This window comes from Ekhidna sp., from assembly GCF_965227465.1.
GTDB lineage: Bacteria > Bacteroidota > Bacteroidia > Cytophagales > Cyclobacteriaceae > Ekhidna.
In genome coordinates this window covers 230499-345841 of sequence record NZ_OZ245746.1, presented here as the reverse complement: position 1 = coordinate 345841, position 115343 = coordinate 230499, and the positions used below count along the sequence as shown (strand labels likewise).

Annotated in this window: 111 protein-coding genes and 3 tRNA genes (2 of these 114 cut by a window edge); 61 read left to right on the top strand and 53 right to left on the bottom strand. The window is 39.9% G+C overall.

The window, feature by feature from the left end; all coding sequences use genetic code 11:
* Together ACO05G_RS01570 and ACO05G_RS01565 are read right to left on the bottom strand one after the other, a co-directional pair.
* A protein-coding gene (locus ACO05G_RS01570; RefSeq protein WP_421764384.1) for a C25 family cysteine peptidase crosses the window boundary here: on the bottom strand, positions 1-3092 show its 5' portion. 1870 nt of this gene lie to the left of the window's left edge; 3092 of the gene's 4962 nt are visible here — the first part of the coding sequence; the start codon lies at positions 3090-3092; its stop codon lies beyond the left edge, outside the window.
* Complete coding sequence (locus tag ACO05G_RS01565; protein WP_421764383.1) at positions 3079-4173, bottom strand: hypothetical protein; 1095 nt, start codon at positions 4171-4173, stop codon at positions 3079-3081. The genes ACO05G_RS01570 and ACO05G_RS01565 overlap by 14 nt, the downstream gene beginning before the upstream one ends.
* Positions 4174-4434: 261 nt before the next feature.
* Here ACO05G_RS01565 and ACO05G_RS01560 point away from each other — a divergent pair, with 261 nt between their 5' ends.
* The 3 genes from ACO05G_RS01560 to ACO05G_RS01550 all read left to right on the top strand — a co-directional run bounded on the left by ACO05G_RS01560 (position 4435) and on the right by ACO05G_RS01550 (position 7858).
* Entirely contained in the window at positions 4435-4779 is a 345-nt protein-coding gene (locus ACO05G_RS01560; RefSeq protein WP_348282629.1) for a PadR family transcriptional regulator, read from the top strand.
* Positions 4776-7223, top strand: a complete 2448-nt coding sequence (locus ACO05G_RS01555) for a PspC domain-containing protein (RefSeq protein ID WP_421764382.1) — start codon at positions 4776-4778, stop codon at positions 7221-7223. The genes ACO05G_RS01560 and ACO05G_RS01555 overlap by 4 nt, the downstream gene beginning before the upstream one ends.
* A 92-nt stretch (positions 7224-7315) precedes the next feature.
* The gene (locus ACO05G_RS01550) at positions 7316-7858 is read left to right on the top strand and encodes a hypothetical protein (RefSeq protein WP_421764381.1); all 543 of its coding nucleotides are present in this window, start codon (positions 7316-7318) and stop codon (positions 7856-7858) included.
* On the opposite strand, the gene ACO05G_RS01545 is transcribed toward ACO05G_RS01550, so the two are convergent.
* Both ACO05G_RS01545 and ACO05G_RS01540 read right to left on the bottom strand, forming a co-directional pair.
* Positions 7818-8144 (bottom strand): putative quinol monooxygenase, encoded by a 327-nt coding sequence (locus tag ACO05G_RS01545; RefSeq protein WP_421764380.1) that lies wholly within the window; start codon positions 8142-8144, stop codon positions 7818-7820. The genes ACO05G_RS01550 and ACO05G_RS01545 overlap by 41 nt on opposite strands.
* A gap of 2 nt (positions 8145-8146) precedes the next feature.
* Positions 8147-8923: an SAM hydrolase/SAM-dependent halogenase family protein gene (locus ACO05G_RS01540; RefSeq protein ID WP_421764379.1), complete on the bottom strand. Its 777-nt coding sequence runs from the start codon at positions 8921-8923 to the stop codon at positions 8147-8149.
* 164 nt (positions 8924-9087) lie between these two features.
* Here ACO05G_RS01540 and ACO05G_RS01535 point away from each other — a divergent pair, with 164 nt between their 5' ends.
* The 5 genes from ACO05G_RS01535 (at position 9088) to ACO05G_RS01515 (ending at position 13044) form a co-directional block, all read left to right on the top strand.
* Positions 9088-10047, top strand: a complete 960-nt coding sequence (locus ACO05G_RS01535) for a PhoH family protein (protein WP_348282621.1) — start codon at positions 9088-9090, stop codon at positions 10045-10047.
* Positions 10016-10453 (top strand): GNAT family N-acetyltransferase, encoded by a 438-nt coding sequence (locus ACO05G_RS01530; protein ID WP_421764378.1) that lies wholly within the window; start codon positions 10016-10018, stop codon positions 10451-10453. The genes ACO05G_RS01535 and ACO05G_RS01530 overlap by 32 nt, the downstream gene beginning before the upstream one ends.
* Positions 10454-10547: 94 nt before the next feature.
* Positions 10548-11684, top strand: coding sequence for a sensor histidine kinase (locus ACO05G_RS01525; protein ID WP_421764377.1), 1137 nt, complete (start codon positions 10548-10550; stop codon positions 11682-11684).
* Positions 11659-12441 carry a LytR/AlgR family response regulator transcription factor gene (locus ACO05G_RS01520; RefSeq protein ID WP_421764376.1) on the top strand — a complete coding sequence of 261 codons (783 nt, stop codon included), beginning with the start codon at positions 11659-11661 and terminating at the stop codon, positions 12439-12441. The genes ACO05G_RS01525 and ACO05G_RS01520 overlap by 26 nt, the downstream gene beginning before the upstream one ends.
* A 105-nt stretch (positions 12442-12546) precedes the next feature.
* Complete coding sequence (locus ACO05G_RS01515; protein WP_421764375.1) at positions 12547-13044, top strand: retroviral-like aspartic protease family protein; 498 nt, start codon at positions 12547-12549, stop codon at positions 13042-13044.
* Positions 13045-13156: 112 nt separating this feature from the next.
* Here the strand turns inward: ACO05G_RS01515 and ACO05G_RS01510 are convergent, their stop codons facing one another.
* The 3 genes from ACO05G_RS01510 to ACO05G_RS01500 all read right to left on the bottom strand — a co-directional run bounded on the left by ACO05G_RS01510 (position 13157) and on the right by ACO05G_RS01500 (position 15746).
* Positions 13157-13930: a TIGR03915 family putative DNA repair protein gene (locus tag ACO05G_RS01510; protein ID WP_421764374.1), complete on the bottom strand. Its 774-nt coding sequence runs from the start codon at positions 13928-13930 to the stop codon at positions 13157-13159.
* Positions 13930-15162, bottom strand: coding sequence for a putative DNA modification/repair radical SAM protein (locus tag ACO05G_RS01505; protein WP_421764373.1), 1233 nt, complete (start codon positions 15160-15162; stop codon positions 13930-13932). The genes ACO05G_RS01510 and ACO05G_RS01505 overlap by 1 nt, the downstream gene beginning before the upstream one ends.
* A 257-nt stretch (positions 15163-15419) precedes the next feature.
* The gene (locus tag ACO05G_RS01500) at positions 15420-15746 is read right to left on the bottom strand and encodes a GIY-YIG nuclease family protein (RefSeq protein ID WP_421764372.1); all 327 of its coding nucleotides are present in this window, start codon (positions 15744-15746) and stop codon (positions 15420-15422) included.
* 285 nt (positions 15747-16031) lie between these two features.
* Between ACO05G_RS01500 and ACO05G_RS01495 the strand changes: the two genes are divergently transcribed.
* On the top strand, positions 16032-16673 hold the full coding sequence (locus ACO05G_RS01495; RefSeq protein ID WP_421764371.1) for an SDR family oxidoreductase: 642 nt from the start codon (positions 16032-16034) through the stop codon (positions 16671-16673).
* Between the two features lie 211 nt (positions 16674-16884).
* Here ACO05G_RS01495 and hrpB read toward each other — a convergent pair whose 3' ends face one another.
* Positions 16885-19377, bottom strand: coding sequence for an ATP-dependent helicase HrpB (gene hrpB, locus ACO05G_RS01490; RefSeq protein ID WP_421764370.1), 2493 nt, complete (start codon positions 19375-19377; stop codon positions 16885-16887).
* Between the two features lie 281 nt (positions 19378-19658).
* Between hrpB and ACO05G_RS01485 the strand changes: the two genes are divergently transcribed.
* Positions 19659-19958, top strand: a complete 300-nt coding sequence (locus tag ACO05G_RS01485; RefSeq protein ID WP_421764369.1) for a GIY-YIG nuclease family protein — start codon at positions 19659-19661, stop codon at positions 19956-19958.
* Positions 19959-20606: 648 nt separating this feature from the next.
* On the opposite strand, the gene ACO05G_RS01480 is transcribed toward ACO05G_RS01485, so the two are convergent.
* A complete protein-coding gene (locus ACO05G_RS01480; RefSeq protein WP_421764368.1) occupies positions 20607-20951 on the bottom strand; it encodes a DUF6249 domain-containing protein in 345 nt (114 codons plus the stop codon).
* A gap of 124 nt (positions 20952-21075) precedes the next feature.
* Between ACO05G_RS01480 and ACO05G_RS01475 the strand changes: the two genes are divergently transcribed.
* The 7 genes from ACO05G_RS01475 to ACO05G_RS01445 all read left to right on the top strand — a co-directional run bounded on the left by ACO05G_RS01475 (position 21076) and on the right by ACO05G_RS01445 (position 25907).
* On the top strand, positions 21076-21636 hold the full coding sequence (locus tag ACO05G_RS01475; protein WP_421764367.1) for an RNA polymerase sigma factor: 561 nt from the start codon (positions 21076-21078) through the stop codon (positions 21634-21636).
* Positions 21633-22046, top strand: coding sequence for a hypothetical protein (locus ACO05G_RS01470; protein ID WP_421764366.1), 414 nt, complete (start codon positions 21633-21635; stop codon positions 22044-22046). Before ACO05G_RS01475 ends, ACO05G_RS01470 begins: the two co-directional genes overlap by 4 nt.
* A 177-nt stretch (positions 22047-22223) precedes the next feature.
* On the top strand, positions 22224-22901 hold the full coding sequence (locus tag ACO05G_RS01465; protein WP_421764365.1) for a hypothetical protein: 678 nt from the start codon (positions 22224-22226) through the stop codon (positions 22899-22901).
* A gap of 230 nt (positions 22902-23131) precedes the next feature.
* Positions 23132-24532, top strand: a complete 1401-nt coding sequence (rlmD, locus tag ACO05G_RS01460) for a 23S rRNA (uracil(1939)-C(5))-methyltransferase RlmD (protein WP_421764364.1) — start codon at positions 23132-23134, stop codon at positions 24530-24532.
* A gap of 19 nt (positions 24533-24551) precedes the next feature.
* Complete coding sequence (locus ACO05G_RS01455) at positions 24552-25133, top strand: RNA polymerase sigma factor (protein WP_421764363.1); 582 nt, start codon at positions 24552-24554, stop codon at positions 25131-25133.
* Between the two features lie 17 nt (positions 25134-25150).
* On the top strand, positions 25151-25447 hold the full coding sequence (locus tag ACO05G_RS01450) for a hypothetical protein (RefSeq protein ID WP_421764362.1): 297 nt from the start codon (positions 25151-25153) through the stop codon (positions 25445-25447).
* Positions 25440-25907, top strand: coding sequence for a hypothetical protein (locus tag ACO05G_RS01445; RefSeq protein ID WP_348282604.1), 468 nt, complete (start codon positions 25440-25442; stop codon positions 25905-25907). Before ACO05G_RS01450 ends, ACO05G_RS01445 begins: the two co-directional genes overlap by 8 nt.
* A gap of 12 nt (positions 25908-25919) precedes the next feature.
* Here ACO05G_RS01445 and ACO05G_RS01440 read toward each other — a convergent pair whose 3' ends face one another.
* Both ACO05G_RS01440 and ACO05G_RS01435 read right to left on the bottom strand, forming a co-directional pair.
* Positions 25920-28649, bottom strand: coding sequence for an outer membrane beta-barrel protein (locus ACO05G_RS01440; RefSeq protein ID WP_421764361.1), 2730 nt, complete (start codon positions 28647-28649; stop codon positions 25920-25922).
* 6 nt (positions 28650-28655) lie between these two features.
* Entirely contained in the window at positions 28656-29066 is a 411-nt protein-coding gene (locus tag ACO05G_RS01435; protein ID WP_421764360.1) for a hypothetical protein, read from the bottom strand.
* Between the two features lie 159 nt (positions 29067-29225).
* Here ACO05G_RS01435 and ACO05G_RS01430 point away from each other — a divergent pair, with 159 nt between their 5' ends.
* From ACO05G_RS01430 to ACO05G_RS01400, 7 genes are all read left to right on the top strand, one after another.
* On the top strand, positions 29226-29588 hold the full coding sequence (locus ACO05G_RS01430; protein WP_421764359.1) for a hypothetical protein: 363 nt from the start codon (positions 29226-29228) through the stop codon (positions 29586-29588).
* 2 nt (positions 29589-29590) lie between these two features.
* The gene (locus ACO05G_RS01425) at positions 29591-30070 is read left to right on the top strand and encodes a hypothetical protein (RefSeq protein WP_421764358.1); all 480 of its coding nucleotides are present in this window, start codon (positions 29591-29593) and stop codon (positions 30068-30070) included.
* Between the two features lie 115 nt (positions 30071-30185).
* Entirely contained in the window at positions 30186-32222 is a 2037-nt protein-coding gene (locus ACO05G_RS01420; RefSeq protein WP_421764357.1) for a tetratricopeptide repeat-containing sensor histidine kinase, read from the top strand.
* Positions 32223-32852: a response regulator gene (locus ACO05G_RS01415; protein WP_421764356.1), complete on the top strand. Its 630-nt coding sequence runs from the start codon at positions 32223-32225 to the stop codon at positions 32850-32852. It abuts the gene before it with no gap.
* Between the two features lie 115 nt (positions 32853-32967).
* On the top strand, positions 32968-33168 hold the full coding sequence (locus tag ACO05G_RS01410; protein WP_420316510.1) for a LuxR C-terminal-related transcriptional regulator: 201 nt from the start codon (positions 32968-32970) through the stop codon (positions 33166-33168).
* 26 nt (positions 33169-33194) lie between these two features.
* Positions 33195-34892, top strand: a complete 1698-nt coding sequence (locus ACO05G_RS01405) for a hypothetical protein (protein WP_421764355.1) — start codon at positions 33195-33197, stop codon at positions 34890-34892.
* 142 nt (positions 34893-35034) lie between these two features.
* On the top strand, positions 35035-35448 hold the full coding sequence (locus ACO05G_RS01400; RefSeq protein WP_421764354.1) for a hypothetical protein: 414 nt from the start codon (positions 35035-35037) through the stop codon (positions 35446-35448).
* A gap of 8 nt (positions 35449-35456) precedes the next feature.
* On the opposite strand, the gene hisIE is transcribed toward ACO05G_RS01400, so the two are convergent.
* From hisIE to ACO05G_RS01340, 12 genes are all read right to left on the bottom strand, one after another.
* Positions 35457-36056: a bifunctional phosphoribosyl-AMP cyclohydrolase/phosphoribosyl-ATP diphosphatase HisIE gene (hisIE, locus tag ACO05G_RS01395; protein ID WP_421764353.1), complete on the bottom strand. Its 600-nt coding sequence runs from the start codon at positions 36054-36056 to the stop codon at positions 35457-35459.
* Positions 36053-36595 carry a hypothetical protein gene (locus ACO05G_RS01390; protein ID WP_421764352.1) on the bottom strand — a complete coding sequence of 181 codons (543 nt, stop codon included), beginning with the start codon at positions 36593-36595 and terminating at the stop codon, positions 36053-36055. The genes hisIE and ACO05G_RS01390 overlap by 4 nt, the downstream gene beginning before the upstream one ends.
* Before the next feature lie 11 nt (positions 36596-36606).
* On the bottom strand, positions 36607-37362 hold the full coding sequence (gene hisF, locus ACO05G_RS01385) for an imidazole glycerol phosphate synthase subunit HisF (RefSeq protein ID WP_421764351.1): 756 nt from the start codon (positions 37360-37362) through the stop codon (positions 36607-36609).
* Positions 37355-38074 carry a 1-(5-phosphoribosyl)-5-[(5-phosphoribosylamino)methylideneamino]imidazole-4-carboxamide isomerase gene (gene hisA / locus ACO05G_RS01380; protein ID WP_421764350.1) on the bottom strand — a complete coding sequence of 240 codons (720 nt, stop codon included), beginning with the start codon at positions 38072-38074 and terminating at the stop codon, positions 37355-37357. Before hisA ends, hisF begins: the two co-directional genes overlap by 8 nt.
* A gap of 109 nt (positions 38075-38183) precedes the next feature.
* Positions 38184-38762: an imidazole glycerol phosphate synthase subunit HisH gene (hisH, locus tag ACO05G_RS01375; RefSeq protein ID WP_421764349.1), complete on the bottom strand. Its 579-nt coding sequence runs from the start codon at positions 38760-38762 to the stop codon at positions 38184-38186.
* A gap of 16 nt (positions 38763-38778) precedes the next feature.
* On the bottom strand, positions 38779-39144 hold the full coding sequence (locus ACO05G_RS01370) for a four helix bundle protein (protein ID WP_421764348.1): 366 nt from the start codon (positions 39142-39144) through the stop codon (positions 38779-38781).
* 44 nt (positions 39145-39188) lie between these two features.
* Positions 39189-40796 carry a histidinol-phosphate transaminase gene (gene hisC / locus ACO05G_RS01365; protein ID WP_421764347.1) on the bottom strand — a complete coding sequence of 536 codons (1608 nt, stop codon included), beginning with the start codon at positions 40794-40796 and terminating at the stop codon, positions 39189-39191.
* A gap of 10 nt (positions 40797-40806) precedes the next feature.
* Positions 40807-42651 carry a histidinol dehydrogenase gene (hisD, locus tag ACO05G_RS01360; protein WP_421764346.1) on the bottom strand — a complete coding sequence of 615 codons (1845 nt, stop codon included), beginning with the start codon at positions 42649-42651 and terminating at the stop codon, positions 40807-40809.
* 24 nt (positions 42652-42675) lie between these two features.
* A complete protein-coding gene (hisG, locus tag ACO05G_RS01355; protein ID WP_421764345.1) occupies positions 42676-43533 on the bottom strand; it encodes an ATP phosphoribosyltransferase in 858 nt (285 codons plus the stop codon).
* 323 nt (positions 43534-43856) lie between these two features.
* Positions 43857-44456 (bottom strand): superoxide dismutase, encoded by a 600-nt coding sequence (locus ACO05G_RS01350; RefSeq protein WP_421764344.1) that lies wholly within the window; start codon positions 44454-44456, stop codon positions 43857-43859.
* Positions 44457-44515: 59 nt separating this feature from the next.
* Entirely contained in the window at positions 44516-44968 is a 453-nt protein-coding gene (locus tag ACO05G_RS01345; RefSeq protein ID WP_348282589.1) for a nucleoside deaminase, read from the bottom strand.
* Positions 44968-45519, bottom strand: a complete 552-nt coding sequence (locus ACO05G_RS01340) for a hypothetical protein (RefSeq protein ID WP_421764343.1) — start codon at positions 45517-45519, stop codon at positions 44968-44970. The genes ACO05G_RS01345 and ACO05G_RS01340 overlap by 1 nt, the downstream gene beginning before the upstream one ends.
* 172 nt (positions 45520-45691) lie before the next feature.
* On the opposite strand from ACO05G_RS01340, the gene aspS reads away from it, so the two are divergent.
* On the top strand, positions 45692-47449 hold the full coding sequence (gene aspS / locus ACO05G_RS01335; RefSeq protein WP_421764342.1) for an aspartate--tRNA ligase: 1758 nt from the start codon (positions 45692-45694) through the stop codon (positions 47447-47449).
* A gap of 50 nt (positions 47450-47499) precedes the next feature.
* Positions 47500-48429 (top strand): glycerophosphodiester phosphodiesterase, encoded by a 930-nt coding sequence (locus ACO05G_RS01330; RefSeq protein ID WP_348282586.1) that lies wholly within the window; start codon positions 47500-47502, stop codon positions 48427-48429.
* Here ACO05G_RS01330 and ACO05G_RS01325 read toward each other — a convergent pair.
* From ACO05G_RS01325 to ACO05G_RS01315, 3 genes are read right to left on the bottom strand one after another with little or no spacing between them, the layout of a single operon-like run.
* Positions 48404-49384 (bottom strand): tetratricopeptide repeat protein, encoded by a 981-nt coding sequence (locus tag ACO05G_RS01325; protein WP_421764341.1) that lies wholly within the window; start codon positions 49382-49384, stop codon positions 48404-48406. The two genes, ACO05G_RS01330 and ACO05G_RS01325, sit on opposite strands and share 26 nt — an antisense overlap.
* A 4-nt stretch (positions 49385-49388) precedes the next feature.
* Positions 49389-49886, bottom strand: a complete 498-nt coding sequence (locus ACO05G_RS01320) for a hypothetical protein (RefSeq protein ID WP_421764340.1) — start codon at positions 49884-49886, stop codon at positions 49389-49391.
* Positions 49879-51525, bottom strand: coding sequence for an amidohydrolase family protein (locus ACO05G_RS01315; RefSeq protein ID WP_421764339.1), 1647 nt, complete (start codon positions 51523-51525; stop codon positions 49879-49881). Before ACO05G_RS01315 ends, ACO05G_RS01320 begins: the two co-directional genes overlap by 8 nt.
* A gap of 54 nt (positions 51526-51579) precedes the next feature.
* Here ACO05G_RS01315 and ACO05G_RS01310 point away from each other — a divergent pair, with 54 nt between their 5' ends.
* The gene (locus tag ACO05G_RS01310; protein WP_421764338.1) at positions 51580-52137 is read left to right on the top strand and encodes a thioredoxin family protein; all 558 of its coding nucleotides are present in this window, start codon (positions 51580-51582) and stop codon (positions 52135-52137) included.
* Here ACO05G_RS01310 and ACO05G_RS01305 read toward each other — a convergent pair.
* The gene (locus ACO05G_RS01305) at positions 52134-53099 is read right to left on the bottom strand and encodes an NAD(P)H-dependent flavin oxidoreductase (RefSeq protein ID WP_421764337.1); all 966 of its coding nucleotides are present in this window, start codon (positions 53097-53099) and stop codon (positions 52134-52136) included. The two genes, ACO05G_RS01310 and ACO05G_RS01305, sit on opposite strands and share 4 nt — an antisense overlap.
* A 95-nt stretch (positions 53100-53194) precedes the next feature.
* Positions 53195-53647: a hypothetical protein gene (locus ACO05G_RS01300; RefSeq protein ID WP_421764336.1), complete on the bottom strand. Its 453-nt coding sequence runs from the start codon at positions 53645-53647 to the stop codon at positions 53195-53197.
* Positions 53648-53761: 114 nt separating this feature from the next.
* Here ACO05G_RS01300 and panB point away from each other — a divergent pair, with 114 nt between their 5' ends.
* Positions 53762-54577 carry a 3-methyl-2-oxobutanoate hydroxymethyltransferase gene (gene panB / locus ACO05G_RS01295; protein ID WP_348282581.1) on the top strand — a complete coding sequence of 272 codons (816 nt, stop codon included), beginning with the start codon at positions 53762-53764 and terminating at the stop codon, positions 54575-54577.
* A gap of 23 nt (positions 54578-54600) precedes the next feature.
* The gene (locus ACO05G_RS01290) at positions 54601-56817 is read left to right on the top strand and encodes an NADP-dependent isocitrate dehydrogenase (protein WP_421764335.1); all 2217 of its coding nucleotides are present in this window, start codon (positions 54601-54603) and stop codon (positions 56815-56817) included.
* Between the two features lie 56 nt (positions 56818-56873).
* Here ACO05G_RS01290 and ACO05G_RS01285 read toward each other — a convergent pair whose 3' ends face one another.
* The 3 genes from ACO05G_RS01285 to ACO05G_RS01275 form a co-directional block, all read right to left on the bottom strand.
* Positions 56874-57554: a hypothetical protein gene (locus ACO05G_RS01285; RefSeq protein ID WP_421764334.1), complete on the bottom strand. Its 681-nt coding sequence runs from the start codon at positions 57552-57554 to the stop codon at positions 56874-56876.
* Between the two features lie 186 nt (positions 57555-57740).
* Positions 57741-58778 (bottom strand): DJ-1/PfpI family protein, encoded by a 1038-nt coding sequence (locus ACO05G_RS01280; protein WP_421764333.1) that lies wholly within the window; start codon positions 58776-58778, stop codon positions 57741-57743.
* 66 nt (positions 58779-58844) lie between these two features.
* On the bottom strand, positions 58845-59804 hold the full coding sequence (locus ACO05G_RS01275) for a GlxA family transcriptional regulator (RefSeq protein ID WP_421764332.1): 960 nt from the start codon (positions 59802-59804) through the stop codon (positions 58845-58847).
* A 116-nt stretch (positions 59805-59920) separates the two neighbouring features.
* Here ACO05G_RS01275 and ACO05G_RS01270 point away from each other — a divergent pair, with 116 nt between their 5' ends.
* Complete coding sequence (locus ACO05G_RS01270; RefSeq protein WP_421764331.1) at positions 59921-60310, top strand: hypothetical protein; 390 nt, start codon at positions 59921-59923, stop codon at positions 60308-60310.
* Positions 60311-60327: 17 nt separating this feature from the next.
* On the opposite strand, the gene ACO05G_RS01265 is transcribed toward ACO05G_RS01270, so the two are convergent.
* Positions 60328-61110, bottom strand: a complete 783-nt coding sequence (locus ACO05G_RS01265; protein WP_421764330.1) for an SDR family NAD(P)-dependent oxidoreductase — start codon at positions 61108-61110, stop codon at positions 60328-60330.
* Between the two features lie 51 nt (positions 61111-61161).
* A complete protein-coding gene (locus tag ACO05G_RS01260) occupies positions 61162-61689 on the bottom strand; it encodes a TetR/AcrR family transcriptional regulator (protein WP_421764329.1) in 528 nt (175 codons plus the stop codon).
* Positions 61690-61829: 140 nt separating this feature from the next.
* Between ACO05G_RS01260 and ACO05G_RS01255 the strand changes: the two genes are divergently transcribed.
* From ACO05G_RS01255 to ACO05G_RS01240, 4 genes are all read left to right on the top strand, one after another.
* The gene (locus tag ACO05G_RS01255; protein WP_348282574.1) at positions 61830-63518 is read left to right on the top strand and encodes a DEAD/DEAH box helicase; all 1689 of its coding nucleotides are present in this window, start codon (positions 61830-61832) and stop codon (positions 63516-63518) included.
* Between the two features lie 100 nt (positions 63519-63618).
* Positions 63619-63837, top strand: a complete 219-nt coding sequence (locus ACO05G_RS01250) for a cold-shock protein (RefSeq protein WP_348282573.1) — start codon at positions 63619-63621, stop codon at positions 63835-63837.
* Between the two features lie 58 nt (positions 63838-63895).
* Positions 63896-65026: an MBL fold metallo-hydrolase gene (locus tag ACO05G_RS01245; protein ID WP_421764328.1), complete on the top strand. Its 1131-nt coding sequence runs from the start codon at positions 63896-63898 to the stop codon at positions 65024-65026.
* Positions 65027-65065: 39 nt separating this feature from the next.
* Positions 65066-66691 (top strand): hypothetical protein, encoded by a 1626-nt coding sequence (locus ACO05G_RS01240; RefSeq protein ID WP_421764327.1) that lies wholly within the window; start codon positions 65066-65068, stop codon positions 66689-66691.
* Here the strand turns inward: ACO05G_RS01240 and ACO05G_RS01235 are convergent.
* From ACO05G_RS01235 to ACO05G_RS01225, 3 genes are all read right to left on the bottom strand, one after another.
* Positions 66688-67107, bottom strand: coding sequence for a hypothetical protein (locus ACO05G_RS01235; RefSeq protein WP_421764326.1), 420 nt, complete (start codon positions 67105-67107; stop codon positions 66688-66690). The two genes, ACO05G_RS01240 and ACO05G_RS01235, sit on opposite strands and share 4 nt — an antisense overlap.
* Positions 67108-67269: 162 nt before the next feature.
* Complete coding sequence (locus ACO05G_RS01230) at positions 67270-69534, bottom strand: Tex family protein (RefSeq protein WP_421764325.1); 2265 nt, start codon at positions 69532-69534, stop codon at positions 67270-67272.
* A gap of 134 nt (positions 69535-69668) precedes the next feature.
* A complete protein-coding gene (locus ACO05G_RS01225; protein WP_421764324.1) occupies positions 69669-72161 on the bottom strand; it encodes a DUF5686 and carboxypeptidase regulatory-like domain-containing protein in 2493 nt (830 codons plus the stop codon).
* A gap of 126 nt (positions 72162-72287) precedes the next feature.
* Here ACO05G_RS01225 and ACO05G_RS01220 point away from each other — a divergent pair, with 126 nt between their 5' ends.
* On the top strand, positions 72288-73085 hold the full coding sequence (locus ACO05G_RS01220; RefSeq protein ID WP_421764323.1) for an SDR family oxidoreductase: 798 nt from the start codon (positions 72288-72290) through the stop codon (positions 73083-73085).
* On the opposite strand, the gene ACO05G_RS01215 is transcribed toward ACO05G_RS01220, so the two are convergent.
* Positions 73078-73794 carry an SH3 domain-containing protein gene (locus ACO05G_RS01215; RefSeq protein WP_421764322.1) on the bottom strand — a complete coding sequence of 239 codons (717 nt, stop codon included), beginning with the start codon at positions 73792-73794 and terminating at the stop codon, positions 73078-73080. The genes ACO05G_RS01220 and ACO05G_RS01215 overlap by 8 nt on opposite strands.
* A gap of 95 nt (positions 73795-73889) precedes the next feature.
* On the opposite strand from ACO05G_RS01215, the gene ACO05G_RS01210 reads away from it, so the two are divergent.
* Positions 73890-73962 (top strand) — tRNA-Lys (locus tag ACO05G_RS01210).
* Between the two features lie 36 nt (positions 73963-73998).
* On the opposite strand, the gene ACO05G_RS01205 is transcribed toward ACO05G_RS01210, so the two are convergent.
* From ACO05G_RS01205 to ACO05G_RS01195, 3 genes are all read right to left on the bottom strand, one after another.
* Positions 73999-75639, bottom strand: coding sequence for a PAS domain-containing sensor histidine kinase (locus tag ACO05G_RS01205; RefSeq protein ID WP_421764321.1), 1641 nt, complete (start codon positions 75637-75639; stop codon positions 73999-74001).
* A gap of 97 nt (positions 75640-75736) precedes the next feature.
* Positions 75737-77380 carry an ATP-binding protein gene (locus ACO05G_RS01200; protein ID WP_421764320.1) on the bottom strand — a complete coding sequence of 548 codons (1644 nt, stop codon included), beginning with the start codon at positions 77378-77380 and terminating at the stop codon, positions 75737-75739.
* A 28-nt stretch (positions 77381-77408) separates the two neighbouring features.
* Complete coding sequence (locus ACO05G_RS01195; RefSeq protein WP_421764319.1) at positions 77409-77783, bottom strand: LytR/AlgR family response regulator transcription factor; 375 nt, start codon at positions 77781-77783, stop codon at positions 77409-77411.
* A 138-nt stretch (positions 77784-77921) separates the two neighbouring features.
* Between ACO05G_RS01195 and ACO05G_RS01190 the strand changes: the two genes are divergently transcribed.
* The gene (locus ACO05G_RS01190; protein WP_421764318.1) at positions 77922-78389 is read left to right on the top strand and encodes a hypothetical protein; all 468 of its coding nucleotides are present in this window, start codon (positions 77922-77924) and stop codon (positions 78387-78389) included.
* Positions 78390-78391: 2 nt separating this feature from the next.
* On the opposite strand, the gene ACO05G_RS01185 is transcribed toward ACO05G_RS01190, so the two are convergent.
* The 3 genes from ACO05G_RS01185 to ACO05G_RS01175 all read right to left on the bottom strand — a co-directional run bounded on the left by ACO05G_RS01185 (position 78392) and on the right by ACO05G_RS01175 (position 80805).
* The gene (locus tag ACO05G_RS01185) at positions 78392-79495 is read right to left on the bottom strand and encodes an AI-2E family transporter (RefSeq protein ID WP_421764317.1); all 1104 of its coding nucleotides are present in this window, start codon (positions 79493-79495) and stop codon (positions 78392-78394) included.
* 89 nt (positions 79496-79584) lie between these two features.
* Positions 79585-79666: transfer RNA gene (locus tag ACO05G_RS01180), tRNA-Leu, on the bottom strand.
* Positions 79667-79797: 131 nt separating this feature from the next.
* On the bottom strand, positions 79798-80805 hold the full coding sequence (locus ACO05G_RS01175) for an SRPBCC family protein (protein ID WP_421764316.1): 1008 nt from the start codon (positions 80803-80805) through the stop codon (positions 79798-79800).
* A 38-nt stretch (positions 80806-80843) separates the two neighbouring features.
* Here ACO05G_RS01175 and ACO05G_RS01170 point away from each other — a divergent pair, with 38 nt between their 5' ends.
* From ACO05G_RS01170 to ACO05G_RS01160, 3 genes are all read left to right on the top strand, one after another.
* Positions 80844-81239, top strand: coding sequence for an RDD family protein (locus tag ACO05G_RS01170; protein ID WP_421764315.1), 396 nt, complete (start codon positions 80844-80846; stop codon positions 81237-81239).
* Positions 81240-81318: 79 nt separating this feature from the next.
* Complete coding sequence (locus ACO05G_RS01165) at positions 81319-81912, top strand: TIGR00645 family protein (protein WP_348280230.1); 594 nt, start codon at positions 81319-81321, stop codon at positions 81910-81912.
* Positions 81913-82011: 99 nt separating this feature from the next.
* A tRNA-Leu gene (locus tag ACO05G_RS01160) sits at positions 82012-82095 on the top strand.
* A gap of 35 nt (positions 82096-82130) precedes the next feature.
* Here ACO05G_RS01160 and egtD read toward each other — a convergent pair.
* Both egtD and egtB read right to left on the bottom strand, forming a co-directional pair.
* Complete coding sequence (egtD, locus tag ACO05G_RS01155; RefSeq protein WP_421764314.1) at positions 82131-83084, bottom strand: L-histidine N(alpha)-methyltransferase; 954 nt, start codon at positions 83082-83084, stop codon at positions 82131-82133.
* Positions 83084-84343: an ergothioneine biosynthesis protein EgtB gene (gene egtB, locus ACO05G_RS01150; protein WP_421764313.1), complete on the bottom strand. Its 1260-nt coding sequence runs from the start codon at positions 84341-84343 to the stop codon at positions 83084-83086. Before egtB ends, egtD begins: the two co-directional genes overlap by 1 nt.
* A 209-nt stretch (positions 84344-84552) precedes the next feature.
* Between egtB and ACO05G_RS01145 the strand changes: the two genes are divergently transcribed.
* From ACO05G_RS01145 to ACO05G_RS01130, 4 genes are all read left to right on the top strand, one after another.
* Positions 84553-85230: a ceramidase domain-containing protein gene (locus ACO05G_RS01145; RefSeq protein WP_421764312.1), complete on the top strand. Its 678-nt coding sequence runs from the start codon at positions 84553-84555 to the stop codon at positions 85228-85230.
* On the top strand, positions 85227-85727 hold the full coding sequence (locus tag ACO05G_RS01140; RefSeq protein ID WP_421764311.1) for a CAP domain-containing protein: 501 nt from the start codon (positions 85227-85229) through the stop codon (positions 85725-85727). Before ACO05G_RS01145 ends, ACO05G_RS01140 begins: the two co-directional genes overlap by 4 nt.
* Positions 85728-85788: 61 nt before the next feature.
* The gene (locus ACO05G_RS01135; RefSeq protein ID WP_421764310.1) at positions 85789-86832 is read left to right on the top strand and encodes a DUF6340 family protein; all 1044 of its coding nucleotides are present in this window, start codon (positions 85789-85791) and stop codon (positions 86830-86832) included.
* Positions 86833-86892: 60 nt separating this feature from the next.
* Entirely contained in the window at positions 86893-87582 is a 690-nt protein-coding gene (locus tag ACO05G_RS01130) for a head GIN domain-containing protein (protein ID WP_421764309.1), read from the top strand.
* Between the two features lie 56 nt (positions 87583-87638).
* Here the strand turns inward: ACO05G_RS01130 and ACO05G_RS01125 are convergent, their stop codons facing one another.
* Positions 87639-88916: an amidohydrolase family protein gene (locus ACO05G_RS01125; protein ID WP_421764308.1), complete on the bottom strand. Its 1278-nt coding sequence runs from the start codon at positions 88914-88916 to the stop codon at positions 87639-87641.
* 3 nt (positions 88917-88919) lie between these two features.
* Complete coding sequence (gene ettA, locus ACO05G_RS01120) at positions 88920-90599, bottom strand: energy-dependent translational throttle protein EttA (RefSeq protein ID WP_421764307.1); 1680 nt, start codon at positions 90597-90599, stop codon at positions 88920-88922.
* A gap of 55 nt (positions 90600-90654) precedes the next feature.
* On the opposite strand from ettA, the gene ACO05G_RS01115 reads away from it, so the two are divergent.
* The 4 genes from ACO05G_RS01115 (at position 90655) to ACO05G_RS01100 (ending at position 96646) form a co-directional block, all read left to right on the top strand.
* On the top strand, positions 90655-91854 hold the full coding sequence (locus ACO05G_RS01115; RefSeq protein ID WP_421764306.1) for a DUF349 domain-containing protein: 1200 nt from the start codon (positions 90655-90657) through the stop codon (positions 91852-91854).
* 141 nt (positions 91855-91995) lie between these two features.
* On the top strand, positions 91996-92217 hold the full coding sequence (locus tag ACO05G_RS01110; RefSeq protein WP_089356648.1) for a DUF2795 domain-containing protein: 222 nt from the start codon (positions 91996-91998) through the stop codon (positions 92215-92217).
* A gap of 158 nt (positions 92218-92375) precedes the next feature.
* Positions 92376-95480: a tail fiber domain-containing protein gene (locus ACO05G_RS01105; protein ID WP_421764305.1), complete on the top strand. Its 3105-nt coding sequence runs from the start codon at positions 92376-92378 to the stop codon at positions 95478-95480.
* Complete coding sequence (locus tag ACO05G_RS01100; RefSeq protein WP_421764304.1) at positions 95477-96646, top strand: T9SS type A sorting domain-containing protein; 1170 nt, start codon at positions 95477-95479, stop codon at positions 96644-96646. The genes ACO05G_RS01105 and ACO05G_RS01100 overlap by 4 nt, the downstream gene beginning before the upstream one ends.
* Before the next feature lie 47 nt (positions 96647-96693).
* Here the strand turns inward: ACO05G_RS01100 and ACO05G_RS01095 are convergent, their stop codons facing one another.
* Both ACO05G_RS01095 and queA read right to left on the bottom strand, forming a co-directional pair.
* Positions 96694-97335, bottom strand: coding sequence for a 2-C-methyl-D-erythritol 4-phosphate cytidylyltransferase (locus ACO05G_RS01095; protein ID WP_421764303.1), 642 nt, complete (start codon positions 97333-97335; stop codon positions 96694-96696).
* A 9-nt stretch (positions 97336-97344) separates the two neighbouring features.
* A complete protein-coding gene (gene queA / locus ACO05G_RS01090; protein WP_348280217.1) occupies positions 97345-98391 on the bottom strand; it encodes a tRNA preQ1(34) S-adenosylmethionine ribosyltransferase-isomerase QueA in 1047 nt (348 codons plus the stop codon).
* Between the two features lie 195 nt (positions 98392-98586).
* Between queA and ACO05G_RS01085 the strand changes: the two genes are divergently transcribed.
* Together ACO05G_RS01085 and ACO05G_RS01080 are read left to right on the top strand one after the other, a co-directional pair.
* Positions 98587-99840: an ABC transporter permease gene (locus ACO05G_RS01085; RefSeq protein ID WP_348280216.1), complete on the top strand. Its 1254-nt coding sequence runs from the start codon at positions 98587-98589 to the stop codon at positions 99838-99840.
* 13 nt (positions 99841-99853) lie between these two features.
* Entirely contained in the window at positions 99854-101110 is a 1257-nt protein-coding gene (locus tag ACO05G_RS01080) for an ABC transporter permease (protein WP_348488580.1), read from the top strand.
* A gap of 79 nt (positions 101111-101189) precedes the next feature.
* Here the strand turns inward: ACO05G_RS01080 and recA are convergent, their stop codons facing one another.
* Positions 101190-102185: a recombinase RecA gene (gene recA / locus ACO05G_RS01075; RefSeq protein WP_421764301.1), complete on the bottom strand. Its 996-nt coding sequence runs from the start codon at positions 102183-102185 to the stop codon at positions 101190-101192.
* Between the two features lie 185 nt (positions 102186-102370).
* Here recA and ACO05G_RS01070 point away from each other — a divergent pair, with 185 nt between their 5' ends.
* Positions 102371-102979 (top strand): SiaB family protein kinase, encoded by a 609-nt coding sequence (locus ACO05G_RS01070; RefSeq protein WP_348280213.1) that lies wholly within the window; start codon positions 102371-102373, stop codon positions 102977-102979.
* A gap of 11 nt (positions 102980-102990) precedes the next feature.
* Here the strand turns inward: ACO05G_RS01070 and ACO05G_RS01065 are convergent, their stop codons facing one another.
* Complete coding sequence (locus ACO05G_RS01065) at positions 102991-103395, bottom strand: hypothetical protein (protein WP_421764300.1); 405 nt, start codon at positions 103393-103395, stop codon at positions 102991-102993.
* A gap of 69 nt (positions 103396-103464) precedes the next feature.
* Here ACO05G_RS01065 and ACO05G_RS01060 point away from each other — a divergent pair, with 69 nt between their 5' ends.
* Positions 103465-104481, top strand: coding sequence for an aminopeptidase (locus ACO05G_RS01060; RefSeq protein ID WP_421764299.1), 1017 nt, complete (start codon positions 103465-103467; stop codon positions 104479-104481).
* Positions 104482-104535: 54 nt separating this feature from the next.
* Here the strand turns inward: ACO05G_RS01060 and ACO05G_RS01055 are convergent, their stop codons facing one another.
* Positions 104536-106059 (bottom strand): S8 family peptidase, encoded by a 1524-nt coding sequence (locus ACO05G_RS01055; protein WP_421764298.1) that lies wholly within the window; start codon positions 106057-106059, stop codon positions 104536-104538.
* A 324-nt stretch (positions 106060-106383) separates the two neighbouring features.
* On the opposite strand from ACO05G_RS01055, the gene ACO05G_RS01050 reads away from it, so the two are divergent.
* The 7 genes from ACO05G_RS01050 (at position 106384) to tsf (ending at position 111506) form a co-directional block, all read left to right on the top strand.
* Positions 106384-107070: a response regulator transcription factor gene (locus ACO05G_RS01050; protein ID WP_348280209.1), complete on the top strand. Its 687-nt coding sequence runs from the start codon at positions 106384-106386 to the stop codon at positions 107068-107070.
* Between the two features lie 15 nt (positions 107071-107085).
* Positions 107086-108165, top strand: coding sequence for a sensor histidine kinase (locus tag ACO05G_RS01045; RefSeq protein ID WP_421764297.1), 1080 nt, complete (start codon positions 107086-107088; stop codon positions 108163-108165).
* Positions 108158-108880 carry an RluA family pseudouridine synthase gene (locus ACO05G_RS01040; protein ID WP_421764296.1) on the top strand — a complete coding sequence of 241 codons (723 nt, stop codon included), beginning with the start codon at positions 108158-108160 and terminating at the stop codon, positions 108878-108880. The genes ACO05G_RS01045 and ACO05G_RS01040 overlap by 8 nt, the downstream gene beginning before the upstream one ends.
* Before the next feature lie 90 nt (positions 108881-108970).
* Positions 108971-109414 carry a 50S ribosomal protein L13 gene (gene rplM, locus ACO05G_RS01035; protein WP_348280206.1) on the top strand — a complete coding sequence of 148 codons (444 nt, stop codon included), beginning with the start codon at positions 108971-108973 and terminating at the stop codon, positions 109412-109414.
* Between the two features lie 6 nt (positions 109415-109420).
* A complete protein-coding gene (gene rpsI / locus ACO05G_RS01030) occupies positions 109421-109807 on the top strand; it encodes a 30S ribosomal protein S9 (protein ID WP_348280205.1) in 387 nt (128 codons plus the stop codon).
* A gap of 6 nt (positions 109808-109813) precedes the next feature.
* Complete coding sequence (rpsB, locus tag ACO05G_RS01025; RefSeq protein WP_348280204.1) at positions 109814-110581, top strand: 30S ribosomal protein S2; 768 nt, start codon at positions 109814-109816, stop codon at positions 110579-110581.
* A 94-nt stretch (positions 110582-110675) separates the two neighbouring features.
* The gene (gene tsf / locus ACO05G_RS01020) at positions 110676-111506 is read left to right on the top strand and encodes a translation elongation factor Ts (RefSeq protein ID WP_421764295.1); all 831 of its coding nucleotides are present in this window, start codon (positions 110676-110678) and stop codon (positions 111504-111506) included.
* A 351-nt stretch (positions 111507-111857) separates the two neighbouring features.
* On the opposite strand, the gene ACO05G_RS01015 is transcribed toward tsf, so the two are convergent.
* The gene (locus tag ACO05G_RS01015; RefSeq protein ID WP_421764294.1) at positions 111858-113396 is read right to left on the bottom strand and encodes a hypothetical protein; all 1539 of its coding nucleotides are present in this window, start codon (positions 113394-113396) and stop codon (positions 111858-111860) included.
* Positions 113397-113547: 151 nt separating this feature from the next.
* Between ACO05G_RS01015 and ACO05G_RS01010 the strand changes: the two genes are divergently transcribed.
* On the top strand, positions 113548-114702 hold the full coding sequence (locus ACO05G_RS01010; RefSeq protein ID WP_421764293.1) for a 2-isopropylmalate synthase: 1155 nt from the start codon (positions 113548-113550) through the stop codon (positions 114700-114702).
* Positions 114702-115343 carry the 5' end (the start) of a 3-isopropylmalate dehydratase large subunit gene (leuC, locus tag ACO05G_RS01005; protein WP_421764292.1) on the top strand. Its footprint extends 729 nt past the window's final position, so only the first 642 of its 1371 coding nucleotides appear in the window; its start codon is at positions 114702-114704; its stop codon lies off the right edge, out of view. The genes ACO05G_RS01010 and leuC overlap by 1 nt, the downstream gene beginning before the upstream one ends.

Below are 115343 nucleotides of genomic sequence, written 5' to 3'. Positions count from 1 at the left end.
AACGCTGTATTATCTGTCCCAAAAGTGAATATTTCCATGGGCGTGATTGTTTCAATAAACTCCCATCTGTTGGCTACTTCATTATATTTTATCCCTGTTATCCGCTCCTTTACTATCTGCTCTGCATCATATTGGCCCCATCCGGATGTTACACCGTTGACAATCGTAAAAGAAGACTCCACCCATTCATTTGTCTCGTCTGGTCCCGGGTTTGCGTATCTGGTGCGCCAATAGATTGTGGAAGAATCGGGTAATGCAAAGGTTGAAAAATCAAAAGATTGAGTTAAGAGAACTTCTCCGTCAACATTAAATTTTCGATTGTTAGGACCATTAAAGTCAGCCTGGCTATCAATTTCGAGTTCATACGTTCGCGAATCTTCGAGCAGGTTACTAGATTGCCACAGAAAATCAATTGAATTCATGGAGGTGATGCCATTGTCAATCGGATAAAGGTTTACCGTATTGCCTCGAAAAACAGTCACTTCAATCGTGGCTGTATTATTTACCTCGTTTAATTCTTCTACTAAATTCTCTGGATCCAGGATTACCGTGAACAGATTCTGGCCATCATTATTTTGCGTTGGATCATTCGTGATAAAAAAAGAAAGGGTGTCTTGTCTAAGCGGCCGATTAAACTCTTTTACATACACTTCCTGTTGCCCGTTACTTAAGGTTCTGTTTACTTGTACGATCAAGGAGTCTCTTACTGTTCTGCCGAAGTTCTTAACGACAATATCAATTTTGAATGAATCCTGAGTGGCCAGGATTTCTTCTGCCTCAATGGCTGATGCTGAAATCGAGTTGTTGTTTATTTCATAGTCTGGGCTATCAGCACCGAAAACCCGATAGGCCGGATCTCCTTGTAAAGTCATTTGATGTACCTGTGTCAGGTTTAAATCACTTATCCCATACAGATTTAAGTATTGTCTGGATACTTCAATGATAACATTACCGACCGTCTCACCTATAAAAACCTCGTCTCCAAATCCTAAATTGTAAAACAGATCACTCCATCGTTTAAGGGTAGAGGAAAGTGCCACATTTGAATGCGCCATGAATCCAACTGCGCCTAAATCAGGTGTATTTAGCCAATCCTCTCCGAAGGTGAAATTGTTGGCAAAGATCTCACCAGCTTGGCATCCATTAACTAGAAAGATTGGGTATTTCCCTTGATTGGCAAACCCAAATGCCGGATCACTGACTCTTCCTATTTCTATATCCGTGACTGTACCGCTTGAATGACCGAAGAAGGTGATATAGCCAACCCCTTGATTCACCCGGTCAGTTACATCCACAAATTCAACAGCATCACTTGTCTCTTTCCCCGTATTAAACGCCCTGCCTCCTACAAAGTCTTCTTCTAATATGGTGGTGAATCCTTGAACAATGTTGGCAAAGTTTGCTATCTCAGATTGAGTGATCCCTCCGCTTAACTGCAAGAAATCTTTTCTGAATAATTCATCAAATGGTTTCGACTCCATCTCGATGACTTTATTGAGGTAGGCGGTTACGTCTGATGGCGTAAAAGCGTTTAATCTTCCAACGGGAATACCCGGAAGGTTGGGGTCTGCATTGATGCCTAGCGTAAATAATAAATCACTGCCAGGAAGTCCGTAAGTCGGAATATTAATGGCCGTTTGATTAGTACGGAAGTAGTTGACGTTGGGAGTGAACCCCTTTCCAATAATGAAGACATGGGCAATTGGATTTTGATTATTCGCATCAATGATGAAGTTTCTTATGGCTAATGGAGATGGGTCCCCAAAACTGTACAGATTATAGAGATCATCTATTTCGCCTATCTGTACGTTGTGCTGGCCTCCGGCTATCGATTCCCGATAATTGAGGTAATCAGAAACCGGGTCTCCCGATTCTCTAAGGTCTGAATGTGTAATGATCAGGTATCTTTTATCGCTTAAATCATAATCTGGTATGGTAACCGGATCAATATCACCCACTGATAATGTGTTGGTCACTGCCAGAATTTTTTGACCTGAGGCGGCATTAGGGGCTACCACCTCTACTCGATCTGAAAAATTGGTGGTTGCCAGCCTGACTCCATTGTAAGGATCCGTAATGTCAAAAATTCTAGTACCTGCTGCATTGGTGGTACTTATTTGTAACCAGGCTTTCGCAGCGGAGGGGTTATCTAAAGTAAAAACTTTGTTTTCATCAGAGGCTAGTTGGATCGTCTGTGGGTATTTCAATCTCACGTATGCGATTGAAAATCGCTCTGCTGCTTCCGGGAATCCTTCGGCGGTAATTCGGACCACAAACTCACCTCCAGCACCTACACTTGCACTGGAAAAAGTACCCGAAAATAGCTGCTTGCCCCATCCAGAAAACTGCACATTTCCCAAATTTCCTAAAGAAGCAGTATTTGGTCCAATTTGAATGGCTGCATTGTGATTCAGGCTATTTCCTCCAACCAGAATAGCATCAATGACAGGGTTAGCCCCGCTTGTCACATAGTTTTGGAGATTGAATTCAAAATCTCTAACCGCATTCTTAGAAATGAAGTTTCCAGTCCAACCTTCACCATCGTCATACTTACTCAGGCTAAAAGCTGCACCAGATCCAAATCTTACTCCGGAAGCATAGCTGGATGTAAATAACTGTATGGTATCTTCAATGTGGTAGGCTTCAGGAGAAAGACCGGTTGTGTTCTGGTCTGAGGAAAAACTCATCCTTTTCCCATTTTGACTTCCAAGTTTATAGGTAAGAAAATAGCTCGAAGAATCTGTAAACAAATTATAAAAGGTATGAGGTTGATCACCGGAATCATAGAGCGGTGAATCGGTGGTTCCGTCTTTGCCGTATCCATAAAACTCCAACCATTCAAGACTGGTCCCTGTATTAACGTTTAGAGCAACTTCCTCACCCTCTCGAAACAATTGAATTCGATCCTTTGGTACCGTTTCTAAAGGAAAGCCTGCTGCTAGCAACTGCTCACGCGTAATGCGATATAATCCCTTATCAGCTATTTTAAATTTGAAATAGGATTGCGAAAAATCAATCCATTCCTTATTTACCTGTGCTGTTGAAAACAGACTGCATAGAACCAAAAATGATATGATGCTAGTTCTCAACATTGAAATCAACTTTTACTGAAAAAACGTGAGAAAAAAGTCCGGGAGCCAGATTGCCAATATCGGTCAAGGCATAATCGATTGTCAGTTCCTTCAAGTTGATACCTACCCCCATATTTGGTTGAAAAGTCCAGGAGGTAGATCCATCAAAATCTTTGATTTCCTGAAATTGGTTTACTCCGAAGCGCAAAAAAGCCATTTTCTTATAATCCATTTCGATCCCTGCCTTAGGATCAATGGACAGTAAATCTGTGCTAACCAAGGTGTTTCGCTTACCATCAAAGGTTAAATCCATATCCAAAGATGCTAATACACCAAATTTTTCCATGATTGTAAAAGATCTGGAGCCCCCAATAATTAAACGTGGAAGCGTAATCTCAACTGAATTGATAGGGACATCATTACCAGTGAGCGCATATATTTCTTCCACCTCGGCTGAATTGTGAGACCAGGCATTGAAAGTCCCGAAGACGTCCCTTACCACAGCTCCTGCTCTCCATTTATTCATCTCCTTCTGCACCCCTGCATCCAATCCAAACCCCCACGCCTTCGAGAATTTTCCAACCGTCCGATGGATGATTTTTAGGTTACCTCCAAAGTCTAAACCTCCTAATACGGGAATTTTACGAGCATATGAACCGATGAAACCATAGTCGGCCGAAGAGAAAAACTGAATATTGTCATAATTGATTGAGCCATTCACATCGATGAGAAATCGTGTATCCGGAATATCGTCTACCGCAAAACGAATGACTGAGAGTGCAATTTTGCTCTTATCGTCTACCGATGTTGCAAAAGCCGCATAATCGTAATTAGCTAATCCTCCAAAATAAGAAGAGTGCATCAGTGACAACTGATGATCCGAGGTTAGGTTGTTTAAGCCAGCTGGATTCCAATATCCTGCTGTTACATCGTCTACGAATGAAACGGCAGTAAAGCCCATTCCGAACGAACGAGCACTTACCCCAATGTTCATGAATTCATTGCTGTACTTGGGCGTATTGTCTTTACCTTTAGGATCATTCTGTGCCACCACATCATGAACTATCCACAAACCCAAAATACCAATTAACAGGTGCCTCATATAAAATAGAATCATTGGCAATTTAGCGATAGCCAACGGATTGATATAACGAAGATTCGTTGAATAATCACATATTCACGACAAAGTGATTAATCCTTCAACTTTATAATTAATTATATTTTTTATATAACTATTTAAAGAATATTCACGTGATTTCATAATTTCTTACAAAGTACTTGGCCATGCATAGTACCTTTCCGTATACAAGACCGAAACCTATCCATGTATTAAACAAAGTTTGACCCGAAATGAGAGACGCACATGAATATTGAAAATACACAAGTTCAGATGAGAAAGGGGATACTGGAATTTTGCATTTTGCATATAATTTCCAGAGGCGAGGTGTATGCTTCCGATATGCTGGAAGAACTTACGTCAGCCAAAATCATGGTAGTTGAAGGAACACTTTATCCACTACTAACCCGACTAAGAAAAGCCGGACTGGTAGACTACAAATGGGTAGAATCTAAATCCGGGCCTCCACGGAAGTACTATACGCTAACAAAAGAAGGACAAACATTCCTGGATGGGCTAGACCAAACCTGGACTGAGTTAGTGTCTTCCACCAAGAAAATCATCGCGAATAAAAACACCAAGAAGAAATGAAAAAGAATATAAGTATCAACATTGGCGGTATCATATTCCACATAGAAGAAGATGGATATGACAAACTGAAAAACTACCTTGATTCAGTCAATAAATACTTTTCCTCTTTTGAAGACAGTAAGGAAATCATTGATGACATTGAGGGGCGTATCGCGGAGATCTTCTTATCTAAACTGGATGAAGGGAAACAAATCATCAATCAAGAGGATGTAAATGACCTGATCGCAACAATGGGTACCACAAAAGATTTTGAGGCATCTATTGAAAGCGAGCCTGAAGCGAAAAGTGAAGAACCTACAGTAGACGCACAAGACGAGACAAAGGAAGAAGCTAAAAAAGAAGCTCCTAAAAGCGATGCAGAAAAAGCCAAACGCCTTTACAGGGACAATAAGCGCAAAGTCATAGGTGGAGTAGCTTCTGGTATTGCAAACTACTTTGGGATAGATCCTATCTGGGTGCGACTATTAATGTTAGCATTCCTCTTCAACATTTTCTTCTGGGGACTGAGTGGATTTATTTTCCTTGCCTACATCATATTATGGATTGCAGTACCTGCAAGTGATAAACTGGATGATGACAAGGCTGTTAAAAAACTTTTCCGAAGTTCCGATGATCGGGTATTGGGAGGTGTATCCGGGGGTATTGCATCCTATTTTGGTGCGGACCCGGTCGTGATAAGAGTGCTGTTTGTAATCTCCATATTTCTGGGTGGAGCCGGCTTGCTCGTCTATTTGATCCTTTGGATCATTACACCTGAGGCTAAATCTATAACTGAGAAAATGCAAATGCAGGGTGAGCCTGTAACCATCTCCAACATTGAGGAAAATGTGAAAAAGAGCCTCAATGTAAAAGAAGGGGAAGAAGGTGTTTTTGTGAAGATCCTGTTATTCCCATTCCGATTGATCGCTATGATCTTTAAGGCGCTGGGTGAGATTTTAGGACCATTATTGAAGTTTGGTGTAGAGGCATTGAGAATTGGTGTTGGGGTATTCCTTGTATTCTTAGGATTCGTCTTAATGATTGCTTTTACCATTTCTTTAGCTGTATTGCTAGGTGTCGGTGGCGCAATGGAATCATGGGTACACTTTGGAGATTTCCCGGCCCGTGAAATATTCAGCTCCATGAGTACGGTCGCTATGGTGTCTGCTTACTTAACCTCAATGATCCCATCTCTGGCTGTGCTACTGTTAGGGTTGGTGATTATCCTGAAAAAGAAAGTGACGAAGGCTTTTGTGGTATGGAGTCTGTTTGGACTGTGGTTACTTGGAATGATCGGACTGGCTATCTCGGTACCTGCGATTGTAAGAGATTACAGTGTAGAGGGCACATACAAAGAAGAGCAAACCTTTGCTGTGAATGATGGCATCACTGAGTTGAAATTAAATGAGCTTGACTGGGATACCTACAATAGCGTTGACCTGAAAATAAGAGGTCATGAAGACTCAACTGCCTATTTACTTGAGCTAGAGTTTGACTCCAGAGGCTATTCACGAAGCAACGCAAAAGACAATGGTGAAGCGGTAGATTATATTGTATCGCAGGAAGGCAACACCATCTATTTTGATTCTGAAATCACTTTTGGAGATGCTCCCTTCCGATTCCAGGATGTTGCGGCAACTTTCTACGTCCCTTATGGTAAGGTATTCCGTATGGATTATGACCTCAGAAAGATACTAAGAAACACCTTGTGGGTACATGATTATGATGCAAGAGATTTGGGTGACAATGAGTGGGTATTTGATGAGTCAGGCTTAAGATGCCTGACGTGTGACGACTCTGATAGAAGTACGTATCGAAAACGATCATCAGGGGACGACACGCAGGTATACCAGTTCAAAGATTTTGATGAGGTAAAGCTCATCTCCCTTTTTGATTTTGATATCACCAGAGGTAATAATTTCTCTGTGAGACTGGAAGGTGATGAAGATGATTTAGATGATGTGTATCTGAGTCAGACTGGAGATGAATTAGAAATCCGTTATGGTAAAAACACCGATTGGTGGAAGAGTCGAAAGCGAAAAGATAAAATCAAAGTCTACATCGAAATGCCAGAGCTTGAATACCTGAAAATAACCGGAGCGTGTGACGGAGAAATCCGAGATTTTACGGAAGCCGATATGTCACTTGATCTGGAAGGAGCCTCTAAACTATGGGCAGACATCACCGTGGAATACCTGGATGTTGATTTGATTGGTGCTTCGGAACTTACACTGGTCGGAAGCGGAGATGACTTAAAAGCCATTTTAGTCGGTGCATCTGAACTAAATGCCTTCAACTATACTGTGGATGATGCTGAGGTAAAAGTGTCCGGTGCATCTACAGCAAAAGTCTATGCCAAAAATGACCTGGAAGCCGATGCTTCCGGGGCTAGTAAGATCCGTTACCGTGGAGATGCACGTGTGACGTCTGACAGTAAAGGGTTAAGCTCCGTACGAAAAGATTAAAAATATCTAACTGGTAAAGAGTCAATTTGACTCAGTCATTTAGGTTTTGGTTCCCCTGCTTTTGGTCGGGCGGGGGATTTTTTTACCCTCACATGAAAACACGAATCAACCTTAAATATCTATTCATTGCTGCTTTTGCGGTGGCTGGATCATGGTTCATTCACGAATTCGCTCATTGGTCAGTAGGTGAAATCCTGGGTTACGACATGAAAATGACACTAAACACCGCCGGAATCATTGATGGCAGCTATGGTTACACCTGGGAAAGGTTGCTTGTTAGCGCTGCAGGACCTTTCGTTACCATTGTTCAAGCTGTAGCTTTCTGGATCCTGATCATGAAGCGGCCCAACCAGTATTTATTCCCATTTATCTTCACTCCGCTCTACTTCAGAGCGCTTGCTTCCTTCATGAACATTATCAATCTAAATGATGAAGGCAGAATTAGTCATGCGATGGGAATCGGGACCTACACTCTCCCGATCATTGTTACCTTATTTCTATTTGTACTGGTCTATAGTGTCGCTAAAAAGCTATACCTCAGAAAAAGTTTTATTGCCTGGAATACCCTACTGGTAATGATTTTCAGTTCGGTAATCATTCTTTCAGATCAAATGTTCCAGATACGATTGATTTGATGGTTTGAGCTATCAAAGAATAAGCCAAAGGCTTTCCTCCAAACAATATTTTTGTTTTGGCCCATGTTCCTTCAAAGAGTTCAGAGTGACGGTAGTTTTCCAGGTCTTCTTCTCCCTCCCATTTGCTAAACGTATAGTACACATGATCCAGCTTGGCATCTTTGCACAACTCCAGGTGTTTGCATCCAGGGAAAGTTGATATTTTATCTTTGACCGTTTCAAAGAGCTCCAGGAAGTCATTGACTTTTTCCGGCTTAAATTCCATTCTAACGATACGTATTAGCATAATTATCCGTTTGCAAATTCTATTAACACCGGCGAGTCAACTGACAGCCCCAGCAACTCTGATGCATTGCCTTTATTGATCCCAATCTGGAGCTGGTTTGAAGAGTTAAATAATACAAAGCAATCTCCGGACTCTACATCACTGAAAAAAGTATGCAGCTCCTGAAATTGTTCTCTCCCAAAACGGATGGCATATCGCACGCCGGATCCATTTATTTCCAGTATTTTCTCAAACTCCTCTTTATTTATATTGGTGATCAGGTTTCCGTAGTGATCTACACTCACCACGTTTCCGGCAATTTCCCGCTTCGTCACTTTCAGCTGACGCGCATAGAGCTCCGTTATTTCTTCCGCTATCTGTCCCACATCACTTAATGACTTTCCATTTGCGAGCATGAGTGCCGTCTTCGCTAAAACATCCTTGGCCGGAAAGGTAGATTTTCCATTTTCCAGGAAGGCAATTTTGTTCGGTTTTTTAGATGAGATCAGACTGAAAATTCCTGAATCAAATCCGACAAATAAATGATCATCCAATTCTATCGCAATCGCATTAGACTTTTCCCGCATGGAGTCTACTGCGACTACATGAACCGTTTTTGCCGGAAAATCCTTGTATACATTGCGAAGCACATTGGCTGCATGAGAAATATCAAATGGGCGAATGTTATGCGTAATATCTGTGATCGGCTGAGTGGGTGACTCAGAAACAATGGCCGCCTTTACAGCCGCCACGTAGTGGTCAACCGTCCCAAAATCAGACATGAAGGTAATTAGGGCCATTTGTGGGATTTCAGCTTACATTTGTTATCACAAAGCTATATATTTTACTCACACAGTGAGCGCTAAAAAGCTTGAGGTTTATCACAAAAAAGCGCTAAATAGTTGGCACTTAATTTTTGTGTTTCGTAAGTCAAATACATTTGAAGGATTAATAGAAATATCGATTGCTGGAAAAAATAATTACACTAGAGAACGTCTCACTTGTTGATTTTCTTGGAATAGAAAATCAAAACATCAAAACCATTGCGACAGCCTTCCCGGATAGCAAGATTGTCAGTCGTGGCAATGAAATCAGAATCAAAGGATCTGCCCCACAAATTCTTAAAATCAACGAAATCCTTAATTCGCTGCTCGCCCACTATCATGAGTATGGAAAGGTGACGGCCGAAAACGTAAAAGATTTTGTGGACAATGAAGAAAACACCATTGAGGCGGGCGATTCGGCTGTGCTTGTGCATGGCACCAGAGGGTTTCGAATAGTTCCAAAAACTGTCAATCAGAAAAAACTGGTGGCTGCTGTTGAAAAAAATGATCTGGTTTTTGCGATAGGTCCTGCAGGTACCGGCAAAACTTACATTTCTGTAGCGCTGGCCGTACGTGCGCTAAAAAATAAAGAGGTCAAAAAAATCATCATTACCCGGCCGGCGGTTGAGGCCGGAGAAAACCTTGGTTTTCTACCCGGAGATTTGAAGGAAAAAATAGATCCTTACCTACGGCCGATTTATGACGCACTGCGAGATATGATCCCCGGAGAAAAACTTCGTTACTACCAGGAAAATGGCGTGGTGGAGATTGCCCCGCTTGCATACATGAGAGGGCGAACGCTGAATGATGCCTATGTCCTTCTGGATGAAGCTCAGAATACCACTCCGATGCAAATCAAGATGTTTTTGACACGGATGGGTCCTCAGTCCAAGGTAATCATCACAGGTGATCAATCTCAAATTGATTTACCGAAGAAACAATCCTCCGGATTGATTGAGACGATGAAAGTACTCAAGGATATAAATGGGATTGGGTTTGTTAATCTGGACGAGCGTGATGTTGTCCGTCACAAACTCGTGAAAGCAATCATTAAAGCATATAATAAGTATGACTCACAGGGTGATTCCGGCAACAAGTGAAGAACTGAGAAAGAAAGCATTCGCAATACGTGAGGAAGTATTTGTCGTTGAACAGCAGGTAGCTTTCGAGGAGGAGTTTGACGAATTTGAGGATGAATCTTATCACTTTGTGGCTTTGGACGAAAATGACGATCCTGTTGGATCTGCCCGATGGAGATATACGGATAAAGGCATTAAGCTCGAGCGATTTACCGCCAAAAAATCCATGCGAGGAAAAGGGCTGGGAACAGCTTTAGTGAAGGCAGTCCTAGAAAATATCGAAGAAAAAGCTGAAAAAGGCACCTACTTATATATGCACGCCCAGCTGCCGGCTGTTCCTCTTTACCTAAAGTTTGGCTTCCAAACTAAGGGTGATCAATTTGATGAGTGTGGCATCATGCATTACCTGATGTGGCGGGAGCTTTGATTTGTTTATGCTTGAACATCCCATTCATCCATTTTCTTCCCGTTTAGCCTTAAAATGAACCCCTTATTCAGATTCTCCGTGATATAGAGGAGCTATGAATAAAGTAAAGGCTTACTTCACTCGTTTACCTTTTAGTCTTAAAAGTGCAGTGATTGTAACAACGGTAATAACCGTTCTAGTCATGCTCCAATCCTACATATGGGTTGGAAAAATCAAGAATAAGCCTGATTTCTGGGAAAGTGACCATGCGATTTTTCCTATAATCAATCACGTGATCTGGTTGGGGTTTGCACCGCTCATCTATTCAATGATTTTCAATATAAGGGCAAAAGAAATTCAAGCTACGCGACCCTTTAATAGGATCGGATTTTTGATCGCACTCTCTATTATTTTCACAATCGCACATGAAGTTGTAGGTGTCCTGATCTATAATTCTTATGTTGCTTTGACTCATATGAATGATGGAAATTTCGTTTTCAATATCAATTCAGGAGTCTTTGGATTATCCAAGTCCTTTTTTGAATTCTGGATCATCTACTTCGTCCTACTCAGTTTCCACAATCAAAAGAATATTCAGCAAATCAAGGTTAAAAACTCCCTACTGGAAGCTGATCTATTGAAAGCGCAAATGAGTGCGCTAAAAAACCAACTCCACCCCCATTTTCTATTCAACTCCTTTAATACGATCTCTGCCCTTATGGAAGAAAATGTAGAGTTGGCTCAACGCATGATTTCTAAATTAGGCGCCTTGCTGCGAAAGATTTTAAAAGAAGCGGATACCCAATTTATCACGGTAAAAGAGGAAATAGATTTAGCTAAACTTTATCTGGAAGTAGAGCAAATCCGATTTGATGGAAGACTAATCACACACTTCTCAGTTGACCCCAACGCAGTGAAAATTCAAATTCCATCTCTCATCTTGCAACCGGCTATTGAAAATGCGATTAAGCATGGATTTTATAAAAAAACAGATAAGTGCAACATCTACTTAAGTGTCCGTGAAGAAACGGATGTTCTAGTACTGGAAGTCATTGATAATGGTGCCGGGGTGAAGAATGAGACAGATTTTTCTTTTGGAATGGGACTAAAAAACATTCAGGAGAGACTAAAGCGTTGCTACGGCAATCAGTTTACATTTTATGCAAAGCCTATGGAAGAGGGTGGCTTTATGATTCTTATAAAAATTCAAAAAGAAGCCTTAACCAATGAACATTTCAGTAGCGCTAATTGATGATGAGCCATTTGCTCTAATCAGAATAAAAAAACTGCTTCAGATTGATGATGACATTCAGATTGTGGGCGAAGCATCGGGAGTTGAAGATGCCATTAAGTTGCTTAAGTTTAAGAAACCAGAAATCATCTTCATGGATATTAAAATGCCGGATGGAACGGGTTTTGATATTTTGTCTAGGCTGGACTCGTCCTACAAGCCCTACGTCATTTTCGTCACCGCATTTGATAATTATGCCTTGAAAGCGTTCGAGTACAACGCCATCGATTACATCTTAAAGCCTTTTGAAAACTCCCGATTTTTCAAAGTGGTAGAAAAAGCGAAGGAATTTATAACCCTGAAGAGGTCATCGAAAATAACCAAACAAATCTCTGCCCTAATCAATCAGGATGACAAGCCCTATCAGGATGAAAAATGTCAGATAAAAATCGTTGAGAAAGGTTGGGACATATTCATCGATCACCAGGATATCATGTTGGTTGAATCGAACGGCAACTACTGCAAACTGCACATCTCAAACAAATTCTACCTCTATAAAAAGACAATGAAAGAGCTCGAGAGTGAGCTGAATAGCTCGGAGTTTTTAAGGATTCATCGTTCTTATATCGTAAATATCAATTTGATAAAAGAAGTAAAGTATTTGGGTAAAAATGAATATGCATTTGAGCTTTCTACCGGAATAAAAATTACCTCCGGTCGGAGCTTTTCTGATAAAATCAAGAGCTGTTTATCTCTAAAAGTCGGATCGATAAGCTAGCTAAGGCGCCAAAAGAAGCATTTGATCTCCGTTGATCAATTAAAATCCTGATCATCAATAATTTTCATTTAGCCACAATCCAAACCCGTTTTCACAGATGGGTTTATGAACCGATTGGCATACATATCGACATTTATTTTCGCGTTAGCCGGATGTAGTTCGCAAAGAGCAATATCTGACCATAAACCCCATTCACCATCTATTACTTTTGAAGTCCATCACAACATCCTCATCGTAGAGGGATACATCAATGATAAGTGGGCCAAATTCATCATAGATACAGGGGCTAGTGCTTCCATTCTGGACTACAATCAGTTTAAGAAATATCACTTCACCTATAATAGGGATACCGACAGCAATTTAACTGGGTTTGGAGGTAGGTCAGGTATGATGAAAACTTCTTCAGTCAATTTTAATTTGAAAGGAGTAGACGCTCCAGCCATATACCGTTTTTCTGCCTCAGATCTTAGCGGAATAAACAGGGTTCTTGCCAATAGCAATCAGAAAATACTCGGGATTTTGGGATCAGATTTCTTACAAAACCATGGAGCAATCATCGATTACAGTAAAAACAAAATTGTTTTGAATTACCTCGACCATTAACCATGGACTAATACATTTCGACTAAGGGACAGATATTTTTTAAATTTTTAGTAGAGTTTTTAACGTTCTGTCCCTGTCGAAATGGTCATGATCTTCCGTTACTTTACTGCAACTAATTGATTTTTGTTTTCTCAGGCAAGTACTTCCAATATCGATGTGGGACATGCTGCAGGTGTAACCGCATATTTTTCCGTTCTTGTATACAGGTAGCATGGAAATATCCCGTCCAGGCTTTCTGAAACATTTGCTCATCTTCGGCCAATATCGAATCACTTATCTGATGCGATGAAACCCAGTTGGCATTGTTCAATGTTACCGTTTGCATGCTTTCGCCATCGTAAAAAAGTCCATAGTCTCTTTTTGTATCGTAAATCAGCCATTGCTGATCTGCATATCGTTTTTCAAAATGATCTCCGATGAAAGGAATTACGTCAAAATCAGGAGAGATGGTAGCTGCATAGATGTCATCAATTGTCTTTTGAAAGCGCACAAATGCATGCATTCGATGAATCTCTCGTCCCATCATTTTATTGATTTGCTTCATTCGCAGGATTGCATCGTTTCGATAATCCATTCGCAACCCTCTGGGTTCTTTAAATGCCTTTCTGATCACCTCTATAACGACTTTCTCCGCATCATCCAGCTCGGAGTGAAGTACTTTGATCAGCATAGACAAAATACCTTTCGGAGACTTTCGCTTGAAGCCCTCCATCACTCGCTTTGCTTTTAGCTCGTCTGTGATGACAAAACGAGGCTCATCAAAAAGTCCTTTCGAATAGTTTGCCGCTTTTAGAATAGTGGCCTCCGCGACTTTTCGCTCATAGATCTCAAAAATTGCGGTAAAGAACCCTGCTCGAGTTCCATCATAAACTAGTGTCTGTTCCATCAAAACAAACTCATCTGTCCCTTCTTCTCCCCGTAAACAATCTGTCTTCGAATCACTGTAGGATCGCTACCAACCATCGGCAAGGCTTTACCATGAATATGTATGAAATACTTGGCTCTGTTGACGGCTGCTCCCATCTTCTTGACATCTTCCAACCGCACTTTTCCATACCTTCTTGATTTCACGATCATCTGAGCCGTTTTCACACCTATCCCCGGAATACGAAGGATCAATTCATATGGCGCCTTGTTGATGTCCACCGGAAACAATTCCGGATTTCTAAGCGCATATGCCAGTTTCGGATCTACTTCCAAATCCAGGTGTGGATGTTTTTCGGTCACAATCTCTGACATGTCAAATCCGTAAAAACGAAATAGCCAATCAGCCTGATACAACCGATTTTCCCGTTTTAGCGGTGCAGTACGTATAGCAGGCAATCGTGTATCCTCACTTACTGGAATGTAACCTGAGTAATAAACCCTTCTGAGTTTTTGTTCAGCATACAAATCTGAGGAGAGTTGAAGTATCTCCAAATCCCTTTCAGGGGAAGCTCCAATAATCATTTGTGTGCTTTGTCCGCCAGGCGCAAACGACTTCACCTTTCGGTATTTCTTCCGATCTTCTTTAAACTCATCTATCCGGGTGGTCAGCCAATTCATGGGCTTGTAGACCGTCACATGATCCTTTTCAGGCGCAATTTTTTTCAGACTTTTTTCTGTCGGGATTTCCAAATTCACACTGAGACGATCTGCATATAAGCCGGCCTCCTCCATTACCTCTTCGCTAGCTCCTGGTATAATCTTTAGATGAATGTATCCATTAAATCGATGCTCCGTTCTTAGCTTTTTAGCAATTCGAATGAGGCGTTCGTTAGTGTAGTCTGCATTCTTAAAAATACCCGAACTTAAAAAGAGGCCTTCGATATAATTTCTTCGATAAAAGTTGATGGTCAGATCCACCACCTCATCCACCGTAAAAGCTGCACGTAGCACATCGTTGCTTTTTCTGCTCACACAGTAGGCACAATCATAAATACAATGATTAGTCAACAAAATTTTCAATAAGGAAATACATCTACCATCCTCTGAATAGCTATGGCAAATCCCCATTCCTGTGGCATTCCCAAGCCCTTTTCCAACATTTTTTCGGTTACTCCCACTCGATGCGCACGACACATCGTACTTCGCCGCATCTGCCAGAATTTCCAGCTTCTTCTCAACACTCAATTTCATGTGTAAATAGTATAATTTTCAATCGATCAAATGGAATTCGCTCACTCGTAATCATCCAAAAAAAGTAGATTCTCACAATCGCTTATTTCATAATACTAAATTAATTAGTATTACTAAAAATAGCATCATTTAACGAATTAAAAGGAGGATGACCCTGAAATAAATTCAGGTGACGTACTGGCTAAGAGTGGTCATTCATTTTCCGTGGGTCATTCTGAACTTGTTTCAGAATCTATCGAGACCAAACTTAATCAATGCTAAAAGTTTCCTGTTTTTACTGACTCTACATCTTTTTCATCAAACCAGTCATGTGCTAGATCATTAAGATTCGGATTACTTTCCTTAATCAAATTCCACTTCCATTCCTTGCGCCAATTCTTAAGTTGTTTCTCCCTTGCAATAGCTTCCTGAATCGAAGGGCACGTTTCAAAATACATGAGATATTTGAGTTTATACTTAGCTGTATGTACGGATCCTATTCCAGCTTTGTGTCTTAAAACTCTATCCTCAATATCATTGGTCATACCGACATAAAGAGCTGTCCTGTTATAGTTTGATAATATGTAGACATAGCCCTTTTTCATTATGTTATAAGATAAATAGACCCTGAAGTAAATTCAGGATGACTCTCGGAGTAAATAGCGGTGCTTTGTTTTCTGTGTATCATGTCTGCCTGCGGTAGGCAGGCTGAGGGACGAAGCATCTCTATCACTAGCATATATCTTCTTCTGCCTTGGTTTTGCGTCCTCACGAACCAGAATTACAAACACGCTTAATTGGTTGATGAAGACACCTGCCAAAACTTTTATTACATTTATTCAAACGATTTCCGTTCCCAGCGATTGATATATATAAAGAATAAGGTAATTATGAATGTATTGATCATTGGAGCAAACGGAAAAATAGGAACGATCCTAGCTAACAAACTAAATGGAACACCACATCAGCCGGTCGCAATGGTGCGAAAAGAAGAGCAACAAAAGTCCTTCGAGAATAAAGGCATACAAACCGTACTAGCAGATTTAGAGAAAGATTTTAGTCATGCCTTTAAAGGCGTAAACGCAGTAGTCTTTACAGCAGGAAGCGGAACAAAAACTGGTAAAGACAAAACTCATCTAATAGATCGAGTGGGAGCTAAGAAAGCGGTTGATTTAGCTGTGAAACACCGAGTAGACCGATTTATCATGGTTAGCGCATTTGGCGCAGATGCCAACGCTGACGAATGGCCTGAATCCATGGTTCACTATTATGAAGCTAAAGCAGATGCTGATAAGCATTTAATGCAAAGCGACTTGAATTACACCATTCTGATGCCAGGAAGTCTTACAGATGAGAATGGTACCAACACCATCGAGATAGGTAATAAAATTAGTCAGCGAGGTGGAAGCATTTCGCGTACAGATGTAGCCACTGTCATTCAGAAAACACTAGACAACCATAACCTGATCGGTAGAAATTTAGAACTTCTGAGTGGTGATACACCTATTGATGATGCCTTAAGTAAGATTTAAATTGTCAAGGTTCCTTTCCTCACAAACTATAATTTTGAATAACACTAAATAGGTTGGTAGTCACCATAGACCCTGAATCAAGTTCAGGGTGACGTTCTGGTTTAGAGTGCTCTTCTATTTCCGAGTCATCGCGCACTTGATGCGCGATCCTCCATATTAGAGGAAGGTGCCGTCAATTCCATTGCGGGTCAAGCACTGTATGACAAAACAATTATTTACTACCTCCACGCGGCTTCACTCCTCTTATTGCCTCAGCAGTCCACGGGTCATCAGGCCAGTGGTGCTTGGGGTAGCGGCCTTTGAGATCCTTTCGCACTTCGAAGTAGGTCTCGTTCCAGAAGTTTTTCAAATCGGAAGTGACCTGAACGGGTTTAAATCCCGGAGAAAGTAGGTGTATCAATAACGCCTGTTTTCCATTGTTTACCGAGGGTGTTTCCTCCATCCCAAACAGTTCCTGAATACGGGCTGCTAAAACCGGAGATTCACCATTGTCTCGATACATAATTTTGATGCTGGAGCCACTTGGCACTTCCATTTTTGCTGGCACAAGTTTGTTTAGCTCTTGTTGTTTTTCATAATCAAGCGAATGCAACAAAACATCATATAAATTGATCTTCTTAAGATCCCGAGGGTTTTTGACCTCTGTGAGGTATGGAGATAACCACTCATCATTAGTCATCAGCAAAGTATCCGTGCTGAAATCCGGCCAATCATGTGACGACTCCCATCTTCTCAAACTCTTGATCCTATTTTGCAACTGCTCAACTTCCTCATTCCAGTCAAGCAGGGTTCTCCCTTCTTTCTTTATCGCCTGCACAATGGCATCTTTCAGATGTGAGGGTTCGGAATCGGGTAGAGGAACAGATTTCAGGACAATGTTGCCTATTCGCAAGTCTTTGCTGGCATTCAACCCACCATCTTCTGTATCCCATTCCACTACCTCCACTTCCTTTACCCGGGAAGCTAAATCCTTTGGGTTCAGGGGTGAAGCCATGAAAATCTTACCCATCCCATCTCTTGCGTCAAGGTTTGCAATAGCCAGCCAGGATTCATGTGCCAAGTCATCTTTATGTCCGGCCATCGCTATACGCCCGTTGGCAAGTTTAAACTGCGCATTGTTTCCTGGTCGTGCAAAAGCAATCCGCTCTGGAAAGGCATGTGTTAGTAATAATCCCGTTTCATAAGGATCAAAAGGATCATTGTCCACTTCCTCTTTAAACAGCTGACGGTAAGAAGCTGCAATCTTTTCGATCCGATCAAACCTCCCCCCTTTTCGATTCTCCCTTCGATGGGTTCTGAGGACCTCAATACGATTATTAATATCAATACCTGCCTCCTTTCCGAGTGGATCTCTTTCTTCCAAAAGCGCTGCAACATCAGCGGCCAGACTTACAAGTCCTTCCTCCTCTGCCATCAGCATCATGTGGGCAAGTCTGGGATGGCAAGGCAGTCGGTGAATTTCCTTTCCATGCGGGGTGATTCTACCATTTTCAAGTGCCTCCAACTCATGCAGGGTTTGGACGGCTGCCTGCCATGCCCCTCTTGGAGGTGGTGACAGCCATGTCAGACTCAGTGGGTCACTAATACCCCAGCTGGCCAGGTCCAGCGCAAGAGATGCCAGGTCTGACTCCAGTATTTCCGGAGTGCGATGTTCCTGCAATCGACTATCCGTGGTTTTTGACCACATCCGATAACAGACCCCCGGACTCAATCTTCCTGCTCGACCAGCACGCTGATCTGCCGAATCTTTTGATATCTGAACGGTCTCCAGTCTTGAGAGACCGGATTTTGGATCCCATTTCATGGTACGCCCAAAACCTGTATCTACTACAACTTTAATCCCTTCGATAGTCAAACTGGTTTCGGCAATGTTGGTAGCCAGCACCACTTTTCTCCTGCCTTCTTTGTCTGGAAGAATGGCTGCTTTTTGCTTATTGTAGGGAAGCTGTCCGTAGAGTGGATGAATCTGAAACCCTTTGAGTTTTGACTTTAAAATACCTGCGCACTTGGTAATCTCGCCCTGACCGGGCATGAAAACCAGGATATCTCCCTCATGCATTTTGGATGCCTTAACCACCGTATTTGCCGTCATTTCAGGAATCATGAATTGATCCTGATCACCTACGTATTCGATATCTACAGGGTATTGACGACCCTTGCTCTCGACTACCGATGCTTTTAGCGATTGTGTCAATTGCGGCATATTTAATGTCGCAGACATCACCATTATTTTAAGATCGGGTCGTAAGATCTGCTGCGATTCTCTGCATAGCGCCAGCGCTACATCGGCGTGGATACTTCGCTCATGAAATTCATCAAATATGACAAGACCTACACCTTCGAGGGTATTGTCTCCATGAAGCATCCGTGTAAGTATTCCTTCCGTCACCACTTCTATTCTGGTTGCATCACTTACACGTGTTTCAAAGCGAATGCGATAGCCTATTGTTTCTCCAACTTGTTCTCCCAAAAGTTCTGAAAGCCGCATGGCAATTGAGCGTGCAGCAAGCCTTCTCGGCTCCAGCATTATGATTTTTTGTCCTTTTAGCCAAGCTTCTTCGAAGAGTGCGATTGGAAGTAATGTACTTTTTCCTGCTCCGGGAGGTGCGTGCACAATAAGCGTATTATCCTGCTGAAGATGACTTTTAACTTCATCGAGGATTTCAACAATCGGAAGGTCTACGGACTTGGGATCGAAAGGCATGCGGCGAAGTTAGTATGCGCATATCAGACCTCACTTGATAAGCACATAGCAATGAGGAATTTCAAAACTTTATTTGAGTGAAGATGTCGTGTCAAAGCACTGCATGACATAGAGGGAAGTTCTTATTCTTGTTTGTCATAGTAAATCCTTTTGACAACCTGTGCTTCTCAGAAGACAACACCAGATGACTTATGTTAGCATTTTGTCATACCGCACTTGATGCGTTATATTCCTTTGAGGAAATTAATAATTCTCTTAGTACTGCATTAAGGATAAGTGATATGTCCTATAAAGAATACTTTGTTTACATACTCACTAACTATTCAAAAACTGTTCTCTACACCGGAATGACTAATGACTTAGAGCGAAGAGTGTTTGAACACAAGCAAAAGCTAGATCCAAATTCATTTACCCGAAAATATCAGGTTGATCAACTGGTCTGGTATGAGTCACACAATGATGTAAATGAGGCAATAAGCAGGGAAAAGCTTATCAAAAAATGGAAGAGAGAATGGAAAGTTGAGCTTATTAAGAAAGATAACCCCGATTGGAAAGATTTATCTATCGGATGGTATGATTAGTCCACTTAGGCTAATTTATTAGAAGATGCCGTGTCAAAGCACGGCATGACATAGAGTGGAATTTTTGTATTATAAGCCAAAGCGCGGCATGATACGATTATGTTAGCAGTCTACTTTGTCATACCGCACTTGATGCGGTATCCTCCTTATTAAAAATTTAAGAACCTTGGAAGATGCCGTGTCAAGCACGGCATGACATAGAGGAAAGTTCTTGTTTCTTTTTTTCATAACGGACCTGTTTGTCGACAAGCATCGTCTCGAAGTAGATTATTCATGACTTAAGTTAGCAGGCAGTCAAAAAACCACATTATATGAACTATAGTCTATCTGGAAACAGATAATAAGGAAGCTTATCAAGATGCCGTGTCAAAGCACGGCATGACATAGAGGAAGGTTCAAGTTCTCGATTTTCATAACGGACCTATTTGTCGACAAGCATTGTATCGGAGGAAAAACTAAATGACTTATGCTCGCATGTTCTCATACTGTTCTTGATACGGTATCATCCTTACTAAAAATTAAGATCCTTGGAAGATGCCGTGTCAAGCACGGCATGACAAAAGAAGTATCGAGAACCCTATATTTTCTAAAAAAGGGCACAAGTCATGCTTCTTGTACCCTCCTAATAATGCGATTGTGTTTTACGTTTTAGTCCCCTTTTGACTCCATGTTTCTGGTGATGAAAAAACCAGCTACCAGGCCAAGTCCACCAAAGATGAATAGCATGGATGGAATAGCTACCTCTTCTTCCATATCAATACTGGCGGCCAACAAATCTCCGATAAAAATACCTGCGCCTATTCCCATAAAAAGGAGTGCGATATTGAGGATGAATTTAGCAATGGAGAATTTGGACCCTTTGGTATTGAAAAGAGAAGCTTCTACTCCTTTTTCTATCAATGCAAGTCGTTCTTTATTTCTGGTGGTCAAAAACACATAAGCGATACCGAATATGGTGCCGAAGAGTGCGAGGAAAACTATTAATGGTTCCATATGTATAATTTAAAATTGTTACTGAATTTGCCCTCTTTGACTACCGGTTATAAAAAGAGGTTACAAAAACCTAAAAAATTTCGTAACCTATTATAGGCTTTGGTAGTCAAAGCTGAAAATGAACATGAAAACCGAGGCTGAGCTTATCGATCGCATTTTAAAAGGCGAGTGGCGCAATTACGCTATTCTGGTCGATAAATATGAAGCTAAAGTTTTCAATTATGTGAATTACCTGATGAATAATCGGGAAGATGCCGAAGAAATGGTGCAAGATACATTTGTAAAAGCTTATCGTTCACTTAGTCAATTTCGAGGGGATGCTGCGTTTTCAACCTGGCTCATCCGTATTGCACATCGAAATTGCCTGACACATTTTAGAAAGAAGACACCTATAAACGTTTCTCTTGATAATGTGACAAATTCAAGCGCAGGCAATGTGGTGAATTCCCCTACAAAAAATTTACACCTGGATGATCGACAGCAGGTTTTGAGTCGCGCACTGGCACAGTTGAAACCAGATGAACGATCTGCGGTAACTTTATTTTACTATCAAGAGCTATCGCTTCTGGAAATTTGTGAGGTGACAGATCTAACACACTCGAATGTGAAGATCCTTTTGCACAGGAGTCGGAAGAAGTTGCTGGAAATTTTAAAGGATATGGGCGTTAAACAATCAACATTATGATGGATATAAATCAGGAAGACGAATTACTTAAAAGATTGTTTGAGGAGAGCGAGATAAAGCCGAGCGCTAATATCACTGAGAAGGTCATGCACCGAATAGATGTAAACCCAAAGGCTTTTGAATATGAACCTATAATCAGTAAAAAAGCATGGATGATAATAGGAAGCATATTCGCTATTACACTGTTTTACCTATTGATAAACTCCAGCGGATTTGCAATTGAAGCTCCAGAAGCATTTCAATTGATTAAAAATCAATTTTTAAATATCGGTGATGGTTTTTCTTTGGAATTACCTCGCTTTAGTCTACCTGAAATCCCCAAAACGATGCTGGTAGCCATTGCTGCAATAAATGTCATTGGTATTTACCTGATAATCAGTTTTCGTTGGAGAAAGTCAATGTTTAAATAGAAAACTAACTATCCAGGTCGGTACTTAAATAGTACATGTAGTACTTGCTATAGCTCGAGTCCTTGGTTACTCAACTATTCAGATCGTATTGTTAACTAAAAGGTAACGACCCTCCACTAAAAGACAATAGCATCCATTAGCCAGTATTCATAGGTTTAAATAAACTATTTAAACATTATGAATACATTAAAATCAATTACCCTATTGACAAGTATATTGATGCTATATGCTTGTCAGGAAGACAGTAATCAGCTAATAGCTAGTGATCAGCTAGAACAAGTAGCGTCGGGCGCTTTTCATGACAGTTCACCAGTAAACCAAGAGGTTTATATTAAAGTCAGTGAGTTTCTGGAAACTAATCCGGTTGAGGGTTTACTGGAACCTGAATTGAATTATCATGAATGGATCCAGGATCAGGAATCTATTGAGGAATCTACCAAACAGGAGCTCCTAAGTTCATCCAACACCATTAAATGCCTTGCTTTTTATACCTACAACCAAGAAATCGATGGTTGGGATGTCTTTCTGCTAAGTGCCAGAGATGGCGATCTCACTGAGGTTGTAAAAGGGGACGCCTTAGAACTGGATGCAGTTGAATATGAAACGCTTGCTTCCGGAGAAAAATCTCCTAAAAAAGCTAAGAAGAAGAAAAAGAAGAAAAAACCGATTAACGTTGACGAAAAGGGATGTACAAAACGAGTATGTGACGGTGGATACTGTCATGAATTCACCTTCGTCCCTTGCAAAGGGTCTAGGGGCATGCAAACCTGTACGGTTTTAGGAGCTCCATGTGATACAGGGAGTAGCGATGACAGCTTGATTGGATCAATTCTGAAATTTGAATTTGAGTTCTAAAGAAAACTAGAAGTAATGCATTTGCATGCTAATGAGCATGATCATTTATAAAATTGAGGCTGTCTAAAATAGACAGCCTCTTCTTGTTGTATCCAAACCTGACTCAAACCTCCATCTACTTCAAGTTCTGCACCGTTTATGCATAGTTGATTATTGCTTTAAAAGCGTAAAAGCACTTCAATAACAAAAGCGAATCGTAATTTTGCGAGCAATTAAGGCTGATAACTCGCATGAAAAAAGGAATAACAATAGATTCACTGGAAATAACCGGAATATCATCAGAAGGAAAAGGTGTGGGACGTGTGGATGGCAAAGTGGTATTTGTAAAAGAGACCGTCCCTGGAGATGTGGTGAATGCCAGAATTGTTGGAAAGAAAAAGAAATTTCTCGAAGCATATGCAGAAGAGCTAGTCAAAAAATCTGATGAGCGAATTGAGCCTTTTTGCGAACACTTTGGTCTGTGTGGTGGATGTAAGTGGCAGCATATGAGCTACGAAGCACAGCTGAAATACAAGCAAGGACATGTGGAAGAAAACCTTAGAAAACTAAGTGGATTAGACCTTCCTAATGTGATGCCCATTTTAGGTTCAGAAAAGACATCCTTCTACCGAAATAAGCTGGAGTTTACATTCTCAAACTTTCGGTGGCTGACAAAAGAAGAAATCCAGTCGGATGAGGAGCATGTTCGGACTGGTCTAGGATTCCATATTCCTAAACAATACAATAAAATCGTCAACATCAGTAAGTGTCATCTGCAGGCCGATCCATCAAATGAGATTCGATTGAAGGTAAAAGAATTTGCAGATCAGCATGGCATTTCTTTTTATGATGTAAAGAATCAGGAGGGCTTTTTAAGAAACCTGGTGATTAGAACTGCCTCTACTGGAGATGTGATGGTGATCCTTCAGGTCCACTACCGAGATCAGGAAATGCTGGACTTGGTGATGAACTTCATTCAAAGAGCGTTTCCTGAGATTACCTCCCTCATGTATGTGATCAACGAAAAGGGAAATGATTCTTACAGTGACCTGGAGATTGAGTTATATGCTGGTAAGGATCACATTATGGAACAGATGGGAGATCTTAAATTTAAGATAGGACCAAAGTCGTTTTATCAAACCAACTCTGCTCAGGCACACAAACTCTACAAAATAGCTGCTGATTTCGCTGACCTCAAAGGAGACGAATTGGTTTATGATCTTTATACCGGAACCGGCACAATCGCCAATTTTGTTGCCAGATCAGCGAAAAAAGTTGTGGGGATCGAATATGTGGAAGATGCGATCAAAGATGCTTTTGTCAACTCTGAGTTAAATGGCATTACAAATACGGATTTCTACGCTGGTGACATGAAGGACTTATTAGCCAATGAGTTCATTAATCAGCATGGTAAACCTGATGTCATTATCACTGACCCTCCTCGTGCAGGCATGCACCCTCGGGTCACGCAACTGCTTGCAGATCTCAAGGTGGACCGCATTGTTTATGTTAGCTGCAATCCTGCCACCCAGGCGCGAGATTTAGAGGTCTTAGGAGAGGTGTATAACGTTGAAAAAATTCAGCCGGTAGACATGTTTCCACAGACCCAACATGTGGAAAATGTTGTTCTTTTGAAATTGAGAAATAAATAGCCTCTTTTAACATAAATGAATGATTGACGATAAAAGTTGCTTGCATTCAATATCTCAGGGAAATGAAGAAGCACTTGAGCAACTTTACAATAACTATTGCGATCGCGTATTTAATACGCTTATCAGTTATACTAAAAATGAGGAAGATGCGGAAGAGTTGTTGCAGGATGTATTTGTCTCCATCTATAATACAGCTACCAGCTTTAAATTCAATTCGTCCGTTAGTACCTGGATCTATCGTATTGCCGTAAACAAGTCACTGGATTTTCTGAGAAAGAAGAACAGTCAAAAGCGCTCCGGCATATTCACTTCTCTTTATGTGAAACATTCATCAGAGGTTAAGCACGAAACTCCGGATTTTGATCACCCAGGTGTGAAGTTGGAAAACAAGGAAGATGCTCAGCAGTTGTTCAAAGCCATTGATTCGCTTTCAGAAAATCAGAAAACTGCCTTTATTCTCACTCAGGTCGAAGGACTTCCTCAAAAGGAAGTTGCTGAAATCATGAAGCAAAGTCGAAAATCTGTGGAATCTTTGGTGCAGCGAGCAAAGACCAGTTTAAGAAAAGAATTGGAAAAATTGTATCCCGAGCGAGGGAAATAATGTTAAAAAACGTCAAAATGGATATGGAACAAGAAAAGCGTATTACCAAAGCAATGAATAGCCTTGACAGCATTCAAAAGGCGAAGGCTCCCACTGATGGTTTTGCGAAAATCCAGCAAAAACTGGCAGACCAGAGAATGAAACAGCAGCAACCTGCAGGTAGCTGGATGAAAGTAGCTGCAGTGGTGGCCTTGGTAGTTTGCTCAAACGTTTGGGCCGTTTCTAATTACCTATCTTCCGAGAATGTAACGACAGAAGATTCCAGCAGTTACCCTCAACTAATGACTGATTTTAACCTTTACGACTATGAATAGTAAGCTGTATAAAATTGGATTTTTTATATTGTTAGTCATCAATGTAGGATTGGTGGTATTATTTGTCTTCAGACCTAAGCATCCTAGTAGACAAATGGGGGCGAGAGCCCAAATAAGTCAGAAGCTCGCATTCACAGAAGTACAAGAGAAGCAGTTTGGTGAAATGGTGCAAACCCATCGACAAGCTGTTAGAGAGCTGATGATAGAAGAAAGAACGCTGGTTCGATCTTATTTTGAACAACTTTCAACGGAGGCCAGCTCAGAAGACAAGGAGATACTTCTTCAGCAAATTATGAAGTTGAAAAAAGATAAAATAATTCTCACCTACAATCATTTTGAAGAGCTAAAAGAACTTTGCAATGAGGAGCAACTGGCGAAGTTTGAAGAAGTAATCGCAAATATCATTCCTATGCTTGCCAATTCGCCAAGCAGACGACCAGAAAGAGGTAAGCCCAACTAAACAAGTTTAACCTTATTTAAAATTCCTAAGTTGATACGTAAACGTCAGCATAAAATAACGCTGCAACACCTGCGTCTGACTCTCTTGCACATATTGAGCGGTGACCGTCTGATCAAAGCTTTGATTTTCCCCGAGTAGGTCGAAAACAGACAGCTCCAGTTCTCCACGACTATCCTTCAAGAACTTCCTGGCCACACCCATATTCCACAAGGTATATTGAGTATCAAATGAATCGTTCACACCATTATACTTCTGATGCAGTGTTTCATTGCGGAAAACAAATCCTTTTGGAAAAATTAAATTAATAGTAGATCCAAAAGTTTGCGTGTAGTATTGGCTGTTGGTTGCTGACTGGATGGAATTATATACCCTGCTTCCCGATATCTGATAATACAAATTGTAGTCGATATTTTCACTGATATTACTTACCAAACCAACCTTTACATCAGCTGAATAGGTTTTTGCCATATTCAATACATCGTTCGTTATTCCAGGAAGTCTGGTGTAACTCATTCCTGCCGACACATTCAGATTATTCTTTATGGGCGAGATTAGTATTCCATAGGTAGTATTATTACGCACAGACCAATAACCGTCCATGTTAACAGGTGTAGTCAATTGTGCTCCCTCTACTAACGAGATACCTCCTGAAGTAACAGAATCCGCCTTGATAATGGAAGTGCTGTTTCCTATGTAATCAGTACTCGTCGATATGGTGGTTCGATTGGAAAGGGTAGCATTCCTGTCAAAGAAATTTTTCTGAAAACGCATTTGCAATGAATGCGAATAGGTTTGATTAAGATCCGGGTTTCCAACTGAAAGGAAAAGTGGATTACTATTGTCAATCACATTTTGCAGCTGACTAGCTGATGGCTCAGTAGTCGAGGTTGAATACCTGGTAAAAAAATTACCACTCTCACCAAAGTTAACCCTACCCAAAATAGATGGAAGAAAATTGCTAAAACTCCGTTTAGTTCCTTCAGCAAGAGGAAGCACCTGATCGTTGTTCAGTGTCGCATACTGATAGGTCAAGGATACATCAAATATGTTCCCAAACTTATTATTTGAATATCGGATGCCTGGAAGGTGTTTTGAGTATCTGCTTTCAAAGTTGCTGGACAAGTCTTCACTAAACGTTTCAGCCCCGGTTGCTTCCGTTATGACAAACGTCTCTTTATCCGATTTTCTAACGGACTTGCTCACCTCATAGCTCATCGATACCTGTCCCGTTGTACCCACAGGCTCTGTATAGGTAACCCTAGAACCAAGCGTATACTGCGCTTCATCAGTATTGTATTCAATGAGCGAATCAAGTGACAGATCTTCGTATAAATTTTCTCTTTTAGTTGGGTTTATCCGAGTGTTGAGATCAAAGGATATCGTTCTTCCTACCTTATCGAACTTATGTTGGAAGATAAGATTGTTGGTGAAATTGAAAGACGTATTTGAACTTGAGTAATTATTGAAAGTTTCACTAAGCAGCTCACCGCTTTGATTGGTTGTCTCACCAAGCGTAACTTCAGTACTCTCATTGTCCTGGTAACTAAAAGAAGACCGTACCAACAGATTGTTATTTTCATCAATTTTGTGATTAGCACGAAGGTTTAATCGGTGATTAGAGTTGTCTGTTACTGACTGTAGATCCTCTGAATAAAATTGGTTTTCTCCTCTCAAAAATGATTCGCGACTCAGCAGTTGATCGTTGTTGTTTCGTGTTTGGTTGAAAAAATAGCTCCCTTCAAATGAGGTGTTGGTTCCCCAGTCATCCGTAAGGTTTAACCCGATTGAATTGGTTCGGGTGATGCCATCTTGTGTTCCGGTAATAAACGACTGATTACCTCCTCCACGAAATCCACCACGACCTCCTCCTCCACTTACACCTATCAGATCTTCACTTCCAAAGTTTTGCAGGTTGATGTTGTTGGCCAATCCAAGAAATGTGAGCCGCTGATCTTTGTTGAAAGAATTAATCGTAGCTCCAGCTTTGTACAACTCATTTTCACCATATCCAGCATAGGATTTTCCAAATTGCCCGTTTCGTTTGTCTTCTTTGGTCACTACATTCATAGTCCAGGAGCTGTTACCATCATCAAACCCAGTAAATTGTGCCTGATCACTTTCTTCATCGTAGACTTGTACTTTATCCACAATATCAGCCGGAATGGTATTAAGTGAAAGCAACGGATCTTGTCCGAAAAACCGTTTTCCATCCAACAGCACTTGTTCGATGCTTTCGCCATTGGCACTCACACCGTCACTATCCACTACTATCCCCGGCATTTTGCTAACCAGATCTTTGGCAGAAGCATCCGGATTTGTTTTATAGGCAGCCGCATTGTATTGGGTGGTATCTCCAATTTGTTGTACGGCTATCACCTCTCCCTCTACAACCACTTCATCCAAATTGGTCACTTCCGGTTCTAATGATATAGTTCCCAGTGCCTGGTCCTGAATGGTAACTCGCAAAATTTTAGTACTCGATTTATAGCCTACATTCGATATTCTCAATCGATAAAATGCGCGCTCGAGATCGGGTATGGAAAATCTCCCATCTCCATCCGCCACGGCAAACTTTGATCGTGTCGAATCTTTGATGTTCACCATCAGGACCGTAGCTCCAATCAGGGGAGATCTATCTGAAGCATCTACCACAGCACCAGAAACGGATAGTTCCTGTTCTTGAGCAAAAGCAATAAAAAAACTAAATAAGAAAGTGAAGAACGTGAGTAAAGTTGCTCTCATAACAACTTAATTTTTACCGTCCCCATCATCATCACTTCTCTTCTCCCTTCTGGTTTGGCTGATGCTTTTGTAGATTTCAAATTGATCTTCATTCAACACATCGGCAATCAACTCATCTTTTTCCTTCCTCAGTGCTTCCATTTTTTTTCTTCTTCCTTCTCTATCATTGCTTTGTCTCAACTCCTCAAAAGTTTCTTTCAGCGTTGTGCCAAATTCCTCATAAATTCCATCGAGGAGTAGCTTTTGATCATCAGTCAAGTCCTTGACTTTGCTATAAAGTGCCTGTTTTTCGCGTGCAATCATCTCTTCAGGACCACCGCCAGGTCTTCCTCCCCGACCACCTCCTGGAGGTTGTGCAAGCGTAGAGATTGAAATACCAATAAAGAGGATTAACATGCTGTTTTGAAGTGCTTTCATTTTAATTCTAATGTTGATTTCCTCTTTAGACTCCAAACTCGAATCAAACCCTCGCAGACAATCCTAAAAAAATATTATTCATACATCCTCTTTCCTCATTATGAATGACTATCTCTTTAAATTTGAAGCTTTTACCGGGCATATTTTCATAAAAATAACATGCAAAACGATCCAGAATTAAATCCAAAGTATTTAGGAAAGATTTCTTCTGATTTTGTGAAGGTTTCAGAAACACTGAAAGAAGCCTCTTATGCCATCAAAAAACAGGGCTTTTCAGAATATCCGGTTTTTGCCATGTGTCAAATAGACCAGCCGATCGGACAGATGCTGGTAGAAAAAAATCAAGCTGAGAATGAATGGCATTATTTCGCCTCTATGATGGAGGAATTTATTCAACGCGGGTTAATAGCTGAAGAAAAAGCGTTCAAGGAAAATTATAAGGATCCTGACGAGTTTTGTTGCCTTTTTGTAATTGATGAACAGTTCACGAATTTTGTATTCGTACCTTATCCCATTGATTAGCTATGAATCCTAAAATTGAGTTTGTCTACCAAAGTTTAAGCGAAGAAGCGAAGAAAGAAGTCATAGACTTTTGGGTCGCTGAAGGGGCTTTAACTTCCGAACAAGCACAAAATAGGATTGCAGAATTGGTGCTTTTAGCAAGAGGTGAGGACCGAGCAATTATCGGTGTTAGCACTGTGATTAAGCGGTTATATGAACCTATTGGGAAAACTTTCTGGGTTTTTAGGGCGTTTGTGGGAGCTAAACACAGACAACAGGGTGTTGTGTTGAATTTAGTAATGGAAGCCAAGAAACATTTAAATGAGCGGTTTAAAAAAGGGCATGACCCTAATGTGATTGGTATTCTATTAAAGGTACAGAGCCCGATTCTCATGAAACATTTCCCGCAGGCTACCTGGCCCAGAACGCAATTTCATTATGTTGGAGTTGAAGATGGTTGTCACATGCGCATCAGCTATTTTGATGGAGCTAGGATTGATTAAAGAATAAAACCTGCTATCCGATTCTTTTTACAAGCTCCTGACTCGGTGAGAAAATTGGTAATCCACACTTTTTTTCGCAAATTGATTAAGCCTAATTCACTTAAATCATTGCGTCATGGTTCGATTTGCCTCTCTACTTTTAATTCTTTTCATTGGAATGAATGAACTTCTGGCTCAGGCCAGTGAACTGGAGTCTCAGCTTACGAAAGATGAAAATACTGAGAACATTGATATTCTTCATCAGCTGGTTGAAGCTTATTCAGCAAAGGATAGTGTGCTTGCTTTTTCTTACGCAGAAAGAGCGATAGCCATGAGTCAATCGCTGAATGACGTGGAACGATTAGCAAGAGCTTATCTTGATTATGGATATATCTATCAGGATCATTTCTTATATGGTGAAGCAGAAAAGTGGTACGTGAAGGCGGAAAAGATTTATGAGTCAGTTAAATCAATCAATGGACATGCGTTGATAGCTGAAGCCAGAGGGCTTGCACAGGTAAAACAGGGATATCATGATGAAAGCTTAAAATCATTTAAGAAGGCACTCAAACTCTTTAGTGAGGCTGATAAACAGGAAAGCATACTCAAAACCTATTACCATTTAGGGTACGCACATTATCGTAAACGTGAATATGATTCTACGACCTACTATTATTTCAAAGTTCTCCCCAATTGTGAAAATGAAGTCACAAAAAACTGCATTGATGTATACAATCAATTGGGAACCACATACACTGAAATTAAAGAATACGGGAAAGCCAACACGTATCTGAAAATGGCTTTATCGGGCAGTTTATCAAGAGGTGACTCAGTGTCTGCGGCTAATGCAACCATGAATATTGCCGGGAACTACTTTTTCCAACAAAATCTGGACTCATGTGCATTTTTTCTGAGTCAGGCGATTGACATCTATGATGCTACAGGCAACAAACAAGGGCAGCTGATTGGACTAAACAATTTATCCATCATCTATGAAGAGAATGGTGAATTAAGAAAAGCACTAGCAACAGCACTGGAGACGGTAAGTGCTGCCAAAAAATTGAATGACAGAAACATTCTGGCAGGCAGCTATTTGCAGGCAATGGACTTAACCAGAAAGCTGGGAAGCTTTAATAAATCTTTCGTTTACGGAGATTCTGCTATCGCTATCATTCGGGAATTAAAATCTAAATATCATTTCCAGCAGTATTACTTATCTCTTTCAGAAGCATACACAGATTTGAATGATTATAAATCTGCTCTTGAATATAAGGATCTTTATTATGCATACACTGATTCTATGCTCAATGAGCAAAAAAACAAGCAAATAGCAGAACTAGAGACGAAATATGAAACAGAAAAGAAAGAGCGGGAAATCGCACTATTGAATACTGAAAAAGAACTTCAGGCGGCTATCATTGATAAAAATAAGTCCAGCATCACCATTCTAATTGTAGCAATAGTCGGTGTGGTGATAGCAGCATTTTGGCTATTCAAGCGAAAAGAATACAAACAGCGAGTGGCTCTAGAGCAAGAAAAGACTCGACTAAAAGAAGAGCAAATACGAGCGGTGATTTCCTCTCAAGAGAAAGAAAGAAAACGATTTGCAATGGATCTCCACGATGATTTCGGACAGCTGATTTCAGCCTTGAAATTGAATGTCTCACAGACAGATGACAAGTCAGATAAAATCCTGAATTCCATGTACAGTTCTTTGAAAAATATTGCTTTTGATTTGATGCCTCACACACTTTTTGAAAAAGGAATAGAGGAGGCATTGGAAGAATTAAAAGATCAAATCAATGGAAGTGGTAAAATTCAAGTCGCTTTCCAGTCATTCGAAGTAAAGAATAAAATAGATGATGAACAAAAAGTTGCCCTTTACCGAATTGTTCAGGAATTGGTGAGTAATATAATCAAATACTCCAATGCGAATAAACTGAATATTAGCCTGACAGATGTTGGAAATGGATTGTCACTTATAATAGAAGATGATGGTGATGGTTTTGACCTATCTAATTTCAAAAATGGCAGTGGTAATGGCTGGAAAAACATCCACTCTCGATTGGATCTACTCCACGGATCTTTTGATTTTGATACTATGCCCGGAAGAAAAAATACCACGGTTACCATAGAAGTTCCTTATTCTAAACAAGTAGCTGCAGTAGCTTAAATGAAGGGCCCGCTTAAAATATTCATTATAGATGATCATCAGTTAATGATAGATGGTATGATGGAGTTGCTGCAAAATCACGGTAATAACCAGATTATTGGTACCTCCACTTCTGCACGCCAGGCTTTGGATGCTTTATCAAATACCAAGGTTGACCTGATTATTTCTGATGTGAATATGCCGGAAATGAAAGGCACTGAGTTTATTGCTAAGGTTAAAAAATTATATCCGGATGTCAGGGTAATTGCTGTAAGTATGCATCAGGAAAAGCACATTATCAAGGATGTTTTAAAAGCGGGGGCAGACAGTTACGTTTTGAAACATGCTACTCAAAATGAGCTACTGGAGGCAGTAGATAAAACCTCAATTGGCGAGACGTTTGTGAGTGCTGCTATCACAAAGATGTTGGTTGAGGATGTGAAGTACCCTTCCATAGAAGAACTTCTAAGTGAGCGTGAGCGTGAGATCATTACACTGGTAGCCAAAGAATATACCGGCAGGCAAATCGCAGAAGAACTATTTATCAGTGAAAAAACTGTGGAGACACACAAACGAAACATCTTTCGAAAAACCAACACTTCAACCCTTGTAGGGCTTACTAAATTTGCGATAGAACATCAATTGGTCTGATTTATTCACTTAAATGATTCCCGCTAAGGGAATTCCCCTAGTGGAAAATGCATAAACCCCCTGATGCATCAGGTTTTCATTCAACCCAACTTTGATATGAAAATCTTAGAAGCCTATGTCAGTGCCATTTACACCACGTGAAAAAGAGATCGTGCAGCTAATTCTCGATGAAAAATCTAACTCAGTTATAGCTAGTGAATTGGGAATTAGTGAACGCACGGTCGAATCCCATCGAAAGAGTATCTACTCAAAATCTGGGGTAAATAATGTGGTCGGATTGGTCAAGCATGTACTTGCTGAGAAAAAATCGAAATAAATCATTATTCATTTAAATCAATCATCATGAAAAAAATTATTGCTATTCAGATACTGATATGTATGCTGTTTCAGGTACCTGCCCAACTTTTGGAAAAGGAAACCATCATTGACCTTTCAAAAAAAGACAGCCGATTTTCCGCTTTTTATGGCTTCCCTAATGAAGTTATCGTCAATGATCAAAATCAGCAGTTTGAGCTGGTTTATGTAAACAAAGTGAAAAGAAAGTCTATCAAAAGAAACAGACTGGTTTTTGATTATGACTTAAATCTGATTTCCGATCATTCAGAAGAAATCGAAGTAAGAGGTTATGATGCTAACCAAACGACCGTAAAAACTGATGCTGCTAAAATGCCAGCCAACTATAAAGGTGAAGATTATACAACCACCATGCTGACACTGGGTGGCTTAATGAACAATAAAATCGAAAAAACGGAGGCAAAGTACGACTACAATTGGACGAGTCGCACATATGATGTTGAAACGAAAGTGATAGAAAAGGTTAAAGCTAAAGAGCTTGTGGGCAAGACTATGCAAAATCCATATGTGCTGCACTACAACAATGCTGCCGGTGATTTACTCTATGTTTCTGGTACGTTAAACAAGAAAAGACTCGTAGTTGATGCTTACAAAGTACACCGCATCAAACCCAACATGGAGAGTGAGGTAGTCGCCGAGTGGTCTTTTGATTACGTTCAGCGTCACTTCTTTGGAGGGTGGTTTCTTACAGAAACAGGAGATGTAAATATGATCCTGATTTTTGCCAATGCAGGAGGAAAAGTATACAAGCCTAAAGTGAATCAGGCTCCTAAACCTAATGAATGGACCTATGTTCGTCTTTCTTCAAAAGGTGAATTGATGAATAAAGCCTCATTTAAAACCAAAGCCAACAACTGGCAGATCCTAGGTGCTTACGAAAAGGACGGGTCCGTATATGTTTATGGGCCAGGAGAATCTAAAGGGGTGAACGAAAAGCATCAGGATATTTTGGCTGCTATTGGAACTGGCAAACAAGATGTTTTCCAAATCCTTAAAATTACTGACGACAATGTGGATTTTGTGACAGGTCCAACATTAGATGAGATTAATCAACTTTCTGTGAAACCTGCTGGTCAGAAAAAGAAAGTTGAATATGATGGCAAGCGTGTAGCTTTTGGCAACCTAAATATTGCTCCAAATAGAGACATTTTCATCAACGCTCAGGATTGGAGCCTGGACGCCAGATCAACAAAACCACTTTATAAAAGCTTGTTAATGTTCCAATTTGCTGCTGATGGCACTTTTAAGCGGCTCTATGGAATTGAATCACAAAAAGAAAAAGCAGGAATCGGTGGTGCAATAGATCCGGATACTGACCCACGGTTTTTTCAAGATCAAGGACAGGTTTTCGCAGGACCCAATGGTAATATGTTTTGGAATACCTTCACAGTAAATCAGATAAATAAATACGTAAGCAAATGGACGGAAGGGAGTATCGAATATACCCAAACGACTATTGTTAAACGATTTACTGGAGCCATTGCAAAATTCGATCCTGAATCAGGAACGCTGGAGGATTACCAAAAATTAGGTGATGATAAGTTTCTGCTTTACGCCTTACCATCAGAAGGAATACCTTCAATTTCAATTGATGGAGGAAAGAAAAAAATCTTTCTGGGATACGGCTCAACTAAAGATACCAAAAATCAGATCTGGTTAGGGAAACTCGATCCTGCAAAACTTTGAAATAAAGTCTTGAATTGAATCGCAGTGATTCTATTTTAAATGAGAGGCTGCCTGAAAAGGCAGTCTTTTATTTTAGCTTGTAGGCTAAATATGCTTATGCTCAATTTATTCTACTCACATTTAAGCTTTTTTAGATATTGTTATGAAAAGTCAAACTGAAGTTTTCAGATCGAATACGTTGATGATTTTCATCCCGGGTCTTTTTTTTGGAGCCGCACTGATTCTAAGAAATCAGAATGATTTGAACGTGTTGACGTGGATCTTAATTGGCCTTGGATTGGTGACAACAATCGCAGTAGTTTCAAGCTTCACCACATTGACCATCACTGAACAAAAAATTAACATTAAAAATATGAGAAAAAGTCATCATATCTGTATAGATGACATTGCCAGGCAGCACAAAACTGTATCTACATCCAAAAAAATAGAATCGGTTGTTTGGAACCTCCACTTAAAAAGTGGAGTGGTTGTGAAAATCTCTAGCGATCTTTTTAAAGAGAAGGAAAAGTTGGAGAGGACTCTCGATGAATTTTTGAAAAAGACTCCTAAAAAGTAAGTGCTTACTTATTTCTTCAAATGTCGCTCCATCAACTTAGCCTCCACATCTTCCAGCTTTAATCCTTGGTCTGCGAGTAATACTAAAAAGTGATACAGGAGATCAGAAGATTCTTCTATAAGAAGATCTTTCTTGTTATCCATCGCTTCCAAGATCACTTCTGTCGCCTCCTCGCCTACTTTCTGAGCTATCTTTTTTATTCCCTTTTGGAAAAGCTCGTTTGTGTAAGATTTTTCTGATGGATTGTCCTTGCGAGACTGAATCACCCCCTGAAGCTCATGTAAAAATCCGGCTGGCTCCTTTTCTCCAAAACAAGTATAAGTACCCTTATGACAAGTGTCTCCCTCAGGAATCACTTTGATCAGGTAGGTATCGTTATCGCAATCTTCCTGAATACTGACTACATTCAGAAAATTTCCTGAGGTCTCGCCTTTTGTCCACAGCCGATTTTTAGACCTACTGAAAAAGGTGACCTTCCCTTCAGCTTTTGTCTTTTCCATTGATTCCTCATTCATGTAACCAAGCATCAGCACCTGGTTAGTTTGTGCGTGTTGTATGATGGCTGGAGTGAGTTGTGAGTTCATAGTTTCGAGTTTCGAGATGGTCATTGTCTACCTACAATTGGATTAAGTCTATTTCTTAGTGTACTCTCCGCTATGGGAGCGATTATACTATAATTTGTGCATTCAAGCTTTATGATGCTAATCTTTATGATTTCATCTTTTAAATTGACTCTTTCGTTAAGCTTCAATCCTACTGTCCGCTGATTACTCCTAAGCACAAAATGTCCTTTAATTCTATCAAATAGATTGTTCGATTTACCAATATAAAGTGGAATCCAAGTGGGAGAAGTATTCTTGTGTTTTAAAATTCTTATTTGCTTTAGGCTTGGGGTGTTCATAATATCTAAACCTTCCCATTTTGGTCTAAATTGACTAAGCCACATATCAAAATCTTGATTCTCCTTATTTTTTATTTCAAACAAATAAAGTCCGGATACTTTTTTGAACTTTATAAGCTGTTTATAATCAAACTGATCATCTTTTGAAACGGTCATTAAATCTTTAAACTCTTGCTTTTCGAATTCGGAAACCAAATCCTGTTTTATTTCCGATATCTGATTATCCAGACTTCCTAAATTTTCCATTATATTGATTTCTAAAGTCTTATATCTAAGTTCTTTTGTCTAAGAAACCTTTTTAGTTTTGGTATAGGGATTTCTCCGAAATGAAAAACACTTGCAGCTAGCGCACCTGTTGCTTCCGTTTTCTCAAACACTTCTTTAAAGTGTTCACTGGTTCCTGCTCCACCAGAAGCAATAACGGGGATATTCAGATCTGCAGCGAGTTTATTGGTCAGCTCAATAGCAAAGCCAGTCTTGGTACCATCATTGGCCATGGAAGTTAGCAATATCTCTCCTGCACCCAATCTTTCAACCACTTTTGCCCATTCATAAACATCTATGTTGGTTGCCTCTCGTCCTCCTTTCACAAATACCTTCCACTTACCATCAACCAGGCCAGCATCTATTGCTACTACAATGAATTGACTTCCAAACTCATCTGCAATTTCTTTGACTAATTCAGGTCGTCGCACTGCTGCTGAATTAACACTCACTTTATCAGCCCCCGCTTTAACCAATACAGTTGCATCCTCCACGGAAGAGATACCTCCACCAACAGTGAATGGTATATTGATTTCATGAGCAATTTCCTCCACTAGTTTCGCAAAAGTCTTTCGTCCATCTATCGTGGCGGTAATGTCCAAAAAAACCAGTTCGTCTGCACCTTCTTTTACGTAGCGTTTGGCCAACTCAATTGGATCTCCGGCACTCCGAATGTCAACAAAATTGACACCCTTTACGGTTTGTCCATCTTTGATGTCCAGGCAGGGTATGATTCTTTTCTTAAGCATTGATTTCTGATAATTCTTTTAGAGTCACTCGATTTTCATAAATCGCTTTTCCAACGATGGCTCCTTCCAACCCATTCTCTTTCAACTTCACCAAATCATCCATTGAACTCACCCCTCCGCTTGCAATCAATTTCAGATCTGGCAACTTCTGTAGAATGGAGTTATAAAGCTCAAATGAAGGTCCTTCCAACATTCCATCTTTAGAAATGTCTGTGGAGATCACATACTCGACTCCTATTGACGCATAGTCTTCAATGAAACTCTCAATTTCCAGGTCAGACTCTTCCTGCCACCCGGATACAGCGATTTTTCCATCCAATGCATCTGCTCCCAAAATGATCTTTTGCGCTCCGTATGCTGTAATCCATGAAGTAAACTTAACTGGCTCTTTCACCGCAATGCTCCCTCCGGTTATTTGTTTTGCCCCGCTTTCGAATGCAATTCTTAAATCTTCATCAGACTTAATTCCACCTCCAAAATCTATTATGAGCTGGGTTTTAGTTGCCAGTTTCTCTAACACTTTCCAGTTTACAATGTGTTTTTCCTTGGCACCATCCAGATCGACTAAGTGAAGGTATTGCAATCCTGCATCTTCAAATTGTTGTGCAACTTCAAGCGGATCTTCATTGTATATTTTCTTAGTTCCGTAATCGCCTTTGGACAGGCGGACGCACTTTCCTTCAATTATGTCTATGGCTGGTATTATTCGCATAAATTGTTTTTTGTTAGGAACGTCATTCCTGATGTAGCGCAACGAAATTCAGGAATCTCATGTTTGGAAGAGATTCCTGCATGCGCAGGAATGACGGTTATTAAAATGTTCATAGTTCAAGAAAATTTTCCAAAAGTCTTCTCCCCACATCCGCGGACTTTTCCGGGTGAAACTGCACGCCGTAAAAGTTATCCTTTTGAAGTGCAGAAGTGAATGGCACCAGATAGTCTGTTTCTCCGATGGTGTCAGGACCTACTTCGACGTAATAACTATGGACAAAGTACATATTTTCAGTCGTTGATATTCCTTCAAATAATGATCCTTCTACTTTAATAAAGTCATTCCATCCCATATGTGGCACAATTCCTTTCGGTGGGAATTTCTTTACGTTTTCCTTAAATATTCCTAAACAATCCGTGTCTTTTTCCTCCGAATGTGCGCACATCAGCTGCATGCCTAGACAGATTCCCAGAAAAGGTTGCTTTAACGAAGTGATGACCTCATCCAACCCTCTATCTTTTAAGTACCTCATGGCAGTACCTGCTTCACCTACACCAGGAAAAATTACTTTTTTGGCTTCTCTCAATTCCTTCGGATCATCCGTGATTACCGATTCAACCCCAATTCTATCCAGCGCATTTTTCACTGAGCGAATATTGCCGGCATTGTATTTTACGATTGCGATCATTGGTAGGAGTCAGTTATTAGGAGTCAGAATTTAGAATGGCTGTTTTGTATGAATATAAGAGTTTGGCCACCTCATCACACTTTTCTAAAAGATTCTCACTTTCAGATGTAAATCCTAAATCATTTGCTAGGATGAGGAAATATTTAGTTTCATCTAGAGAACCTTCTGAAATATTGAAAAAACGTGCTTTATCATTAGCTGATCTTCGTTTGTAGCCCTCCGCAATATTTGCAGCTACAGATACTGATGCTCTTCTTATCTGAGATGTAATTCCAAACATCTCCTCTTTCGGGAAATTTTGAGTGATCTTATAAATCTCCAATGCCAATGCATGGGCCTTTTGCCAAACTATAAGCTCAGTAAATGATTTGCTTTTTTCCATTCTATTTTCTGAATTCTATATTCTTATTTCTGAATTCTATATTCTTATAATACTCCCTTAGTTGACGGCATCACTCCACTATCATCCTTCCTCACCGCCATCCTAATGGCGCGAGCGAACGCCTTGAAAATAGATTCAATCTTATGATGATCATTATCTCCAGTTGCTTTTATATTCAAATTACATCTGGCTGTATCAGAGAAGGATTTGAAAAAATGGTAGACCATTTCTGTGGGCATTTCACCTACGTGAGTGGCCTTAAAAGTTGCATCCCACTCTATCCAAGGTCGACCACCAAAATCAATGGCAACCTGTGACAAACAATCATCCATTGGAAGTAAAAACCCATAACGCTCGATTCCTTTTCTATCTTTTAAGGCATCATTAAATGCAGTGCCCAACGCCAGTGCAGTATCTTCGATCGTGTGGTGTGTGTCGATTTCAATATCTCCTTCAACCTCGACATGCAGACCAAGTGCTCCATGTCTTGCTATTTGATCCAGCATGTGATCGAAAAATGCTACACCTGTTGATATGGATGTGTTAGATGTATCGTCCAGATTGACTTCAATCTTAATTTTTGTCTCTGAGGTAGTTCTGACACAGCGACCAATTCTGCCTTTTTCTTGGTACTCCTCTTCCTTGAGAGCTGCAATGAGTCGTTGATTTTCAGATGGTGTTCCAATCGTGATTCGCAAAGTATCCGAAACCTGACTGGATCGATCTCTCACGACAATACCTTTTGACATCAAGTATGCATAGGTTTTTTGAGCATCCTCAAAAGCAACAAGTAAGAAATTAGCATGAGAAGGATAAATTCTTCTAACAGAAGGAAGATCCTTCAGCGCTTGCTCCATCTTTGTTCGCTCTTCAATCAGTATCTCAACCTGCTTTTTGATCAGCTCAGGTCTATTCAGAACATCAATCGCTTTTTCCTGTGTCAAACTATTGATGTTGTAAGGCGGTTTAATTTTGTTCAGTACACTGATCACTTCTGAAGACCCAAACCCAATACCCAGCCTTGCCCCGGCAAGTCCCATCGATTTAGAAAAGGTCTGAAGAATGAACAGGTTGGAAATATTTTCGCTTACCAAACTTTCGCCTCCAAAATCAATGTAGGCTTCATCAACAACCACTAACCCGGAAAAGGCTGCTGTAATTGATAGGATCGTATCCTTATTGATGCAATTGCCCGTTGGGTTATTGGGGGAACAGAGAAAAATTATTTTCAGGTTTTCATCTAACAACTTGGGTTGCAGCTTACTAAGGTTGATTTGAAAATCATCAGTCAGTGGTTCCTTAATCACTTCCACATCATTAACATCTGCAGCCACTTTGTACATACCAAAAGTCGGGGGAAAGATCATGAGTTTGTCCCGACCCGGCTCACAAAAAGCGCGTATCAATAGGTCAATCAACTCGTCACTTCCATTGCCGAAGATTAATCGGGGAATTTCCACATTTCGGTACTTAGCCATTGCCTCTTTCAAGTCACCTAATGTTCCATCAGGGTAGCGGTTTAGGCCAAACCCAAAAGGATTTTCATTTGCATCAAGAGATACTTCAGCAACCCCATTGAATTCGTCTCGAGCGCTGGAGTAGGGCTTGAGTCTCTTGACGTTTTCTCTTGTTATTTTATTTATGTCGAACATGTTATTCATTTTATTTATCCTCATTTCGCCCCCCTCTAAAGGGGGAGTTGGATGATGTACTGGTTGGGAGGTTTTCTAAAATTTCTTTCAAATAATTCCTAACTCGATCTACATTAGACAGAATAGCATCATCTGGTATCCTAATGACTTTATATCCTAAACCCTCCAGTTTTCTCTGTCTTATATCATCATTCTCTGCTGTATCTTCATAGGAGTGTGTGATCCCATCTATCTCAATAATTAGTTTTAGGGGTATAGAAACAAAATCAACAATGTAATTATCTATGGGTCTTTGCCTTCTAAACGGGTAACCTATACCGCTAGCTCTGAGCACGTGTTTCCAAAGGATTGCCTCAGCTTTAGTTGCTTCATTCCTGAGTTTCCTAGCTTTCGTTTTTAGGTTTTTATTGTAGTGATGGAATTTTTCATCTTTCCTCCCCCCATCCCCCTCCAAAGGGGGAGTTGAGAGAGTATCATTCCCCCTCTCCGAGGGGGTCAGGGGGAGGTTTTCATTACCAAGCTTATTCAACCTCAAACTCACCGCGTTCTTATGCGCCTGCAACTGCTCTGCCTCTGCCATCTTTTCAATGGCAGGACCCAGGTTTTGAATACCTTTTTCAGATAGCTTTTGAAACGTAATTTTCTTTACAAAGCTGTCTAGCGATACTCCACTGTAATTTCGTGCATAACCATTGGTTGGCAAGGTGTGATTAGTACCACTGGCATAATCACCTGCACTTTCACAGCTCCAGTTTCCTAGAAAGACACTTCCTGCATTCGTTATCTGCTCACTTAATTCTTCAGCATCTTTGGTAGCTATGATTAAGTGTTCGGGTGCATATTCATTGCTAAAGGCTGCTGCCTTATTCATATCTTTTACAAGGACTGATCGACTGTTTGCTAATGCCTGCGTAGCAATACTTTTCCTCGGTAGCTGATCTATTTGTTTCTTTACTTCTTCCTCCACTTTGGTAATCAAATCCTCAGAATTACTCACTAAAACTACCTGACTGTCCGGTCCGTGCTCTGCTTGTGATAGCAGATCAGCTGCAACAAATTCTGGGTATGCAGTATCATCGGCAATAACCAACACCTCACTAGGCCCGGCCGGCATATCTATAGCTACACCATAATTCTGTGCTAGTTGTTTTGCTGCGGTTACGTATTGATTTCCCGGACCAAAGATTTTGTCCACCTTCGGAATTGATTCAGTACCAAAGGTCATAGCTGCCACCGCCTGAGCACCTCCGGTTAAATACACCTTCTCAATTCCCAAAAGCTGACAAGTCCAGCCAATGACAGGATTCAGATATTTAATTGATTTTGATGCTCTCTTATCGAAATTCTCCTCCATCCCCTTTTCTAAAGGGGGATTATTAGCATCAAAACCTGATGGTGGTGTGCACACTACAATATTTTTACATCCAGCAATTTTAGCAGGAATGGCTAACATCAAAAGAGTAGAAAATAAAGGTGCAGATCCGCCAGGGATATAGAGTCCAACGTTTTGAATCGCTACACTTTTTCGCCAGCAGTTCACTCCTGGTGTGGTTTCAATAACCTTTATTTCTTCCTTTTGTGAAATGTGAAACTGCTCTATATTGGATTTAGCCATTTTGATGGCATCTGCTAATTCAGGATCAATCTTAAATTCCTGATTAGCAACATCAATTGTCATACTATCCAATTCCACAGCATCAAACTCTTTGCTGTATCGAATGAGTGCTTTGTCACCATTAGATCGGACATCTGTCATGATTGCACCAATGCGTTCCTTCAATTCTGAGAAATCAAAAGTTGGCCTCTTGCAAAGTGTAGGCCAATTAGATGATTCAGGATATTTATAATACTTCATTTTAATTGTCAATTATCAATTGATTTAAATAATCATTTTTTCGATTGGACAAACAAGAATTCCCTCTGCACCCTTTTCTTTCAGTTGGTCAATTACTTCCCAAAAATCATCCTCCTGAATCACACTATGAACACTACTCCATCCCTCATCTGCAAGTGGTAGAACTGTAGGACTTCTCATTCCTGGCAAGAGATTGATGATCTCATCCAGTTTATCATTAGGAGCATTCAGCAATATGTATTTATTCTGCTTTGCGGCTTTTGCAGCCTCTATTCTAAAAAGCAGCTTATCAAGTAAAACTTTTTTATCATCGACAAGCGAGTTATTGGCAATTAATAATGCCTCACTTTTTAGTACTACTTCTACCTCTTTCAATCCATTGGCTAAAAGCGTACTTCCTGTGCTGACAATATCAAATACGCCTTCTGCAAGTCCAATACCCGGAGCGATTTCGACACTTCCGCTAATCTCTTCTACTGTTGCATTGATGCCTTTTTCTTTCAGGAAATTCCTTAGGATAACCGGATAACTGGTGGCAATTTTCTTCCCTTCAAACCATGATAAACCTGTGTAATTTTCTTCTCTTCTAATCGCCAATGAGAGTCGGCATTTTGAAAATCCGGGGCGATTAATGATGTCGACTTGTTGATCTTTTTCCAGAAATTCATTTTCACCCACAATTCCTATATCTGCTACTCCTTCAGCTACATACTGAGGAATATCATCATCTCGCAGATAGAAAACTTCAAGCGGAAAGTTAGAAGCTGTTGACATCAACTTTCCACCATTGTTGATTTTGATGCCGCACTCTTTCAAAAGGCCCATGCTTTTCTCATTGAGTCGACCGCTTTTCTGAACTGCTATTTTTAGTTTTTCTTCCATTTTTATTTATTAAAACATCCCCTTTCCAGTGCTCTTTCCCTGGCAATACAATTCAAAGGGTGTACATGATTTTTTATGTTTTAGAGTAACAGTGCTGTTTGCTTCTTGTTTTAAGTTATCTCTTATCTTTCTCAATTTATTTCGAGTCGCGTTGCGACATAAAAAAAGGCCCGACGGTAATCCGACGGGCCTTTGTATTTATTTTTAATAACTACAGCATCATCTTCTTACCTCTTCGGTGAAGTGGATATGATGTGCATGATGATGTAGTTCTTGAGTTCTCATTTCTCATCGCAAATATATATCGAATTTTTAATTGTCAATTATCCAGCAAATTTTTCGCTAACAGCATCCCAGTTTACCACATTAAAAAATGCGCTAATGTAGTCCGGTCTTCTATTTTGATAATTTAGGTAGTATGCATGCTCCCATACATCTAGTCCCAGAATAGGTGTTCCTCCACATCCTACTCCTGGCATTAGTGGGTTATCCTGGTTTGCAGAAGAACAAACATCTAACGTTCCGTCACCTTTTCTACAGAGCCAAGCCCATCCACTTCCAAATCTAGTAGCTGCGGCATTGCTAAATGCTTCTTTGAACTTATCGAAGGAACCGAAAGCTGAATCAATGGCATCTGCTAAAGCTCCGGTTGGTTCTCCACCACCATTCGGACTCATTACTTCCCAAAAAAGTGAGTGATTCCAGTGACCTCCGCCGTTATTTCTTACTGCTCCATTGTCTGAATGATTTTTAACAAGGTCCTCCAAAGATTTTCCAGCAAGGTCAGTTCCTTCAATTGCAGCATTTAATTTTGATACATATCCAGCGTGATGCTTTCCGTGGTGGATTTCCATGGTTTTAGCGTCTATATGTGGTTCCAATGCATCATGTGCATGTGGTAGGTTTGGTAATTCAAAAGCCATAGTTTTTGATTTTTTAGGTTTAAAAAATGATTTGTGAAGATAACAAGAGTAAGGCATGTTTAGTTGCCTCTGAGCTTCTTAAAAAAATCTTTGAGCATAGTTTCACTTTCACTGGCCATTACGCCAAGCTTCAAATCTGTCTTAGGGTGTATGATGTCTTTATTGAACTGAGAAAAACCCCTCTCCTTGTCAAGTGCTCCTATAACCACCCTACCGATTTGTGTCCAAAAAAGACCACCAGCACACATACTGCATGGCTCCAATGTCACAAAAAGTGTGCACTCATTGAGGTATTTTGAGCCTAAATGATTTTGAGCTGCGGTAATAGCCAACATCTCGGCATGCGCAGTGGCGTCATTCAACCTTTCTACCCTGTTATGATCTTTTGCGATGATTTTATTTTCACATACCACCACAGCTCCAATAGGAATCTCACCTTCATCAAAGGCATTTTGAGCCTCTAGCAAGGCCTGCTTCATGAAGTGATCGTCGCTATAAATGCTTAGGGTCATTATTTGATTTTTACTTTCACACTATTCATTACTTCATTGGCAATTGGCTGCCACTGACTCATTAGCCTTGCCTTGCATCCAATGTTGAACAGCAACACCTGGTCGTTGTAAGAGGTATATTGAATATATGTATAACTCCTGGACGATTTGCTTGAGAATGCATTTTCACTTTGAAGTGATCCTATAAATTCAAAAACAATGAATTTCTTTCCATTAATCTCTTTGATTTCATCCTGAATAAACTCAACCTTATCAAACATGGATTGGATACTTGCTTTGTAAAAACCATAGATCATTTCTTCATCACCAGCTATCCACTGCATTGGATTCCAGTTGACACCAAAGTTTACCTCTCTATCCATTGATGAGTGCATTGCCAGTGGCTCTCTTGAAGAAACAAATTTTTGTATTCGATCTCCTTGACTCATCAGTGTGAATGATTCGGGGATCATGTAAGAAATATCTTCATTGATCTGGTATTTGGTCATTTTTTCCTGTGAATACAGAAATGTGGAAAATACAGTAAGCAGGAGAAAGACAATTTTATTCATTTGGCGAATTTAAGAAATACTCTCCTGTCTCACTTTAAGGGCTAAAACTTTGATGAAGTTTTAACAAATCGAAAATAAATGATAGAAACCCTATTGATAGCTTGGGGTTTAGTTCCTAATTCCTACACATAGTCCTAATTTTGCACCTCATTTTTCAATTTGAATAAAAGATATGCTACGCACACACACTTGTGGAGAATTAGGGTCAAATCATATAGGTCAAACTGTTACCCTTTGCGGATGGGTTCAAAAGCAGCGAGATAAAGGAGGTGTTGTTTGGATTGACTTGCGAGATAGATATGGCGTTACGCAACTGATTTTTGAAGAAGGAGTAACTGATCAGACAATCATAGATCAGGCTAAAAAGACTGGTAGAGAGTTTGTGGTAAAAGCGACTGGCGAGGTGGTAGAGCGATACGCGAAGAATGATAAAATGTCTACCGGAGACGTAGAGATTCGGGTGAGTAAATTGGAATTGCTCAACGGATCGAAAGTTCCTCCTTTCACAATAGAAGATAATACGGACGGTGGCGAGGATTTAAGAATGAAATATCGATACCTGGATATTAGACGAAATCCAGTCAGGGAAAAACTGCAATTGCGTCACACGATGATGCAAAAAGTACGAGAGTATCTCAATAAAGAATCATTTGTTGAGGTAGAAACACCGTACCTGATTAAATCTACCCCTGAGGGGGCTCGTGACTTTGTGGTGCCTTCAAGAATGAATGCAAATGAATTCTACGCACTGCCTCAATCACCCCAAACCTTTAAACAACTATTGATGGTGGCCGGAATGGACCGGTATTTTCAAATTGTCAAGTGTTTCCGAGATGAAGATTTACGAGCGGACAGACAACCAGAATTCACACAAATTGATTGTGAAATGGCCTTTGTGGAGCAGGAAGATGTACTTCAGATGTTTGAAGGCATGACTAAGTTTCTTTACAAAGAAATTAAGGGAATTGAGCTTGGCGATTTTCAGCGCATCAGCTTTGATGATGCCATGAAAAAATATGGATCAGACAAACCGGACCTTAGATTTGGAATGGAGTTCTGTGAGTTGAATGAATTAGCCAAAGACAAAGGATTTGTGGTATTCGATAGCGCAGATCTGGTGGTCGGCATCAACGCCACAGGCTGTGCAGAATACTCACGAAAACAATTGGATGCGTTGACAGACTTTGTGAAAAAGCCTCAAATTGGGGCTAAAGGACTGGTTTATGTCAAATGCAATGAAGATGGCTCATTTAAGTCTTCAGTAGATAAATTCTTTGATCAAAACGCATTAAGCGCTTGGGCGGAGAAATTTGGTGCTAAACCGGGAGACCTGCTTTTGATTCTGGCTGGAGAAGCAAATCAGACAAGAAAAGCCCTAAATGAGCTAAGACTTGAGATGGGTGAGCGTCTTGGTCTAAGAGATAAAAACAAAGTTGCTGCGGCATGGGTGCTGGATTTCCCATTATTAGAATGGGATGATGAGTCAAAGCGGTACCATGCAATGCACCATCCATTTACCGCACCAAAACCGGAAGATGTAGAAAAACTGGATGCTGATCCTGGAGCTGTTCGTGCCAATGCATATGACATGGTCATTAATGGGGTAGAAGCAGGTGGAGGCTCAATCCGTATCCATGACAGGCAAATGCAGGCAAGAATGTTTGAGGTCCTGGGTTTTAGCAAAGAAGAAGCGGAAGCACAATTTGGATTCCTCATGAGTGCCTTTGAGTATGGTGCTCCACCTCATGGAGGAGTTGCTTTTGGCTTTGACCGACTGTGTGCAATAATGGCTGGTGAACAGAGTATTAGAGATTTCATCGCTTTCCCTAAAAACAATGGAGGTAGAGATGTAATGATTGATTCTCCATCAGCAATTTCGATGGAACAATTAGGTGAATTAGGAATTAAGCTAGTCAAACCTACAGAATAGTAGTATTTGGTTCTTTTTTAGTAACTTTTCCGGTTAAATAATCACACCTGATGACTAGGAAATTTCTTCTTTACTCTGCGCCCTTCTTTATCTTATTCGGAGCGTTCTCATTGTTTGAACCATGGTTTTACAGAAATCTGTTTGCCAGCACTTCCATTGATCGCCTTGAGGATAAAGAATTTCAGATAATTGCTCATAAGGGAGCCTCCGGCCTTGCACCTGAAAACACCATGGCAGCTTTTCAAAAAGCTATGGATTTAGGAGTAGATCAAATAGAATTGGATGTTCGCCATACGAAAGACGAAGAAATCATTGTTTTTCATGATCAGCGTTTGGACAGGATAGCAAAGGACTCACTCGGTAATCCGGTGACAGGTGATGTGCATGATTACACGCTTGAGGAGATTAAGCAATTTGATGTAGGGTCCTGGTATGATTCTCATTATAGCGACCAGCGCATCCCAACTTTGAAAGAAGTGTTAGATTTTATCGACGGCAGAATTACTGTCCTCATTGAAATCAAACATATGGATCACCCGCATTACCATGATTTTGCTGAGAAATTGGTAGATGTAGTTCTAAGTGAAGAAAACGGAGAGGATTGGATTATTCTTCAGTCTTATGAACCGAAATATTTAGATGAAGTTCATGAACTCGATCCATTCATACAAACAAAAGCCTTGATTGTAGGCGAAGATTCTGCGCCCTTGATCGCTTTTTATGTAGAGACCCGAATTCATATGGGTCGTGCAAAGGAAAGTAATCGAATGAAAGCGATTAACCCGCAATGGGAGACGCTTTCACCGCGGAGAATTTTTCAAATGCATGCAAAAGGGTATGAAGTCCATGCTTATCCTGTAAATGAGCGTGAGGACATGATTAAAATGCTGAATGCCGGTGTTGATGGCATCATTACCGATTATCCCAATGTGGCAATTCAGTTGCGCAACGAGATCAGGAGACTGGGACAGGAAAAGTAGTAGCTAATTCAGCTTCTGCTGCTATATACCCAAATGAAGCCCAGCTCGGACTGTCCAAAATCTTCAGAAAGATTTCATTGGCTTTTTCAAGATTACCTTGCTGTTGATACCAGTTACCAAGGCCATATCCCATGGTAGGATTGATATTTCCTCCTTCAGGAAATGCCTCTGACATCAATGCATCAATCTTTTTTTCCCCTTTAAAAAGCAGTAAAAGATTAAGGTAGTCATCATTTTCAATGATCTTCATCTCATCACTTATGTCAGCTAGTAAATCATCCGCCATTGAAGTATTTCCAATCTTTTTGTAGGTCATGTATAACCAATAGAAGGTTGCACTTTTTAGGTCATCATTATCACTAAACTCCATACATTTCTTATAAGCTGAAAGCGCCTTATCAAACCTGCCATTCAGGTAATGAGCTAATCCGTAATGGTACCAAATATTGAACTTATCATTACTCAAAGGGATATTCAACTTATTTGGAGCTCCATCTGGTTCAATCGAGTTTTCGGTATTTACGCTATAAAATGCTGCCATTTCAAAGTCATCAACTGCTTTGTCAAGTTGTCTTGTAGTAATGTATCTATGCCCTCTGTGCCTCCTCAGTTCATGAGAGGTGGGAAACTTGCTAATTCCATTTGAGAAGACTTCAATCGCTTCTAAATAGCGACCTAAATAAGCCAGCCTTCGTCCGTACCAGATAATCAGCTCCAGGCTATCGGGATTTGCTTCGTAATTGGCTCGGGCCTGGTTTAAGTTTTCCTCAAGTTTAACTTTCGACTCCTGAGGAATTTGTGGCGGGGGCAATTCCTCCCCCATTAAATTATAGACTTTGGAGGGATCTTTGGTTTGAGATGCAGATTCCATTGTTTGTTCAGTATCTGCACGATTGCCACTGGGCTGACAACTAATTATTACTAGCGAGAGAATTATTAAGAATGATTTCAACATATCATTAATTTACAATAATTGTATAAATCATGAACAAGCTCACCATAACTGATGCGATAATCAATGTTTCGTAAGTAGAAAAAGACTTTTCTCTCTTAATCAGAAACCACCCAAAAAAGCAAGATACCCAAAGTGATACAGGAAAGATTAAATGCTTATACGCACGATAATCATTTTCATACTGGAGATTATTTGCCAAAACGTAGTTAATTTCTCCCAGAAGTCTAGTCCTGCTTACTACAATAGTATCACCAACTTCTGCCGCATATATAATTGCTCTAGTGCATGGGAAGGAACCATGTGCCGTAGTGATTTGATATTTTTTGTTGGATCTAATGGTTGATCGACCTCCGACAATCTGATTATAGCCTGTTTTATCAACGATGATTTCTTTTGATTCATATGATGGGAAAATGACATCAATTAGAATTACAAAAGCAAAGGCAGTTGATAAGATAAGTAGCCAAAGATAAAATTTCCTTTTTTTATCTCTTTCAATCATTCCAATTCGGATAACCAGGTTGCTTCAGCTCTTCACCGTTTTTCGCTTCCTTGACCATCTCTCTCACGTCTTCCAGTAGTTCTTTAGCATCATATACAACTCCATCTTTAATTGTAAACCTAACTCCACCGACCCTGGTAATCTCATTATCATCGGTCAATTTAATGGCTCCCGTACCGTAGAGTACCTTCAAATTAGCCAATGGATTCTCTTCCACAATGACCAAATCTGCTAATTTTCCAACTTCAATTGTCCCAATTTCTTTTTCCATCCCAAGTGCCTCTGCACCAAGCAGTGTAGCCGAACGGATTACCTCTATGGGATGAAAGCCAGCCTCCCTTAAAAGTTCAAGTTCTCTTATGTATGCGAACCCATACAGCTGAAAAATAAATCCGGAATCAGATCCGGTGGTAACACGTCCTCCGCGGTTTTTGTATTCATTAACAAAAGTCATCCATAGCTTGTAATTCTCTTTCCAGGCCACTTCCTCCTCTGTACCCCAGAAGTGCCAGTACGAGCCGTGAGAAACCTTGCTTGGCTGATAAAATTTCCATAATGATGGGAGTGTGTAATCCGTGTGCCAATCAGCGTTTCTTGATCGCATCAAATCTCTGCTTGCTTCATAAATGTTGAATGTGGGATCCAAAGTAAAATCTAATTCCAAAAGCCTGTTCATCACCTGATTCCACTTTTCTGAATAGGGTTCAGCTGCCTGCTTCCACAATCTACCAGCCTCCCCAAAGCGATGCTGTTCATTCTGATAGTTATAGTCCACAGGATAATCCTGAACTATCCGATCGTCAAACAAGGCCTCTGGCAGTCCATACCAATGTTCCATGGTGGTAAGTCCCGCTTCCGCAGAGTTGAGTACATTCCACCACCCAACATTAAGTTGCGCATGATGACATGCTGAACGTAGACCTAATCTTTTGTTTTCCTTCAATGCCGCTTCCATAACTTCTGGAGAAGCTCCAAAAAACTTAATTCCGTCTGCCCCTCTCCGGTAGTTTGCCCGTACCCATGATACGGCTTCTTCTGCATTGGTGATAGGTCCTCTCAAAACCTCGTTTCCCACGGTTCTTTCACCAGGCAGGTTTCTGACCACCTTTATATCTGAAAGATTTTGACCAAAAGAAGTATAAGCCAATATTCTTGGAGCTACTATTTCATTATTAATGCTACGAGTCTTATGTCGCAATACCCAATCCAGTCCATTTCCCGCAGATGGATCTCTAATCGTAGTGATCCCGTGTGCGAGCCAAAGTTTAAAAACATACTCCGCTGGAGTCCCCTGACTACTACCACCAATGTGACCATGCATGTCTACAAATCCAGGTAATACAAACATACCGTCCGCATCTATTTCCATCCCATTGCCTTCTAGCTTTGGTCTCCTTTCCGGATTTATTTCCACACCCGGATATCCCACCACCTGAACTTTGGTAATCTTATTTTTTTCGATCACAATATCCACTGGTCCAATGGGTGGTGCTCCATTTCCATTTATCATGGTTGCTCCGCGAATAATGGTCATATCATAAGGGCCATCTCCCTGTGTTCGAGATGGGGCCGGAGTAATTTGCGCCATTGCATGTTGCAATAGAGAAATTGTCAAAAGGAGCAATAGGAATTTTTTCATGTGATATGATGTATTAACTTTTAGCTTAGATTTAAAAATAATCAATTCATAAGTATGGCTGCAATTGAATCCAATATGATGCCTTTAGGTACAGTGGCACCAGATTTTAGCTTGCCGGATGTAATTTCAGGTAAAACACTAACTATTGAAGATGTAAGAAAGGAATATGGCCTTGTTGTCATGTTTATATGTGCGCATTGTCCTTATGTTAAAAACATTGAAGAAGAGATTGCGGTGGTCGCGCGTCAGTATGGAGATCTAAAAATCGGATTTGTGGGGATTAGCTCTAATGACGCAAATACCTATCCGGATGATGCTCCAGACGGTCTGAGGGCACAGGCTGAAGAATTCGAATTTGATTTTCCTTATCTCTATGACGAAACGCAGGAAGTGGCGAAAGCTTATCAAGCTGCCTGCACTCCTGATTTTTTCTTATTTGACGAAGATTTAAAATGCATCTATCGAGGAAGATTTGATGCCAGCACTCCTGGCAACCCAGAACCAGTTACTGGAGATGATTTGGTTAATGCATTAGAGGCTCACCTGGAAGATGAGCCCATTATTGAGGACCAAAAACCCAGCATCGGATGCAGTATTAAGTGGAAAGATTAATACCTATCAAGTAAACCTGCTTGTTCCGTTACCGCCTCTCTGAATTCCCCTATCAATCGCTGTACCAATTCTTTAACTGTAGGTGAATCATCAATTTTTGTAACTCCCTGACCAGCGGACCAAATCGTTTTCCATGCTTTGGCTTCATCGTTAGACAGCTCCTCTCCAAAATCCACTTTAGCTGATTGTTTCCACATTTCTTCGCTGATTCCCATAGCTTCTAAACTAGGTTTTAAAAAATTCGCATGAACACCCGATACTGCTGCGGTATAAACAATATCCGAAGCTCCGGCATCTATAATCATTTTACGATATTCATCTGGAGCTTCGCTTTCTGTAGTATTAATGAATCGTGTCCCCATGTAAGCCAGGTCGGCTCCCATTTGTATTGCTGAGGCAACATCACGACCTGTAGAAATACACCCTGACAACAAAATAGTCTTATTGAAAAATTTCCGAACCTCTCCTACAAATGGCATTGGATTTAATGTTCCAGCATGACCACCTGCTCCCGCGCAAACAAGGATGAGTCCATCAACACCTGCGTCGGATGCCTTCTCTGCATGTCGTTTCATAATGACATCATGAAAAACCAACCCACCATAACTATGAACTGCATCAACTAATTTCGTAACAGCTCCGAGGGAGGTAATGATCAATGGAACCTGGTGTTTTACCACAATTTCTAAATCTGCTTCCAGCCGCGGATTTGTTTTGTGAACAATTAGATTAACTCCAAAAGGTGCAGCTTTCTTCCCTGTTTCTTTTTCCCATTTGGATAATTCTTCTTTTATCTCGACCACCCATTCCTCAAAACCTTCCGTCAAGCGATTGTTGAGTGCTGGGAATGTGCCAACAATTCCATTTTTACAACATTCAATGACCATCTTTGGGCCCGAAATTAGAAACATGGGTGCTGCTACAGCAGGAAGTGATAAATCTGAGATAAATGAAGCTTTCATTGATAATACGATTTTTTTTGAGAAAATTTTAAGAAATTATACCTGTGAGTTCCTGGAATATCTTGTAATGATGACAGTTGATAAAGCTAGTGGCTTTAATCACATTCGTCTAACGTATTGTATTGCCTTTTCAATTCATCAATGATTGACAATAATGCGTCAGGTGTTTTACCATATTCATACGTAACCTTTTTGGAAACTTCCGCAGTAGTTATTTCGACCCATTCGGCACCTCCATCCGCACAATCCGGACAACCAATGGTTTCCTCAAGAGACATAAACGCGTCTACATCCAATTCAGAAACCAAAGCATTATACCCTGAATACGATGATTCACAAGTCTTTTTCTGTAGGTTTTTATCCATCCTAGGGATAACCACTTTAGCTATATTTCCACTAGTCACTGTAAGGATCTGCGTGCAATACCCTGCACACATCCCAAAGCTGGTTCCAAATTCAATTTTTACTATTTCTGTGTTCTTCACCTCGTCCTGACAGTTCGAAAATAAAGTAGCAATAAAGACAATTCCCAACGAAAGCAGTTTCATGGTATGAAATAATTAAATTATAAGGTCAGAATCAAATAATATACCACATTACCTTATTAAAATGAATTTTACAGTCCATTATCGATTTAGTAAATTGCGCATCCATTTCAGGCCATGAGTATACAAGGAAACATAAAGATCGTAACAACCCATCAACTTCAGGAAATGAAGGCGAAGGGAGAAAAAATATCCATGCTTACCGCATATGACTATTCCATGGCCAAGATCATAGATCAGGCTGGTGTTGACGTCATCCTGGTCGGTGATAGCGCATCAAACGTCATGGCAGGTAATGAAACTACACTACCTATCACCCTAGATCATATGATTTGGCATGCCACTTCAGTAGTAAAGGCGGTTAATCGGGCCTTGGTGGTGGTTGACGTTCCATTTGGAAGCTACCAGGGAAATTCCTCCGAAGCTTTGAGATCATGCATCAGGATTATGAAAGAAGCCGGTGGGCATGCAGTTAAAATGGAAGGCGGAGTTGAAATTAAAGAAAGTATTACCAGGGTACTCTCAGCTGGAATACCTGTGATGGGCCATCTGGGGCTTACCCCACAATCCATTTACAAATTTGGAACCTACACCGTGCGAGCCAAAGAGGAAGCAGAAGCAAAAAAACTCATCGAAGATGCAAAAGCGCTGGAAGAACTTGGATGTTTCGCCATAGTTCTCGAGAAAATCCCATCACAACTGGCAAAAGAAGTTTCTGAAGCCATTACTATCCCTACTATTGGGATTGGCGCAGGACCGGATACCGATGGTCAGGTACTCGTTGTTCACGATATGCTAGGTATCACACAAGATTTTAAACCACGTTTCTTACGTCAATATGCCGATCTAAATACGGTCATGAAAGAGGCATTTGAAAACTACGTTTCTGACATTAAATCCCAAAAATTCCCCAGTAAAAAAGAATCCTATTAACCATTAAAAGAGAAAAATAATCAATGGCAAAGATCATTTACACACATACGGATGAGGCACCTGCATTAGCTACCAAATCGTTTTTACCAATCGTGAAAGCTTTCACAAGCAAAGCGGGGGTAGCTGTGGAAACCAGGGATATTTCACTGGCAGGAAGAATTATTTCAGTTTTTCCAGAATTTCTCTCCACAGATCAGCAAATTGGAGATGCACTTTCTGAATTAGGGGAGATTGCTAAAACACCAGAAGCTAACATCATCAAACTTCCGAACATAAGTGCCTCCATTCCTCAATTAAAGGCTGCCATAAAAGAGTTACAATCACAAGGGTATGCATTGCCTGACTATCCGGACGAGGCGAAGAATGACAAGGAAAAGGATATTAAAGCGAGATACGATAAGGTGAAAGGTAGCGCGGTAAATCCGGTTCTAAGGGAAGGAAACTCAGACAGGCGTGCACCAAAAGCAGTTAAGAATTTTGCTAAAAAATTCCCTCACTCGATGGGTGAATGGAGTAGTGAATCTAAATCGCACGTAGCAAGTATGAGTGAGGGGGATTTTTATGGAAGTGAAAAATCTACTACAGTGGATAATGCTACTCATGTGAAAATTAAGTTTCATAGACAAGATGGAGAGACCGTGGATTTAAAGGAAAACTTTCCAATCCAGAAAGGAGAAGTGATTGATGCATCCGTGATGAACATGTTAAAGCTCAAATCATTTATCGAGCAGGAAATTCAGGATGCAAAAGCAAAAAACGTACTCTTCTCCCTCCACATGAAAGCAACGATGATGAAGGTTTCCGACCCAATCATTTTTGGTGCAGCTGTTGAGGTTTACTACAAGGATGTATTTGAGAAGCACGCCGACATCTTCAATAAACTTGGAGTAGATTCCAGCAATGGAATTGGGGATGTTTACAGCAAGATTCAAACACTTGATGATGCTAAAAAGCAAGAAATTGAATCTGATATCGAAAAGGTTTATGACACTCGCCCTGCCCTGGCGATGGTCAATTCAGATAAAGGAATAACCAACTTGCATGTTCCAAGCGATGTTATCATTGATGCTTCTATGCCTGCCATGATCCGAACATCTGGTCAGATGTGGAACAAAGACAATAAGACTGAAGATACAAAAGCGGTCATTCCAGATAGGTGCTATTCGGGTGTTTATCAGGCAGTAATTGAAGACTGTAAAGCTAAGGGAGCATACGACCCAACTACTATGGGGAGTGTTCCGAACGTAGGTTTGATGGCACAAAAAGCTGAGGAATACGGATCTCATGACAAAACCTTCCAGTTTGACAAGCCGGGAAAAGTACATGTAATAGATGCTGATGGAAACGTATTACTAGAGCAAGAAGTGCACACCGGAGATATTTTCAGAATGTGTCAGGTGAAAGATGCACCGATTCAGGATTGGGTAAAACTTGCAGTAAACAGGGCTAAAGCTACAGGGTCTCCTGCCGTTTTCTGGCTAGATAAGAACCGAGCTCATGACGCTGAGTTGATTAAGAAAGCAGAAAAGTACCTTCAAGATCACGACACTGCGGGACTTGAAATCCACATCATGTCACCAGTAGATGCAACTAAGTTTTCTGTTGAAAGAATTAGAAAAGGTCAGGATACTATTTCTGTAACAGGAAATGTCCTTAGAGATTATTTGACCGATCTATTTCCAATTCTTGAAGTTGGTACCAGCGCAAAAATGCTATCAATTGTTCCACTAATGAATGGTGGTGGACTTTTCGAGACTGGAGCTGGTGGATCAGCACCTAAGCATGTGCAACAATTTGTTGAAGAGGGGCATCTGCGATGGGACTCTTTAGGTGAGTTTTTAGCTTTGGCTGTTTCACTAGAACATCTGGCCGAGAAGCATGATAATAAAGCAGCTAAAATCATGGCTGATGCACTTGATGCAGCGACATCTAAACTTCTGGAGGAAAATAAGTCTCCTTCAAGAAAGGTAAATGAGATTGATAATAGAGGTAGTCATTTTTATTTGGCCATGTATTGGGCAGAAATGCTAGCTAATCAAGATGAAGATGCTGAACTAAGAGATGCTTTTACCGAAGTGGCCAGGCAACTCGCTGCAAACGAAAGCAAAATAAACGAGGAGTTAATCGCAGCTCAGGGATCTCCAGTAGAAATTGGCGGGTACTATCAGCCCAATGAAGAACTGGCAACCAAAGCAATGAGAGCTAGCGAAAGCCTCAATCAAATCATTGATAGCATTTAATTAAATGAGCAAACCTGGCTGATTGCCAGGTTTGCTCTATCACTCTACTAAATCAATCATTTACTAGTCAAATGGCTTTCTATCCTCTCCCCCAGGGATTGCAAGAATGCCTCGTTCTGTAGATCAGATTTTTTTGATTTTAGGGATCGCATCTCCCAACTGTTAATCAAACTTTCCAATTGCTTCTTTGTGTTGATGAGATGCATCCTGCCATCATGATAAAGATACGTTTCCTCAGTTTTATAGAATATGATTGAGTTCTTTTCTTCGAATGGCGGTTTTGCCTTAATGTATTTTCTTTTAATTGATTCCTTGGTATAAATCGATACTACTTCTCCTCTATAGACATTCTTAAAAAACCCTTTTTGACCTGATTCCAATTGCTGCGCATTAACAAAAAAATCATCTTCAAAACCAAAAGAAGCTACACGATCAATCAGTAGATTTTTAATTTCATTTTTCGAAACCCTCCACTCTAAAATGTTATGGTAAATATTATATTTTAAATAGAGGTCTTGAATTGTGTCTCTGCTCTCCTGAAGTAAAACCCATCCTGCGCTGAAATCATCCATATAATAGTGACTCCCTTTTACAATGGTTTCTGAGTTGTCCTTCTCCATCACATATACTCGTGTATTAGCCAGTATTTGAGATAGTGGATGTTGATCTCGAGTAGGTTGCGCAATTAGGATCAAACAGCTGAAAAGCAGAAAATTCAATAAAAAGAAGCGTAACATCTTGATATGATTGTTTATCACTGAAGTTACCGAACTAGAACAATTGGAGCACTCAAAAAGGCATTTTTGTCATGATTTACTTGTAAAGAATTACGTCAAACGCTCGTTTGGTCATGACTGAAGCTCAGAGCTTTTAAACTTGTTCTTTCAAAGTAAGTTCATTTTTCTCCTTTACACTGAAATAGTTTAATTCAATTTTTTAAATAGCTGACCTGCTGGTTCCAAACGATAGCCTATTAGCGCCCCCGCTTCTCGTTCAAAATAAATAGGCTCGTTACCTACATCTGTAAAGAGATCGCCGGTTTCGTGATATATAGGATAAGAAACCCCATCTATTTTAGCTTGAAGATCTCCATCCACGACCTCAAGTACTATTTCATTTGGATCTTTAGATTCATAGCTGCCAGTAAACTCTTCAAGGTTAATCCTTTGGATTTGATAAGGATTATCTTCCGAAAGTATTAAGCCATCCCCAGGAACCCAATTATCATATTCCATGTAATAAGCAGTTCTTTTCGCAGCATTTAATCCTTGTAATTTGGCGACCAGGTGAAGTGCTCCATCAATGCCTGCTGAAATCCCTGCAGTTGTGATTACATTTCCATTGTCCACAAAACGAACATCTTTTCTCACATCAACCATTGGGTAACTATTTTCAAGTCCATCTAATGCGTTATGGAAAGTGGTGGCTGTTTTACCATCAAGGATACCTGCCTCCGCCAAAACAAATGCGCCAGTACAAACGGAAAAATGGAATTGAACATCTTCTTGTTTCTTTATCCACTTTATAACCGACTCATCTGTAAATGCCGCTCGTGCATTCCCTCCGAAGAAAGCAAGAATGTCAGCATCTGGTGCATCAGCAATGCTGTAATCTGGAGTGACGGTAAGAATTCCTTGTGACTTAATGGGCGCCTTATCCTTTGAGACGGTGAAAACGTCATATCCGGCATAGGAGAATACTTCCATTGGTCCGGCAAAATCCAGAACTTCTACACCATCCTGGAGATAAAAGGCTATTGTCTTCGAAAGATCTTTTCTAATCAAAACCATATTGCAATGCGAGCAAACTCCTGGTTTGTCATGAACTTCTTCATCACATTGGCTTCCGCATGGAGGGCAAATGTATTTTTGAGCTTCAGGAATTTGTGCGGATAATTGAAAAATGAAGCATACTAAAACGGCGAACAATGTCTTTTTCATGGTCTTTAATGTCTTTTTCATAGTTTTTGAGTTTTATTCAAAGCTATGAAGTGCCCTTAACAATGAAAAGGACAATCATCCACAGGATCAGGACAAATTCGAAGGGAGGATTCCCGAGTGTTTTTTAAGCAAACTTCTAAGCTGATTGCTGCTTAACCCACACAGATCACTGACTACATCTACTTTCTCACCATTGGCTAAGAGCTGTATCGCTCGCTCAATTCGCAATTTATCATGGTATTCACCAATCGTTATTCCAGTTGTTTTTTTGAATAAACGAGTAAGATTTCTTGGACTCATGAATACAAGGTCGGCCAGATCTTCGATTTTCTGTTTGATATCTAAGTGTTGGGCTAGGTGATCTTGAATCTTATGGATACGATTTTCAATATGGTTTCGATACTGTAGAAATACACTTAGTTGCGGATCATCCTCTGTTCTTCTTAGAAAAATGACAATTTCCTTGGCAATCTTAGTTGCAAAAAAGGGACCGTATAGCTCTTCAATAATAAATAATGCCAAATCAATGCCGGACGAAATACCAGCGCTGGAGTAAATATTTCCATCCTTAACAAATAGTCGATCCTCATGAAGTGTTGCTTCTGGAAATCGCTTTTTAAAATCATCGGTATATTTCCAATGTGTCGTACACTCTACGTTTTCAAGCACTCCAGCAAAAGCGGTTAGGTAAGCTCCGGTACAAACAGAGCAGATTTTGGCATGATTATCTTTCTGAATTTGCAGCCAATCAAAAAATGGTTTTAGCGAATCCTTAAATATTTCATCAAAAATCAAACGTGTATCAAGCCCCGGAATAAAGACGATATCGTTTTCTTTTAGGGTATGATTTTTAAAAGATTCTAGTTTATTTAATCCAATACCAGCACTTGAATTGATAGAATCATTGCCATCGATTGTTAGGAATATTAATTCCAGGTTTGATCCATATTCAGCCGCTTCATAAAACACATGAATAGGTCCAGATATATCTAATAAGTGGACACTTGGTGGTACAACAAAATAAACTCTTTGAACTTCCTCGCTCATTTTTTAAATCTAATCTTTAGAATCTACTCAGCAATCGAAAGATTAAGAAAATCATATTATCATTTGATAAATTGAGGCGTACTATTACAAAGCCTAGTAAGTCAAGAAAATAAAATATGTCCAATATTACATATAAAGTGAATGATAGACTCTGGTTCTTCAACGAAGGAGCAAACAATATTATGTGGTGTGATTACAGCAAGTCTGGAGAAGATCAAATGCTTACTTTGTTTGATCAGGCTTTTGAAATAAGCCAAAATTCCGGTTCATTTGTGAAGATTCTTGCCAACTTTAAAAGCACTCCTAAAAGTCAAAAGCTGACTAAGCGAATGAGGGAAAGTGGAAAATGGTTTAAGCAATCAGGCGTAGACGTTAAAATCGCAGTTCTGGGCTTTGACAACACCTTTACTCGGGTAGTTATGAATACAACCATGACTATTTCAAGAGTGAAGAATCTAAAACTATTTGAAAATAGGGAGGATGCACTCGGTTGGCTGAGTGCATAACCCTCTTGGTTTATATATCACTCCTTCACTGCCTGCATTTTTCTAATCTGACTCAAAAGCACCTTCTTTGGTGTAAGAGGAACCATAGCCATCATAATTCTTTGCGAAAATTTCAGTCCCGAAATTTTATTCAGCTTTCCAGCTAACATCGCCCTATATCCATCCTCAGCAACACTACGCGCACTGGCTGTATCTTTGAAAAGATCTGTTTTATCCATCCCTGATACTTTTCCAAAGTCCGTTTCTGTAGCTCCAGGCATCAGGTTAGTGACTGATATGTTGGTATCATGCAATTCTTCCGAAAGTGCATTACTAAATGAGGTCACATAAGCCTTAGTTGCATAGTAGACAGCCTGAAGCGGTCCAGGCAATAGACTTGCTGTCGAAGATACATTCAAGACCTTACCTTCATCACGTTTAATAAAATCCTGTAAGAAATGATGAGTCAGCGCTGTGAGCGTTGAAATATTGAGATTAATCATGTTAAGGTCATCTTCCAGGTTACGCTCATGAAATTTCCCTACTCCACCAAATCCTGCATTATTAATAAGGTAGTCGAGCGTGACACCTTGCTTTTTAACTTCATCATAAACTGCTTTAGCAGCCTTCGGATTACTTAAATCCTGGGCAATTACATGAACAGTTATTCCAAAACTGTCTTCTAACTCATTCTTTAGCTTATTCAATTTGTCCACACTTCTGGCTACCACCACCAGATCACCCCCTTTTTTTGCGTGTATGTGAGCAAATTCTTTTCCTATTCCTGATGACGCTCCGGTAATTAATGCTGTCTTTTTCATATTTATTAATTTGTTATGAGTAAGTAATCACTCATTATTGATTTAAATTTTTTATACTTTGTATTTCTGCTTTAAGAATTCAATTGTTCCATCGAGATCAAAACTCTTTTGAAGAATAAATCGTGTAGCTAACCCATCCATCAGAGTAAGTAAAAGATTAGCCTCCTTTTCAGGCTGAAGATATCTAAGTTCAGTAAACGCTTTAATCAACACCTGTTCAACTGCCTCAGTTTTGTGCTCACCATACATTTCCAATTCCCATTTTATTTTGAACTGTAACTTCCAAAAAACTATTGACTCTTCATCCTGACTCGTTTTTGAGATCATTTCAATGAACTTTTTAATTACCTCCCTCGGGTCCGTTTCGGTAATAATATCCGCAAAAAGTACACTCGCCTGTTCTTCGCCTAATTGAATGATCGCTTGCAGCAACCCTTCCTTATTACCGAAATGACGAAAAATCAATCCCTCCGACACCTCTGCACGTTTCGCAACTTTACTAGTCGATGTACTTCGGTAGCCTTCTTCTGCAAAAAGGGCTAACGCAGCGTTTAATATTTTTTCTTGTTTCTCGGTCATGAAAGTGAGTAATCACTTACAAAAATACAAATATCTGAATGAAAACTTATTATTCGACGAATAAAATTTTAATTGTTTGATATACAGCACCTTTATGCCGAAGAAAAGCTAACTTCGCGCCTCATTATAAAAAATACTCTTTGAATACGTTTAGTACCCTGGGACTGAGTCCCAACACGTTAAAAGCCCTTGATCAACTGGGCTTTACAACCCCAACACCTGTACAGACACAGGCGATCCCACTTCTATTGAATAATAATCCGTGTGACTTCATAGGCCTTGCTCAAACAGGAACAGGAAAGACTGCCGCATTTGGGCTTCCACTTATTGAATTAATAGATTCGAATAATCCTGCTACGCAAGCTTTGGTCATGGCTCCAACACGTGAACTTGGCCAGCAAACCGCAAAGCAACTAGTCGACTTTTCCAAAAGTCATAAGGAGCTCAATGTAGAGGTAGTTTATGGTGGTGCTGCAATTACCAATCAGATGAAAGCGCTTAGAAGGCCTACTCAATTGATAGTTGCCACACCCGGTCGTTTACTTGACCTGATAAAAAGGAAATCTGTTAAGCTGGACAACATCAAGTATGTTGTCCTTGATGAAGCTGATGAGATGCTCAACATGGGCTTTAAGGAGGCGATTGATGAAATTCTTGCCTATACGCCAGAGGGTAGGTCTACCTGGCTCTTTTCAGCAACTATGCCGCCAGACATCAGAAAGATTGTTAAGAAATACATGAATGACCCAAAAGAGGTCACCATAAACAGGGAAGAAAAAAGCAACAAAGACATTGCGCACAAGTACGTAATCACCAAAACAGCAAACAAAATTCCTGCACTTCGAAGATTTCTGGACATTCAGCCAGATATGCGTGGCGTAATGTTTTGCAGAACAAGAAGAGAAACTCAGCAAATAGCTGAAGAACTGAATGATCTTGGTTACAGCGCAGAGCCACTACACGGTGAACTTTCGCAACAGCAGCGAGATGCAGCAATGAAAAGGTTCAAATCCAGATCAATGCAATTATTGATAGCAACAGATGTAGCTGCACGAGGTATTGACGTCAATGACCTTACGCACGTAATCCACCACACATTACCTGATCAACTTGAAAGCTATACGCACAGAAGTGGACGAACAGGCAGGGCTGGCAAAAAAGGCGTGTCTCTTGCGTTCATAAATCCGAGAGAGGGTCGGAAAATCAAAGATCTGGAACGACGCATTAGTGTAAAATTTGAGCAGGTAGAGGTACCGGATAATGAATCAATCAAGACTTTACGATTAAAAAATTGGGCTGATACAATTACAGCCGTGGAAGCAACTGAAAGTGCTGACTCACTCTATGCAAGCATCAAGCATGAATTTGATGGCTATTCAAAAGATGATATTCTGAAAAAAATCATTACCTCACAACTCAGCAACTCAATTGAAGCCAGTGAAGAGCGAAATCTCAACGAATCAATTGGTGGTTCTCCTGAAAGTAGAGATCAATCAAAATTCAACAGATACTTTATCAATCTTGGAAGCATAGATGGGATGAGTAAAGGTGAGGTAGCTGAATTTATATCTGACATTGGACAGATCGATAAGAAATTTATTGGCGACATCCTTTTAAAGGAAAACCATTCCTTTTTCGATCTTGATAAAAAATTTGATAAAAACGCAGCGGCTCGTTTTAAGAATGTCACATTTAATGGGCGTGAAATTCGAATGAATCGAGACAATGACGCGCCACGTTCTGAAAGAAAAAGTAAGAAAAAGGTAAGATCCGATAGAAACTCTTTCAGGAAGGGTAATCAGCGTCCTTCTAAGAGAAGGCGCAGATAGTTTATTACCTTTAAGTTTTATTAAGCAATGTCAAATGCGCTGGTGTCAGATGTTAAAATGGCGTTAGTAGTAAGAGGCATCCAACATTTAAATACAATACATGAGTAGATCACAAAACAGTTTTATTAAAAATCAAAAAGAAAAAAAACGTCTTCAGAAGAGAAAAGAGAAAGAAGAAAAAAAGAAAGAGCGTCAGGAAAATAATAACAAGGGAGGAGATTTATCCGATATGATCGCCTATGTTGACGAGTTTGGAAATATCGTAGATACTAAGCCTGAAGAACCTAAACCAGACGACAAAAAGAAAAAAGATTCTTGATCAACTGACCAGACTTTTTCTAAACATCCATTATTTGCCTGTATGATCATTTGATCTAATGAAAATATTCAAACGAATCATGCTAGGAATTATCCTCATAATCCTACTAATTGTTGGGGCGGTATTTATCTTTTTCAAAACTGCTCCACAAATAGGAGGAAAACTCCAGGGAGAAAGGCTTGAAAAGGCCCAACAAGCCAAAAACTTTAAGGACGGCACTTTCCACAATACCGTTGAAACTAAAATGGACATGTCTTTCAAAGATGTAAGAAAGACACTGGCTCACTATTTATTTGCCGACAAGTCTGATAAATCTCCTAAACAACCCATTGAGACCAGGCCCTTCAATGCTGCCTCATTTGAATCAATTCCTGATTCTATTATGGGTATAAGTTGGTTTGGTCACTCATCCATCCTATTAAAAATTGAGGGTAAAACAATCTTAATAGATCCGATCTTAGAAGGGAAACGTGCATCCATGTTTAGTTTCATGGGTCCAGAGCGTTTTCCTTACAATGAGTACGTAACCGTAGATGATTTACCAAAGATTGATGCTGTAATCATCTCCCATGATCATTACGATCACCTGGACTATCCAACTATCAAGTCGTTGAAAGAAAAAGTAGGTCGTTTTTACATGCCTCTCGGAGTAGGTGCACATTTTGAGCATTGGGGATTAGAAAGTAAAAGTATTACCGAATTGGAGTGGTGGGATGAAATCCAACTTGAAAATGTGACCCTTGCACTGACACCAACCCGCCACTTTTCTGGAAGAGGCTTTGGAGATCGCTTTAAAACGCTTTGGGGGTCCTGGGTGATTATGGGTAGTGATAAGCGTATCTACTTTAGTGGCGACAGTGGCTACTTCCCCGGATTCAAACAGATTGGAGAGAAATATGGTCCATTTGATCTGACATTTATGGAATGTGGAGCATACAATGAGAGTTGGAGTGAAATCCACATGTTCCCAGAAGAAACTGCCCAGGCTCATTTAGATGTAAAAGGAAAGCTATTGATGCCTATTCATTGGGGGAAATTTGATTTAGCACTCCACCCATGGAAGGAATCCGTTAACAGGCTTGCAAAAAAAGCCAAAGAAGAAAACATAGAATTATTCACACCGGAGATTGGTCAACTGATAACATTATCAGAAAGTCTATCGGTAGAGAAGTGGTGGGAGACGAGGTAAGCTATCTTAGGCTAACTTTAGACTTCTAACCTAATATTCATGAAGACTTTTTTCTATTCACTATTATTTGCTGCCACTATTTCTTGTTCAGTTGAAAACGCTCAAGAGAACACGTCCGAAAAGACTGCCGCAGTTTATGAAGATCTATCCACTCTATTTGCTGAATGGCGTGCATTTGAAAATCCGCCATTGTCAGATGGAGCACCGGATTATACCACAAACACATTCGATTCTCGTCATGCTGAATTTAAGGCGTTACAGCATAAGCTATTAGCCATGGATACTGCAGGCTGGACAGTCCCTCAACAGGTAGATTGGAAGATTGTATGGGCAGAAATGAATGGCTATGATTTTAACTATCAAATCCTTAAGCCTTGGGAAAGAGATCCTGCATTTTACAAATCCATCTGGATGTACCGCAGCGATGTACCAGCTCATGAGGGGCCAACACATCATGGAACAACCGAAGTATGGCAGTATGAATTCCCACTAGATAAAGAATCAAGAGTAAAGTTTTTGAAGGAAGTGTCATTCATCCCTGCTCTTAATAATCAGGCCAAGAAAAACTTAACAGGCAATGCCCGGGACTTATGGATTACCGGTATTCGAACCATCCAGCAACAAACTGAAAATCTGGAAGTCATCAAATCATTTGAAGGAGTAAATGAAGACAATGAAGTGGTGTCTGCCATCGAAAATGCAATCAGCTCCACAAATGATCTAGTAGCATGGTTAACATCCGAGTCGGAATCAAAAGATGGGTCTTCCGGAATTGGAAAAGACAACTACACCTGGTATTTACAAAATGTACATCTGGTTCCTTTGACCTGGGATGATGAAGTCATGATCTTGAAGAGAGAACTTGCCAGAGCCTGGTCAGCACTAAAACTTGAGGAACATCGAAATCGAGATTTACCTCAACTCAATCCTGTAGCATCGATAGAAGCATATGATGAATTGGCAGATCGGTCAGCCACCAGTTTGATTAATTTTCTTGATGAGGATGAAGTAGTTACGGTGAAAGATTATTTCGAACCAGCGCTTAGGGAGCATCTTGGAGGATTTGTCCCGCAAGAAACCCGAAACTTCTTCTGGATCACGGCGCATCACGATCCACGTCCGCTCTACTCTCATTTTTATCATTGGTTTGAATTGGCACGTATGGATATTGAACCAAATAACAGCCCAATCAGAAAGGGTCCGCTACTTTATAACATTTTTGACTCCAGAAATGAGGGGACGGCCACTGCGGTTGAGGAGATGTTTATGGATGCAGGATTGTATGACGATGACCCACGAGTGAGAGAGATAGTGTACATCATGATTGCACAGCGTGCCGCCCGAGGGCTCGGATCTCTGTATGCGCATGCCAATGAAATGAGCATGGAAGAAGCTGGAAAGATTCATTCAGAGTATACACCCAGAGGTTGGATGAAAACGGAAAAAGATTTGCTCATTTTTGAACAGCACTTATACCTCAGACAACCCGGATATGGAACCAGCTACATAACCGGAAAGTATTTATTGGAAGACGCGATGATGGCATACGCTCATATAAAAGAAAAGCAGAACAAATCATTTGTTCTGCTTGAATTCTTTGATGCTTTAAACGCAATAGGTAACATCCCTATTACGCTGGCTAAAGAAGAACTTGTGAGCGATTAAGCGCTTTCCTTTTCCTCTTCTTTTGTTTCGTTTTCTACCGGAGCAGCCTCTTCCTCTTGCTCAGTAGCTGTTTCTACTTCATGGCGAGTTACGGTAAGCTTAAACTGCTTGTCCATCGTAAATTCGTACATGGCTTCTTCCATTAGTTCGTAAGCGGTATTTGATTTAATTAGAATCTCTAATAAATCTTGAGCCACTACGGACATTTTAATATTGTTTTGAGCTCTTCGTCTGTGTGCTTCTAAGGTAAAGGAATGTCCTCCTCTTTCTTTTGGATTCAAATCACGAAATTCATGTGCAATGAATTGGTACTCCTGAGGTTCTTCTGCGGCATCTCGCATTAATTTCACTAGTACAGGTTTGTACTTATTCCAAAGAAGAACGTAAAGACTATGATTGACAGGATAAGAAGGCATGTTTGTAAAGTTTAAATTTTCAGAAATCAACCTCATATAAGAAGTCGGCGTGGAATGAAGAAATCATCGTTAGATGAGTGGATAATTATCCGTACGATCAGCCCTCGCCTCTGAGCATACCTCCCTTCGCTACGCTACAAAGGTAGTGGATTTAATTTTTACCTACTGTCCAAACTTCCCTTTTAGCATCGCGAGCTTGGCTTGAAGGTCTCCATCGGGTAGTTTTTCCTCCTTTTTTGGTTGATTTGTGACTGCTTTTTTTGGCTTTCGCTTCTCTGATCTCTTGACCTGAGGAGCATCGCTTTTCATCGACAAGGAAATGCGTTTTCGGGGCACATCTATTTCCAAAACCTTCACAGTGACCTTTTGACCTAGTTTTACTACCTGAGCAGGGTCAGAAACAAATGAATTGGATAGGTGACTGACATGAACCAGCCCATCCTGGTGCACACCTACATCCACAAATGCACCAAATTTGGTGATATTGGTGATAACACCCGGCAAACTCATGCCTTCCTTCAAATCGGCGATCTCATTGACCCCCTCCTGAAACTGAACCACCTCAAATTGATCTCTTGGGTCTCTTCCCGGTCGATCCAATTCTGCCATGATGTCCTTTAGCGTTGGTAATCCTACTTCCTCATTGACGTACTGATTCAGGTTTACTTGTTTTCGAAGTTCCGCTTTTGTCATCAAGTCTCTGACAGTCGCTTGTGCATCTTTGGCCATTTGTTCTACCGTCTGATACCTTTCCGGGTGAACGGCGCTTTTATCTAACGGATTTTCCGCACCTTCAATTCGTAAAAACCCAGCCGCTTGTTCAAATGCTTTGTCGCCTAGTCGGGGAACGTTCTTTAGCGCTTCCCTTGACTTAAAGGGACCGTTTTCGTTTCGGTACTTCACAATGTTATCTGCTATCTGAGGACCAAGGCCCGACACATAGGTCAAAAGTTGCTTACTTGCCGTATTTAGCTCAACCCCGACATTATTTACACACCCCATTACCACGTCATCCAGTGATTTTTTTAGCGCATTCTGATCTACGTCATGCTGATACTGGCCTACCCCAATTGATTTTGCATCAATCTTTACCAATTCCGCCAACGGATCCATCATTCTGCGTCCGATGGAAACGGAACCTCTAACCGTCACATCTTCATTCGGAAATTCATCTCTGGCTACCTCTGATGCAGAATAGATAGAAGCTCCGCTTTCATTCACCATGGCAATGATGATATTAGATGCCAATCCTAACTTTTTCACAAATGATTCAGTTTCTCTGCTTGCCGTACCATTCCCAATAGCAATCGCTTCTATCCGATGCTTTTCTACTAAATGTTTGATGGTTTCTCCAGCTCTTGTAATATCCTTTTGAGGTTCATTCGGATAAATAGCCGTGAACTCCAGTAATTTCCCTTGCTTGTCCAGACAGACTACTTTACATCCCGTTCTGAATCCCGGGTCTACTGCCATCACTGCTTTTTGACCCAATGGAGCAGCCATGAGTAGCTGTTTTAAGTTTTCTGCAAAAACCATGATGGCTTCCTCATCGGCTTTCTTCTTTGTTTCCATTCGCACTTCCGTCTCAATGCTCACACTCATCAGGCGCTTATAGCAATCTTTGATGGCTGTTTTCACAAGATCACTGGCTTCTGAATTTCCCTTGAGAAACTGACGCTCAATAATATCCACAGCCTCATCCTCCTCAGGAGCAATGTTCATGGATAAAAACCCTTCTTTCTCACCTCTTCGGATCGCTAATAATCGATGAGAAGGGATCTTATTGATGGGTTCATCCCATTCAAAATAGTCTTTGTATTTCTGGGCGTCAGCATTCTTCTCTTTACTTTTCAGAACACTTGAAGAAATAACTCCCTTTCTCATGAAAAGCTCCCGGATCTTCTGACGAATCTCTGCATTTTCATTGATAGTCTCTGCAATGATGTCCCTTGCTCCCTGCAAAGCTTCGTCAGCTGATTCAACGCCTTTTTCTGAATCGATATACTGTGTAGCCTCAGATTGTATATCGAAGTTGGATTGCTCCAGCACCTTAATAGCTAGTGGCTCCAGACCCTTTTCTTTTGCCACACTAGCACGAGTTTTGCGCTTTGGTTTATACGGGAGGTAAAGATCTTCCAGAGCTGTCATGGTCTGAGCTTCATTGATCTTTTTCTCCAGCTCTGGGGTGAGTTTTTCCTGCTCTTTGATTGACTTTAATATGGCTTCTCTCCTGGCATCTAAATCTCGAAGTTGCTGAATACGATCTCGAATAGAAGCGACCTGTAAATCATCCAGACTGCCGGTCACTTCCTTCCTATACCTGGAAATAAAAGGAACGGTTGCTCCCTCATCTAATAAGCCAACAGTTGCATCTACTTGTTTTGGTGCAATATTTAACTCGCTCGCAATTCGTTCTTCGTGTCTCATGCTAATTCTACTCTTTCAAAATTTTCGGTGGCCAAAAATAGGAGAGTTCATTGTTTGAAAAAGGAATTGTGGAAAACTCTTTTTCAAAAAAGAAATAATAGTAAGAAATGAAGCCCTTTTAAACCACGATGAATCTAAAAGCCTACCCCTATCCGGAATCCACTTCCGAAAAAATTACTGTTTTGGAAAGCCCAGTAATAATCCACTCGCATAAATTTGAATATGTGTTCTATGCCTGCTCCAATCTCTACATAGTTTCCAATGGTTTCCGTAGTTAGGTAATTAGCAGAGGCTACAGCCTGTAGATTGAGTTTTTTCACCAATGGGATTTTATTAAAAATGAATTCATTGAAGTGATGTTCATAATGCCCCTCAAAAAATGGTTTTGTTGTACTAAACTGGTAAAAGGGAAGTAGCTCAAACTTCAGCGGATCTCCTACCTGACTTAGTGACGTTTGGTTTCCTGAGAAATGTCGAAAGTCTACAAATGTCAACGCCTTGTCATTCAAAAATCCTCCTCCTGCAATAGCATAACTGCTTGTACCAACTAAGCCTAAACTCATCTCATCCGTGACTCTCAGCTCAACAAAATCAAAATTCACGTCGCTACCCAAAGTCTTGATTCCCTTCTTGTAAGTGAGAAATAGCTCCGGGTATTTTGAACTGTAAATAAATTTTCGATCAGGACGTGTAGCATAAGTCTGTTTGAACCTTAACCTTACGGTTGCCTCTAAAATCAAAGATTGATTAGTAGCAAATCCGGTTTGAGCTAATTCCATGTTAGAGGGCTGATTACTGGTGAAATTTACCTTGTCATCAGAAGCCCAGGTATAATCCGAGGTATTGGTTAATGTATCTCTTTGGGCATACTCAAGTTTGGTATTTAGTAATATTCCATTTTTCACCTCTTGCTGAAAACGGAAGTATCCAAAAGACTTCTGGAAGAGCTTCATGAAATTTTCACCATTTATGAGCGTAACAAAACTGTTGATGAAAGGGCTTATGGATTCTGATTCATCAAACTGTGCCACATATCTTCCTCCTCCCGCATAAAATCGGGTGAATTTATTGTCGAGCTTCCGATAGCTACCTTCCAGTTTGGCGTGGAATTTTTCATTCGAAAAACCATACCTGATCGCAGGCCTCACCCAATAAACCGTTCTTTGATCCCGTTGTTTCCAGATGGTTGGCTGAATTTCCGGCACAAAACCTTCGACTGTATTAAATTGAAAAATGCTAATTACTGCCTGCATTGACCAATATTGTTCCTTTACACTATTGGAGTGGTTATATCCGGAAAGAAAAATGTTTCCGATGGTCAACTTGTTTCTTTCCGCATCTACAGAATCTTTATAAGGTACACTCTCTTTCACCAGGCGAATGCTGTCTTTCACTTTATAGTCGTAAAGTTCAATTTCCGTTAGAGGCACAGGCCGGATTTTTTTCCAATAGGTGGTATCACGTTCATTGGAACCCTCCTCTACAACCAAAACTTCTGCACTGAAGTCATCCTCCTTGAATAAGTCAGCCTCCTCTTTGATACCAAATTTTTCCTCATAAAGATTAGCTTTTCGGTAAACTTCATAATTGGGTTGGACTTTGTAGTTTGAGTAAACTCCTATGTAATAGCCGCTACCCTTGAATCCAAAAGCGCCAAAAACAAATGAATATTTCTGAGAAATGGGCATCCATATGTCATACTCAGTTGGAGCAAATACCTGATTGATTTTAAGCGAATCAATGAATTCCAATCCTCTGGCTTTGGTCACTAATAGATCAATGGTGTGAAATCTCCATTCATCCTCGACGATATATACAATCCCTTCAAAAACCGGATCTGTAGACCTTTTTGGTATCACCTTGATCTTGTTGATCAGTTTATCATTTTCTTCAAAGTACCCTAACCATTCAAAATCATAAAACAGAAATGCCTGAGGTGATATTGGAGAAACATATTCACGTTCCATGTCCAGATCAATAAACTTACTGTAGGAGTTAATATTAAAATCTGAAGCTTTATTGAAACTAAACCCTTGTTCATCACCACTCACTTTTGAGCTAATCATTCGCTCCGAAACCTTGTCAGGTAATTCGAAAGAAAACTCAGATACCGACTCAGATAAATACAGGATGCCGGTATCAATAGTTACCGTTTGTCCAAGGATTTTATCTGGTCTTTTATTTAGTCGAAACAGCCCTTTGAGATAGGCATCTGTCTTAAAGGCATTGACTTCATTTTCGTAGAATTTCCTCTTCTTGATCGCTTCTCTAATGACTCTATAAGCCGGATCTTCGTCTCCTGCTGTCACTACCACCTCCTGAAGTTGAAGTGCCTGTTCCTTCAATGCGAAATCAAATCTGATGGTTTGCGCTTCATTTAATGTAATTGCTTTTTCAGCAACCTTATACCCCACATGCTGTGCTACAATAATGTGAGATCCTTTGGGCGTCTTCAAAAAGTATTGTCCTTCACTATTTGAGGTAGTTCCATTTGTTGTCCCTTTGATGTATACGGTAGAAAAAGGAAGTACTTCACCAGATTCACTTTTGGTAGTTCCCTTAATCCCTGTCTGGGAATGAACGATGAAAATGGATAAAAAGAACAGTGAGTATGATACTAATCTCATTAGGTTGTGATCGGTTTAATTGATAATGCAACAGTCATCAAATAGGTTGCACCAGACAATTTTTCAGTGAAAGTTTTTTATTGTGGTTTATCTTGGCAAAAGTTATACCAGAGGCATTAATTAGATATGCAAAAAGTAGCAATAGTAACAGGTGGATCATCAGGAATAGGTAAGTCATTGGTACTAAAATACGCCAGCGAGGGATATGCAGTTGTATTTACTGGCAGGAATGGTAGTCGAATGGCTCAGGTGGAAAAAGAATTGGGTGAACGGCCCCATCTAGGGCTAGAGCTAGATGCCGCTGGAAAAGCTGATAATCAAAAAATGATTGATGAGACAATCAAAAAATTTGGACGGATTGATGTTCTCATCTGTAATGCTGGGATATCCATGCGAGCTCTTTTTGAAGAGGTAGAGCTGGATGTTTTCAAGCAACTTATGGATATCAATTTTTATGGAGCAATCTATGCCACAAAGTTTGCACTCCCACACCTACTTGATTCTAAAGGTACAATCATTGCAATTTCTTCGATTAATGGTTGGAGATCTACTCCGGCACGAACAGCTTACTCATCGTCCAAATTTGCTATGCAAGGTTTCTATGAGGCGTTACGGACTGAGGTGATGACCCGTGGAGTTCACGTTCTTGTGGTGTGTCCGGGGTTTACCAGCTCCAACATTCGAAATGCAGCACTTACAGCGGATGGGAAGGCTCAAGGAGAGTCTCCTCGAAATGAGAAAAAAATGATGTCCTCAGAAGAGGTGGCAAAGCGAACCTTCAAAGCGGCAAAAAAGAAAAAACGTGATCTGATTTTGACCTTTGAAGGAAAGATGGCCGTGCTACTCAATAAGATCATACCTTCCAGACTGGACAGGATGATATATAATATGATGAAGAAAGAACCGGATAATCCCCTTAAATAAGCTTAAGCTTTCCATTCCTTACATACACTTCCTCTTCGTTCCAGACAATCTTAGTCCAGACAGCATCTTGCCCCAGAACTTTAACTTTATGTCCTTTCTTAATGAGATCAACTGGTTCAGCTCCAGCTGATGGCCCTGACCTTAGCAAGGTGCTATCTGAAATAATTATAGCGCTCTCTGAGCCTTCCAGGTTATTTAATCCCAGAATCACACAAATCACAAAGAATTGAATAATTGGAGCCGCAATTGGTTTCTCCCCCTCTTTTGTTTTCCTAAGGATATAGACAAGCATTAAAACCGCCAATGCTATGAACAGGGCGAGGAGTTGAGGTCTGTATTTATTTATGAGGTTTATGAAATAGTCTGTATCATCATACCTGTATCCTTGCAAATCATTATTCCCGGATAATTCCTCAATTTTAGTAACCACATTTCTATCTGCTGACATGCGATAATATTTTTCTAAATAGTAGAGCGCCTCGGCATGCCTCCCCAGACCATCCTGAATAAATGCCATTTTCAATAGCATAGATGGTGATGCCATCCCATTCTTATAAAGATCTTGATAGTTTTCAATTGCCTGTGTATACTTCTGCTCAAGAAACAAAGAATCAGCCTCATTTAACATGGCATTTTGTGCGCTGGTAGAGGTCAAAATGCCTAAGAATAAAATTCCTGAAAATATTCTTGCCATTATTCTGTCAATCATGTGGTAAAATTGATTAAGATTTCTATTTTTGCATCCGCAATTTAAGACAGAGGTCTTGAATTGCACTTCTTTTTATACGAAAGGAGATTATAAATGACTGGCTAGCTCAGCTGGTAGAGCAACGCCCTTTTAAGGCGTGGGTCCTGGGTTCGAGCCCCAGGCCAGTCACTCAAAAAGCCTCAACAAATGTTGAGGCTTTTTTTATCAGACTGATTTTGGAATTTTAATTTCAAACCGTGTCCCTTTATCCACCTCACTAACAACAGATATATTACAGTTATTCTTTTCAAGTAGCCCCAGACTTAAACTTAATCCAAGTCCTGCACCCATTTCCTTATCTGTTCCGGCCGTAGATTTTTGAATTTCCTTTTTGATTATCGATTGAATTTGTTCTGTGCTCATTCCGATTCCGGAATCTTCAATGCTAACAATGGTCTCTTTCTCTGTTTGATTGCCTGTAACATGCACATGGCCTCCTCCATTGGTATACTTTATTGCATTATGTATCAAATTTCTAATAGCCACCTTAAAATGATTCTCATCAATCCAGGCTTCCATTTCTGAAGGCGCGTCAATTTTAAAGTCGATATTTTTTCGTTGGATTAACGTGTGAAATAAATCGGCATTTTCGCGCACAACAGAGCTTACATTAACCCTCGCAGGGTAAGCACTAATTCCACCAAGTTGCATTCTTGCCCATTCTAATAGCTCATTTACTGTTCCGGTAAGTGCTTCTAATCTTTGCTTTAAGCTATTTTGATAATCAATAAATTGCTCCTTCGAGATGACATCATCATGATTTAGGTTGAGAATGCTATGGAATAGGTTAAGTGGGCTTTTGATATCATGAGCAATGATTGAGAACAATTTATCCTTTGTTTCATTGGCTACCTTTAGCGCTTTGTGCGCACGCACCAGCTCTGTAACATCATCTACACAGATGGCTACAGATTCGACTACCCCATCGCTGTTTAAGATTGGCTCATACTTACCATTTGCAGAAATCATTGAGCCATCGGGAAGACTGGTTTCTTCTAAGAACGCAACTTGTTTACCAGATAATAAGGCATCCTGAAACATTGGCTCATGTTTTTCAAAAATAGATTCCGGCAAAACCTCTTTTCTATTTCTTCCTATCAAGTCACGCCTTTTATATCCAAATCGATTTGCGTAGTTCTGGTTTACTAAAATAAAATTTCCGTCTTTATCGACCAGTGCCATGAGGATTGGTGTGTTATCCAGCAATGACCTCAATGTTTGTTCATGTTGATCTGATCTGTCAAAGGCCTTAATTAGAATTGATCGGAAAACAAAAAGGAAAAGGTAGAGAATGGATGCAACAACCAGGTTATTCAGTAATGTCAAGGTATAAACAGTCCCTAATTCAATACCTTGGGCATTCAGCAAGTCAATTTTAATCGCAACAAAAATCAGAAATATCAACCAGTAGGTAAGATGCTTTTGCATTCCATCAATCAGCAGCATAGATATGGCCATGCCAATTACCAACATGTTTTCGGTATCAACATAAATCTCCTGATTGGTAAAGGTTAATGTAGCTGCTGAAACTAATGCAACTCCAGTCCAGATGAAGTAGCTTTTAGAAATTGGGATTTTTCCACGTCTATTAAGAAACAATGAAAATGACAGCAAAATAGCTGAGGTGAGACATAGTCTTGCCTGAAGGTTTAAACCCAGAGTTAGGGTTATAATACCAAGCACTAAACACATTGATACACTGAAAAGGATCAAGTAATTGAATAGCGCTACCCTTCGTTTATCTAATGGGCTGGAGGCATAATGCATGCCTGTCCTTAGTAAGTTTTTGACAAAAACAGATTTCATGGGGAATTAGGTGACGCTGATTTCAATAAGTAAATAAGACTTAGGATAAAAAAGTAACCTTCAAAACGAATGTTTATTGATTTCCTTACACTTGTAATCAATTATCATTCAATTTGTACGGTATAGATATTTTGATTTCTGTGCCTCTGTTTGGCTCACTATTTATATTAACAGTGCAATTATTTTTTTCCAAAAGCGCCAAACTAAGGCTTAATCCCAATCCAGTACCTAGCTCACCTAATGTTCCACTGCTTGAATTTTGGAGTTCCTTTTTCATAATGGAATTGATTCTTTCCAAATCCATGCCAACCCCATTATCTTTTATTGTCATTGAAACCTGATCTTTCGCTTTCACAACTGATGTGATCACCTCACCTCCATCGGGAGTAAATTTTAATGCATTATGAATCATATTTCTGATTGAGATTTTAAAATGGTTTTCATCAATCCAAACCTCCAATTCCTTTGGAACCTTTACTTCGAGGTTGATCTTTTTTCTTTTAATCAGCTCATCATAGAGTATGGAATTACTCTTAATTATCCTACCAACATTAACCAAAGAAGGACTTGCATTTATTCCCTCAAGCTGTGTCTTAGCCCAATTCAGCAAAGTATTTACCGTTTCCTTTAGCTCGCCCAACTTTTCTTTAACATTTTCCTGATGCTTTAAAAAATCCTTTTGAGAAATTGTGCCATCTGAAGAAACATTCAATAACCCTTCAAATAAATCAAGAGGCCCCCTGATATCATGCGCAACAATTGAAAACAAACGATCCTTTGTATCATTAGCTTCTTTCAATTTAATTTTTGCAGTCTCTAATTTGGAAACATCGTTTACAAATACGGTTGCACCTAAAATTTCCCCATCATTCGACTTTATGGGAACATATTTGCCACCGGCATAAAAACTACTACCATCCGGCATATATGTTTTTTCCAAAAATTCAGGGCTTTCTCCATTCATTGCTGCTTTGATTAGCGGCAAATGAGTTTCTACAATATTATCTGGCAAGACATCTTCAACACGAGATCCAATAATTTCATCTCTTTTTTTTCCGAAAGCTTTTTCATAGTTCAGGTTCACCATCTTATACTTAAGATCCTGATCGAATAGGGCAATGAATAAAGGCACATTATCAATCATTGAGTAAAGAACCTCATCTTTCTCTTGCAGTTTAAGTAATGCTTTGATCAAAGACTTTCTAAATGCATCAATCGTAAAGAATAAAATGAGACAAAGAATCGAAATATTTTGAAGGGTCAACCAAAAAGTAAAATCCAGGCTACCACCCAAATACTGCTGTTTCAAGAACTTACAGCCAATTAATACTGCAAAACCAAACCAGTAGCCAATAACCTTCACTCTAGCCTGAAGTAATAGATATGCTACTGTCATTAAGGCAATTATCACATTCTCTGTTTCATTAAATCTACCTTGCTCGTAGGCTACAATTGTTATTGCTATAAGGGCAAGAAATGAGAAAAGCAGAAATAATCCACCGGCTAAGTGATGTCTCTTTTTTTTATTTAGAAAAAGAATGAAACCATAAAGTACGAAACAGGTGAATGTAACTCCTGACTGAAGATATAATCTCTCAAAGAATAATAAGACACTATCAATCAGTGAAATGGAAACGCCTAATATGGAAAGTATATTAATGAAAAATACTCTTTGAAAACTGAGAGGATCATCCAATTTTTCAGTACCTACGTACGCTAGTTTCGAGAAAGGTATCTTCATAACAACAGGGGTAATTCCCTGCTGATTCTTAATTACCTAACAATTTAAGGCATTTGTGAACAGCATTTACAAGTTGTTCAGCATTTTTCAGCGGTTTTTGGATAAATGCGACGTAATCAACTTCATAGTTCTCCATTACATCTTCCGGATGACTTGAAATAACGATGGTCATTGGCTTATGATCACTCAACTCGAGAACTTCAGGACCTTCTAACCCTGAAATATTAATGTCTAGCAACAAAACATCAGGTTTATCTAAATCAATGCGTTTGGCAGCATCTAGTGTATTATCAGAATTTCCAATGAGTTTCATTTGCGGCACCTTGGACATAACCACTTTCAGGATTTCAACAAAGGCTGGGTCATCCTCTATGATTAAGTATCGGTACTCTCTATTGCTCAATTTATTTCTGTCTTAGTTTTAGTAAAGGACTTTAAAAATAGAACTTTTTAATTGATAGGAAAAAGCATTTCGTCTGTATCAAACGCTGCATGAGTTTTTAATTCAATTAAGCTATCTTAATAAATATTTTACAATGAAATGAAGCAACCTCTCGCATTAAGATTTGACCGCATAGTTAAAGAGAATTTACCTAAAAGGAAGAAGATGATGGAGGTGCTACGAGATAGCGCCCTGTCGGCTGAATTATTCAACAAAAAAGGGTTTGGGCTAAAATCAATACTTGATCTGACGGGTAGAATTACAGACTTTAAAGGCATTTATGGATTTATTGAAAATGATAAACTTGTATACATTGATGAGTCCTCGTACGTAATCAGAAGAATCATCCGTCAGTTTAAAGGAACCAGTAAGTATCAGAAAAAGCTTGCCAATACTATGGTTGAGTTACACTCCGCTGAACGACCTTTCTATTCAATAAGTGATGCGTTGAACGCAATGGCCGAAATGAACATCATATTCATGGATTTACCAGATGACCTGGAGCGTCAAATAACTACTCTTTATTTACAATGCCAATTTGAATGCATATACAATCGTTTTGACTAAGTCTATATTTTGAATTTGCCTTTTACTTTCTCCAGCAAGCTTATTTCAGGCTGAGGCTTAACCTCAGTTATTCGATCTCCGATTAACGAAGCGACAGGCTCTAGCTCCACAAAGTGACTACATATCACTTTGAACATAGCGACCAGTGGCAAGAATAGAATCATACCCGCAATACCCCACAGAACACTTCCTGCAATCAGCGAAAAAATTGAAAATAGCGCGTTGATTTGCATATTCCCCCCTACAATCTTAGGATTCAGAAAATTGCCTTCAAGAAATTGTATAAACCAGAAAATAGCTATCACTCCCACTGGGTACCAATAGCTTTCAAAAGTCACAAAAGCGTATATCGTAGGAATCAAACCCCCGAGAGTTGTTCCGACATAAGGGATAATGGCGAGCAAAGCGGCCAGAAACCCAAAGAAAAAGGCATAATCTATACCTAAAATCAACAGTCCTACCGTATTCAAAACGCCTAGAACCAAAATCAAGAGAAGCATACCTGTGAAATATTGCTGGCCAACTTGCTGAACCTCCCTCAGCATCTGGATAAAAGATTCCTTCTTAGAGTTTGTCGTAAACCTGGCTATCGCCTCGGTGAGATGTTCGCTGTAAAAAAGAAGCAAAAAAGTGTAGATAGAGGCAAGCACAACAAATGAAAGAAAGGAGCCTGTGACACTTACGGTATCCGAAATAATTAAAAAACTACTGTCAGAAAACAAATGAGAAAGCCTATCCAAAATTGTTTGCGACTCAATGTCAGGAATAATCTGAACTTTATTATTGAGAAAGGTGATTGAAGTCTCAAGCGTTGCTTTGAGTTTTTCGAGAAAGTTGGAGTATTGACTGGCCATATCAATAATCTGAGCTGAGAACAGAATAAGAACACCAGCCGCGAGAATAAATACACTTCCCATTGTCATAATTATTCCGAATACTTTTCGAACACCTTTTTTCTTTAGCCATTTAACTACCGGGTATAGGATAAAAGCAAAAAGCATTGCAAAGCAAATGGGTAAAAGCAATACTTTTCCAAAGTACATGATAGCTACGATACCAATGATTGATGCCAAGACATAAAAAAGTTTGCTAAAGGATAGGTTCATACTTATTGATTAAACATTAAAGTTAGTTCCTCGTCAACTATTCTGCTCGTTACTAACAAAAAAAGCCTCTCAATGTTGAGAGGCTTTCGTACCTGAGGCCGGAATCGAACCGGCACTCCTTGCGGAACACGAGTTTGAGTCGTGCGCGTCTACCAGTTCCGCCACTCAGGCAGCTTTCCGTAAACGGTGGGCAAAAGTATCTAAAGAAATATAAGATTGCAATGGATTCAACTAAAACAGCCAGACCTGGTATAAAACAAAAAAGCCCCCAACCGGAGGCTACTTAAACGTATGTTTATTAATTATTTAATTGGAAAATATATTTCAGTTCTCCATTGAGCTGTGTCTGGAACAAGGGTAGGATCAGTTGGATAAACTTCCCAAGGATTTCCGTTCGCCTCGTATCCATAGTAGCTCATGTAATCTACAAGATTCTCATACGCACTTTCCATCAAAGCATAATCTCCCATGTGTATGGTCTTTAACGCCTTGCCAGCATACGTCATTTCACTTATAATGTTGTCATCCTGAACTTCAATCACACTTTCTGTAGGTATACCACAGATCATCTCAGTTTCCTGTTCATTATAACTTAAAACTATCGATATTGGTGCTCCTGCCATAGCAACTTTATTGTTAGCCATAAAGGCTCCAATTTGACCATATGCTTGCCCCATTACTTCACCAATTTCTGCAGGATCGCTAGACGAACTTGCTTTTACACCGATGTAAGGTTGAGAGGTTGTCTCCACCTCCTCAATATCGTAAGTAAAATCAGGTCTTGATTCCACTCGGGTTTTCAGTTTCTGCAATGTCTCATCATACATTGGTGAAAGCATACTCTCTGTTCCAAGTGCAAATAGCTTCATTATTCCGGAGATATCTGTTTCGTCGTAGGTATAAATAACTTTTGTTTTACCATCCTCCTCAGACAAAATCCATGAGGCGGTAGGCTCCCCGGGATACCCTTCAAAGCTCATTTTAGATTTTATCATCATATTTTGATCTGACTCAATGATTTCGATACTACCTGTTCCCAAATCGGGGTTATCGCTTTGCCAGCTATAGCTAGCGCCTACTCCTGCAGTTGGCCCCTCGATAATAATTTTTGCTGTAGTATCCACTGCAGACCAAGCAGAAAACTGATCGAAGGTTTTAAATCCATTAACTTCATCGAATACAGCCTCTACCGGAGCATCAATGGTTATACTTCTTTCCATATGGGTCTCGGAAGGGCCAAATATGACAACACCGGCTCCCAGAATAACAATCACCAAAATGATGATTCCAATAATTTTAAGAACTTTCATAATTAGAGTTGATTTTTGTGATGTTTAAAGTTAACAGTTTGATAGATATTAACACCAAATATGCAGGTTTCTGGCCAAGGCTTTTAGCTCATAACATTGACCTACTACCCATCTTACTCCTTTTCTATTTATTCTCCTTTATCGTCCCCCGGACTGACTTTGATTACCTAATGATTGGCAGCATTTATTTTGGCTATCACATTTTATTTGAGTGGATGTGGCAGGCAACTCCTGGTAAGAGGTGGGCTAAAATAAAGGTCAAAACCGCACAAAATGATAGGGTTCATTTTTTTCAATGCGTCTTAAGGAATTTAGCAAAAATCATCTCGCTTATCATTTTTTTTGGTGGATTCGTAATGATCTTCTTTAATCGACAAAAAAGAGGACTTCATGACATAATCGGAGGTACTTTGGTATTATTTGATGAAGATTAACTTAATTTCGATTATTGACGGGTCATCCTATAAATTATCTTTTATATTTCAGGTCTAATTCTAAATTGGTTAGCAAATTATGAGTAACGAGAATTCACCCATAAATCGATTCGAGAGTTTTTTCGAAGGCTTTATATTCTGGAGTAGATGGGTTCAAGCTCCTCTTTATACAGGGTTAATAGTTGCGTCTTTCCTTTACCTCTATAAGTTCTTTCAAGAACTTCTTTACATGGTAAAATACATCAGCATCTGGGATGAAACGGAGGTAATGATCAAAGTTTTGGGTCTGGTAGATGTATCGATGGTAATGAACCTAGTCGTTATGGTGACAATTGGGGGTTACTCAATTTTTACCAGTCGAATAGACGTAGACATGCATGAGGATAAGCCTTTGTGGCTGGAGGGACTAGATGCCGGTCAATTGAAAATTAAGTTAGCGACATCTTTAGCTTCCATCTCTGGGGTATACCTACTTAAAACTTTCATGAACTACAGAAATGAAGTTGAGAAAACCAGTACCGAAGGAGTAATCATTGAAATCGTAATTCACATGGTATTCATTGTTTCAGCCTTACTATTATCTCAAACAGAAAAAATCACGCATAGCTACCATTCTTCTCACACGCTACCTGCCGGTGATGAGGAAGAAGAAGGAGAACACGGACATCATTAATAGCAAATCGAAAACGATTAAAGCCGGAATAAATATTCCGGCTTTTTTATTTCTATTCCGATTGGAATTATACTCAAAAAGTTATTTTTGCCATCCCTTGCGCATGTGGTGGAATTGGTAGACACGCCATCTTGAGGGGGTGGTGGGAGCAATCCCGTGGAAGTTCGAATCTTCTCATGCGCACTTTTTATTTCCCGGTAGCGACCCACTTTTTTGGATTATTTTTCTTTTTCCCAAAGAATATCAGCAAACCATGATTCTTGATCATGAAATCCATTTAATGGCTTGAAACCAGATTTTTCTGCGAGTTCTTCCAGTTGGACTGCATCATATTTTTTTGATATTTCCATGAAAATAGCTTCCCATGCTCTAAAATGGATCTTTTCACCAGCAACAACAACTTCCTGCTCAACCTTACTTATTAAGTAACTACGACACTCGCCTGTGTGGGGGTTATAGTAAGGATAATGCTGAAATTGATCACGCTCAAAATTTGCTTCCAATTCATCGTTAATTCGATCGAGTAAATTCAGATTAAACTCTTTTGTCACTCCTTCATGGTCATTGTAAGCATTGAGAATAATTGATGGGTCCTTTTTTAAGTCAACACCGAGAAATAACATATCATTAGGCTTTAAAAAGCCTCTCAACTTTGACATAAATCCAATAGCTTCTTCTTCAGTAAAATTGCCAATGGTGGACCCAAGAAAAAAAACAACGTCTTTCTCCGGGTTAGTAGATATCTGAGCCAATGCATCAAAGTAATCGCCTTGAAAAGATTCCATTTTCAAGTCAGGCATTTCCGCTTTCAGATTGGTCTCTAATATTTCCAAGACATTGCCAGAAATATCTACTGGCGTGTATGTAAAGTCAATGCCCTGCTTTAAAAAATGCTTAAGTAAAATCTTAGTTTTAGAACCATCTCCTGCACCCAATTCAATAATTCTAAATGTCTCGCCATCATATATAGAGTGAAGGATTGCCTCCTTATGAGTGGTAAATATTTCGTGTTCTTTGCGGGTTAGATAATACTCATCCAGCTTCATAATTTGCTGGAATAATTCATCCCCCCTAGCATCATAAAAGTACTTAGAGGACAAAAATTTATTCCTGGCTTTTAATCCATTTAATATTTCTTCTTCGAAAATCGTCGTTGCTTCTGCCTGTGTCATTAAATATGTTTTGCCAGACGGATACCAGAAAACATCCATCTCAAATGTGGGTGAAAAAAATTACGATATGTGGGACGAATATGACTTTCTGGTGTTCCATAGGATCCCCCTCGAAGCACCATCTGGTTGACCATAAATTTTCCATTATACTCTCCTAGCGCACCTGCCGGAGGTTTGTAGTATGGATATGGTGTGTAAGGACTTGAGGTCCACTCCCATACATTTCCAAGAAAACTATAATCAGCTGAACTGATGGCTTTGAAATTACGAGCTTCAACAAAGTTCATCTCCTTGGACACCTGGAATGAGAATGTGTTACAAGCTACCTCCCATTCTTGTTCGGTAGGTAGCCGGCATCCTTTCCATCGGGCAAATGCATCAGCTTCGTAATAGGACACATGACCAACAGGCTCATCAGGATTGATTGGCTCATATCCACCAAGAGTATAGTGCCACCAATCTCCACCATCCTCATGTTTCCAGTATCTTGGAGCATTTACCTTGTTTTCATTCACCCAATCCCACGCCTCTGAAAGCCACAGCATATGGTTTTCATATCCTCCGTCTATGATAAATTCAATGAACTCACCATTTGTAACAAGTTCGGATGCTATTTGATACTCATGTAAATAAACTTTATGAAGACCCTCCTCATTATCAAAATGAAATCCTTCACCCTGAAATCCAATTTCATAGATACCTTCTTCAATGTTCAGCCAATTCTTTTTAGTGTTAGAATCACTTATTGGCTTTGAGGTTTCTCTATAGATTGGGTACAAAGGATTGTCCCCTAAAATTCGTTTGATATCGTATAAAAACAATTCCTGATGTTGTTGTTCATGATTGCATCCAAGAATAACCACATCACTTGTTTGGTCATCGATCTGACGGACACCCAGGTAATTATTCATATGATCGTCCACATAGCTCCGATACTCAAACACTTCTTTAACTGTTGGTCGTGTCAACTGACCTCTATTTTCTCTACTCCACCGATCTCCAGCAGATATATAATAGCTGTTGAATAAGTACGGATACTTCGGATGAAATTCTTTATATTCTTTAACATTAGGTTTCAAAACGAAGGTTTCAAAAAACCAGGTGGTATGTCCCAAATGCCATTTAAGAGGACTCACATCCATAACTGGCTGAACCACAAAATCTTCTATTTCAAGAGGCTCACACAAAAATTGAGTCTGTGCTCTTACCTCTTTGTAAATTTTTAATATGTCTTTCTTAGCTGATATTGTCGAATGCAAAACAAAAAAGGATTTTTTTTCAATTTATAAATCTTGAACGATACAATCGACAAAAAATGGACGTTTATTGAAAAAAGAAACCCTATCCGCCGGCTGGCAGACAGGGCCCTCAACTAACCAAAAAGTCTAGAACAATATATGTTCTATGCTATTACCGTAAGGGAATCAAATTCCCTGCCAGTTAGTTAATAGCCTGTAAATCTTCATATATGATGCAAATTCTACCCTCAGATGGCGGTCCTATTTACGCAGAGACTGATTTAACAACCTTCATAGCAGAGCCATGGAATGCACTTTCTTCCCTGGCCATTGTGCTACCACCACTGTATTGGGCTTTCAAACTGAAATGGGATTTTAAGAACTACGCGTTTATTTATTTCCTCATTCCGCTTCTTGCATTAGGAGGTATAGGCAGCTTCCTATATCATGCGTTCAGGACTTCAAACTTTCTTTTATGGATGGATGTGCTTCCCACCGCCATCGTTACAGTGGCAGTTAGTATCTACTTCTGGGATAGAATATTACCAAAAAGATGGCTAGCTATTTCGATAGTAGTTCCCTTCATATTCATCCGATTTGCCATTTTATCGTATTATGGTGGTCAGCTCGCAATCAACATCAACTATTTCTTGACTGGTTTCATTATATTCTCTCCCATTCTCTTTTACCTTTCCAGACATCAATACAAGCATTTAAGCAGCATCGTCTTATCTGTCTTTTTTTTAATCCTGAGCCTCCTATTTCGAAGACTAGATTTCTCAATTGCTGAATTTTTACCGATGGGCTCCCATTTTCTATGGCACATCTTTAGTGGAATTGGAGCTTTTTATCTTGCGAAGTATCTTTATTTAATCAGGGACGATGAACTTCAGACAAACCAGCTATGAAAATCACATTATTCTTCTTGAGTCTAATTCTACATACCTCACTTTCAGAAACAGAACCTCAAACAGCATTATCTGAGGAAGAAATCGAAATAATTTTGGAAAGACACAACTACTGGAGAGCAGATGTTGGGGTTACAGAAAAACTTGAATGGTCAGATGAAATGGCTGAATTGGCTGCTGATTGGGCTAAGCAGCTTAAGGCAAATGACTGTGGTTGGGAACATAGGCCAAACAACAAATTCGGAGAAAACCTTTTTAAAGGCACTACCGGAGCATTTGATGCAAAGTATGTAGTTGATGCCTGGGCCAGTGAAAAGGAAGATTACAACTATAACAGAAACAAGTGTAAGCCAGGGAAAATGTGTGGTCATTACACACAAATTGTATGGCAAACCACTAAAAAAGTCGGATGTGCCAAAATCAGTTGTGGTGGGATGGATATTTGGGTGTGTAATTATGATCCTCCTGGAAACTGGGTTGGTGAGAAACCATATTAATTTTTTACTGATTATCAAGACGGCATGTTTATTGGTAAATTTGATTTAAATCATTTTCCCAATGAAAAGCATCATCATACAACTCATACTACTTCTTTTTCTCGCAGGCGCTTGTTCAAGCGGAAGAAGAACCGTATCAATCAATTCTTCACGTCCGGCTGACATCACTGTAGATCAATCCATTCAATCGCTGGTAATACTTAATCGTACAAAATACTCAAAAGAGGCAGTTAATGTCCTTGAAGGTATTTTAACAGGAGAACTTCCCGAAGAAGATAAGGCTGCAATTCAGTCATTTATCATTGGTTTTCAAAATCGATTGGCTAATTCCGGAAGGTTTGAAACCCGAGTAGCCAACGAGACTTTTATCGGTAATAGTTTGACTCAGGCCTTTCCTGATCCTTTACCATGGAGCACTATTCGAGTGGTTTGCGAGAACTATGATGCAGATGCTGTGATAGCAATCGAAATGTTTGATTCTGACTTTATCATCACTGACGGGAAAAGTAAGAAAACTGTGAAAAACGAAGATGGAGAAGAAATTGAAATAGATGAATTCAGTGCTTCCGGAGTAGCAAACATTACGATAGGCGTCCGCATTTACGACCCTATTTCCGAAAAAATTATCGATCAGGACCTATATCGCAGGACTAACGAATGGAATGCTCAAGCAGATACAAAATCAGGGGCTATTGCTGCTCTTATTAATAAAACGGATGCTACTCGTCACTTGACCAATCAAGTGGGATCCAACTATGCCTACAAAATTGCTCCAATGCCTGTGCAGATTACCCGATCTTTTATTGGGAAATCGAAAAAGTCACCGGCACTTGAGCAGGGATCCAGATACGCAGATGTAGGTAATTGGAAAGAAGCGGCCAGAATTTGGGAAAATGGATTAACCTCTGTTCCAAGCAAAGAAGGAGGCTATTTAACATACAATTTGGCGGTTGCAAATGAAATACTTGGAAACCTCAACGAAGCTAGAAAATGGGCCGAACGCTCATATACTCAGTATGGAAATAATGATGCCCGAAATTACATTCAGGCATTGGAACAACGATTAGAGAATGAACAATTAGCAGAAAAGCAAATGGGCAACTAATTTCAATAGCTCATTTAATGCAACCTTTTTGAGCTAATCAAGTCTTTAAATAAAAAGCTTATGAAGACCTTACTTACTCTACTACTGGCCGCTATCATAATCACACCATCAAACGCTCAAAAAAGAAGTGTTGACGTTGGAAGTTTTTCAGAGTTAGCTCTAGGTATTTCCGCGACTGTTTACGTCAAGCAAGGGTCAGATGAAAAGATTGAGATTGAATGTGATGACGACATCTTTGAAAAGATTGAATTTGAGATGAGGGGAGATAAACTTGTCATAAAGAAAGAAGGTAAATGGAATTGGAACGATGGATGGAGACGCTCTGCAGTGGATATTTATGTGACGATGCGTAAAATCGAAGGATTATCTGTGAGTGGAAGTGGGCTTATTGAAAGCGATGGTCAATTAGATACAGAAGACATTCGACTCTCGGTAAGCGGATCAGGTGACATGGATCTGGACATTAATAGTGACGAAATGGATTTACGAATTTCAGGATCCGGCAGTATTCGACTGGATGGAGAGGCTAACGAGGCAGAAGCTAAAATCAGTGGATCGGGTCGGGTGAAAGCAGAAGATTTAACCGTAAAATCGTTTGAAGCATCCATCAGCGGATCTGGGAGTTGTTACATCACTGCGACTGAAGAAGTGAGCGCCAAGATCTCAGGTAGCGGAAGCGTGTATTATGCTGGCGATCCAAAACGAATCAACTCAAACTCCTCAGGGAGTGGTAAGATCAGAAAGATGTGATGCAAGAAAGTATTACCATTAAAAAGGTTGGAATAATCCGACCTTTTTAATTTGATCTAGTTCTTATAGATTTTGCCCTCCTTCATCACAAACTTCACATCTTTCATTACCTCAATATCTTCTAATGGATTCCCGGGAACGGCTACAATATCTGCGATAAAACCAGCTTTAATCGTTCCAATCTGCTCTCCCATTCCAAGAAGTTCTGCGTTGTTTGAGGTAGCGCAAATAATTGCTTCAATCGCCGGCATACCTGCTTCTACCATATAGGTGAATTCTCTTGCATTTTCTCCATGCTTAAATACTCCTGCATCTGTACCAAAAGCGATAGGCACTCCTCTTTTATAAGCTCTTGCAAAAGTTCCCTGAATTTTTGGCCCGATAACCCGGGCTTTCTCCGCCACTACTTTTGGATAGTAGCCTGGCTTTTTCGCATTTTCTGCTACTTCCATCCCAGCTGTAATAGTAGGAACAAGATAGGCATCCTTCTGTATCATTAAATCCATTGTGGCATCACTCATGTATGTGCCATGCTCTATGGTCTTCACACCATTAGCTACTGCGCGTCTCATTCCTTCATCTCCATGGGCATGAGCTGCAACATGAAACCCTAAATCGTTAGCAGCATCCACTATGGCTTTGATTTCTTCCTCCTGAAAGTGAGCTCCCTGTCCATCCTTCGCTACACTCAAAACTCCTCCCGTTGCAGTAATCTTAATTAAATCAGCTCCATTCTTATATCGTTGACGTACGGCCTTTTTCGCATCGTCCACTCCGTTGACCACTCCACTTTCAGGCCCTGGATCTCCCATAAGATCATCTCGGAATCCATTGGTAGGATCTCCATGACCACCGGTTATAGATAGCCCCTTCTCAGAAGTGAAAATTCTTGGTCCATCAATTGTTCCCTTATTAATTGCATCTCGCAGAGACACATTGACTCCACTACCTCCAACATCTCTGACTGTAGTAAATCCAGCCATTAGGGTTCTTTTAGCTATGTCAACTGAAGCAAAAGCCTTATCTGCCGGGTTGTCGGTGAAGACACGAATATATCTATCAGGACTTGTTTCGCCTTCGATGTGCACATGCATATCAATCCATCCGGGCATGACCGTATGATTCTTGAGATCAATTATATTATCTTCTTCTTGTGCACTGATATACCCGTTTTCAATAGAGACAATTTTCTTACCTTCTACAATGATTGATCTCTCAGCCACAGGCTTCTTAGATACACCGTCAATCAAAGTACCAGCGTAGATAATTGTTCGCTGCGCAAAAAGGGAGGCAGCAAACATGATTGTAAATAGGATTAGGGTTAGTTTCTTCATGGCTTAAATTAATTTCTTGTATTTGATACGTTTTGGAGTTTCATCTCCCAATCGTTTTTTCCTATTTTCCTCATACTCGCTGAAATTACCTTCAAACCAGTAGGCTTGTGAGTTTCCTTCAAAAGCCAGTATGTGAGTAGCAATGCGGTCTAAAAACCACCTATCGTGACTAATAACAACCGCACAACCTCCAAAATTCTCCAATGCTTCCTCAAGTGCTCTTAAGGTGTTGACATCCAAATCATTTGTTGGCTCATCCAATAGGATAAGGTTTGCACCTCGTTTAAGGGTAAGAGCCAGATGAACCCTATTTCTTTCACCGCCTGAAAGGGTTCCTACTTTTTTTCCCTGATCCTGACCGGAAAAATTGAATTTACTTACATAGGCACGCGCATTCATCTCTTTCCCACCCAGGTCGATTATTTCGTCTCCTTCCGAAATGACCTCAAAAACTGATTTATTTCCATCTAGTTGATCATGCTCTTGATCTACGTAGCTCATGACCACTGTTTCACCGACTTCAAAAGTTCCTTTATCAGGTGTTTCTTTGCCGGTAATCATCTTAAATAAGGTAGATTTCCCTGCACCATTTGGTCCAATTACTCCTACTATACCCCCCTGAGGCAGACTAAATGACAAATCTTCATAAAGTAATTTATCTCCATACCCTTTAGCCACACCCTTTGCTTCTATAACTTTAGCACCTAATCGAGGACCGGGCGGGATATATAATTCAAGATTCTTTTCCTTTTCCTTTGCATCCTCTCCCAGCAGTTTATCATATGCACTCAATCTGGCTTTCGCTTTTGCCTGACGTCCTTTTGGACTCATTCGTACCCATTCCAACTCCCGCTGTAAGGTCTTTTGCCTTTTGGATTCTTGTTTGTCTTCTTTTGCCAGTCTCTTCTCTTTTTGCTCTAACCAACTGCTGTAATTCCCTTTCCAGGGAATTCCTTCTCCTCTATCAAGTTCTAAAATCCATCCAGCTACATTATCAAGGAAATAGCGATCATGAGTGACGGCTATAACTGTACCTTCATACTGCTGGAGGTGTTGCTCCAACCAAAGGACTGATTCCGCATCCAGGTGGTTGGTAGGCTCATCCAGTAGCAATACATCAGGCTGTTCCAATAATAGTCTGCAAAGCGCAACTCTTCTTTTTTCTCCACCCGATAAATTTTTTATTACAGCATCTTCAGGAGGAGTGCGTAGCGCATCCATGGCGCGTTCCAGTTTATGATCAATCTCCCAGGCCCCCGTAGCATCAAGTTTTTCCTGTATCTCTCCTTGCCTTTCAATCAACTTATTCATCTTATCGGGATCTTCTAAGATTTCCGGTTCAGAAAATTTGGCATTGACTTCCTCGTATTCTTTAAGAAGATCATTGACTTCTTTAACCCCTTCCCTAACAACTTCAATTACCGTTTTTTCTGCATCAAGCTCAGGCTCCTGTTCAAGCATCCCTACCGAATATCCGGGTGAAAACACGACTTCCCCCTGATAATCCGTATCTTTTCCTGCAATTATTCGAAGTAATGAGGATTTTCCGGCTCCATTAAGGCCTAAGACTCCTATTTTAGCACCATAAAAAAATGATAAATATATATTCTTAAGTACTTGTTTCTGTGGAGGGTGAATCTTATTTACACCCGACATTGAGAAGATGATCTTTTCGTCTGACATGCTTAAGTTTGATTAGAAATCGAATATACCACGCATTTAAGAATTACACTCACCCTTGGACATCATACAGGTACCATTTGGATTTATAAAAGGCGATAAAGTCTTTCAGAGCGGCTGGGACGGAAACCCGGATCGAGAAATCGGAGAAGTTCGTGATGAAGATCATGAAAAGTCTACCCAGTTCTTTCAAGAACGATTTTCAGATTTAGAGAAAAAAATTACTGAGGTAACAGAAAAAATTGATGCTACAGAAAATAAAGGCTCTTTTCTGATGAAACTGGTGCACCTCCGTGAGCACCTACCACAACATGATGGATTAGGTGATTATCAGGCATTGCAAGATAAGATTTTGCAATATGAATCTCTGGTTCGTGATATCATCCAAAAAAATCGCGTCAGAAATACGGAAATCAAAAGCGCACTAATTGAGGAAGCAAAACAGATTGTTGAAATTATCAACTGGAAGGAAGCCACCGAAAAAGTGAATGACATTAAGGGGAGATGGATAAAGACTGGAAGTGCAGAAGAAGATAAAAATGAACAATTAGAAACATCTTTTTGGGATATTATTAAGGAGTTTTTTGATCGTAAAAAGCAATTTTTTGAGGATAAGCAAAAATTGACTGATCATCGAAAAAGGCAATATGAGGAACTCGTTGAAGAAGCAAAAAAGCTAGCAGACATTCATGGTCAGGAACGGTTTAATAAAGTGAAGGCTCTAAAAGAACAATGGAAAGAAGTTGGAGGAATTCCAGCTGAGTTTTACAAACCACTTAATAACCAATTCAACCTGCAACTAAAAGGAAAAAGATTTATACCCCCTACTGACTACTCAGAAACGCTGAAAAGACTCATCGCAATAAAAAAAGGAAATGAATCCTTTAATAAGGAGGAGTTGGATAAAACCAAAAAAGTACTTTTCAGAGATAGAAGTAGAAACCAAGAAAAGCAACAATGCCTTGAGCTTATTCAATTGCTAAACGAACGAGAGTTTGTAAAGAAATTATCCCTCAAACGGTTTCCTGATTTTTCAAAACTGGATTTAGAGAAGAAGAAGACTATCAGAAAGGGTATTATCAATGACTTAATCTCGAGAGATAGGGAAGACCTCAAGATTTATGAAGAAAATTCAGCAAATTTTTCATCGCCTGATGGAAAAATGAATAAAATGGTTGAGAGTAAGATTAGAGGTCAGAAACGAAAGATTGAGGTAAAATCAAAACTTCTGGAATGGGTTGATTCTGGAGAATTTTAATTTTTTGGCAACTTTTCCTTGAGTTTTCGTGTAAGAAAATTACCTTTCTATAAAGGATTATTTTAATTAAGTGCGTATACGATATAATAATATATATTTGCGCGCATTATTAAAACAGGACTTATAAACAGAGGCTAGATTATGTATTGGACACTAGAACTTGCATCGTATTTAGAAGACGCTCCTTGGCCCGCCACCAAAGATGAGCTAATCGATTATTCTATCAGATCAGGAGCACCACTTGAAGTTGTGGAAAATCTGCAGGAACTAGAAGATGATGGACAACCATTTGAAAATATTGAAGAAATTTGGCCTGATTATCCTACAAAAGAAGATTTCTTCTTTAACGAGGATGAGTATTAGCCTTGCGAAAAAAATTATAAGAGCTTCAATCGAAAGGTTGAAGCTTTTTTTTTATCATTGATTTCAAAATTATCATCTGATAAAAATACCCCGAATCCAGTCTTGACATTAAAGGTTTCCCTTGCTAGGTTAGAGTAAATCAACTTTAACTTTCAGACATGAAGAAACTTTACCTTACCATTTCAATTTTTCTAATTGGCTTTGCAGCTTATTCTCAAAAATTACCATTTCAAGGTCGATTACTAGATGGCGGAAAACCGTTTACAGGAACGGCAACCATAGTGTTCGATATTGCAAGTCCTGCTTGGTCTGAAACTATTAGTAACGTGTCTGTTAATGATGGCTATTATGCGGTAGTGCTAGGTGAAATAACTCCATTACCTGACACTTTATTTCAAGACAATCCCGAGGTTCAAATGAATATCACGGTCAATGGGCAAGCGTTAAGCCCTGTAACACTTTATTCACCATTTCTCCCTTATTCTGATGGACCAGTGAATTTAGACTCACTGACTTCTAATTCCATCCAGGCTCTGGGACTAAATAATGATCTCAAAGTCAACATTTTTGCTGATAATAACGGATACGATGGAGCAATTGTCTTAAAAGATTCATTAAATCGAACGGGCGCCTTTATAACAACAGACCGAGGAACAGGTACAGGTGGATACCTTCAATTAAATGGAAGAGAGAATGCAGATGGCACACTCAAAAGTGCTATTGTAGCCGGAACGATTACTGATACGCGACAAAACAGTTTTATGAATTTATATGGAGGTAATTCAATCGATGATGGAGCTCAATTGCTGGCTAACCTGTATGCTTCTGATCAAGACATAACAGGTACACTATTACCTGATGGGTATAGAAGAGGTGGATTAGATCTGTATAATTATTTTGGAAATACAACACATAATTTCTTTTCTGAGCATGTAGGCACATCCACAATTAGTAACATAAATCTAAATGCCTCGCAAGATGGAGGAGGACCACAATTCACTTTAAATCTAAATAGTGGAGATGGAGTCTCAACCGGCGGACATATTTCGCTGAGAGATGCAGGAGAAACTGAAACCATTTTTTTGGATGGGTCGACCGGTACAATCGATGCACAACAGATTCTAATAAATGGATCGCCAATTGAAGGATCCGGAGGCGGCACGCTTGAACCAGATTCAGTGCGATCAAAAAGTGTCATTGTTGTAGGAAATTCAGGGGAAACGAAGGCAGATCTGAACTTTTTTGATCCAAATAATGCGGGTAGCCTCGTTCTATATGGGGCTAATGATTCCACCAAAGTAATTCTAGGTAGCTCCTCAGGAGGTTATGGTGGCTTTTTAGGCTTATACGATTCCTTGAGAAATATTGGTGCGCAACTGCGCGTAACTAACAAGGGGACAGGCAATCTCTATACAAGAAATGATGCGCATAATTCTGCTGGCTGGTTCGGAGGTCTGGGCAATGATGGATTTGTTCAGTTAATTTCTTACGATGATACCGAGACAGCTACAGGAGCGGCACTTATTGGATCTTTCGCTGATGGAAGCTTTCCAGAGTATTATATTGAAGGATCTGCTCAATCAAATTTTGGTCTGGGTAGATTTAGAGTTACCCCTTTAGGAAATTCTACAGAAGAAACAGCGATGCTTGAAATCAACCGAAGCAATGGCGGTGGACAAGCCGTAATCACTATCGCTCAAGATGATGCTGGCTCAGATCCTACAGGGACCAATGGTATGGTTGAGTTATGGGGTGATAGCAGCATTAATATTCAATTAGGATCAGAGGGGTATGAAGATCATGATATGGCATCCATTAATGTATATGGATCGATCGATGATGGTGGTGGATGGTGGTATAACTCTGGTCAACTGGCAACCAGAAGAACGAGTAGTGGTACCGATGAATTTGGAAACATTTCGCTTTTCAATAATTCAATTGGTAACAACATTCATACGATTGAATTAACAGGAAATATATTTGAATCTGGTTCAGGAGGTCTTATCATTCGCGATTCAACAGGAGTAGATCAAATTCTCCTCAATGGTGATGGTACGATAGATGCACAGCAGATATTTATTCAAGGCCAGCCATTGGCACAAGCTTCCGGAGGAAATATCTCACCTGATACGATTACTACTAGTTCTTTTAGAGCACTTAATGGAGCAGGGAATGAGGGTATTTATCTTCAAGGAAATACGGAAGGCGGAACTCTGCAAATAAGCAGCCCTGATGTCACGAACGCCTTTAACAGAGCCACTTTCTTTGCAGGAACAACCAGTAATGGTGAAAATTCATTTGCCAGCCTATATGGCATGAATCCTACAGCAGACGGCCAAGAACTCTTGATTAGTAATTACAATACGGTGACTGATGTTTTTGGAGCTACGTTTTCGGGAGGTTATCGCAGGGGTGGCACAGACTATTTTGATAATGAAGGCACCTTTCTGGCTGCAATTGGATCAAATAGAAACGAAGCAGGTGGCGATCCAACAGGAAAAAGCGGTTTAGTTATGGTTAATGGCCCTGTCACTAGAAATGTTTATGTGTCAGGCCAATGGTGGACCAATTCAGAACTTGGAATCGTTCAGGTTTTCGGTCAGAATGATGATGGAGCTGGAGATTTCAGCTCGAATGTAGAGATCGTTGCTGATGACCAATCCGGCGAAACCTCAGGAAGAATTTCGGTATTCAATACAGCTAATGGAGGAATAGTTGATGAGACAATCTATATCTCTTCACGCTCGGCATCAGGAGGTGGAATTATGGAAGTTAGGGATAGTATCTCGGCAACAACTATCACTTTAGATGGTGATCCCGGGAATCTGACTGCTTCAGGAACGATTGCTGCTGACATCCTTCAATCTACCTCTGGAGGTGTTCAAACCTCAGATAGAAGATTAAAGAAAAATATCAAGAACCTGGAGAAACCACTCGAGAATACCTTAAAAATGAGAGGGGTATCTTATCAGTGGAAGGATGAGTCTAAATCTCAGGCAAATCAAATTGGTGTCATTGCTCAAGAAGTCGAAGCGATCTACCCAGAATTTGTTCATACAAATGAGCAGGGCATGAAAGCTGTTAACTATGCACAGATGACTGCCATTCTTATTGAGGCGATCAAGGAATTAAATGCTAAGGTTGAAAAACTTGAAAATGAAAATTCTTCTTTAAAAGCTTCATTGTCAGAAGTTGAGACTCTTCGAAAAGAGATGGACCTTTTAATGAAGATGTTAGGTTCAAGTAAAGCAGCAAGCAAATGAAAAAGCTAATGCAGAAAATAACAGCTTTTGGCTTTGCATTAGCTCTGTGCTTGACTTTACAAGCACAGCTAACCTTGCAGAGCTACGCAACAAATACGGCTGGCGGATCCATATCAGGAGGTAATCTTTCTACTGAAGTTGCTACCTCTACCTTTGGTAAGATTGGCAGAAGCAATACATTCAGTATACTTAATGGACTTCCTTCATTCAACCTTCAAAGTTCGGTGGTAAGTGTACAGACATTTGCCAATCAGAATCCGGTAACAGATGAAGTTGAAGCTATATTGTTAAGAGTACGACCTTCAGGTAAGTATGACACAATGGACATAGTTAATAGTGCAGGTGGTGATTTCGCTTTTGATCCTGTTTTTCACTCAAACTATTTAGTCAATATTGATTCAGATCCTGAAAAATATGTGGCTACCTATTATGGTGACGCTTTTTTATGGCAAGAGGCCGAAACCCTTGAACTATCAAGTGATTCGTTGGTGCAGGTCCAATTGACTGCAGCACCGCCGGAAACATCTGGTGAAGGAGTGGTGAGAGGGACTATCGAAGAAGACCTAACGAGCGACGAGGGAAGGGTCACTGCCAGAAGACGTGCTGCCAATCGAAAGTGTGGACTTAGAAGAAAGCGTAGTGGAGGAAGAATAGGTCAGGACAATGATGAGTTCGAATTGATTGCCTATGGCGAAACAAATGAAAATGGAGAGTTCGAATATGGTTTCTTGCCACAGGGGACTTACCGTTTCTTTGTTGAATACCCTGGCATACCGTTAGATGAATCCTCGTTTGTTGAGTTTGAAATAGGTGAAGCGGGAGTGTCTGATGATGAATTTGTACTTGCGGCTACCGTAACAGACGATGGAATTGTTGTCGAATTGGTATTGGGAATTACCGACGTGATATTTACCAATTTCAACATTTACCCTAACCCTACTGTTGGTACAGTTACTATTTCCTATGATAAAATCAGAGGAAATAATCTGTACATGCAGCTACTGGATGCTAAAGGCAACACCCTACTGACCAAAGAAATAAACAAAAGAAACGGTTCAGAAGAGAAGGTTAGTCTGGAAGACTATCCGAATGGCCTATACTTTTTAAAGTTCATCGATGAAAAGTCTAAGAAAAATACGCTAACATTCAGAGTGATAAAACAATAATTCATTACCAAAATCATGAAAAATCCACTCCTAAGGGGTGGATTTTTCTATTTAAGATCTTCAGGCGTGGTGATTTTGATGTTGTCATAAGTGCCATTTACCAAACTCACTGAGAATCCAGCTGCCTCATAAACACTGGCGTCATCCGTAAACAAGCCAGCTCCCGCTTTTTCATAAGCAAGTTTTAGTTCACTAACCCTAAATGTTTGAGGTGTTTGAACAAGCACATAGTTTGTACGATCTCTGGCAATTGACTCATCATTAATCAATTCACGAATAGAGTCCTTTAACGAAACCACAGCTACTCCTGAACCGTGCTTATCAGCTGATTTGAATGATTGCGTTATCGTCTCGTCAGAAACAAAAGGCCTTACCGCATCATGAACGGCAACCAAACCATCCTTATTGATTAATGCAAGTCCCGATAGCACAGAAGCACTTCTGGTCATCCCGCCAGTCGTAACCCTTATTTCAGTATCCGGGAAATATTGAAATTTTATAGCCTCCCATTGGGAGATATGAACCTCCGGAAGAACAACGATGACCTGAGTCTTATCATCGTATTTCAAGAATCTGTTTATGGATTGAACAATTATCGGCACCCCATTAAGCAAAAGGAATTGCTTTGGCACATCGCTTTTCATGCGTGTACCTATCCCTCCTGCCACTATGATGGCGTATTTTTTCAAGCGCTATTCTTAGATAATCAGCATCGCATCTCCATAACTGAAGAATCGATACTTTTCTTTAATTGCCAATTGATATGCTTCCTGAATTAAATCATACCCCCCAAAAGCAGAGGCCATCATTAATAAAGTAGATTCTGGTAAGTGGAAATTTGTGATTAGTGCATCGCAAATTTTGAACTCATAAGGAGGGAAAATGAATTTATCTGTCCATCCTGAATTTTCCTTAAGTAGACCATTTGCAGAAACAGAAGATTCCAGGGTCTTCATTGCTGTTGTTCCTACAGCACAAATTTTAGATTTCTCAGAGAGGGCTCTGTTTACTCTATCCGCTGTAGGTTTTTCAACCCAGTAATTTTCAGAATCCATTTTATGCTTGGTCAGGTCTTCAACGTCTACTGGCCTGAAAGTACCTAAACCCACATGAAGTGTAATCGGGGCAGTATCAATTCCGATCAATTCCATTTTCTTCATCAACTGTGGAGTGAAGTGCATTCCTGCAGTAGGAGCTGCAACAGCACCAATATTTTTGGCATATATCGTCTGAAATCTTTCACGATCTTCAGGCTCAGCTGTTCGCTGTATTTCTTTTGGTAGAGGAGTCTCTCCCAGGGCGTCAATCATTTTATAGAATTGTTCCTGATCGCCATCAAATAAGAATCTGATGGTTCTTCCTCTGCTTGTCGTGTTATCTATAACCTCTGCAACAAGTTCACCTTCTCCAAAATAGAGTTTATTTCCTACTCGAATTTTCCGTGCAGGATCTACTAGTACGTCCCACAGTTTCATTTCAGTATTTAACTCCCTAAGAAGGAAGACTTCAATTTTGGCACCCGTTTTTTCCTTATTGCCATACAGACGAGCAGGAAACACCTTGGTGTCGTTTACTACGAAAACATCATCTTCTTTGAAATAGTCTACTACATCTTTGAAAACTTTATGCTCAATCTCTCCTGTGTCTTTATGAATGACCATTAGACGAGAATCGTCACGGTTGTCTGTTGGGTGAAGGGCAATAAGACTTGATGGTAAATCGAATTTGAATTCGGATAATTTCATTCCCATAGGAAAAAGGATCTATTTTAATGATCAAAAGTCCGCAAAATTAGCAAATATGTTTCACGTTTGTAACGTAAAAGCAGTTAAACTCGTCAACTTAATCAATTGACCGCTTGAAATACCCATTTGCCGATCGCTATTTATTTGGAAAAGCAGCAATGGTATTGGCTACATTTGTTTAATTAAAATACATACGTGAAAGTATTCAAATTAATTATTGAGAGTTTTCGATTCGCATGGGGAGCCCTACGGACCAACCTATTGAGAACCACACTTTCTTTACTTGGGGTAACAGTTGGGATTTTCTCAATCATTGCCGTATTTACGGCGGTTGATTCGCTGGAAAAAAGCATTAAAGACAGCTTGAACTTTCTGGGCACCAATAATATCAATGTTGAAAAATGGCCCTATGGTTTTGGTGGACCCTATCCATGGTGGACATACTTACGAAGGCCTTATGTCACCTTCGATGAATATAGATTCATAAAAGATAATGTTAACAATGCTCAGGCAGTTTCTATTTTCACCGTTAGAGGTGGTGTGCTGGCTAAGTATGAAAGTAGTAGTGTCGCCGACCTATCCTTACTTGGAATCGTTTATGAGCACAAGGATGTCTATGAAATTCCAATAGAAAAAGGAAGGTACTTCACTAGAGAGGAGGCAAGTGGTGGTACTAATGTCGTGATCATTGGTCACCGGACGGAAAAAGAATTATTCCCTAACACATCCGCCCTGGGGAAAGACATAAAAATTAAAGGCCTCAAATACTATGTAATTGGAGTCATCAAAGAGGAAGGAGATAGCTTTCTGGGTGCACCAAGTAATGACGATAACATTTACATGCCATACAAATCCTTCCAGAAAATCTATTACTCAGGCAGGAGAAGTGGTGTTGAGCCAAGGATTACGGCCAAAGGTCTTACGACAGATGTTGGCTTGGTAGAACTGGAAGCAGAACTGAGAGGATTGATGAGAAAGAAACGATCGCTCAAACCAAAAGAGGACGACAACTTCGCGCTTAATAGACCGGAAGCTATTAGCAACTTCATTGGATCCACTTTCGATGCAATAGGCGTAGCAGGAGCAATTATAGGTGGCTTTGCAATTTTGGTAGGCGGTTTTGGTATCGCCAATATTATGTTTGTATCTGTGCGTGAACGAACCAATATCATTGGTATTCAAAAATCTCTTGGAGCAAAGAACTATTTCATTCTTTTCCAATTCTTATTTGAGGCTGTATTTTTAAGTCTTATTGGAGGAGGTGTTGGTGTCATACTTGTTTATTTGATATCCTTTGCCAGCCTTGGGAGTCTTGATTTAGTGCTTACGACCGGGAATGTTATTCTTGGCTTAGGTATTTCGGCTATAATAGGAGTTTTATCAGGAATTGTGCCAGCACTCATGGCTGCAAGACTTGATCCTGTAATCGCTATTCGAACAACAGGCTAATAACACATACGAAGTGAAACTATTTAAATTAATCATTGAGAGTTTTCGATTTGCTTGGGGCGCATTACGAATGAATCTACTGCGGACGACCTTATCACTACTCGGTGTAACAATAGGAATTTTTGCCATCATAGCTGTATTTACGCTTGTTGATTCTCTTGAACGGAGCATTAAGGATAGCCTAAGTTTTCTCGATGCAAACAATTTAGATGTAGGCAGATTTCCTTATGAATTTGGCCCCAACATCCCATGGTGGGAATATATAAAGCGACCGTATTCTAACTATGAGGAGTATGAGTACTTATATGCCAATCTCAAGAATGCAGAATCTGCTACTATTTTTGCTAGTGCGCGTACTACTGTCAAATATGAAAGTAGCAGTTTTAATAGTGCTGCGATAGTCGGTGTGGCCCAAAGTCATAATGAGGTGTACGATATGAGCGCCGATGTAGAAAAAGGTAGATACTTCACGCCTGCTGAGTCCTATACTGCAAAAAATGTAGCCATGATTGGATATAAGATTGCAAATGACCTTTTTCCGCGTGGAGACGCAATTGGCAAAGAAATAAAAATTAAAGGATTGAAATACGTAGTAATTGCGGTCTTTGAAGAAGAAGGGGAAGGGATTTTTGGTGATACAGGAAATGATCAGGTTGTGGTGATTCCATTCAAATCATTTCAGAAGATCTACTACATGGGGCGAAATAGAGGCGTTGAGCCACGTATCAGTGTCAAAGGAAAAGAAACAGATTTTGGTCTTGTTGAATTAGAAGCTGAAATTACTGGTCTCTTGCGTTCTAAAAGGGGATTAGGTCCGAAGGATAAAAACAACTTTTCGGTCAATAGACAAGATGCCATTATGAACATCATCGGGTCAACATTTGACGTCATTGGTGTCGCTGGCTGGGCCATTGGAGGATTCTCGATTCTGGTTGGTGGTTTTGGCATTGCAAACATCATGTTTGTTTCTGTACGGGAGCGGACCAATATCATCGGTATTCAAAAATCACTCGGAGCAAAGAATTTCTTTATTCTATTTCAGTTTCTCTTTGAAGCAATCTTTCTGAGCCTGATTGGAGGAGGCGTAGGGCTTTTACTTGTCTGGCTTCTCTCACTCGTCAGCTTGGGCAACCTTGACCTGGTGCTTTCATTTAGCAATGTGGTATTAGGTTTAGGAGTCGCTGGAATAATCGGAGTGATTTCTGGCATTGTGCCTGCCTTGATGGCCGCACGATTAGATCCGGTTATTGCCATTCGAACCACAGGATAAAGTCCGAGATTATAATTCCTAATAACAAAAAAGGGAGAGCAAATGCTCCCCCTTTTTTGTTATGATTAGGATTGAACTTCTAGCCGTTCAACTTTTCTTTGATACGTTTTTCCAGCTCCTCCATCAGTTCTGGATTGTCTTCTATCAGGGCCTTTACTGAATCCCTTCCCTGACCTAACTTGTTGCCATCATAGGAGAACCATGAGCCCGATTTCTGAATAACATCAAGCTCTACCCCTATATCCACTATCTCTCCGCTTTTACTGATTCCACGTCCATACATGATGTCGAACTCGACCACTTTGAATGGAGGTGCAACTTTGTTCTTCACTACTTTCACCCGCGTTCTATTACCCATCACATTATCTGCCGATTCTTTGATCTGACCAATTCTACGGATATCCAATCTGATTGAGGCATAAAATTTTAATGCATTACCACCGGTTGTAGTTTCGGGATTACCAAACATCACCCCAATCTTCTCTCTCAGTTGGTTAATGAATATGCATGAGCACCCCGTCTTATTAATAGTTCCTGTTAGTTTTCTTAATGCCTGCGACATCAAACGAGCTTGCAGCCCCATTTTACTATCACCCATCTCTCCTTCCAACTCACCTCTTGGTACCAAAGCAGCTACCGAATCTATTACAATAATATCCAAGGCTCCTGAGCGAATAAGATGCTCGGCTATCTCCAGCGCCTGTTCTCCATTATCCGGCTGGGAGATCAGCAGATTTTCTGTGTCTATCCCAAGCTTCTCAGCATAAAGTTTATCAAACGCGTGCTCAGCATCAATAATGGCAGCCATACCTCCGGCTTTTTGAGCTTCAGCAATGCAGTGCATGGCCAACGTTGTTTTACCAGAAGATTCCGGGCCATATACCTCAATGATTCTACCTCGAGGTATTCCCCCCACTCCTAGCGCCATATCCAGGCTTAAAGAACCTGTAGAAATCGTTGGCACATCCATCACTTTCTCATCACTGAGCTTCATAACGGTACCTTTTCCGTAGGTCTTTTCTAGTTTATCGATAGTAATCTGCAGAGCCTTTAATTTTTCTTGTGCGTCAGCCATATGGAGTTGTCTATTTTTTTGAAATCAGACAAAAATAGTTCTTTCAATTCGAAGAAAAATGAATTTAACTAAAAATATTAGTAAAAATTTTCACCCCTTGAAATGGTTTTGGCTATAAAAGACAAAGAGTGCTTTTTACTGGATGAATTCTAAATTATATTGTCATTTTAACTAAGCCCCCTTTTATGGATAACTCCGGCTATGAAATGATCTATGGTCAACTGAAGCACCTGAAAACGATCATCACATTCAAAAAATTGATGACTGAATCGGATATTAATGTAGTGTATCATGGTAATGTGACCCAAGCCACCATTGAAGGTGTGACAGATATGATCTCCGAAGATCTAAGTGTCAGAAATGAAGATCGAAAAGTGACAAAACGAGTATACCACGTCATGATGGAATCGCTGCAAAACATCTGTAAGCACGCAGATAGTCAATCTGATGAAGAATCAAACTCGCTGGAAAGCGGACTAGTCAAGCAAGGTATTTTCCTAATTGGCCATAACCAAAATGAATACTTCATTACTACTGGGAATAATATTGAAATAAAGAATGCGGTTATGCTAAGGGATATTTTAGATAAAATAAACTCCCTTGATGCCGATGGAGTAAAACAAATGTATCGGGATGCCATGATGAATTCCGAGCTTGGTGATACCGGTGGAGCTGGGCTTGGCTTCATTGACATGGCAAAGAAAACCGGAACAAAATATGAATACTATTTTGAACCGGACAATGAGTCATCCTGCTTCTTTATTCTGACCATGAGAGTATCAAAGGAAAAATAGTATTAAGCTAATTAATCACCATTAACCACATGGTCTTGCTTTGGAATATAGTGAATTGCATAGATCATATAGCCACCTAGTGCCGTTCCAATTGGGAATTTAAATAACAACAAAACCGCTGGTACGATTGCAAATTTCTTTCCCCAATCCTTTCGCATTGCCAACCCATAACCTGAAATTAAGAATACGATTGATGAGACAGTTTGCAAGATTGGGAACATGTAAAGCAGGTTTTGAGGAGGGCGTATTTCGAGAAATAGCACATCAAAATCTTTCATATCCATCCAAAAGTCACTGTGACTTACGATATCTACAAAAAAGAAGGTAGATAACGAGATGGGTACCAGAATTAGCCCAATCACAATAAATATCTTACCTATAATACGCAGGTTGTTGTCATGATCCTTTAAATCCATATCAATAGAGGTTAGTTATTACTATGTATTACAAGGTATCTTACGATAAACAATAAATAAAGTTGTAGCATGATTCGAAAAGCGATCTGGATTGTTCTGGCGATTATTTGCTTAATCATTATTACCAATTGGAGTCTGGTAGTTTATGGATTGAAGCAAGCAAAAGGCCAATTGACAATTACATTCAATACTGAACCAGTGAAATCCCTACTCAATGATTCAACCATTGCTGACAGTGTAAAGCAGAAAATAAAGATCATAGAAGAAGCCAGGGTCTTTTCCTTCGATCAACTCGGGCTAAAGCACTCAGATAATTACACCACTTTCTATGATCAAAAAGGAGAGGTTGCTTTATGGAATTTATCCGCATGTCAGGAATTTTCATTTGAGCCGAAGCTCTGGTCTTTTCCTCTTTTAGGATCTTTTCCATATAAAGGATTTTTTGACCTTGAAAGCGCGAAAAGTGAAATGGGGCAACTACAACAGGCTGGATATGATGCACGGATTCGACCAGTCAACGGCTGGTCAACACTTGGCTGGACAACAGACCCAATCCTTTCTAATATGCTAGCGCGTGAAGAAGGAGCTCTGGCAGAACTCATTATTCATGAGCTAACGCATTCAACGCTTTTTGTGAAAAATGACATTGAGTTCAATGAAAATCTGGCATCATTCATCGGTGAAAAGGGAGCAATTTTATTTCTAACCCAGAAATATGGGAAGAACTCTGAACCTTATTTTGATTATATACTTGCAGAAGAGGACAGCCGAACATTTAGAAATCAAATGCTGCTGGGGACGGGTAAGTTGGATTCGCTCTATCAGTCAATTGTGGATCTTCCGGACTCAATTAAGGCAATTCAAAAACACCTGATGATTGATCAGATTACCAGCTCAATAGATACGCTGCACTTTCACAACTCCAGGTATTACAGTGCCTTTAGCAAAGCCAGCCCAAACAATGCGTACTTTATGTCTTATTTAAGATATTATTCTTCAAAAGATTCGCTCGAGGAAATTCTTACCAGCAAATATCAAGCAGATATGGAGTTATTCATTAAAGGAATGATAAGTTATCATAAATAAAAAAACGCCAAGGCAGTACCCTGACGCTTTTTGGTGAGTGAGAATTAATAATCTTTAATGATTCACTGCAGCTGCAGCATCCAAAGTTCCCCATCCAAATGAAGAGCTCCTGCCTGGATACAAATCCGCTGTTTGTTTCATTTTATTTAGGACCTGATCTCGGCTCATATTTGGGTTTTTAGCCCAGACCAGCGCGGCGATTCCAGCGGCTGTAGCTGTAGCCACCGAGGAGCCTCCAACTGTTGATGGCTGATTTCCCCTCATTGCCAGAGATAATGGGTGATTTTCCGTGCCATTTCTTTCCATGATAACAGTGAAATCTACTTTGCTACCGGAATGACAAATATCACATCGTGTGTATCCGCTTTCTTTAATTCCTGTCACTGCTACTGTTTCATTCATGGATGCAGGGAAGATTACACCAAACCAATTAGTCCATGAGGTTGAGGTACCTGCAGCAGCGAATATCAATTTGCCCCGCCCATAAGCATAGCGAATAGCATCTGCCACTTTGGAATTCGAAAAAACATCCCCAATGGACATGCTGATAATTTTCACATCACTTCTTTTTCCAAGATAAACCAGGGCATCTGCCACCCCTGTTTTTTCTTTTCCACCATTAATCACCACATCACCAGTCCCTCTGACAGATACCAGATTTGCATTGTACGCGACCCCTACTGAAGAACCATCATTACTTCTTGGAGCTGCCATCACCCCTGCCATCGCAGTGCCATGTCCACAATCATCATTCGGACCATCCGGGCTGGCCCACCACCACCAGGAGCTTACATAAAAGCCGTACTTATTCACATATCTTCCGTTTGAATATCCGGAGTTGAAATTACTGTTTAGGTTATCCTGGTTTGGTGAGATACCAGTATCAATCAAACCAATACCAATTCCTTGCCCTGTACTGGAGTTCCAGGCGTTCACCACATTGTTTGCATAAAGATGCCACGACGCTTTAGCTCCAGGACTTATGTTGGTATAATCACTTGATGGAATGCTGTAATCAGGATCGTTACTGCACCCCGAATTACTTTCTATTCTTCCCCCGTCTGCTGCGGGAAAATCTACTTCATATCCCAGTGGTTCTACATATCTGACTGTTTCCAAAGATCTCAGATACCTGACCACCTCCAGACTACTTACTTTCATATCTATAAACGGTAGAACCTGATGTTTTTGAACATTCAGGTCTTGCTCCTGAATGGACTCATCAGCATTTTGCATGATGGATATGGTCTCATCCACTATACTTTCTGAAACCGCTATCCAGGCTTCTTGTGCAATATCAATTTCCGAGATTCTTCCATTAATGTTAGATTCATTTGCCGGTTGGTATCCGATAGTCAATACTGAGTCACTATGAATAAGTGCACTCCATATCATTTCATCAGATACTGATCCCCAATTAAATTCATCATTATTCTGTAGTGAGCCGATAATGGTTTCATCAATTTTAGATTTTGCGATTGGATCTGGTTGTTGAAATTCAGGTGTAATGTTGGTTTCATCATTACATGCTAGCAATAAGGCAGCCAGCAGTACCAAGCTGATTTTTGTGTACTTCATTAGGGTTAGGTTAAGTTGAAAATAAAACAAATTACTCAGCAAATATTTAGTATGCATGCAGAGTAATTGATTCCTAAATTAATTAAAAATTTATAAATGCTCCTAATATCATTTGGCGTACAAACCACTATCCAATAGATGTTGTAGATTTAATTAAAGTTTTACCAAATTGTTACTTTTTTCACTTAGCGTTGATTTCTGAGTAATTTTGAATAATGTTGAATCAATTGAGTTAAAAGGGATTATTTGACAGGGTAATGCATAGCATTATCATATTTATAAACTAGAAGATTAAGAGAACGTTATCGATTCAACCCTCTGAAAATGGCAAAAAACAATCAAAAAGTTCTTATTGTAGATGACGAAGCAGACATCCTTGAATTGCTGAAATATAATTTAAGCAAAGAGGGTTATGAGGTAAAGACTGCCAGTGATGGTATAAAGGGAGTAGAGGTTGCCAAAAGTTTTGTACCTGATCTGATCCTTTTAGATATCATGATGCCAAAACAGGATGGAGTTGAGACCTGTCGACAGATCCGGGAGCTACCCGAAATGGCTAATACTTTCGTTATTTTTCTTACCGCACGATCAGAGGAATACTCTGAAGTGGCTGCATTCGATATGGGGGCGGATGACTACATCACTAAACCGATTAAGCCCAGAGCGCTTGTTAGCCGAATTAATGCGCTATTCAGAAGAGAATCGAAGAAAAAGAAAGAGTCTAACACCATCACGATTGGCGATTTAACAGTTGATAGAACCAGTTACACCGTTAAAAATGGGGAGGAAAAAATTTCATTGCCGAAAAAAGAATTTGAACTACTCTATTTCTTAGCACAACATCCCGGGAAGGTTTTTAGCAGAGATGAGCTACTTCAAAACATTTGGGGTACCGACGTTTATGTGCTTGCGCGGACAGTTGACGTTCATATCAGGAAAGTGAGAGAAAAGATTGGAAACGATCACATAACTACGGTGAAAGGTGTCGGTTACAAGTACGACGCTAATTAATTACAATTAGCTATCATGCAATTTAACTCTCGAGCCATAGCGCTATTACTTGCATTTTGTATCGGTGCAATCACCACTGCGTTCCTTTACCTGGTGCCAAGTATTACCAAGACGGCAATTGTCATTGCCTTCTTACTATCATTCTCCTCATCCTACATCTTAGTAAGACTCGTGCTTGAGTTTCTGTTTTTCCGTCAAATCGAAACAATTTACGACTCCCTCAAACGAATCCGGGATAGTGAAATCATGCTGAAAGGAAGATTTTCATCTGTCAATCCCCTTAAACGAATCAATAAAGAGATTTCAAATTTCGCGCTGAGTAAGGAAAAAGAAATTGAAGAACTGAAAGAAAGAGAAAATTTCAGAAGAGAGTTTATAGCAGACGTATCTCATGAATTAAAAACTCCCATATTCTCGGCACAAGGGTTTGTTCACACCTTGCTTGATGGTGCAATAAATGATAAAGAAGTACGTAAAAAATTTCTCAAGAAGGCAGCAAGAAGCCTGGATGCGCTCGACCTTCTTGTACAGGATATATTGACCATATCTCAAATCGAGTCAGGAGAAATAAAGATGCATTTCGAAAATTTTGATATGAGAGGCATGTGTCGGGAAATTTTAGATCAGCTTGAAGATAAAGCGGAGAAAAAAGGTGTGGAGCTAAAGATGTCTAAGAAATATAAAGAGCCCATCATTGTACGTGGTGATTACCGAAGAATATATCAGGTCATGTTGAACCTTATTTCAAACGCAATCAAATACACAAAGAAAGATGGGCTGGCAAAAATCAGTTTCAAGGAAATTGAAGGCAGCAAAATTCGCATAACTGTTAGCGATAATGGTCGTGGAATTCCCGAATCGGATATTTCTCGTATTTTCGAGCGCTTTTATCGGGTAGATAAAAGTAGATCCAGAGAAAAAGGGGGTACCGGATTGGGACTTTCAATCGTAAAACACATCCTTGAAAGTCACAATTCTGAAATAATGGTTGAGAGTGAATATAAAGTTGGCTCGCAATTTTATTTCGATCTCAATAAAGCCACATTCATTGATAAGGTAGAGGAAGGCTTGGAAGAGGAAGAAGATTATGCATAAAAAACTTAAAAAGATTTCATTTAAAGATCTGATCATCTTAGAAACCGATGATTATAGTGTAATCAATAAACCTCCATTTATTGCAAGTCTTGATGATCGCGCAGAAAGCAAAAATCTACTTAGTCTGGCTAAAGAGGTTGATGAAGAATATCAAATTTGCCATCGTTTAGATAAGGAAACCTCAGGAATCCTTGTATTTGCTAAAAACCCTGAAGCCTACAGAAGCTTCGCCATGCAGTTAGAAAACCGAGAAGTCAAAAAAGTCTATCATGCGGTCATTCATGGGTTACACAAGTTTGAGGACTTTGAAGCTGATGAGCCGCTGCATACAACCTCAACAAAATCCCGAGTTGACTTTCGGGCTGGCAAACCTGCATTCACACTTGTGAGTACACTAGAGTTATTTAAAAAACATTCTTTAGTTAAATGTTTTCCTGTAACAGGCCGCATGCATCAGATAAGAGCTCATCTGGCGTATCATGAAGCGCCTCTTATAAATGACCCTGGATATGGTGGAAAGCCTGCGCTACTCTCGGAGCTGAAAAGAAATTATAATTATAAAAAGTGGGAAGAGGAAAATCCCATAATTAATAGAGTAGCTTTGCATTCTCATCAGATCGCCTTTAAAGACTTATCAGGCAAGGTGGTTGAGGCTGAAGCTGAATATCCAAAAGATTTCTCGGTGCTAATCAAGCTCTTAAGAAAATTTAATTAGAGTCTTCAGTTTGTTTTCTAAAATGAAACTTCTATTTTTGTGTCCCTTTTTCAAGGGGATAGATTTTGACATTATAAAATCAATATAAAATTGGATACTAATAGCTTTAAAACTGTATCATTAAACAGTGCAACTGTAGAAAAGAATTGGGTCATCGTAGACGCTGATTCTCAGATACTTGGAAGAATGGCAAGTGAAGTTGCTAAAATGATACGTGGCAAACACAAGCCATCGTATACACCACATGTAGATTGTGGAGATAACGTAATTGTGATCAATGCTGATAAAATCAGATTGACCGGAAACAAATGGAGCGATAAGCAATATGTGCGTCACACGGGATATCCTGGTGGTCAGCGAATTGAAACTCCTAATAGTATTAAGGCTAAGTCCTCAACTATTTTAGTAGAAAAAGCAGTAAAAGGTATGCTTCCGATCAACAGACTTGGAAGACAGCTTTTTAAAAATTTATACGTATATGAGGGTGCAGAGCATCCACATGCAGCTCAAAAACCAAAAGAAGTTAAACTATAAACCTGAATGGATAGAATCAATACCATAGGAAGGCGAAAGACCTCAGTAGCTCGTATTTATATGACGAGTGGGAAAGGTGCAATAACCGTAAACGATAAAGAACTTAACGTTTACTTCCCTTCCGAAATTCTTCAAACAATCGTCAAGCAACCATTAGTAAAGGTGGAGCAAGACGGAAATTTCGACATTAATGTGAATGTGACCGGTGGTGGCCCTGCCGGACAAGCTGAAGCAGTTAGACTGGCAATTTCTCGCGCGCTCACTGAAGTAGATGCAGAGTTCAGAAGTCCACTTAAGTCTGAAGGTTTCTTAACCAGAGACTCAAGAATGGTGGAACGTAAGAAGCCAGGTCGAAGAAAAGCAAGAAGAAGATTCCAGTTCAGTAAACGATAATTTGAGATGCAAAAACTAGAACATAAAGATCTATTGGATGCAGGTGTACACTTTGGACACCTTACCAGAAAGTGGAACCCAGCCATGGCTCCTTACATATTCATGGAGAAAAATGGCATCCACATTATCGACCTTCACAAAACGCTGGCTTGTCTTGATGATGCTACAGAGGCAATGAAAGCCGTTGTAAGATCAGGAAGAAAAGTGATGTTCGTTGCTACCAAAAAGCAAGCGAAAGAAGTTGTGGAGCAAGAAGCACAGCGATTGAACATGCCATATGTCACTGAAAGGTGGCAAGGTGGAATGCTGACCAATTTCGCAACCATCAGAAAGTCATTGAAGAAAATGGCCGGTATGGAGAAGTTGATGAAAGAAGAAGCATACCAAAACATGGCGAAGCGTGAGCGATTGATGGTTAGCCGTGCGAAGGACAAGTTAGAAAAAGTATTGGGCGGAATTTCTGACCTAAATAGACTTCCTGCTGCTCTATTCGTAGTAGATATAAAGCGTGAGCACATCGCAATCGCTGAAGCTCAGAAATTAAACATTCCTGTTTTTGGAATTGTGGATACAAACTCTGACCCTTCAAAAATCGACTACCCTATCCCTGGCAATGACGATGCATTCAAATCAATCAAATTGATTACGAATTACATCGGTAAATCTTTGGAGGAAGGATTAGCCGAGCGCAAGAAAGATAAAGAAGATCAAGCTCAAACTGAAGAGCAGGCTGCTAAGAAAGCGGCTGACGAAAAGTCAGAAGTAGCAGAATAAATTTAACGACCATAGAATCTTAATATAAAGATTGAACATTGATATTATCGGTGTTCAATTTTTGTTTGTAGAAAATTAAAAATCAAGAAATAAAATGGCTATTACAGCACAAGACGTAAACAAATTAAGGCAAATGACGGGTGCCGGCATGATGGATTGCAAAAAGGCGCTTACAGAAGCAGAGGGTGATTTTGATAAGGCGGTAGAGCTTTTGAGAAAGAAAGGCCAAAAAGTATCTGCTTCAAGAGCTGACAGAGAAACTTCAGAAGGTGTTGTTTTCGCAAAAACGAACGATGCAGGAACGGAAGGGGCTCTTATTGCATTCACATGCGAGACTGATTTTGTAGCTAAGAATGATGAATTTGTTCAGCTTGGAAATCAAATCGCTGAGCTTGCTTTTGCTGAAAAGCCTGCAAATATTGAAGCGCTTAACGGAATGAAGCTTGGAGACCTTACCGTAGGCGAAAAGATCGTAGAACTTACAGGTAAGATCGGTGAAAAATTAGAGGTTAAAGCATTCGAAGTTGTGACTGGTGAGGCTGTTGTTCCATATATCCACTCCAATGGAAAACTAGGAGTTATGGTATCTCTTGCAAATACCAATGGAACAAGCGTTGAAGATGCTGGAAAGGACGTAGCGATGCAGATTGCCGCAATGAATCCTGTAGCTGTTGATAAGGATGGTGTAGATCCGGCCGTAGTTGAGAAAGAAATAGAGATTGGTAAAGAGCAGGCTAAAGCTGAAGGTAAGCCAGAAAACATCATCGAGAAAATTTCGATGGGTAAGCTTAACAAATTCTACAAAGAGAACACTTTGCTTAGCCAGTCATTTGTGAAAGACAGCTCTCAATCTGTTTCTCAATACCTTGATTCTATATCTAAAGGACTTACAGTAGCAGAATTTAAAAGAGTATCTATCGGATAATAACCAAATAGTATTAAATAATTTGAAAAGCCACCTCTTAATTGAAGTGGCTTTTTTTATGTGATAGAACATCAATATAAGTAGGCATAATGCTTATTCATATCTAGGAGTTACTCCTAAAAAGAAAAACCATAGGAAATATTGACTTTTACAAGAAAAACAATGGAAAAACAGGTGAACTATATCGATCCAGCCATCCTAACTAGAAAGTTTGTGAAAACTGGAACTTTAGTAAGGATTGCATCGCTAGCACTTGCTTACCTTGCGATTATCGCAATGTCAATATAAAATCAAGGGTCTTTTCAACCAGCAAGACCTGACGAGCCAAGGATAATTATGCCTTGGCTTTTTTTATGCCCCTTTATCAATCTTTTTACTTCTAATCACTTCTTCGACAGGTCTGTCGTAAATTTTGCTTTCCAGCCATGATACAAGATCAAGGTAAAGCATAGGTCTTCTTTCAAATTTATCCTGTATTACTACAAGTAATTCCTCCCGCAACTCCTTGAAGTACGGTATCAAAGATTTTCTATCCATGTAAATTGATTTTCTCAAAAACTTGAAAATTGCGGCATGTACTTTCTGAAAATCTTTCAACTTAAGCATGAAGCGGTAGGTAGATTTAATCTGAAAGTAAACAAGATCATCATTGCCCAACTCATAGTGGACAATAAGACTTAAAAAACGAGCGTAAGATTGAATGTCTTCTTTAAGCGTGGATACTGGATTATTGACGATGATATTTAGATGCTTTAATGATCCGTGAAAATCACCACTCCCAAATTTTAGGCTTGCCATCTTGTATTGAAAAACCATTTTTCTGTGAATATCAATTCTAGATTCATAGGCTTTGAGCTTGTTTTCAAATACATCACAATACTTGGCTCCCTCTGTAAATTTCCCTTCTAAAAAAAATAGATTCAACTTTCCCGTTTCTAGGTATGTGAAAGCTTGAATCAATTGATTTTCATTAAATGAATCTTTCCTCAAATCAACAAACACCTCAAGCCTACGCAGCTCTTCACGAAATCTTTTCACATCATCGCAAAAGAACAAGGAAGAAAGCACATTATGATACCCCCTAATATACATCTCAGGCTCGTCTTCAAGCAGTATTTTATTTTGATCAAATAGATTGCACCAGAGTTTAGCGTACTTGTAGCATAGTGGAAAGTTCTGAATGATATGATAATACCAAACATAGCTTTGATAATAAAAAATAGTGTCCCCGCCTAGTGCATTCTCTTGCATTGGAGCATTTTCAATAAACAGTGAAGTGACTTGCTCTTGTTGCTCTTTGCCTTTGACAGGGCCAAATTTTAGATAGTAGTCATATAGCTTGAGAGCTAAATCAGACCATGAACCACTGAAATAGAATTGATGCCTGAGCTCCTGTGATTCTTTAGTCAACTCGATGGCTCGATCAGGTGTGCTTCCTGTTACATACCTTGTCTCAATCTTCTTTTCAAGCTCAATTATTTCAAGCTTAAGAATATCCATCTTGTTTTTACTTGCAAGTTGCTTTGCCCTAGAAAGCTGTATTAAACTTTGCTCGTAAAGTCCCTTATTGTGCAACACATCTGCATAGCTTATTAGCTCTTTAATTCGAATGCTTGGATCATGGTTGTGCAATAGTCGAATACTCGACAAGAGCTGCTCATACAAGTGTGCTCGATGGTTAGAAAGTGTATTAGGTTTTAAATCAGAAAATACCTTGCTTATTTTTTCTTCATCAAACTCATTCTGTCTGTCAAAAGCATCAAACATTTTCACAATAATGGGCTCTTTCTCCGAACTATTTCTCTTGACATAAAGCTTGAAGTGTCTCTTTTCGGCTTTAGTTAACCTTTTGATCAGGTGATAAAGTTGATATGAAAGCTGTTTGGACAAGTGTTTCTAGTAAATTTTAATAGCCTGATAATTAATTACTTACAAAAGAAGAAGTGAGATTGAACTAGTGAATAAAAAAAAATATAGATTTCAAGCTCTTATCTCTAAACCTCACTTTTGTCTATCACAAATAAAAATGTGATTGACGAATATGGACAAACTTTTTGTATTTGATACTACCCTCAGAGATGGAGAACAGGTGCCAGGGTGTCAATTAAAAAGCGATGAAAAGCTTGAGATTGCCTTTGGACTAGAGAGTCTTGGAGTTGATGTTATTGAAGCAGGTTTTCCAATTTCAAGTCCTGAAGATTTCAGGTCAGTTTCACTTATTTCAAAGCACATTAGAAATACAACAATCTGTGGTTTATCCAGAGCTGTTGAAGAAGATATAGATGTGGCAGCTGAAGCTTTGAAATCTGCAGCAATGGGAAGAATACACACAGGAATTGGCACCTCAGACTCACATATAAAATACAAACTGAATGCTACCCAGGATGAAATTTTAGCACGTGCAACACATGCTGTCAAATACGCAAGAAACAAAGTGGCAGAGGTAGAGTTCTACGCTGAAGATGCTGGAAGAACAGACAATGAATTTTTAGCCAGAATAGTTGAGGCCGCTATTAGTGCTGGAGCGACAATAATCAATATACCGGATACAACAGGATATTGCCTGCCTGAGCAATTTGGAGAAAAAATAAGCTTCCTTGTAAACAATGTGCCAAACATTGATAAGGCGATAATATCAACTCATTGCCATAACGATCTAGGCTTAGCAACTGCAAATTCTATTGCTGGAGTATTGGCAGGTGCAAGACAAGTAGAGTGCACAATTAATGGCATAGGTGAGCGGGCCGGAAATACTTCTTTGGAAGAGGTAGTAATGATTATCAACCAGCACAAGCATATTCCAGTATCTCATAATATTGATACCAAGAAAATAATTCCGATAAGCACCACAGTATCAGAAATGATGAACATGCCAGTTCAGCCAAATAAGGCAATAGTAGGAGCAAATGCTTTTGCCCACTCATCTGGAATTCATCAAGATGGCGTAATTAAAAACAGGGAAACCTACGAAATTATAGACCCGGAAGAAGTTGGTGCTACGGGTTCTGAAATTATACTCACAGCAAGGAGCGGAAAAGCAGCATTAAATTTTCACGCAAAAAAACTTGGGTATGAGCTTGACAAAGAGGCTTTAAAGGCAGCATACAAAAACTTCCTTGAAGTAGCTGATAATGTCCGATGCATTGAGGAATCGCATCTGCATGATATTTTAAAAAAAGTAAAGGTATATGCCTGATGGGAAAGACACTATTTGATAAAGTATGGGATTTCCATGTGGTGAAAAATATCGCTGATGGTTTAGATGTGCTCTTCATTGATCAGCATTTTTTACATGAAGTCACAAGCCCACAAGCCTTCGATGGTCTAAGAAACCGTGACATAAAAGTGTTAATGCCTAATAGATGTGTAGCAACTGCAGATCACAACGTACCAACAGTTAATCAATCAAAGCCTATTAGAGATCCGCTCTCAGCAACTCAAGTAGCTTCTTTGAAAACAAATTGTGAAGAATTTGGAATTGAACTGTTCGGGATTGGTCATGAAAATCAAGGGATTGTTCACATCATAGGACCAGATTTAGGAATTACACAACCGGGTATGACGATTGTTTGTGGAGACAGCCATACGTCAACACACGGAGCTTTTGGAACGATCGCTTTTGGTATTGGCACCTCTCAGGTTGAACAAGTTTTGGCTTCTCAAAGCCTGGTACTTAGCAAACCTAAGACGATGAAAATTGAAGTAAATGGAACACTGCCATTCGGATCTACTTCTAAGGATGTAATCCTGTACATCATATCTAAGTTGGGTACAGAAGGTGCAACAGGACACTTTGCAGAATATACTGGCGATGTATTTGAAAAAATGTCTATGGAA

What these genes read in the sequence shown, in the direction of transcription:
- ACO05G_RS01565 (WP_421764383.1), bottom strand. Translation starts at nt 4,173, where the DNA reads ATGAGGCACCTGTTAATTGGTATTTTGGGTTTGTGGATAGTTCATGAT.
- ACO05G_RS01560 (WP_348282629.1), top strand. Translation starts at nt 4,435, where the DNA reads ATGAATATTGAAAATACACAAGTTCAGATGAGAAAGGGGATACTGGAA.
- ACO05G_RS01555 (WP_421764382.1), top strand. Translation starts at nt 4,776, where the DNA reads ATGAAAAAGAATATAAGTATCAACATTGGCGGTATCATATTCCACATA.
- ACO05G_RS01550 (WP_421764381.1), top strand. Translation starts at nt 7,316, where the DNA reads ATGAAAACACGAATCAACCTTAAATATCTATTCATTGCTGCTTTTGCG.
- ACO05G_RS01545 (WP_421764380.1), bottom strand. Translation starts at nt 8,144, where the DNA reads ATGCTAATACGTATCGTTAGAATGGAATTTAAGCCGGAAAAAGTCAAT.
- ACO05G_RS01540 (WP_421764379.1), bottom strand. Translation starts at nt 8,923, where the DNA reads ATGGCCCTAATTACCTTCATGTCTGATTTTGGGACGGTTGACCACTAC.
- ACO05G_RS01530 (WP_421764378.1), top strand. Translation starts at nt 10,016, where the DNA reads ATGACTCACAGGGTGATTCCGGCAACAAGTGAAGAACTGAGAAAGAAA.
- ACO05G_RS01525 (WP_421764377.1), top strand. Translation starts at nt 10,548, where the DNA reads ATGAATAAAGTAAAGGCTTACTTCACTCGTTTACCTTTTAGTCTTAAA.
- ACO05G_RS01520 (WP_421764376.1), top strand. Translation starts at nt 11,659, where the DNA reads ATGAACATTTCAGTAGCGCTAATTGATGATGAGCCATTTGCTCTAATC.
- ACO05G_RS01515 (WP_421764375.1), top strand. Translation starts at nt 12,547, where the DNA reads ATGAACCGATTGGCATACATATCGACATTTATTTTCGCGTTAGCCGGA.
- ACO05G_RS01510 (WP_421764374.1), bottom strand. Translation starts at nt 13,930, where the DNA reads ATGGAACAGACACTAGTTTATGATGGAACTCGAGCAGGGTTCTTTACC.
- ACO05G_RS01505 (WP_421764373.1), bottom strand. Translation starts at nt 15,162, where the DNA reads ATGAAATTGAGTGTTGAGAAGAAGCTGGAAATTCTGGCAGATGCGGCG.
- ACO05G_RS01500 (WP_421764372.1), bottom strand. Translation starts at nt 15,746, where the DNA reads ATGAAAAAGGGCTATGTCTACATATTATCAAACTATAACAGGACAGCT.
- ACO05G_RS01495 (WP_421764371.1), top strand. Translation starts at nt 16,032, where the DNA reads ATGAATGTATTGATCATTGGAGCAAACGGAAAAATAGGAACGATCCTA.
- hrpB (WP_421764370.1), bottom strand. Translation starts at nt 19,377, where the DNA reads ATGCCTTTCGATCCCAAGTCCGTAGACCTTCCGATTGTTGAAATCCTC.
- ACO05G_RS01485 (WP_421764369.1), top strand. Translation starts at nt 19,659, where the DNA reads ATGTCCTATAAAGAATACTTTGTTTACATACTCACTAACTATTCAAAA.
- ACO05G_RS01480 (WP_421764368.1), bottom strand. Translation starts at nt 20,951, where the DNA reads ATGGAACCATTAATAGTTTTCCTCGCACTCTTCGGCACCATATTCGGT.
- ACO05G_RS01475 (WP_421764367.1), top strand. Translation starts at nt 21,076, where the DNA reads ATGAAAACCGAGGCTGAGCTTATCGATCGCATTTTAAAAGGCGAGTGG.
- ACO05G_RS01470 (WP_421764366.1), top strand. Translation starts at nt 21,633, where the DNA reads ATGATGGATATAAATCAGGAAGACGAATTACTTAAAAGATTGTTTGAG.
- ACO05G_RS01465 (WP_421764365.1), top strand. Translation starts at nt 22,224, where the DNA reads ATGAATACATTAAAATCAATTACCCTATTGACAAGTATATTGATGCTA.
- rlmD (WP_421764364.1), top strand. Translation starts at nt 23,132, where the DNA reads ATGAAAAAAGGAATAACAATAGATTCACTGGAAATAACCGGAATATCA.
- ACO05G_RS01455 (WP_421764363.1), top strand. Translation starts at nt 24,552, where the DNA reads ATGATTGACGATAAAAGTTGCTTGCATTCAATATCTCAGGGAAATGAA.
- ACO05G_RS01450 (WP_421764362.1), top strand. Translation starts at nt 25,151, where the DNA reads ATGGATATGGAACAAGAAAAGCGTATTACCAAAGCAATGAATAGCCTT.
- ACO05G_RS01445 (WP_348282604.1), top strand. Translation starts at nt 25,440, where the DNA reads ATGAATAGTAAGCTGTATAAAATTGGATTTTTTATATTGTTAGTCATC.
- ACO05G_RS01440 (WP_421764361.1), bottom strand. Translation starts at nt 28,649, where the DNA reads ATGAGAGCAACTTTACTCACGTTCTTCACTTTCTTATTTAGTTTTTTT.
- ACO05G_RS01435 (WP_421764360.1), bottom strand. Translation starts at nt 29,066, where the DNA reads ATGAAAGCACTTCAAAACAGCATGTTAATCCTCTTTATTGGTATTTCA.
- ACO05G_RS01430 (WP_421764359.1), top strand. Translation starts at nt 29,226, where the DNA reads ATGCAAAACGATCCAGAATTAAATCCAAAGTATTTAGGAAAGATTTCT.
- ACO05G_RS01425 (WP_421764358.1), top strand. Translation starts at nt 29,591, where the DNA reads ATGAATCCTAAAATTGAGTTTGTCTACCAAAGTTTAAGCGAAGAAGCG.
- ACO05G_RS01420 (WP_421764357.1), top strand. Translation starts at nt 30,186, where the DNA reads ATGGTTCGATTTGCCTCTCTACTTTTAATTCTTTTCATTGGAATGAAT.
- ACO05G_RS01415 (WP_421764356.1), top strand. Translation starts at nt 32,223, where the DNA reads ATGAAGGGCCCGCTTAAAATATTCATTATAGATGATCATCAGTTAATG.
- ACO05G_RS01410 (WP_420316510.1), top strand. Translation starts at nt 32,968, where the DNA reads ATGTCAGTGCCATTTACACCACGTGAAAAAGAGATCGTGCAGCTAATT.
- ACO05G_RS01405 (WP_421764355.1), top strand. Translation starts at nt 33,195, where the DNA reads ATGAAAAAAATTATTGCTATTCAGATACTGATATGTATGCTGTTTCAG.
- ACO05G_RS01400 (WP_421764354.1), top strand. Translation starts at nt 35,035, where the DNA reads ATGAAAAGTCAAACTGAAGTTTTCAGATCGAATACGTTGATGATTTTC.
- hisIE (WP_421764353.1), bottom strand. Translation starts at nt 36,056, where the DNA reads ATGACCATCTCGAAACTCGAAACTATGAACTCACAACTCACTCCAGCC.
- ACO05G_RS01390 (WP_421764352.1), bottom strand. Translation starts at nt 36,595, where the DNA reads ATGGAAAATTTAGGAAGTCTGGATAATCAGATATCGGAAATAAAACAG.
- hisF (WP_421764351.1), bottom strand. Translation starts at nt 37,362, where the DNA reads ATGCTTAAGAAAAGAATCATACCCTGCCTGGACATCAAAGATGGACAA.
- hisA (WP_421764350.1), bottom strand. Translation starts at nt 38,074, where the DNA reads ATGCGAATAATACCAGCCATAGACATAATTGAAGGAAAGTGCGTCCGC.
- hisH (WP_421764349.1), bottom strand. Translation starts at nt 38,762, where the DNA reads ATGATCGCAATCGTAAAATACAATGCCGGCAATATTCGCTCAGTGAAA.
- ACO05G_RS01370 (WP_421764348.1), bottom strand. Translation starts at nt 39,144, where the DNA reads ATGGAAAAAAGCAAATCATTTACTGAGCTTATAGTTTGGCAAAAGGCC.
- hisC (WP_421764347.1), bottom strand. Translation starts at nt 40,796, where the DNA reads ATGTTCGACATAAATAAAATAACAAGAGAAAACGTCAAGAGACTCAAG.
- hisD (WP_421764346.1), bottom strand. Translation starts at nt 42,651, where the DNA reads ATGAAGTATTATAAATATCCTGAATCATCTAATTGGCCTACACTTTGC.
- hisG (WP_421764345.1), bottom strand. Translation starts at nt 43,533, where the DNA reads ATGGAAGAAAAACTAAAAATAGCAGTTCAGAAAAGCGGTCGACTCAAT.
- ACO05G_RS01350 (WP_421764344.1), bottom strand. Translation starts at nt 44,456, where the DNA reads ATGGCTTTTGAATTACCAAACCTACCACATGCACATGATGCATTGGAA.
- ACO05G_RS01345 (WP_348282589.1), bottom strand. Translation starts at nt 44,968, where the DNA reads ATGACCCTAAGCATTTATAGCGACGATCACTTCATGAAGCAGGCCTTG.
- ACO05G_RS01340 (WP_421764343.1), bottom strand. Translation starts at nt 45,519, where the DNA reads ATGAATAAAATTGTCTTTCTCCTGCTTACTGTATTTTCCACATTTCTG.
- aspS (WP_421764342.1), top strand. Translation starts at nt 45,692, where the DNA reads ATGCTACGCACACACACTTGTGGAGAATTAGGGTCAAATCATATAGGT.
- ACO05G_RS01330 (WP_348282586.1), top strand. Translation starts at nt 47,500, where the DNA reads ATGACTAGGAAATTTCTTCTTTACTCTGCGCCCTTCTTTATCTTATTC.
- ACO05G_RS01325 (WP_421764341.1), bottom strand. Translation starts at nt 49,384, where the DNA reads ATGTTGAAATCATTCTTAATAATTCTCTCGCTAGTAATAATTAGTTGT.
- ACO05G_RS01320 (WP_421764340.1), bottom strand. Translation starts at nt 49,886, where the DNA reads ATGATTGAAAGAGATAAAAAAAGGAAATTTTATCTTTGGCTACTTATC.
- ACO05G_RS01315 (WP_421764339.1), bottom strand. Translation starts at nt 51,525, where the DNA reads ATGAAAAAATTCCTATTGCTCCTTTTGACAATTTCTCTATTGCAACAT.
- ACO05G_RS01310 (WP_421764338.1), top strand. Translation starts at nt 51,580, where the DNA reads ATGGCTGCAATTGAATCCAATATGATGCCTTTAGGTACAGTGGCACCA.
- ACO05G_RS01305 (WP_421764337.1), bottom strand. Translation starts at nt 53,099, where the DNA reads ATGAAAGCTTCATTTATCTCAGATTTATCACTTCCTGCTGTAGCAGCA.
- ACO05G_RS01300 (WP_421764336.1), bottom strand. Translation starts at nt 53,647, where the DNA reads ATGAAACTGCTTTCGTTGGGAATTGTCTTTATTGCTACTTTATTTTCG.
- panB (WP_348282581.1), top strand. Translation starts at nt 53,762, where the DNA reads ATGAGTATACAAGGAAACATAAAGATCGTAACAACCCATCAACTTCAG.
- ACO05G_RS01290 (WP_421764335.1), top strand. Translation starts at nt 54,601, where the DNA reads ATGGCAAAGATCATTTACACACATACGGATGAGGCACCTGCATTAGCT.
- ACO05G_RS01285 (WP_421764334.1), bottom strand. Translation starts at nt 57,554, where the DNA reads ATGTTACGCTTCTTTTTATTGAATTTTCTGCTTTTCAGCTGTTTGATC.
- ACO05G_RS01280 (WP_421764333.1), bottom strand. Translation starts at nt 58,778, where the DNA reads ATGAAAAAGACATTAAAGACCATGAAAAAGACATTGTTCGCCGTTTTA.
- ACO05G_RS01275 (WP_421764332.1), bottom strand. Translation starts at nt 59,804, where the DNA reads ATGAGCGAGGAAGTTCAAAGAGTTTATTTTGTTGTACCACCAAGTGTC.
- ACO05G_RS01270 (WP_421764331.1), top strand. Translation starts at nt 59,921, where the DNA reads ATGTCCAATATTACATATAAAGTGAATGATAGACTCTGGTTCTTCAAC.
- ACO05G_RS01265 (WP_421764330.1), bottom strand. Translation starts at nt 61,110, where the DNA reads ATGAAAAAGACAGCATTAATTACCGGAGCGTCATCAGGAATAGGAAAA.
- ACO05G_RS01260 (WP_421764329.1), bottom strand. Translation starts at nt 61,689, where the DNA reads ATGACCGAGAAACAAGAAAAAATATTAAACGCTGCGTTAGCCCTTTTT.
- ACO05G_RS01250 (WP_348282573.1), top strand. Translation starts at nt 63,619, where the DNA reads ATGAGTAGATCACAAAACAGTTTTATTAAAAATCAAAAAGAAAAAAAA.
- ACO05G_RS01245 (WP_421764328.1), top strand. Translation starts at nt 63,896, where the DNA reads ATGAAAATATTCAAACGAATCATGCTAGGAATTATCCTCATAATCCTA.
- ACO05G_RS01240 (WP_421764327.1), top strand. Translation starts at nt 65,066, where the DNA reads ATGAAGACTTTTTTCTATTCACTATTATTTGCTGCCACTATTTCTTGT.
- ACO05G_RS01235 (WP_421764326.1), bottom strand. Translation starts at nt 67,107, where the DNA reads ATGCCTTCTTATCCTGTCAATCATAGTCTTTACGTTCTTCTTTGGAAT.
- ACO05G_RS01230 (WP_421764325.1), bottom strand. Translation starts at nt 69,534, where the DNA reads ATGAGACACGAAGAACGAATTGCGAGCGAGTTAAATATTGCACCAAAA.
- ACO05G_RS01225 (WP_421764324.1), bottom strand. Translation starts at nt 72,161, where the DNA reads ATGAGATTAGTATCATACTCACTGTTCTTTTTATCCATTTTCATCGTT.
- ACO05G_RS01220 (WP_421764323.1), top strand. Translation starts at nt 72,288, where the DNA reads ATGCAAAAAGTAGCAATAGTAACAGGTGGATCATCAGGAATAGGTAAG.
- ACO05G_RS01215 (WP_421764322.1), bottom strand. Translation starts at nt 73,794, where the DNA reads ATGATTGACAGAATAATGGCAAGAATATTTTCAGGAATTTTATTCTTA.
- ACO05G_RS01205 (WP_421764321.1), bottom strand. Translation starts at nt 75,639, where the DNA reads ATGAAATCTGTTTTTGTCAAAAACTTACTAAGGACAGGCATGCATTAT.
- ACO05G_RS01200 (WP_421764320.1), bottom strand. Translation starts at nt 77,380, where the DNA reads ATGAAGATACCTTTCTCGAAACTAGCGTACGTAGGTACTGAAAAATTG.
- ACO05G_RS01190 (WP_421764318.1), top strand. Translation starts at nt 77,922, where the DNA reads ATGAAGCAACCTCTCGCATTAAGATTTGACCGCATAGTTAAAGAGAAT.
- ACO05G_RS01185 (WP_421764317.1), bottom strand. Translation starts at nt 79,495, where the DNA reads ATGAACCTATCCTTTAGCAAACTTTTTTATGTCTTGGCATCAATCATT.
- ACO05G_RS01175 (WP_421764316.1), bottom strand. Translation starts at nt 80,805, where the DNA reads ATGAAAGTTCTTAAAATTATTGGAATCATCATTTTGGTGATTGTTATT.
- ACO05G_RS01165 (WP_348280230.1), top strand. Translation starts at nt 81,319, where the DNA reads ATGAGTAACGAGAATTCACCCATAAATCGATTCGAGAGTTTTTTCGAA.
- egtD (WP_421764314.1), bottom strand. Translation starts at nt 83,084, where the DNA reads ATGACACAGGCAGAAGCAACGACGATTTTCGAAGAAGAAATATTAAAT.
- ACO05G_RS01145 (WP_421764312.1), top strand. Translation starts at nt 84,553, where the DNA reads ATGATGCAAATTCTACCCTCAGATGGCGGTCCTATTTACGCAGAGACT.
- ACO05G_RS01140 (WP_421764311.1), top strand. Translation starts at nt 85,227, where the DNA reads ATGAAAATCACATTATTCTTCTTGAGTCTAATTCTACATACCTCACTT.
- ACO05G_RS01135 (WP_421764310.1), top strand. Translation starts at nt 85,789, where the DNA reads ATGAAAAGCATCATCATACAACTCATACTACTTCTTTTTCTCGCAGGC.
- ACO05G_RS01130 (WP_421764309.1), top strand. Translation starts at nt 86,893, where the DNA reads ATGAAGACCTTACTTACTCTACTACTGGCCGCTATCATAATCACACCA.
- ACO05G_RS01125 (WP_421764308.1), bottom strand. Translation starts at nt 88,916, where the DNA reads ATGAAGAAACTAACCCTAATCCTATTTACAATCATGTTTGCTGCCTCC.
- ettA (WP_421764307.1), bottom strand. Translation starts at nt 90,599, where the DNA reads ATGTCAGACGAAAAGATCATCTTCTCAATGTCGGGTGTAAATAAGATT.
- ACO05G_RS01110 (WP_089356648.1), top strand. Translation starts at nt 91,996, where the DNA reads ATGTATTGGACACTAGAACTTGCATCGTATTTAGAAGACGCTCCTTGG.
- ACO05G_RS01105 (WP_421764305.1), top strand. Translation starts at nt 92,376, where the DNA reads ATGAAGAAACTTTACCTTACCATTTCAATTTTTCTAATTGGCTTTGCA.
- ACO05G_RS01100 (WP_421764304.1), top strand. Translation starts at nt 95,477, where the DNA reads ATGAAAAAGCTAATGCAGAAAATAACAGCTTTTGGCTTTGCATTAGCT.
- queA (WP_348280217.1), bottom strand. Translation starts at nt 98,391, where the DNA reads ATGAAATTATCCGAATTCAAATTCGATTTACCATCAAGTCTTATTGCC.
- recA (WP_421764301.1), bottom strand. Translation starts at nt 102,185, where the DNA reads ATGGCTGACGCACAAGAAAAATTAAAGGCTCTGCAGATTACTATCGAT.
- ACO05G_RS01070 (WP_348280213.1), top strand. Translation starts at nt 102,371, where the DNA reads ATGGATAACTCCGGCTATGAAATGATCTATGGTCAACTGAAGCACCTG.
- ACO05G_RS01065 (WP_421764300.1), bottom strand. Translation starts at nt 103,395, where the DNA reads ATGGATTTAAAGGATCATGACAACAACCTGCGTATTATAGGTAAGATA.
- ACO05G_RS01060 (WP_421764299.1), top strand. Translation starts at nt 103,465, where the DNA reads ATGATTCGAAAAGCGATCTGGATTGTTCTGGCGATTATTTGCTTAATC.
- ACO05G_RS01055 (WP_421764298.1), bottom strand. Translation starts at nt 106,059, where the DNA reads ATGAAGTACACAAAAATCAGCTTGGTACTGCTGGCTGCCTTATTGCTA.
- ACO05G_RS01050 (WP_348280209.1), top strand. Translation starts at nt 106,384, where the DNA reads ATGGCAAAAAACAATCAAAAAGTTCTTATTGTAGATGACGAAGCAGAC.
- ACO05G_RS01045 (WP_421764297.1), top strand. Translation starts at nt 107,086, where the DNA reads ATGCAATTTAACTCTCGAGCCATAGCGCTATTACTTGCATTTTGTATC.
- ACO05G_RS01040 (WP_421764296.1), top strand. Translation starts at nt 108,158, where the DNA reads ATGCATAAAAAACTTAAAAAGATTTCATTTAAAGATCTGATCATCTTA.
- rpsI (WP_348280205.1), top strand. Translation starts at nt 109,421, where the DNA reads ATGGATAGAATCAATACCATAGGAAGGCGAAAGACCTCAGTAGCTCGT.
- rpsB (WP_348280204.1), top strand. Translation starts at nt 109,814, where the DNA reads ATGCAAAAACTAGAACATAAAGATCTATTGGATGCAGGTGTACACTTT.
- tsf (WP_421764295.1), top strand. Translation starts at nt 110,676, where the DNA reads ATGGCTATTACAGCACAAGACGTAAACAAATTAAGGCAAATGACGGGT.
- ACO05G_RS01010 (WP_421764293.1), top strand. Translation starts at nt 113,548, where the DNA reads ATGGACAAACTTTTTGTATTTGATACTACCCTCAGAGATGGAGAACAG.